Source organism: Citrobacter sp. Cpo065 (assembly GCF_030332805.1).
Lineage (GTDB): Bacteria > Pseudomonadota > Gammaproteobacteria > Enterobacterales > Enterobacteriaceae > Citrobacter > Citrobacter portucalensis.
In genome coordinates this window covers 634,385-749,727 of the sequence record NZ_JAOWHC010000029.1, presented here as the reverse complement: position 1 = coordinate 749,727, position 115,343 = coordinate 634,385, and the positions used below count along the sequence as shown (strand labels likewise).

Genomic DNA, 115,343 nt, shown 5'->3' with positions numbered 1-115,343 from the left:
TCTCGAGTGTAAAATTAGGGTTGTAACTGGCCAGAGCGTGCGCCACCACCGCGATAACAAGCATGATTAAAAAAGACAGAACGATATAGCAAGGTTCTCTTTCTTTGGTTTCAATAACTGTCGAGGATACTTTATAAGATTTTAATGAAACAAATAGCAGAGCGATGAAACTAATCTGCCGAAAGTAATAGAATATGGCTATATCGTTAGTTCTTTTTTCGATTGAGGCATAATCATTAATCAAGTCCTGAACGATGTAGATAGTCTCGATGAAAAATATGTTATTCCCAAGAAACGCCATACCTAATATCATAAGGCAGGTGAGATCTTTTCTACAAAGATACTGGAATAACATAAACAGGAAGATTATCCCATATAAAAAGAATAACCCTACAATTATAATCAGATATACTGTTTGCGGCACACTTTGTATCGTTAATTTAAATTGTGTAAGACACACTCCACCAAGAACATAGCTAGCCAAACAGATTATATAGAAAGCCATTAACCTTCTATTATTTGAATTGCCGTTATCCATAACAACCTTAAAGGCTCTCTTAATTTTGCATTTTATATAATAAAGCATAAGATTTTGCAAACTATTATATCTGCACAGATTCAATGACACTAATTCATTTCTTATTTAATGGTTTCTTATAGATTTATAACCTTTGTCATTAATAACATTTTATTATGTATACTATTTTAGTATCACCCACACCATTCACAGCCCCCATACACAAAAGATACTTTGTCACTATCAGAGACACCACTAAGTTTAGCCACTTTCATTGATTGCACCTGCGACACTTCCGTATTGGGCATTAATTTTCTTCTTTGTTTTTATTAAGTTATGAAATATTACGTCATAAGCGATCGGATTCCCTCTCTAAAACACATAAAAAATAACGTTCAACCCTGAAGATTTCCTTATATAACGTCATTTTTTAATTTTTTGATTTTCATTACTACATTGCAAATCACATACATTACTATTTTTTCTTGAATTTTTTTCCTGATATTACGTCGGCTTCAGTATCTGCCAATGTAAATTTTTCATAAACAACCGAAGTTACTTTCCCCCAGTCTCGTAGGCATTGCAGGCAGTAATCATCTGATTGAGTGAGCCATGCAGCTAACGGGTTTGACGCTCTGCGGATCGCCGTCTATAGATTGAATCATCCCCCTTTATTGTTCGCCTTAGGAGAAGAAATATGGCAAAGAATGACATGAATTTTTATGCCACGTTGGAAGAGGCTATTGATGCAGCTCGTGAAGTGTTTCTGGCTGATAAACCTGACCTTGAGTCAGACGACGCCAGCGTTCAACAGCTAAGCGTCCAAAAATACGTGCTACAGGATGGCGACATTATGTGGCAGGCGGAATTCTTTGCTGACGAGGATGATGTAGATGGTGAATGTCTTCCAATTCTGAGCGGAGAAGCGGCCCAGAGCGTTTTTGATGGCGACTATGATGAAATTGAAATCCGCCAGGAGTGGCAGGAAGAAAATACGCTTCACGAATGGGATGAAGGTGAATTCCAGCTGGAACCTCCCCTTGATACTGAAGAGGGACAGACCGCAGCCGATGAATGGGATGAGCGATAATTACTCGTAAGGTCCATGATGTATGTCGAGCGGCAGCAGCAACGTATCAAACACCAGCGAAAATGGCAGATCGAGGATAGTGACGTAGCGCCATGCGGAGTCCCTAACATCCCATTGCACGCCAGGATAGTATTGGTTTCCGTGTCCTTGCCCTGGGATGGTACGACTAATAATGCTGCCACATCCGCTCAGGAAGAAGATCATTATTCCTACAGCCAATATTCGCACCTGCTACCTCACGACTCATTCTATTCAATATAAAAAAATACCGGCACCAGGCCGGTATTTTCACGTTACAGAACGCTTATTTTTTCCTGAGCGCCAGCGGGTTCAGTGTCAGTCCCTGATAGTAGTTCACCCACGAAGAATACTTATCAGGTGAATTCCAGACACGGTAATGTAAACGCGCCATGGTCACCGGATCGCTCAACAACACCAGGCGGCGATCGCGATTCAGTTTCTCCGGCGTTTCGTTCAGTGCCTGTTCCACATGACGATCGCGTGCAATCTCCAGCACGTTGCTGGCGCGATGGCGTGCAGTCGCCATGGCCGTGGCCAGTGCGTTAAACGACGGATTAAACACCGCATGCATAAAGCCATCGTCCAGCGTACGTTTACGGTTCATCACCAGAAAGGTATCGGTATCCACCAGCACCTGCGGCGGAGAATACTCTTCCGGGATCAGGAACAGCTTCCAGCGCTTGGTACGTAACCCCACCGTGGAACGGCTGGAAATCACGGAAACAAACGGTGACAGGATCAGCGAGAAGACAATCGGTGCCAGCCAGAACAGGAAACGCAGATCCAGCCAGGCCATACCCACAGCCCACACCAGCCCCAGCAGTAACTGAGAACCGTGACGCATAAACGCTTCACCCCACGGGGTCGAATCGTCATCGCGCTGCGGTGAATTCCACACAACTTCCCAACCGAGGAAGGCACTCACGACGAAGACGGTGTGGAACAGCATACGCACCGGCGCCAGCAGCACGGAGAACAGAACTTCCAACAGTAGCGACAGCGTGACGCGGATAAACCCGCCGTACTCTTTCGTCCCTTTACACCAGATGAGCAAAATACTCAGCAGCTTCGGCAGGAACAGCAGCACCATTGTTGAAGCAAACAGCGCGATCGCCAGTTCAGGTCGCCATTGCGGCCATACCGGGAATAGCTGGCGCGGTTGCAGGAAGTACTGCGGCTCCGTCAACGCATGCACCACCTGCAATGCGGTAGAGAGCGCGAGGAACATAAACCAAAGCGGCGCAGACAGATAGGACATTACACCGGTCAGGAATACCGCACGGTGAACCGGGTGCATCCCTTTCACCAGGAACAAACGGAAGTTCATCAGGTTGCCGTGGCACCAGCGGCGGTCTCGCTTGAGTTCATCCAGCAGGTTCGGCGGCAGCTCTTCATAAGAGCCCGGCAGATCGTAGGCAATCCACACGCCCCAGCCAGCACGACGCATCAATGCCGCTTCCACGAAGTCATGGGAGAGGATCGATCCCGCAAACGAGCCTTCGCCCGGTAATGGCGCGAGCGCACAGTGCTCGATAAATGGCTTCACGCGGATAATTGCGTTGTGGCCCCAGTAGTGTGATTCCCCTAACTGCCAGAAGTGAAGCCCGGCGGTAAACAGCGGTCCATAAACACGGGTCGCAAACTGCTGGCAGCGCGCATACAGCGTATCCATACCGGAAGCCTTCGGTGAAGACTGGATAATCCCGGCATTCGGATTCGCTTCCATCAGACGCACCAGGCCGCTCAGACAGTCACCACTCATCACTGAGTCAGCGTCCAGCACCACCATGTAGCTGTACTGATTTCCCCAGCGACGACAGAAGTCATCAATGTTGCCGCTTTTACGCTTCACGCGACGACGACGACGGCGGTAGAAAATCTGCCCTTCGCCCTGCACTTCGGCAATCAGCTCCATCCACGCTTTTTGTTCTGCTACGCAGATATCAGGGTTGTAGCTGTCGCTCAGGATATAAACATCGAAATGTTCGGCGTTGCCCGTTGCTTTGACCGATTCCCACGTGGCGCGAAGTCCCGCAAATACGCGGTCAACGTCCTCGTTACAGATAGGCATAATCAGCGCGGTACGGTGTTCAGGATTCAGCGGTTCATCCCCAACCGTTGAGGCCGAGATACTGTACTTATCTCGTCCAATCAACAGTTGCAGGAAGCCCATCAGCGCGGTCCAGAATCCCGCAGACACCCAACAGAAAAGCACGGCAAACAAAATGAGAATTCCGGTTTGCAGCATGTAGGGCAGCAGTTGCATAAAGGAGACCCACAAGTTCTGTCCCATCATGTCTACCGGATTAATAAATGCCCACCCCTGATACGGGAGGATCGTCTTCATATACCAGGTTGCTACGACCGTTTGCGCCAGCGTTAGAATCAACAGCGTATAGCGGCGGATGGTGCCTACGGTACGCCATTTTTGCTCGCTTTCTTGTTCTTCTTTCGTCAAACGCGAAAGATAACGCGGCGTCACATCGCGCCCACGCAAGCGATCCCAAAAACGACCAACCGGGTTGGTACGCCAGGGATCGGGGAACATAGAGGTACGCGTTGCTTTTGGCATCGCCTGCAGCTGATCGCGGCCCTCATCGTCCTTAACCAACTGCTCTTTAGCCAAAGAATCCGGCCATGCTTGCTCAAGGCGAGCTTTCACAGAACCCTGCGGTGAATCATCTTCGCGCGAGTAAGTACGATGCTCGGCATCCAACGCCTGATGAACGGCGCGGATGTCAGTTTTCGGCAGTGCCGCTTTCTCGATATCCGAAAGCGGCATTGCGTCAATATACTCAGTTGTCTTATTCATTGGCAGGTAACTGGTAGCTCCAGGTTTCACTCAGCGTCTGATCGGCATTGACCAAGGCAGCACGCATTTCAGTGGTTTTCTTCACGTCTTTCACTTTCACGCGCAGCATCAAACGCCAACCCTTAGATACCGGGTTATAGCGCACAGTGCTTTCAACGATTTCACCGTTGTCGCCAATACTGGTTTGTGCGGTAACCGGGGTATCCTGCGGCAGCTTTTTCATATCTGTGCCGGTAAAGTCCACCACAAACGCGATGGTACCGTCAGGCTGACGAATCAGGTTGGACTGTTTTACATCACCGGTAGAACGACGAGTCTGCTGTACCCAGGCGCTTTCCGGCGCATGAAGCTTGTCCTCATCACGCGTGAACGTCAAAGTGTACTTGAAGTTCATCTCTTTGCCCGCTTCAGGCAGTTGATCCGGCGTCCAGTACGCAACGATGTTATCGTTCGTTTCATCGTTAGTTGGGATTTCAACTAACTCAATCTTACCTTTACCCCATTCACCTTTTGGCGTGATCCAGGCGCTTGGGCGCAGATCGTAACGATCGTCGATATCTTCAAAACGCGAGAACTGACGGCCACGCTGCAACAGTCCGAATCCTTGCGGGTTTTCCATTGCGAAGCTGCTCACCGCGAGATGTTTCGGGTTATTCAGCGGACGCCAAATCCACTCCCCATTGCCCGCGTGGATAGACAAACCGTTAGAATCATGCAGTTCCGGACGATAGTTTGTCGCCGGAGACGGCTGGTTCGGTCCAAACAGGAACATACTGGTTAACGGTGCCACACCCAGTTTGCCCACTTTGTCGCGCAGGTAAACTTTGGACTGAACATCCACGACCGTGTCACGGCCTGGAATAATGACAAAACGATACGCTCCGGTTGCACGCGGAGAATCCAACAAAGCATAAATGGTTAAACGTTTATCAGTCGGTTTCGGACGCTCGATCCAAAACTCACGGAAGCGGGGAAATTCTTCACCAGAAGGCAGAGCGGTATCAATCGCGAGACCACGCGCTGACAGGCCGTAGACCTGACCTGCACCCAGAACGCGAAAATAGCTGGCACCGAGCATGCTGACGATTTCATCGTTTTTATCTTTGCTGTTGATCGGATACAGCACTTTGAACCCGGCGAAGCCGAGATCTTTTACCGTGTCTTTATCATGCTGAACATCGCCAAAATTAAAATAATCCGGGCTGTATTTGATTCTTTTCACCGCCGTGGCGGTAACTTCGTTGATTTTGACCGGCGTGTCGAAGTACATACCCTGGTGGTAGAACTCGAGCTTAAATGGGGTCTTGAGATTGCTCCAGTACGCTTTATCGCGATTGAACTGGATCTGTTGATAATCCGCATATTTCATGTCGCGGAAAACGGAGGGCAAGTTACTTTTTGGCGCCTCATAGCCTTTCCCGGCTAAGGATTGAGCTTGTTTTGCAACATCATCAATACTGAACGCCCAGCTCGATGATGTATACAGCGTTAACATGACTGCTGCACCCAACCAACGCATTTTCATCATTTGTAGTTTATGTTTCATAATTAGTAAGCACTTCCCCCTTTGTGTGCTTATATTGATCCGATCCATTTTAATGGATAATCGGGTACTCCGACAACTGAATCCCTGTATTGTTCGCGCGCTGGCTCATGGTTTAAGCAGGCTCATCTGCCTGTTTTCACTTTGCGTGCTTATCCTGGAGACAGGTTGTTGGACTTCGTGTAGGGTTGCCCTCGAATGTAACCATTATTCGTCTTAGGGATAAGACGAAAAGTCTGAGAATACGTAACTGTCTATGAGCTCTGTATCACCACCACGTGAATATTTTCTTGACTCCATCCGTGCCTGGCTAATGTTGTTAGGGATCCCATTCCATATTTCATTGATCTACTCCACCCACACCTGGCACGTGAACAGCGCAGAACCGTCATGGTGGTTAACCCTTTTTAACGACTTTATCCATGCATTTCGCATGCAGGTCTTCTTTGTCATTTCAGGTTATTTTTCCTACATGCTTTTTTTGCGCTATCCGTTAAAACGCTGGTGGAAGGTGCGTGTAGAACGCGTGGGGATCCCCATGCTGACCGCGATTCCGCTGCTTACGCTGCCGCAATTTATCATGCTGCAATACGTGAAAGGGAAAGCAGACAGCTGGCATACCCTCAGCGGCTATGACAAATACAATGCGCTGGCCTGGGAGCTGATTTCCCATCTGTGGTTTTTACTGGTTCTGGTGGTGTTAACGACCCTGAGCATGTGGGTGTTTACCCAGATGAAAAACAGACTATCGCGTGGAGACGGTACCCCTGCATCGGGGGTGTCAATGACCAAATTAACGCTGATTTTTATATTGTTGGGTGTCGGCTATGCCGCCGTCAGAAGAACGATTTTCATCCTCTACCCTTCGATTCTCAGCGATGGCATGTTTAATTTTATCGTTATGCAAACGTTGTTCTATGTGCCTTTCTTTATGCTCGGTGCGCTGGCGTTTATCAATCCGAATCTGAAAGCACTGTTTACCACGCCATCGCGCGGCTGCACGCTAGGCGCCGCATTCGCATTTGTCGCATACCTGCTCAATCAACGTTACGGCAACGGCGATGCCTGGATGTATGAAACCGAATATGTCATTACCATGGTCATGGGGCTATGGATGGTGAATGTCGTCTTTTCGCTTGGCCACCGTTTACTGAATTTCCAGTCGGCTCGCGTGACCTATTTTGTCAACGCGTCGCTGTTCATCTATTTGGTGCACCACCCGTTAACGCTGTTTTTTGGCGCGTATATCACACCGCATATCAAGTCGAATCTGCTGGGTTTTCTCTGCGGTCTGCTTTTTGTGGTTGGAATTGCGGTCATACTGTACGAAATCCATTTACGGATCCCGGTGCTGAAGTTTCTCTTTTCGGGTAAACCGCCCATTAAGCAGGATAAAAACAAGGCGGTAGCCGGTTAGTTTTCTTGCATTGAATGGTTCAGAGCAGCCATTCAATGGGCAACACGGATGCAAGCCTCACCAGAACCCGCTTCCAGAATCCTGTAGCGGGTTCTTTTTTCAGTACCTGTTCGCTGCCAGAAAGCCGATCAACCCAGTTGATTCTGCCCCAACGGTCAAGACGTAGTTGCCAGGCCATTTCACGCTGACTTTGCATAAAACGTTTATGAATCAACTCGGCCAGTACTTCACTCTCAATCACAAACCCCATTTCCGTATTGAGCAACGTTGAACGGGGATCAAAATTAAGCGATCCTATAAACACTTTACGACCGTCAATACTGAAGGTTTTCGCATGCAGGCTGGAGCCTGAATTACCGGTTAATCCCCGGTCGTGTACTGCTGAAACGCGATCGCGGGTTGGTTTGAGCTCGTATAACTCCACGCCGTAGCGCAGGAGTTTTTTTCGCCAACGCGCATAGCCTGCGTGAACAACCGCGACATCATTCGCCGCCAGAGAATTAGTTAAAATTGCGATCTTAACGCCTTTTCTCACCAGTCTCAGGAGCTGCGCCACACCGGCGCGAGTTGGTACAAAGTAGGCGGAAATAATATCAATACGCTCGGTGGGAGATCCCATCACGTCAAACAAACGCTGCGGTAATAGTGAGTGGCGCGGCGCTTTCCCCTCTCCTTTTGCAGGATCATCACTCAACAAGCGCGTTTTCGCCCAAATTAGCGGCAGCGACCTCTGATCGAGACGGGTCATAAACTGGCTGGTTTCCAGCTTATGTAGATAGCGACGCGTGATGTCATCGTTATACCAGGATTCAGGAAGTTCGATTTTTTGCGTAGAAGCTGGTTCAGCCACCTCAAGTACGTTTTGCAATGTTGAAACCGAACGGCAGTGCCAGTAACGGTCAAAGTCGTCTGCAACATCCTGGACAACCGGTCCAATTGCCATAACGTCCAGATCGGAAAACAGTGGTTGTTCGCCTGCGCCAAAATAGGCATCGCCTATATTTCGCCCCCCCACAAGAGTTACGACGCCGTCAGCGGTATAACTTTTGTTGTGCATACGTCGATTCAACCGGGCAAAATCGGTTAAATAGCCCAGGGCACGCAGGATGCGAAAGGAAAAGGGATTAAACAGGCGGACTTCAATATTAGGGTGATTGTCCAGCAAACGCAGCGTGTCATCCAGACCTGGCGTGTTGTTATCATCCAGCAATAAACGCACCCGGACGCCCCGCTTCGCTGCGGCCAGCAAAATGGAAAATAACAATAGCCCGGACATGTCGCTTTCCCAGATGTAATACTGAACATCCAGGGTACGTTCCGCCATTTCCGTCAACCGATAGCGAGCAGCAAACGCATCCAGGCTGTCATCCAACGTCAGAATGCCGCATTCTCCCGGGTGGTTTATGCATAGCGGCGTGATGGCACGCTCAAGTCGCGTCATATCAGTCCGTGCGTTCATCGCCTTGTTGGGTAAGTAATCTCTTGTATAGTCGAGCGTTTTCTTCATCAAAGCACACGAAGTATATTTGATCGGGTAGCGTACGTCGGGTGATAAATTTCAACACCGTTTTCACCGCGATCTCTGCCGCTGCAGCACGTGGGTAACCATAAGCTCCGGTGCTTATAGCAGGAAAAGCAATGGATTGATAACCATTGGCTAAGGCCAGTTGCAATGTATTTAGATAGGCCTCTTCAAGTCGTTCAGCCTCGTGGTGATCACCGCCTTGCCAGACAGGTCCTACGGTGTGAATAACTGCTTTTGCCGGAAGCGCTCCAGCCAACGTGATAACGGCATGCCCGGTCGGGCATTCTCCCTGTTGTTGTATAACCTGTTTGCAGGCCTCCAACAACGCAGGCCCGGCAGCACGATGAATCGCGCCATCGACTCCACCTCCTCCCAGTAACGAGGAGTTGGCCGCATTGACGATCACATCTACCGCGATCGTCGTAATGTCGCCCTGTAACACATGAACACGCGATTGCATAAGTTCCCCCTGACAAAACACTCTCCGTTAAGTGTACAGCAGGGTTTTCCTTGAAATCTCACTTTTTAGCCATAAGCGTGCATACCTACGCCAGAATGATTCATTTATATTCAATATTCAGAATAGCCATGCTTTTCTGTTCATTGAGGTAATGCATTTTCACCGTGGCAATTTGTTGCACACTCTGAGGCGCTGTCGTGACCTGTTGCAGGTCGTAGAGACTATTACTCATCGTGCCATCACGCATACATGACAATTCAATCTGTTGTTGTCGAGTGTTAACGTCGCAAGGTGCTTCAACTATTGCACCACGAAAATGAATAACCCCGCCGGGTAAGATTTGCGTCGCCATTGCGGGGAGGGTGAAAAGAGAAAAAGCCCACAAACCGGTATTTAAAATACGCTTTAATAATGTACACATAAGGGTTCCTCAATGATTAATCATCCTTGAGGGATCGCAATGATCCTTCACCGCTGCTAGTTACGATCAAATAAAACGTTTGTTCGTTTCTATATTCATAGAACAGCACTGCACTCCCAGCCACACCCTTAATGCAAATCCGGCAAAAAATTATGGGTGACTGTTTGAGTCAGGCCATTGTTGCGACAGATGCAGAGACTGCCCGTCAGAAACGGTAACGATAATTTTGACCGAATCCTCCGGTGAAATATTAAAGCTCATTTTTGTTAATTCAATTGGCCGATTAGCAGGGACCGAAAGGCTTGTTTTCTGCTGTGACTGACTTTGTCCGCCCTTTCCTTTACGTACGGCAAGGACTTGCACTTCACATACGCACGGTTGAGCTAATGTCACCTGAGGAATAATGGTGTACATGTCACCTTGCTGAGTTGTATTGAATGTTATTTGATTTGCCAACGCGGCAATGAGTAATAGCGTGTGCATAATATTCTCCCGAAAAAAAACAGGGCTTTCGCCCTGTTTATTATCAGTCAGAAAACTGAATTAGTGCTGGTTAGCTGTAGCATTGTTGCCATAACCAACCTGCTGAATCAGCACATTGGAGTCAGACGCTGTCTGATTAACCACAGCACCGTTACGACCACCGAACTGAGTTACGCTGATATCAGCATTTTTTGCATTCCACTGATTGATATCAGCACTGTTCTGGAAGCCGGTCTGTTTCAGGCTAATGGTACTGTCATCAGCACCTTGGCCGACGGTCGCACCGTTACCATGTCCGTGTTGTGTGATAGTCACGTCTGATTTACGTGCATCACTTTGCAGCGCATTCGCAACGTTACTAGAGCCAAATTGGTAAATACTCATTGAAGAGTCTGGGCCATAGTTGCTACCGCCACCATGATGATTACCGCCCCATTGCGGAACAACACCTGCCAGAGCACTGCCAGAAACTACGATTGCTGCGAATGCTGCCACTTTTAAAAGTTTCATGGTAAACCCCCATCGGATTGATTTAAACGTCGTTTATGGATTAGCGTTGAGTAACGCGAATTGCCATTTGCGACTGTCTCTGCACCACAACTGCTGTTTTTTGTGTACCGTACTGGGTAATATTGGCTTTATTACCAGAGCCTTTCTGGATAATCATCGCCGTATTACCGTAAGAGCTTTGTTTAATACTCGCATCATTAGAGCTACCCGTTTGATCAATATATGCAAAGTTATTTGATCCCGTCTGGTCTGTTTTCGCCCGGTTACCTGAACCTTCTTGCGAAATGACCGACAATAACTTGGTGCCCTCCTGGCGAGTATTTGCACTATTAGCAGTACCAACCTGACCAATAATGGCTGCCTGATTAAATGAAGACTTACTTAATTCATTTACCGCAAAGTTATATTCTGAATTAGCTAAATCATAACTGGTTGCGGATGCAATCCCAGGCACTCCCAGTATTGTAAACATCATAAATAACAACTTGTTTTTCATGTTGTCACCCTGGACCTGGTCGTACATGAAGTTAAATTAATTACCACTCAAATTGTTGTTAACATGACTTACATTTGTTAACGCCACGTTACGATGAAGAGTATGTCCGTGGAAACATTTTAAATAACTCACCCGCGAGTGGTATTTTTATATCCGGATTCACACCAAAGTACTAATTAACAGTGAATAACACCGCTTCAGGTCTGGCTTTTATTTTTATTTTGCTATCAGTAATGAATTTCTATGCAGTCACTGAGAAAATGCATTTTGCACGATATCAGGGCCTCTCAGTACAACGTCGAGATAGACATCGGTACAAGTCGTGACAAAGGTCATTTTTTTCCATCTAAAATTGACCAACGTAAATTGAGACAAGGATTTTAGAATTCATTAGAAATCTAAAACTCAACAACCATTAATTAACTAATTTAAAATCAATGCGTTAGTATAATTTGTATGATTTTTTAAATCTATGCAGCAAAGGTAAAATGTACAACTTTCCTATCAAATCTAAACTCCAATAAAACCATAAAATCACATTTTAATATATAATTTTACAAGTTGTTACATGTTTAACACTTGCTTTAAGATTTGTAATAGCTAGATTGAAATCAGTTGAAGTCCATTTGTTTTAATATTTTCACCCCTTTGGGTCGATATTTTATATCTACACAGCAGTGCAACATCTGTCAGTACTTCTGGTGCCTCTATTTTAGTAGAGACAGCTGTCAGGTGTGCGACTAAAAAGTGGAGTTTCATCATGTTTAATGAAGTCCATAGTATTCATGGTCATACATTATTGTTGATCACAAAACCTTCTTTGCAGGCAACTGCATTATTACAGCATTTAAAACAATCACTGGCACTCACCGGAAAACTACATAATATTCAACGTTCTCTGGATGATATATCCTCCAGCTGCATTGTTTTACTGGATATGATGGAGGCAGATAAAAAACTGATCCATTACTGGCAAGATAATTTGAGTAGAAAAAACAACAATATAAAGACGTTATTGTTGAATACTCCTGATGATTACCCTTATCGGGATATCGAAAACTGGCCGCATATCAATGGTGTTTTTTACGCAACTGAAGACGAGCAGCGTGTCGTAAGCGGCTTGCAGGGTATCTTGCGCGGTGAATGTTACTTCACGCAAAAACTTGCCAGTTATCTGATCACGCACTCTGGAAATTATCGTTATAACAGCACGGAGTCGGCACTGCTGACGCACCGTGAAAAAGAGATCCTTAATAAATTGCGTATCGGCGCCTCAAATATTGAAATCGCTCGCTCACTGTTTATCAGTGAAAATACGGTAAAAACACATCTTTATAATCTTTTCAAAAAGATAGCTGTCAAAAACCGTACGCAGGCGGTCTCATGGGCCAATGATAACCTCAGGCGATAAAGCCATGAAACGGTATTTGACCTGGATTGTGGCAGCAAATTTATTCTTTGCTGCCGGGAGTCTGCACGCAGCGACAACCGTAGAGGTGGAGGTTCCCGGGCTGTTAACTGACCACACTGTCTCTTCAATCGGGCATGATTTTTATCGGGCCTTTAGTGATAAGTGGGAAAGCGAGTACACAGGAAACTTAACCATTAATGAAAGACCCAGTGCGCGTTGGGGAAGTTGGATCACCATAACGGTCAATCAGGACGTTATCTTCCAGACTTTTTTATTTCCGACGAAAAAAGACTTCGACAAAATTGTAGTCTTCGCATTGGCACAAACTGAGGAAGCATTAAATCGCCGGCAAATAGATCAAACACTATTAAGCACTAGCGATTTAGCGCGTGATGAATTCTAAAACATGATTTTGTCCGGAGGCTTTCATGCGTGTTAAACATGCAGTGGTTTTGCTCATGCTAATTTCACCATTAAGTTGGGCCGGAAACATGACGTTCCAGTTTCGCAACCCAAACTTTGGTGGCAACCCGAATAATGGTGCTTTTCTGTTGAACAGCGCCCAGGCCCAGAACTCATATAAAGATCCAAGCTATGACGATTACGGTATTGAAACCCCGTCAGCTCTGGATAACTTTACTCAGGCGATTCAGTCACAAATTCTCGGTGGCCTACTCACCAACATTAATACCGGTAAACCAGGAAGAATGGTGACCAATGATTTTATCATTGATATCGCCAACCGGGACGGACAACTGCAATTGAATGTCACCGACAGGAAATCGGGGAAAACTTCGACAATTGAAGTGTCGGGTTTACAAACACAGTCGACCGACTTCTAAGTTATAGCCACGAAAGGAAATAATCATGCAGCGTTTACTTATCATGGTGGCAGTAATTTTACTCAGCGGATGTTTAACAGCTCCGCCTCAAGAAGCCGCTAAGCCGACATTAATGCCCCGAGCCCAAAGCTATAAAGACTTGACGCATCTGCCTATGCCTACAGGTAAGATCTTTGTGTCGGTATACAACATTCAGGATGAGACTGGCCAATTTAAACCTTACCCGGCAAGTAACTTCTCAACCGCCGTCCCGCAAAGCGCCACGGCTATGCTTGTCACCGCATTGAAAGATTCTCGTTGGTTCATCCCACTGGAACGTCAGGGGTTACAGAACTTGCTTAACGAACGCAAAATCATTCGTGCAGCTCAGGAAAACGGTACGGTTGCGATTAATAACCGGATCCCGCTACAGTCCCTGACCGCGGCAAACGTCATGGTGGAAGGATCAATTATCGGTTATGAAAGCAACGTTAAATCGGGTGGTGTCGGTGCACGTTATTTTGGTATTGGCGCCGATACGCAATACCAGCTCGACCAGATAGCGGTAAACCTGCGCGTAGTTAACGTCAGCACCGGTGAGATCCTGTCGTCAGTGAATACCAGTAAAACCATTCTGTCTTATGAAGTACAGGCTGGGGTGTTCCGCTTTATTGACTACCAGCGTCTGTTGGAAGGTGAAATTGGCTACACCTCTAACGAACCGGTTATGCTTTGTCTGATGTCAGCGATTGAAACGGGCGTTATCTTCCTGATTAATGACGGCATCGATCGCGGATTGTGGGATTTGCAGGATAAGAAACAAGTTGATAATGACATTCTGGTTAAATACCGTCATATGTCGGTACCGCCAGAATCCTGATGGGTCTATACAGCATAAAAAGCGTGAGGAAAACCCTCACGCTTTTTTATTTACTGGTCAGCGTCGACGATATTCTATTTTCACGGCGAGATGCCAGCCACAGACCACTGTTTTTCATCGCATAGCCGAATACCAGACCCAATGCCAATGACGGAACAACCAGTCGCCAGTCCCCCTGCCCTGCAAATGTTGCACATGCGCCAATGAACGTGCCCGGTACAAATGAAAGCAACCATTGCTTTGCCTGGATACACATCAGAAACGCGACAATTCCTGTCATGACATAACCAATAATGTCCATATGCGGAGCAAGCGCACTACCGTTAATAATCACCAACGCCCACACCACACCGCTTAGCAGCGTACACGCCGAGATCCACAGTCCTTTTAACCCACCTTGCGGGCAGGCGAAATAAGCCGTGCAACCCAGAAAGCCAGCCCAACTGAGTAAACCAAGAGAAACGGCCACCCATCCCCAGATCCCGGAGAGAATGCCCGTTGTGATTGCAATTGAGAGAAGAATGTTCATGCCGCGCATCTTAGCAGAAAAACGGCATGGTAATGAGATCGCGCACACAATTTATGCAAGCTTATAAATTGAGTTGCACCTTTAAGTGATGTTCGTCACATTTATTCGTCTGTATCTTCCTGCAATTCGTCCCACATCGCACCAATGGCATCACGCGTCAGCGGTGCTATCGTACGCCAGAAAGGCGTGTTCGCGTGCGCTTCAACTTTACCAAGGAACGTACCGCACCAGGGCAGCAAGTAGTCTACAAACAAGGTTTCAAGCGCCTCACTTTCATCTTCCGCAGACTGGTCTTCAAGCCATGAAGCCGCCAGCAACAGCGTACCAATGTGATCTGCCGGTGTATCAGCAAGCGGCATGCCCCGGGCTGAAAGAAATGCACGAACATCGGATTCTTTCGCCCCTTCTACCCAGGCACTACGATAAGGCGGCACTGCACACTCGTCACCGACAAACAGCGCGTTGTAATCTGCAGCCAACTGGGGCATATCGCAGCTCTTCTGTAAACGGGTGAGCAGTTCGTCCTGTTCCAGCGGCCAGTTGGCGGACAGTTTACCTTCACTAATCAGGGTAAACAGGGGAACCAGTAAAGGGTCCTGCGGTTGGCGGTAAAACAGCGAGCCCAGTACACGACACAGGATAGAAAACTCGTTCATTGATATATTCCAGTTAGTAACAATTACAGTTCAGCAAATTCCGCGATCGGCTCCATGCCTCGCGATTCCAGAAACGCCAATAGACGTTTAGGTGTGACGTTTAAAATTCTGTCTTCAGGGAAATTAACATCATCCAGGATTTTACGGCATTCGCCAAATTCTCCCAGCGTGAAAGCGGTATGTGAATCCGACCCTAACGCCACCCATCCACCAGCATCACGCACAGCCGCAGCAACCGCACGGCAATTATCCTCACTGCCCTTACGCGAATGCAAAAACGAAGAGTTATTGATTTCCAGTGCAACCTGGTACTTTGCCGCCGCCTGCGCAATTGCTTTAATATCAACAGGATATTTGGGATTTCCCGGATGACTTATGATGTGCACATTACCGCTGGCCATCGTAGCTATCATTGCCTGGGTATTGGTGTCTTTATCGTGAGGTGCAAAAACCGGCTCATGGAAGCCCGCAATAATGAGGTCCAGGGAGGTAAACATCGGACCTGAACAGTCAATTTCACCTTCAATATTCTTAATATTGGCTTCTATTCCGCGCAGGATCCCCACGCCATCCACGACACGTGGCCAAATACGCATATTGATAAAGTGCCAGTGGTGAGGCGCATCCGCCATGTCCGGTCCATGATCGGTAATGGCAAATAGCTTGATGCCTTTGCGACGAGCTTCCGCGATGTAATCACTTAAGGTGCTGTAGGCGTGGGTGCTGGCGACGGTATGCATATGCAGGTCAACGGGATACATAACTCTCTCCTGTAGTCATTTTCCGTCAAGGATAGCAGGTATCGCCGCCATTAATACCCTAAAATTCGAGTCGCAGGCAGGTGGCAAGGGAGTGATACCTGAATCACTTACTTACGTAGGTGATTCAGGTGAACAACCGTAGCCAACGCACATGCAGCTTGAAGTATGACGGGTATTTTAGCTGAAACCCGGTACTTGCCGGGTTACCATCAATATCCCCGAACGCGATTGACCTGACCTGTTACGACTTGCCCGCTCTCCAGGTTCATAATCGTGCGGGAGATATAGTCCACCGCTTCTGCCGGACGGGTAACTGCGGCAATATGTGGCGTCATCGCCACACGCGGATGTTTCCATAATGGGCTGTTTTCTGGCAGCGGTTCACGACTATAAACATCCAGCATGGCCCCCTTCACCTTGCCGCTTTCCAGCGATGCCAGAAGATCGTCTTCATTGAGATGAACACCGCGTGCAAGGTTCAGCACGTAGGCGCCATCCTGCAATTGGCTAAGTAAATCAGCGTTAATAATGCCTACGGTTTCTGCCGTATTAGGCAGAAGGTTGATCAGCACGCGAGTTTGACTCAAAAACGCGCCCAGTTCCTCAGTACCGGCGAAGCTTTCCACGCCAGACCAGGATTTACGCGTACGACTCCAGCAGCGCAGTGGGAACCCCCATGCTTGCAGGCTTTCGGCAACTTTTGCGCCCAATACCCCAGCTCCCATGATCCCGACGGTAAACTCCTCGCGAGTATATTCTGGCAACGGCTGCCATTTCGCCTGATTTTTCAATGCCTGATAATCATCAAAGCGACGAAACCAGTGCAGCACCTGACTGACAGCATATTCCTGCATTTGCAGGCCCATACCCGTATCTTCCAGACGGAAAAGCGGGATCGACGCATCCAACATTTCCGGATGAGCATTGAGTTTACTGAGAATAGAATCGACGCCCGCGCCCAGCGCAAATACGGCTTTTAATTTTCGTCCTGCGAGCATTTCAACCGGCGGATGCCAGACCAGCGCATAGTCAGCATGTGCATTATCACCCGCTTTCCACTCACGTACGTTCGCACCAGGTATTGCCTTTGCCAACGCATTAATCCACCAGGTCGTATCGAATGTTGGGTGATAGAAAATTATATCCATATTGTCTCCTGAACATTGTTGTGCGGAACTTTCTCGCACTTATTATCATCATTTTTCGAGGGAACATCAGAGTAGCAAATTTTAGGATGCTGGCAAAAAAAACAATTCCCGCTTATTTATTCTCCATGTTGCTTGAAGTTTGTGTAAATGCACATTTTTTTCAAAAAGTTGATTGACGGCGGGGCGGTGTTTCCCCTACATTAGCGCCCGTTCCGGTAGCACAGGAACAACAATATGGTGAGGTGTCCGAGTGGCTGAAGGAGCACGCCTGGAAAGTGTGTATACGGCAACGTATCGGGGGTTCGAATCCCCCCCTCACCGCCATATTTTAAGAAGAGCTCGTACGCAAGTACGGGCTTTTTTTTCACATATTGCACATCTGCGGGGGGATGAGAAACCCCGACCGGGGTTCGACTGCTGGCGCAGCCAGCTGGACAGACCGCGAACGGAGTGAGTGGGCTGCCCGAAGGGCGAGCGAAGCGAGTCAATCCCCCCCTCACCGCCATATTTTAAGAAGAGCTCGTACGAAAGTACGGGCTTTTTTTTCGCATGTTGCACATCTACGGGGGGATGAGAAGCCCCGACCGGGGTTCGACTACTGGCGCAGCCAGTTGGACAGACCGGGAGCGCAGCGAACGGGCTGCCCCGCAGGGGCGAGCAAAGCGAGTCAATCCCCCCCTCACCGCCATATTTTAAGAAGAGCTCGTACGCAAGTACGGGCTTTTTTTTCGCATGTTGCACATCTACGGGGGGATGAGAAGCCCCGACCGGTCATGTGTTAACGTCAAACAACAAAGCCCGGTTTCCCGGGCCTTGAAGACAGAGTACTTATCAGTTGTAAGCGTTGAGCGTCCGCTGACAGAGCGCAGAGCGGACGCAATCGTCTTTATTGAAACGAACAATCCCAACCATCTCATCTTCTTCGAAACGGGCCAGCGCATCGCTAAGCCCTGAGCGAACGTGGGCTGGTAGATCGCACTGGGTAACATCCCCATTCACAATCACCGTCACATTCTCCCCGAGGCGGGTCAAAAACATCTTCATTTGCGCAGCAGTGACGTTCTGAGCCTCGTCAAGAATGACCACTGCATTTTCAAATGTACGTCCACGCATATAGGCGAACGGCGCGATTTCCACCTTACCAATCTCAGGTCGCAGGCAATATTGCATGAAGGAGGCTCCCAGCCGTTTGACAAGCACGTCATACACGGGGCGAAAATAGGGAGCAAACTTCTCGGAAACATCTCCAGGTAAGAAGCCGAGGTCTTCATCAGCTTGCAGAACTGGACGGGTTACAATGATCCTGTCCACATCTTTATGGATCAGGGCCTCTGCTGCTTTTGCCGCGCTGATCCAGGTTTTACCACACCCGGCTTCACCGGTGGCGAAGATCAGCTGTTTACTCTCGATAGCATTCAGGTAGTGCGCCTGAGCTTCATTCCGCGCCGTGATTGGCGAGGCGTCGCGACTGTCACGCGCCATACCAATCGCTTCTACGCCGCCCATCTGCACAAGCGAGGTGACCGATTCATCTTCACGTTGCTTATGGCTACGCGAATCCCGCCTCAGCACACGTTTTGCTTCACGACGAGCTTTGATCACTGCTTTTTGTCTTCCCATGGATAGCACCTTGAGTTGTAGGTATACATCACACGCGCCGTTGGCGGCACGATTATGCGCACGAACATCTGAGGGTTGGCTTCCTTGTAAGCCATTGCTTGCTTTCGGATAAGACGCCACGCACAGCTACGCGCACCGTACAGGGCGTCAGTTGCGAAGATAAGAAGTGAATGAGAGAGAGATTTAGCGGTGACGAGGAGGCTACCGGAAGAGAAACGTCCGCGTAAGGTACTGCTGTTACTGTGAAAAACGTGTCCAATACAGGACTTTTCCATTCGCGATCTCCATAGTGAATGACAATCACCGCCGGGAACTACCGCTATTACTTATAAGTACATCATAACCTTTCGCTAATGCAACAATATTTTTACTTGCTGTTAACTTAAATTCTATCTTATCACCAGAGACAGTCTCTTGCAGAAAGATGACAGAATTATTTCAGTCGCATACCGATCATAAAAAATAGTTTGTTCCTTCATCAAGATGTCAGGAAAAACCCCGCTGTACTGCGGGGCATAATCATCAGGCTTCAAGCAGAGACTGTCCCAGATAATTATCTGCAGTTTTAACACCCGGCAAAGCAAAGAAATATCCCCCACCAATCGGTTTGACATATTCTTCCAGCGCTTCACCGTTCAGACGTTTCTGCACTGTCAAAAAACCTTTTTCCAGATCGTGTTGATAGCAGACAAACAACAGCCCCATATCCAGTTGACCGGAATTAGTCACACCGAGCGAATAACTGTAGCCACGACGCATCATCAGGCTGGAGTCGGTCTCTTTCGTACGCGGATTTGCGAGACGGATATGGCTGTCGAGCGCAATCACCTCGCCTTCAGGATCGCTGGCATAGTCAGGCACATCATGCTCATGCTGCATACCCAGCGGTGCGCCGGTGTGTTTATCGCGACCAAAAATCGTTTGCTGCTCTTTCAGCGGCGTACGATCCCAGAACTCAACGCGAAACTGAATGAGCCTGACGGCCTGATAGCTTCCGCCTTGCGCCCAGGCAGGCTCGCCCTGCCCGTCCGTAACCCACACCACGTCTTGCATCAACTTCGCATCCGTAGCGTCCGGATTCGCGGTGCCGTCTTTAAAGCCAAGCAAATTGACCGGGGTCTCTTTGCCTTTACTACGTGCGGCGTGGTCGGAAATAAAACCTTCACGTTTCCAGCGCACGCTAAGGAGATCGGGCGTATGTTTAATGATATCGCGCAACGCGTGGATGACGGTGTCCTGGGTGTTGGCACAAATCTGCAGCAACACATCGCCATGACATAGCGCCGCATCCAGTGAATCATTCGGGAAGCGGGTCATTTTTTGCAGCTTTTTCGGCATCTGGGATTTCAGGCCATAGCGTTCATCAAACAGCGAGGAGCCGACTGACAACGTCATCGTCAGGTTGTCTGGCGCAATGTATGCGCCGAGGATACCTGAATCCATAGGGGGGAGACGCGGATTCGGCGTATCCGGCGCCGGTCCACCGGTGGTCAGAAACGCAAATCGGCTGGTCAGCAACCGGAATAAACGCTCAAGATCGGCCTTATCGCTGGCGAGAACATCGAACGCCACCAGCATCATTGATGCCTGCTGCGGCGTCAGGATCCCCGCCTGATGCTGACCATAAAACGGCTGCGCTTCACTACGTGCATCCGGAGACAACGTGCCCGGCGCGCTTTGTGGATTTTGCGCGTGGGCAACCGGACACCCACCCGCCAGCGCCAGCGCCCCACCCAGGGCGCCCATCCCTTTCAGTAAACGTCGGCGTGACGGTTCGCTCACGCCGTTTTCATTATCTTGCTGCATAGTGCTTAATCCAGACCCAGAACACCGCGTAATTGCGACAAATCTTCCGCCAGCGTCGTGATTGGCCCTTTCAGTGCATTACGATCGGCATCAGTCAGTTTGTCATAGGTTTCAAAGCCGTCTTTGGTACGGTACTTGCTCAGAATGGTATCGACCTTTTTGAAGTTCGCATCCACCTTCGCAAGCAGTTCAGCATTGGCTTTTTGCAACTGAGGACGCAGGAGATCGACAATTTTCTGCGCACCATCGACGTTGGCCTGGAAATCCCACAGATCGGTATGGCTATAGCGATCTTCTTCCCCACTGATTTTGCTGGCAGCAACTTCTTCAATCAGTCCTGCTGCCCCGCCAACAACTTTAGACGGTGGGAAAGCCAGCTCGCTAATACGCGTTTGCAGGTCAAGAACATCGCTGTTTAATTGGTCGGCGTACTTATCCATACCTTTGGTGGTATTGTCGCCAAACAGCGCTTTCTCCAGGCGGTGGAAGCCGGTGAATTTAGGATCGGCGGCTTTTTGTTCGTAATCATCTTCCCGCGCATCGATGCTGCCGTCGAGATCGGAGAACAGTTCAGCAATCGGTTCAATACGCTCATAATGCTGACGGGTTGGCGCATACAGCGATTTCGCTTTTTCCAGATCGCCTGCTTTAATCGCATCGGTAAAGGCTTTAGTGCCCGCAACCAACTGCGCGGTTTCGGCTGTCACATAGGCTTTGTATTCGGTAATCGCGCCGCTCAGACTCAGCAGAGCATCGCTTTGCGCGGCATCCGCCGTTGCGCTACCTTTTACGATCAGTTTGCCTTTCGGGTTAGTCAACAGACCGCAGGTCATATCATATTCGCCAGGCTGGAGGTTAGCGGTCATTTTCTGGCTAAAGCCTGGTGCAATGTTTTCGCGCTCTTCAACCACCATAACGCCTTTGAGGATCTCCCACTCCAGCGCTTTCTGGCTATGGTTCTGGATGATGAACTGCGTTTTCCCGGCATTAACCGTGATAGTCATCGGTTCACATTGTTTGTCGTTAACCGTGACTTTCACCTGCGGAATATCGGCAGCTTGTGCATTAAAAGCGGAGGCAAACAGCGCGGCGATACCTAGCTGCAGCACACTACGGCGAAAATTAAACGTCATAACCTATCCCTATAAATAAGTATGTTGTAACTAAAAAGTATTCTGCATCGCGTTTTTATCAAGGTGCGGTACGCGATGCCGTAGTGCCTGAACGCGGCGGTAACGCAAACATAACCAACGCCGGAATCAGGTAGATAAACCAGACAGCGACTTCACTAACGCTTGGCGCTTCCTGATAGCCAAAAATGCCCTCCATCAATGTGCCAAACAGTGAATGCGTCGACAGCACGCTGCTCAGGTCAAACGCCACATCCTGAAAATGATTCCACAACCCGGCTTCGTGGAAAGCGCGGATTGCCCCAGCAGCAAGACCGGCAGCCACCAGCAAAATAAACAGGCTGGTCCATTTAAAGAATGCCCCGAGGTTGAGGCGAATGCCGCCGAGGTAAATCAGGTAACCCAGTACCACCGCGGTAGCCAGTCCCAGCATCGCGCCTAACGGCGGCCAGATACCTACATCCTGCTGGAATGCTGCCAGCAGGAAGAACACCGACTCCAGCCCTTCACGGGCAACAGCAAAAAAGACCATCATCACCAGCGCCCAGCCGTGATGGTTGCCGCGTTGCAACGCGTTATCGACAGCCTGTTCAAGCTGGACTTTGACGTTGCGCGAAACTTTACGCATCCAGAACACCATCCAGGTGAGGATCACCACGGCAATGACCGCCACGATGCCTTCAAACAGCTCCTGTTCCTTTTGCGGAAATTCACCGGTGGTTTCGTTGATGAAAATCCCTAACGCCAGGCATAACGCCGCCGCCAGCAGAACACCAATCCACATCACACCAATCCATCGACCACGCTGAGTCCGTTTCAGGTAGCTGGCAATCAGGCTGACAATCAGCGCGGCCTCTAACCCTTCGCGCAACATAATTAGAAATGGAACAAACATGCGAAGAACCCTTAAACGTTATTCTCGGTCAATTGATGAAAAGAAAAGTAAATTACAGTGATAGTGATTATCATTACAGAAAAGAAAAACTCAAGCAGAATGTTTTGAGAATGATGAATGAATGTAAAAGGCTAAGCGGGTAATGGTTAAAGCAGGTTTACAACGGAAGCAATAAAAAAGCCCGCACGCGGCGGGCTTGAAGACAGAGGCAGATTATTCTGCCTGTAAACGCGATGGCGGAGCTGAGTGATAATGCGCATCAGCCTCGGCAAAACGTTGCTGCATAGCAGTTGAAGGCGCTTTACCCAACAGGCTGAAGACCACAATACCGATACTGCCGAAAACAAAGCCCGGGATGATTTCATACAGACCCAACCAGGCAAACTGCTTCCAGACGATTACCGTCACCGCACCAATGATCATCCCTGCCAGCGCACCGTTGCGGGTCATACGCGACCACATTACGGAGAACAGGACTACCGGACCAAACGCAGCGCCGAAGCCCGCCCAGGCGTAGCTTACCAGACCAAGTACACGGTTCTCCGGGTTCGCCGCCAGCGCGATAGACACCAGCGCCACGACCAACACCATGATGCGGCCAATCCACACCAACTCTTTCTGGCTGGCATTTTTACGCAGGAACGCTTTGTACAAATCTTCGGTGATTGCGCTGGAGCACACCAGCAGCTGGCAGCTCAGGGTCGACATAACCGCAGCGAGGATCGCAGACAGCAGAATACCGGCAATCCACGGGTTGAACAGGATTTGCGCCAGTTCAATAAACACACGCTCGGCGTTCTGGTTAACGGCACCGGCAAGCTGTGGGTTGTTGTTAAAGTAAGCAATACCAAAGAAGCCCACGGCCACAGCACCTGCCAGACACAGAATCATCCAGGCCATGCTAATGCGGCGAGCATGAACGATGCTATGGTGGGAGTCTGCAGCCATAAAGCGCGCCAGAATATGCGGCTGACCAAAGTAGCCCAGACCCCAGCCCATCAGGGAAATGATGGCAACAAAATTCAGCCCTTTGAACATGTCCACGTTCTCAATGCTCTTTTGTTTAATCACTTCCAGCGAATCGTCGAATCCACCCACGCCAATGACTACCATCACTGGCGTCAGGATCAAAGCAAAGATCATCAGGCTGGCCTGGACGGTATCGGTCCAGCTAACCGCCAGGAAACCACCAATAAAGGTATAAATGATCGTCGCGGCCGCGCCCGCCCACAGTGCTGTTTCGTAGCTCATGCCAAAGGTGCTTTCAAACAGACGAGCCCCTGCCACAATACCGGAAGCACAATAGATGGTGAAAAACAGCAGAATAACCAGCGCGGAGATAATACGCAGAATTCGGCTTTTATCTTCAAAGCGACCGGTAAAGTAATCCGGTAACGTCAGCGCATTGTTATTGTATTCGGTATGTACGCGTAAACGTCCGGCCACCAGCTTCCAGTTGATCCAGGCGCCCAAAATAAGGCCGATGGCGATCCAGCTTTCTGAAATCCCCGACAGGAAAATCGCGCCAGGCAGACCCATCAGCAACCAGCCGCTCATGTCAGATGCCCCGGCGGATAACGCGGTCACGAATGGACCCAGACTGCGTCCACCCAGAATGTAATCGTCAAAGTTTTTGGTTGAACGCCATGCAATAAACCCTATCAATATCATGCCGAAAATATAGACACAGAATGTCACTAACATCGGTGTGCTAATAGCCATCAAAACTCTCCAAAATTATGTATCAGCAATGCCGTGGCTTGCCGTTTTATTACCCTGCCGGAACGTGGCAAAGATATCTATGTTGACCAGGGCGACCGTATCCTGCCGGAAGCGATGGTTATTCACAATCGATTTAACACACCATTTACATCAAATTTGATCCAGAGTAGATAGCATTTTTCTGTAGGTTGCACTCTCTCACATTTTTTTCGGTTGCACCTTTTAAAAGTGTTAACTACCGCAGAGAAAAAGATTCTGTAATTTATACAGCCCACATCATAAGACTCATATTTATTAACATCTCATTCATTTCCAAGCTTGCAAACCAAGTCACATTTAACACGGTTGCACAAAGTTGCAACATAGTGGATATTTCTCGGTAACTATCAGACCCGTATTTCAGTACAACAGGAGTAAACGGCATGGGAACCACCACGATGGGGGTTAAACTGGATGACGCCACTCGCGAGCGTATTAAAACAGCAGCATCACGAATCGATCGCACGCCACATTGGCTGATCAAGCAAGCCATCTTTAATTATCTCGAAAGACTGGAAAATGACGACGCGCTTCCTGAACTGCCGGCCCTGCTGGCGGGTGCCGCGAATGAGGGTGAGGAGTCAACCACGCCGCAGAATGAAGCGCATCAGCCTTTCCTGGAATTTGCCGAACAGATCCTGCCGCAGTCAGTTTCCCGCGCAGCAATCACCGCCGCGTACCGCCGAGCCGAAACCGATGCTGTGCCGATGCTGATGGAACAGGCTCGTCTGCCGCAACCCATTGCGGAGCAAGCGCACAAGCTGGCGTACGATCTGGCTGACAAACTGCGTAACCAAAAGACCGCCAGCGGCCGCGCCGGGATGGTACAGGGTTTATTGCAGGAATTCTCACTTTCTTCGCAGGAAGGGGTCGCGCTGATGTGCCTGGCCGAAGCCCTGCTGCGTATTCCAGATAAGGCAACCCGCGATGCGTTAATCCGCGACAAAATCAGCAACGGCAACTGGCAGTCGCACATTGGACGTAGCCCGTCCCTGTTCGTCAACGCGGCGACCTGGGGGCTGTTGTTTACCGGTCGTCTGGTTTCTACGCATAATGAAGCCAGCCTCTCACGCTCACTCAACCGTATTATCGGTAAAAGCGGTGAACCACTGGTGCGTAAAGGCGTCGACATGGCAATGCGCCTGATGGGCGAGCAGTTCGTCACCGGAGAGACTATCGCCGAAGCGCTGGCTAACGCCCGTAAACTGGAAGAAAAAGGTTTCCGCTACTCTTACGACATGCTGGGTGAAGCGGCTCTGACTGCCGCCGATGCCCAGGCTTATATGGTTTCGTACCAACAGGCAATCCACGCCATTGGTAAAGCCTCAAATGGTCGCGGCATCTATGAAGGGCCGGGCATTTCTATCAAGCTGTCAGCGCTGCATCCGCGTTATAGCCGCGCGCAGTATGACCGCGTGATGGATGAACTCTATCCGCGTCTGAAGTCGCTTACTCTGCTGGCCCGCCAGTACGACATCGGTATCAATATCGATGCTGAAGAGGCCGACCGACTGGAGATCTCCCTCGATCTGCTGGAAAAACTGTGCTTTGAACCTGAACTTGCGGGCTGGAACGGTATCGGCTTTGTTATTCAGGCCTACCAGAAGCGCTGCCCATATGTTATCGACTACCTGATTGACCTCGCCACGCGCAGCCGCCGTCGCCTGATGATCCGTCTGGTTAAGGGCGCCTACTGGGATAGCGAAATCAAACGTGCGCAAATGGACGGTCTGGAAGGTTATCCGGTCTATACCCGTAAGGTCTACACCGACGTTTCCTATCTGGCCTGTGCGAAAAAACTGCTTGCGGTGCCGAATCTGATCTACCCGCAGTTCGCCACCCACAACGCCCATACGCTGGCGGCGATTTATCAGTTGGCCGGTCAAAACTACTATCCGGGTCAGTACGAGTTCCAGTGCCTGCACGGTATGGGCGAACCGCTGTATGAGCAGGTCACCGGTAAAGTTGCCGATGGCAAACTGAACCGTCCATGCCGCATTTATGCACCGGTCGGCACACACGAAACGCTGCTGGCATACCTGGTGCGTCGTCTGCTGGAAAACGGCGCCAACACTTCATTCGTCAACCGCATTGCAGACACTACCCTGCCGCTGGATGAACTGGTAGCCGATCCGGTCGAAGCCGTTGAAAAACTGGCGCAGCAGGAAGGCCAGGCTGGTCTGCCACATCCGAAGATTGCCCTGCCGCGTGACCTGTACGGTAAAGGCCGCGAAAACTCAGGCGGGCTGGATTTAGCGAACGAACATCGTCTGGCCTCACTGTCCTCCGCCCTGCTCAACAGCGCGCTGCAAAAATGGCACGCTAAACCGATGCTCGAACATCCGGTTGCTGACGGTGAAATGACCCCAGTCGTCAACCCAGCCGAACCGAAAGACATTGTCGGTTATGTGCGTGAAGCGACTCACAGCGAAGTGGAACAGGCATTGCAGAACGCGGTAAATAACGCGCCGATCTGGTTCGCCACACCGCCACAAGAGCGCGCCGCTATTTTGCATCGCGCCGCCGTTCTGATGGAAGGCCAGATGCAGCAGTTAATTGGCATTCTGGTGCGCGAAGCGGGCAAAACCTTCAGCAACGCGATTGCGGAAGTGCGCGAAGCGGTAGACTTCCTGCACTATTATGCCGGTCAGGTCCGCGATGACTTCGATAATGAAACCCATCGTCCGTTAGGGCCGGTGGTCTGTATCAGCCCCTGGAACTTCCCGCTGGCCATTTTCACCGGGCAGATTGCCGCTGCGCTGGCGGCGGGCAACAGCGTGTTGGCAAAACCCGCGGAACAAACTCCGCTGATTGCCGCCCAGGGTATTGCCATTTTACTCGAAGCAGGTGTGCCGCCAGGCGTGGTGCAACTGTTGCCCGGCCAGGGCGAAACGGTCGGGGCACAGCTCACTTCCGATGAGCGCGTACGCGGCGTCATGTTTACTGGCTCAACGGAAGTCGCCACGCTGTTGCAACGTAATATCGCGACCCGCCTGGATGCTCAGGGGCGTCCAATCCCGCTTATCGCCGAAACCGGCGGGATGAACGCCATGATCGTCGACTCTTCTGCGTTAACGGAACAGGTCGTGGTCGACGTTCTGGCTTCTGCCTTTGACAGCGCCGGACAGCGCTGCTCCGCGCTTCGCGTCCTGTGTCTGCAGGACGATGTCGCCGACCATACGCTGAAAATGCTGCGTGGCGCAATGGCGGAATGCCGCATGGGTAATCCGGGCCGCCTGACCACCGATATTGGACCAGTAATCGATGAAGAAGCCAAAGCCAATATTGAGCGCCATATTCAGGCCATGCGCGCCAAAGGGCGTCCGGTGTTCCAGGCCGCGCGCGAAAACAGCGACGATGCGCGTGAATGGCAAAGCGGTACCTTTATCGCGCCGACGCTTATCGAGCTGGAAAGCTTCGACGAATTGCAAAAAGAGGTGTTCGGTCCGGTACTGCACGTTGTGCGTTACACCCGCAACAATCTGGGCAGTCTGATTGAGCAAATTAATGCCTCCGGCTACGGCCTGACGCTGGGCGTGCACACCCGTATCGATGAAACCATCGCCCAGGTCACGGGTTCGGCACATGTGGGTAACCTGTACGTTAACCGCAATATGGTCGGCGCCGTCGTCGGAGTGCAGCCATTCGGTGGCGAAGGCTTGTCAGGAACCGGGCCAAAAGCGGGTGGACCGCTGTATCTGTACCGCCTGCTGGCAAACCGTCCGGAAAATGCGTTAGGCATTACGCTTGCCCGTCAGGATGCCGAATACCCTGTCGATGCACAGCTTAAAACGGCGCTCGTTCAGCCGCTGGAAGCGCTTAGCGAATGGGCAACCGATCGTCCAGCACTGCGTGCGCTCTGCCAGCAGTTTGGCGAACTGGCGCAGGCCGGAACGCAACGCCTGCTGCCAGGCCCCACCGGCGAGCGCAATACCTGGACGCTGTTGCCGCGCGAACGCGTGCTGTGTATCGCCGATGATGAACAGGATGCGCTGGTACAGGTTGCCGCTGTAACTTCCGTTGGTAGCTTAATCCTGTGGCCAGATGATACATTCCATCGCGACCTGGCAAAACGCCTGCCAGCAGTAGTTTCCGGGCGCATCCAGTTTGCCAAAGCGGACAACATCACTACGCAGCCGTTTGATGCGGTTATTTTCCACGGTGATTCCGATCAGCTTCGCGCACTGTGTGAAGCGGTGGCGGCCCGCGAAGGGGCGATTGTGTCGGTCCAGGGCTTTGCCCGCGGCGAAAGCAATATCCTGCTGGAAAGGTTGTATATTGAGCGCTCCCTGAGCGTCAATACCGCCGCTGCTGGGGGGAACGCCAGCCTGATGACAATCGGCTAAGGTTGTGGTTAATTAAGGCTCCGGTAACGGGGCCTTTTTTTATGAAGCCAGAGGGAAGCATGAAACGAATCGTACTGACATGTGCAGCGCTGCTGCTTAGCGGCCAGGCGCTGGCGGATGACTGCGCCAACGCGAACACGCAGATTGAGATGAACACCTGTGCGGCAGAGCAGTATAAGGCGGCCGACGCCAAACTTAATGAAACTTATCAGAATGCGCTGAAGCGCGCCGCCCCAACCCAGCGCGATTTACTGAAAAAAGCGCAAGTATCTTGGATAACTTTGCGCGATGCTGACTGTGCGTTAATCAGTTCTGGCACTGAAGGCGGTAGCGTTCAGGCGATGATTTCCAGCCAGTGCCTGACGGATAAGACCAACGAGCGCGAAGCGTTTCTCGCCTCACTTTTGCAGTGTGAAGAAGGCGATTTAAGCTGCCCGTTACCGCCGGCCAGTTAACGCACGCGGATCCCTTCAATAATCATCCGCTGTACGCTCTCCACCGTTTGGTTAAAAAAGGCTTCATCACGCAGCGTTGCGCCCGTCACCGCCTCTACCTGTGGGGCAAAATCGGCGTAGTGCTGAGTTGAAGCCCAAATCATAAAAATCAGATGATGCGGATCGACCGGAGCCAGTTTTCCGCTTTTGATCCAACCGGCAATCAGCGCGGATTTCTCATCAATTAGCGTTTTGAGATCCCCTTCCAGTTCTGCCATCAATAAAGGCGCTCCGGCCAGCATCTCCATACAAAACAGCCGTGAGGCCTGAGGGTAATCGCGCGACACTTCCAGCTTAAGGCGAATGTATTCTTTAATGGCCACCAGCGGCGCAAAGTCTTCGCGAAAAGCTTTCAATGGAGCCAGCCAGATGTCGAGGATCTGCCGTAAAACGGCGATATAAAGCACCTCTTTTGACGGGTAGTAATAAAGTAGATTGGTTTTTGACACGCCCGCCTGCTCTGCCACCTGCTCCAGGCGCGTGCCGTGGATCCCATATTGGGAGAAGATATTTAATGCCGCGGTTAAGATGGCCTGGCGTTTTGCACTGACGGCCTGCGAGCGCTTACCTGTTTTTTTCTCTGCGCGTTGGACCATGCGCCCTCTCCTTCTTGTGAGGGCGTCAGCATACCAAATCACACGGTGAATGGTTAAATTAAAGCGATTCCGGCGGCGCCTCTTGTCCAAGCGCTTTTTTCTTTTTGAACTTCAGCTCGCTGACCAGTACGCCAACAATAATGAATGCCGCACCAAGCAATGCAAGTAGCGGTAAGCGTTCACCCGCCAGACGGCCAAAGATCCCCGCCCACACCGGTTCACCGGTATAAATAACCGTCGCGCGCGTCGGCGAAACGCTGCGCTGCGCCCAGTTCATGGTGACCTGAATAATCGCGCTAAAAATACCCAGCCCCAGCGCCACCACCAGCAATCCGGTAGACATTGGTGGTACGGTCTCTCCGGCCGGTCCCATCGCCATAAACGCCACTATCGAAGCGGTTGCCAGTTGCACTACCGTTACCCGACGTACATCCACTTTTCCCGCCCACGCGCTAATCAGGATAATTTCTGCCGCAATCGCCACCGCACCGGCGAGCGTGATCCACTCGCCTTCGCCTAAAGCCAGTAAATTGCCTCCCGGTCCGGCAAGAAATATCAATCCGATAAAGGCCAGCACAATGCCGACGCACGGCATCAGACCTGGCATGCGTCCCAGACACAACCATTGTAAAAGCGGCACCAACGGTACGTACATCGCGGTAATAAACGCCGATTTACTGCTGGGAATAAACTGTAACCCCCAGGTTTGCAGACTATAACCCAGCGCAATTGCGATACCTATTGCAACCCCTGCTTTGACTTCCAGCCACGTCAGCTTATGCAGTGTGTGTAATGACAAAAGCGCGACCGCCAGCGCGGCAGTGGCAAAACGCACACCGACAAAGAAAAAAGGGCCGCTCAGGGTAACGGCATATTGCACCGCCAAAAACGTCCCACCCCAGAACATGGTGATCACAATGAGGATCGCTTCCTGAGGTTTAACAGAGAAGGAATAACGAGAAAGTAATGACATGAGACACCCGATTAACTGAATGTCATTAGTCTGCGTTGCGTTTTGTTACAGTTCAACCTTGCAGACAAAAAAAAACCGCCGGAAAGACCCGGCGGCGGTGGCTACGTAACGTCTGTCTCTGACTCTCAGCCGTCACGACATATCTGACAGATAGCCCGACAATTACGATTTGTTGTTGCCGTGACTATTTTTGCCCCCTTTTTTGCCTGCCTCTGAAGCGCGTTGCGGGTCATTCTTGAAGTTGCCCCCGCTGTGCTGGCCACCTTTTCGACCTGCTTCTGATGCTCTTTCGCGGTCTTCCGCAAAGTTGCCGGAACCGCCCCGATGGTTTGCCATTACTGACCTCCGTCATTGATTAGACATCATATTGCATAGGTACTGAGGAGTGATACCTCACGCAGCGTTACGGGCGAGGCCCTGAAAATAACTGCGTGGGAATAAGCATAGTGAAGCGTGGCCAGGGCAGACGCTAACTGTAATATCCTGCAACAGGATCAGGAGTGACAAAGAAATAATCACCATAAGAAATCAATAAGTCTTTCTTATGGCTACCGAATTCTACCCGGTTAAATATGTATCATTTTGCTACAAAGCAGGTTGTTATAAAAATTGTTATAAATCAAAGAAGTGATTGTGAAATTTGCACTCCTGACAGTACGTCATATCTTTAAAGGTAGGTAGCGAATCGCTACGGACACGGTTAACTCGAGGAGTAGTGTAAAATGGCAAAAGTTCTGGTGCTTTATTATTCCATGTACGGACACATTGAAACTATGGCCCACGCAGTCGCAGAAGGCGCAAATAAGGTAGATGGCGCGGAAGTGATTATTAAGCGTGTACCAGAGACCATGCAGCCCGAGATTTTCCTTAAGGCTGGCGGCAAAACACAAAACGCACCAGTCGCAACCCCGCAAGAACTGGCTGATTACGACGCCATCATTTTTGGTACCCCCACGCGCTTTGGCAATATGTCCGGTCAGATGCGTACCTTCCTCGACCAGACTGGCGGGCTGTGGGCCTCTGGCGGCCTGTACGGCAAACTCGCCAGCGTATTCAGCTCAACGGGAACCGGCGGCGGTCAGGAACAAACCATTACATCAACCTGGACTACGCTTGCCCACCATGGGATGGTGATTGTACCTATCGGTTACGCGGCGCAAGAGCTGTTTGATGTCTCTCAAGTTCGCGGCGGTACCCCTTACGGTGCAACCACCATTGCCGGAGGCGACGGCTCCCGCCAGCCAAGTCAGGAAGAGTTATCTATCGCCCGCTATCAGGGTGAATATGTCGCAGGTCTGGCAGTAAAACTCAACGGCTAATCTTCAACAGGAGGATTCGAATGCCAACTCAAGAAGCGAAAGCCCATCGCGTCGGCGAATGGGCAAGTCTGCGCAATACATCGCCGGAAATAGCCGAAGCCATTTTTGAAGTCGCACATTATGACGAGAAACTGGCGGAAAAAATTTGGGAAGAAGGTAGCGATGAGGTACTCATCAAAGCCTTTGAAAAAACAGACAAAGATTCGCTCTTTTGGGGTGAACAGACTATCGAACGCAAAAACGTCTAGCGCGCTGACTCCCCCGCGAACACGGGGGAGTTTTCTTTTACTTAGCCGCCTCATTCAGCACGCTATCGAACTTATCTATCGGGCAAAAACCATCCGCATCTATCGGACATCCTTTCAGCTCCAGCGTTACGCGCTGCGCCGGGGATTTCAGCGTCAGAACGTCTGCATTACGCAACTGCTGCGAGCTCTGATACACATACTCGATTTTCATCAGATCACGATTTGCATTGCTGTCATGCCAGCGCTGGAAGACAATCTTCCCGCCAATCGGCGTACGCTCGTTCTGATCGTGAAGCTGGTACGGTTTAAAATCCAGCGCGGTGAGCAGCGAAGCGATATTTGAATCATGCCCCACCAGCACGGTTATTTTCGGTGCTTTCGCACGTTCAGTAACCAGCGCATTATCAATATATTTCACCAGTGGTTTGGCGACGTTCTGCGCCACTTCCGGGGAGGTGAACAGGCTATCCTGATAGCCGTTTTTCAGCTTCGACAGAACCTTCCACTGCTGATCGGATTTAATCTCGCCCCAGGCAACCTTGTCCATCGGGAAGCCTTCGTAATATTGCAGCGTGAAGGCATCAACCAGCGAATTTCCCACCTTCAGCGGCCCCGAAACGCCTGGCTCCTGCTGGTACTTCGCGCTAAACGTATCTTTGGCATCGGTCAGGGAACACTGCTGTTTTTCTTTGCAGGACGGAGAGTCTTTGTAGTCGGTCATTTGCTCAAGCAACTGATAGCTATCGTTGAGCTGCATTTTGCTGCGCTCTTTCTCCATGGCCTGAACGGCCTGCTGGCTGAAGGCGGCGGAATCATCGGTGATCACCGGGTTAAAGGTGGGATCCATGGTGCCCATTTTTTCCTGATGATGGACCGGAACATCGCAACCAGGGAAAGCACCGGTGACAAAGAACTGCGCCGTGGCGACCGTACGCTGCAGGCTGTTAGCATAGGTATAGACCGTGTTCGGTGCCGGGCATTCGCCCGATTTCACCATCCCCTGCTCTGCCAGCCACTCTCGCATGTAGTGGCCCATATAGATTTCCAGCACACCGCCTTTAGTAGTGAGTTGTCCGCCGGGGACATCCCATTCTGGCCATTGTTTGGGGGTGGACTGCTCAAGAACGCTGCCATTGTTGGCTAAAGGTGCGCGTAAGTTATGCCGACTCATCATCAATACTTGCTGAAGCTGATAGCCTTCCGGCGCGGTCTGCGCCTGCGCGGCGGTTGACAATAAGACAGCCCCTGCCACGGCTGTGGCGATTAACGATTTATTCATCCCTACGACCTCTTGTTGTTATCAATCACAACGGAGTGTGACAGAAATATGACATATTTCCGGGAACGCTTTCGCAAAACAGACCATCTAGCGTGTCGTTTTAACACCAAACTCGGTTTCGAGTTTACGAATGCCAAGAGGTGTGAAGATGACATGGCGGCTGCCCTGTTCGGTTTTTATCCATCGCTGTTCACTGAACCAGCGCAGCAGCGTTGCGCCAAGCACACCACCAGGATGATAACGTCGTTCGCTCCAGTCCAGACAACCACAGGTTAACTTCCGCCGGGATGAGCCAGCCGCCAGGACAATCCCCATCTGTGCCAGCTTTTCCTGGCCAAATGGAGTCAGCGTTTCACCATCCGGCGTTAACCACTGACGGGAAACCAGCGTATCGAACAACCTCACCGCGACCTCTCCGGCGAGATGGTCGTAGCAGGTGCGGGCATGCCGCAAACCTGGCGGTGTAGTGATTCTGCGGGGCGTTGATGTCGCCCACGCAACGCCCATCAGGCGTTCCAGCAGTTCAGCGATATCGGAACCTGCAAGGCGAAAATAACGATGTCTGCCCTGCGCCAACGCGACAACAAAACGTTGTTCGCACAGACGCGCCAGATGCGCGCTGGCGGTCGACGCGGATATATCCGCCACCGCGCTGAGCTCAGTTGCAGTCCAGGTGCAGCCATCCATTAGGGTGCACAACATACGTGAGCGCGATTTATCGGCCATCACTGCCGCAGTGAGTGCCATTTTCGACTCCAGATCGCCCTCTTCTTCATGTAACATCACGGATGCCATAACGACCTCATTGGCCCTGAATCTCTGAATTAACGATGCCATGAAAGTCGCGCAAAGTCACCGCACCGGTCACACAGCACGCAGCATCATCTCTGTCCCCAACCCGACCAGACAAAACAGAAAACAGCGTTTAAACACGAGCGGAGAAATAACCCTTCGCACACGGGTACCTATCCATTGGCCAATCAGCGCAGGAACAATGGCCAAAGCCGACAAACTTAACGATTGTATGGGCAGCGCGTTGTGCCACCACAGACCCAGCGCCAATGCCAGGGTCGAAAAGGTAAAAGAGATCCCGAGCGCCTGCACCAGTTCATCTTTCTCAAAGCCGAGGGACTGGATCCAGGGCACGGCGGGCATCACAAACACCCCGGTTCCGCCGGTCAATAAGCCGGTCACAAATCCAATAACGAGGGAGTACGGTTTTTCACGCTGCGGGGCCACCGCGATTTTCTTTCCCGCCAGCGTCCAGATAGCGTAGGCCACCAGCGCTACGCCGAGTGCAAACTGAGTTCGGGTGGTGTCACCACCGGTAATCCAGGCGCTGGCAAGCAGTGTCGCCACCACTACTGTCAGCAGCATTGGCCACAGTCGTTTGAGTAATTGGCGTGTATTTCCACCACCGCCAAACTGGAACAAATTGCTTATCAGCGAAGGCAATAACAGCATGGCCGCCGCGGCAACTGGCGAAATAAGCGATCCGAGGATCCCCATAGCCACGGTAGGTAACCCCATACCCGTAACGCCTTTCACCATCCCGGCGAGGACAAATGTGGCGGCAATCATCACCACCAGGGCGGGTCCAAACGCTAAAGAACTCGTCATGTTACACTTTCCTGGAAAAGAGAAGATGACTGATTCTGGACGTTAATCACTGTGTTTGCTTCGTCAGGCAACGAAATATGCCTTCCTGGGGAGGGCGACGCCATAAAAAATGCCGGGTTTCCCCGGCACATTTATCAGAACGTTTTCGCCCACCACAACCGAAGTTTCATGCCCCAGTAGCTGGTCCAGCCGCTGGTGGTTGATACTACCCGACCTTGTGACATGACCACCAGCGTGGGCGTGACGCTAATTGCCCAACTGTGGGAAATAGCCCCGTTCGCATCATTGATGACCGGAAAGTCCACGCCTTTACGCGACAGCCAGCGAGATACCTCAGCTTCATTTCCGGAACGTAACGCAATGGTCATCACATTTTCCCCTTCCGAACGCAGCCTGGCGACTTCCGGCGTCGTGAAGCGGCATACGCCGCACCAGCTAGCCCAGAAATAAAGCAACACCGGCTCGTCTTTGCTGAGCGCCGCCAGCGTAACGGTTTCACCATCCAGTGTTTGTAAAGGCGTGCTGTCAAAGGAGGCAGGGAGCTGCGGCGCGCGCCAGGCATCCATCAGCAGCATTGCCCCCGCCAACAGCGCCAGTAAGATCAGCCCTTCGCGCAACCAGCGGCGCAGTTTACTGAGCATTGGCCGCCGCCAGTTTTTCTTTTACCACTTCCTCAAGGGTTTCCCACGGTACCGCGCCGGGAATAAGTTCATCACCAATAATCGTTGCGGGGGTTCCCTGCACCCCCACCAGTCGCGCCAGTTGCAGGTTAGTGCTCAGCGTTTCAGCACTTTGGGCGTCCAGCGTCACCGGACTGGCCCCCGCTTTTTCCTGCGCCTGTTTGATACTGACGTCGGTATGATAGCCCTTCTTCTGCATCAATTTTTCATGTAATGCCAGGGACTGTTGCGGATGCTCATGCCATGTCGTCAGCACGGTCCGCGCCGCCAGTTCCGAACTTTCACCTTTAAACGGCAGCGGTTTAATCACTACCGCCACGTCAGGGTATTTCTGCACAATTTTTTCCAGCATTGGATCCAACTGCTTGCAGTATGGGCAGTTGTAATCGGTGAAGTTTATCAGGGTCAGTTTCGCCTGCTTCGCGCCAATCCGCGGGCTGTTGGGATCGTTAAACAAGGCTTCCTGAATTAATGCTTCAATTTGCTTTTCCTGTTCCGGGGTAAACGGCGCAGGCTCTTTCGCGATACTGACGGCAGAAAACAGAGTTAACAACAGAACAATCATCATTTTCATGGGGTTACTCCTTTGGCATCATTCAACGTTTGCAGTACCGCATCGCGGGTTAACAACGTGGGTAACGCCTGGCCATCCGGCAGACCGGGGCCATAAATTTGGTTATAAGGCACAGCAACCTGGCCGCGTTTTTTTAGAAATTCGGTAATAGCTTCAGAAGGGAGTGTCCAGTCGCCGCGCAGCGCCACCACATCCGGCTGTTGCAATGCGGCCTGTACGTCTTCTTTATGCAACACGTTGTATTTGTTTACCTTACATGTGATGCACCAGTCGGCTGTGACGTCAATGAACACGCGCTTATGTTGCGCCAGCGCATCCTCAATCGCCTGCTCGCTTAGCGGTTGCCAGTTCACGCTTTCTTTAGCGCTACTTTGTCCGCTAAACCCTAAGTGTGGGAGCAGCAACGTCGCAAGCCAGATAGCCGAACCCAGCATCATCACGCCAAGCAGACGCCGCAAAATATTCATCCACCGCCCTGGCCGCGGCAAACGCAGCGCCAGACCGGGACGCAGGGCCACCAGCAGCCACGGTAAGCTCATCCCCAGCCCAAGTGCGATAAACAATCCCCACAACGTCGGCAGCGAAGCGGTCAATGCTACCGCCACCGCCGTTCCCAGAAACGGGGCACTGCACGGCGTGGCAAGCAGTGTCGCAAATGCACCTTGCCAGAAATGTCCCGACAGTCCGTTGCCGCCGTGAGTCGCCAGCGTGGTGGTCATAGCAGAAGGGAGTCGGAATTCAAACCACCCGAACAGGCTGGCGCTGAACGTCAGCATCACTAGCACCATGACGCCAATGAACCACGGATTCTGAAACTGGATCCCCCAGCCAAGGGCCTGATTGGTTAAACGCAGCACCGTCATCAATAGCGCCAGTGCCATAAACGAGACCAGTATTCCGGCTACCGATGCGAGGAACTGACGACGGATCTGGCGACGACTTTTTTCCTCGACCAGCAAAATAGAGCCCAGCTTCATGCCCAGAACCGGTAACACACAAGGCATCAGATTGAGGATCAAACCACCCAGCAGTGCCATGAGCACCACTTGCCACAGTGGGAGTGAGGCGTTCTCAACAACCGGGGCTTCGCCAATCGCAAGACGACTCTCCTGGGCAACACCGTTGTCTGCCAGCACCAGCGTGACTGACTTACCACGCAGATCCGGCGCGCCTTCTCCCCAACCGTCATGTACAGGTACCGTAGCGCGTAACGTATCCCCCTCAACATGAATTTGCGGCATGCCAAAATCCGCATCATCAACAGCATCCAGATACAGCCCTGGTTCAGTCCAGCCTCCCGCACGGCGAGCCTCGACGACTAACTCTCCCGCCCGTGCGCCTGCGCTCAGAACATCGGTCAGGCCGCTGGCAAGTGGGATCTGTCCCATCGCCTGAGCATAGTCATGTGCAAAAGTCGGGTCCTGGGCTGTGGGCTTCACGGAAAAAGGAAAATCCGTCAACAGGCAAACGTTGCTACAGGTGGATAGCGTCAAAACGCCGCTGAGCGTGGCGGGCGCTCTACCGCGCACCACCATCGGGAACGTCACCTTATCGTGATACCCCTGAGTAGTGATATTGGCGACCTCAAAACGAGCAGGGGTTGGCCAGGACCAGTCGACCGCGGGCATTTCCCCTTTCCAGGCGATAGCAGGTGCAACGCCTCCCTCGCCCGGAGAACGCCAGTAGGTTTTCCAGCCGTCCTCCAGTTTGACATCCAGCAACAGACGGGTTTCTCCGCCTGCGGACGTATCAGCGCGTAACCGCACGCTGGCGTGATCGTTATCGGGTGAACGCAGCCAGCCGGGTTCAGCCGCCCAGGATACGGGCAGCCATAGCAATAACAGACAGAGCAGCGCCTGTCTGAAAACAGTCATCATAGTTTTTCTCCGTGAATAATTATCTAACAGTCAGCAACGGCTGTTCTGTCATTCACGGAAGACGCAAAATCGGAGATGCACCCGGAGAGTGGGCGGCGAGATGGCTCGCGGTGGGAAAAAAGGTAGACGAAACGCCCGTACTGGCGCCAGCAATGACAGCAGCAGGCACAGCACCAGAATAGCACCTTCAAACAATACGGGTGGCGCAGCCAGTAATGATTTCGCACTCAGTTCACAAGGGGTAACGGGTGAGGCCTCATCGGTCTGCACTTGTGCGCTGGCGACAACGCTTGTAACGGCGGTATCCATCTGCAACGCGTGCAGGCCCGCCATGCGTTGTGCGGTGCAAACCATCACCACAACACATGCCAGACAGAGGAACCACCATCCCATCCGTTGACGTTTCGCCATTATACCCTCACTCATTGATGCGAGTTATCTTAACCACTCGCCAGGTTTTGGCAACCTTTCCGCTGTAAAGTTATGTCCTGCTATCTGCTGGATATACCGCGATTTCAATCAGATTAAGATCGGGATCCCTGACATACACCGAGCGAATAGGTCCTGTCGCACCGGTACGTGCAACGGGCCCTTCAATAATCTCGACTCCGTGGGTTTGAAACGTCTCCATCACCTCTTCCAGCGTACGCGTGGTGATAAAACATAAATCCAGCGCCCCCGGCGTTGGCGCGTAGGCTTTGGGTTCAAACTCTTTTCCCCGAATGTGGAGATTGATTTTCTGATTGCCAAAGACGAAGGCTTTCCGACCTTGCGCGAAGGTTTCCAGCCTCATGCCTAAAAGCTCGACATAGAAACGAACGCAAGCCTCTTCATGATTGGTGGTTAGTACCAGGTGATCCAGGTGGTCAATCATAGCGATATCCATTTGGGTTGCTCATCTCTGACACTTACCCTATTCATTCACGCGCGACAAGAAAAAGAAAATCTACGGAGTTATTTGCAGAACTTAACGCAACAACCTGTAATTCACGCTTTAAAAACGAAATGATAATTAATCATATTCCCGCCTTTATTTATTACACTATAACATTGCTAAAAACACCCATGAAAATATCACGCAAGTTATCATTCACTATTTACGAAGAATGCCAAAAGATATTTCCATGACAGCACACAGATAATGCCCACCACGTACTGATGCGTAAATGAAAGTAAGGGTCAGCGCATTTCCAGAGAATTTCCTTATTATATTCAGACGCAATGAATAACGTATTCATTAGCAGATAATTTGTTTATTAAATGTTATTTAGAGTATATGGAAATGAAAAAATATTTATTACCCCTGATTGGGTTACTTTTTACAGTTAGCGCTCAGGCAGCATCATTTACCGACGGCAAAGAGTATATCTCACTGGAAAAACCTGTCGCTTCCGCTCCAGCCGCACTGAAGTTTTTCTCATTCTATTGCCCTTCCTGTTATCAGTACGATGAAGTTTTTGAAATCACTGATAACGTGAAAAAAGTATTGCCTGCAGATGTCAAACTCACCGAATACCACGTCGACTTTTTAGGTCCGCTGGGGCAAGACATGACCCACGCCTGGTCCGTCGCCATGCTGTTGAACGTACAAGATAAAGTTAAGCCGTTGCTTTTTGATGCCGTTCAGAAAAAACAAACCGTTAAAACAGCGGACGATATTCGTAACGTATTTATCAGCGCGGGCGTCAGCGCCAGTGATTATGATGCGGCATGGAATAGCTTTGCCGTGAAATCACTGACCGCTAAGCAGCAAGAAATGGCGAAGGCAGTTGATCTAACCGGTGTGCCCGCCATTTTTATCAACGGAAAATATATGATCAATCCAAAAGGACTGAAGTCAGATGACCTTAATGCATTCGTGCAAAACTATGCTGATACGGTCCGCTTCCTGATAAGCAAATCCTGATGTTTAGCTAATCTCATTTTTCGCACCACACAACAGATGCCGTAACCTCGACTGCGCTGTTGGTGGTGCAATGCCTGCATCGTTTATCGCAATATCCTCCCTTCCCGGTTGGCATTCGCCGTTATCAGGATTACCCTAAACTTAGCGGTGATACCTGTTGTCAGGGTTCACCTTCTGCAAGTGTTGATTTACACGAGAGAACGCTATGGAATTAAAGGATTATTACGCCATTATGGGCGTGAAACCGACAGACGATCTCAAGACAATCAAGACCGCCTATCGTCGACTCGCCCGTAAATATCATCCTGATGTCAGCAAAGAGACTGACGCAGAGGCCCGGTTTAAAGAGGTTGCAGAAGCCTGGGAAGTATTGAGTGATGAGCAGCGACGCGCCGAGTACGACCAGCTGTGGCAGCACCGCAACGACCCACAGTTCAGCCGTCAATTCCAGCAAGGAGAGAATCAAAGCTACAGCGCCGAAGATTTCGACGATATCTTCTCCTCCATTTTTGGCCAGCGTGCGCACCAGTCGCGCCAGCGCCCTGCCAGCCGCGGGCACGACATTGAAATTGAAGTTGCCGTATTCCTCGAAGAAACGCTTACTGAGCATAGCCGCACTATCAGTTACAACCTGCCAGTCTATAATGCGTTTGGCATGGTAGAACGAGAAATTCCTAAAACGCTGAATGTGAAAATTCCGGCTGGCGTCGGTAACGGTCAGCGTATCCGTCTGAAAGGCCAGGGTACCCCCGGCGAAAACGGTGGGCCGAACGGTGATTTGTGGCTGGTGATTCATATTGCGCCGCATCCGCTGTTCGATATTGTTAATCAGGATCTGGAAGTTGTCGTTCCCCTCGCGCCGTGGGAAGCTGCGCTGGGTGCGAAAGTAACCGTTCCGACGTTGAAAGAGAGCATCCTGCTGACCATTCCTGCAGGCAGTCAGGCCGGCCAGCGACTCCGCATTAAGGGCAAGGGTCTGGTAAGTAAAAAACATACCGGCGATTTGTATGCGGTGATCAAAATAGTCATGCCACCGAAACCTGACGACGCCAGTGCCGCCCTGTGGCAACAACTGGCGGATGCACAAAAGACCTTTGATCCGCGCAAAGAGTGGGGGAAAGCATAATGGCTAACGTTACCGTCACTTTTACCATTACCGAATTTTGTCTGTACACCGGTGTGTCAGAAGAAGAACTGCATGAGATTGTCGGCTTAGGGGTGATAGAACCCCATGAAGACGAGACGTTTGACGATCATGCGCTGACAGTAATGCGTCGCGCGGTGCGCCTGCGTCAGGAGCTGGAACTTGACTGGCCAGGGATTGCCGTTGCACTGACGTTGCTGGAGGAGAACGCTCAGTTACGCCAGGAAAACCGCCTGCTGCGCCAGCGCCTGTCTCGCTTTATCAGCCATCCTTAGTATGTCAGGACCAGCATGGTGCTGGTCCTTTTATTATCCGCCCCGCGCTCTTAATGACATTGCCCAGCAGATGACATACAGTCTGAGATGAGAATTATCTTAAACAATAAGACGTTGAGTCATGCAGCTTAAACCCCTCACGAAAGGTCGTTTTCACAACATCTGGCAGCAGGATGATGCCTTGATTGAGAAGATATTTCAGGAACTGCTCTCTGAAACGCAGATTATCCAGGAAGATGAGTATCTATACCGCCAGGGACAGGTTGTCGATCGACTGATCATGGTGCAATCCGGAAGAATTTCACTGCGTTACAGCGCGGAGAATGGTCGCCGATTCCAGTTGGGCGCCATGGAATGCGACGAGCAGCTGTTTGGTGAAATGGAGTTTTTTACCGGGTATCGCTGCCAGCTTGATATCGTCGCGGAAGAACCACTGACCGTAGCGGTGTGCAGCTGTGACCGTCTGGAAGAAGCGCTAAATCAGCACCCCAGACTGGCGATATTTTTTGCCAGTGCAATAGCGATTGATTATCAGGATATGCTGGAAATCTTCCTGCACCGGATGCTCTACCCTATCGTACATAACGTGGCGTATGACCTGTATCGCCAGCATCAGAACAAGCAGCCGATGGATGGTTTCCATAAAAAATACCAGGAAGCTGAGCGATTCGGTACTACCGACCGGGTCTATCGGCGGGCGGTTAAAGCGCTGACGGATGCCGGGCTGGTAACGCGAACGAAGCAAGGACTGGAAATTAAGGATCTGGATGGGCTGCGTAAATTTCTCGGCAATGACATCATTGACTGACACACCAACGCTCGTTAACAGAACATTGGTGTGTCATTTCGGCGCAATCAGAACTTATAGGTGAGGCTGAAATAGTGACCGAGCCCGGTGGTACGCCCTGCTCCGCCGTGGTTTTCCATCAATGCCATGTTACGGAAATACTTCAGGCCATAACCGACTGCATAATGCTCTGAATGCCAGTAGATACCGTTATACCATTCAATCGCGTTATTGCTGTATAACGGTTGATTAGCAATCTTATTCGCGGCGAACTGGTAGTCAAAGTACCCCTGATAGTTCAGATAACTGCCGTTGGCAAAGGTATAGAATGGCGTCGACCAGTTAGTCGAGAACATATAGCCATCCCACTTTCCTTCGTTATCCGCACCGTAGTTTTCACGAACATAATGCGCATAGATGTTCATTCCCACCAGACCAAACCACGGGACCTTCACATCTGTACCCAGGCCAACGTAATGTTCAAATAATTCCCGGTCGCCAATGTTATTTACCGTTGCAATATAGAATTCGTTAAACGGCCCAACGGATAAATCTTTATTAAAAATGGCGTCCAGGGAAAAACGCGGAGATATCTTGGCAAAGAAGTTATCACCGCCGTGACGATCGTCCTGCTCGCGATCCAAAATATCAAAAAAATCCACATAACCGTACAGATCGATAATGCCAGAGCGTGCACCAAACTCCAGTTCCAGATAGGTGTCATTGCGAATACCATATGGCACTTTCGCGTCCACACTTTGCATTAAGTTCATCTGCATCCAGTTAAAATCATTTTTACGGATGTTGCCATCAGTATAGTCAGCCGCGAATGCTTGCATACAGCTCATTGCCACTACTGCACCCAGGATTGTTTTTTTAATCATTAACTTATTGTTCTTCAGCATTTTTCAATTCCTTTGAGTAAGGTTGAGTATCGCCCCACCATATAAATGGTGTGGCGACTGGCTATTTAATTAAAGAGGTAAGTGTTATCAGTGCTTTTAATTACGTTTGAGTTTTAATGTCACCATCAACATGACAAAGATAATTAAATACAACACCGGTATCGCGTACATAATTTTCTGCAATCCCATTGTTTTTTCCATGAGCGCGCTGATCGCCGGACTAAACATGGCCCCGGCACTGCCGCTAATTAAAATATAAGAAACGTTCTGACTGCTCGCACGCTTCACGAAAGAAACACCATAGGCAATAAATGAGTTATACAGCGCAGCACAGACAAACCCGTAACTGTATGCCAGATAATCAAGCCCAGAGATATTATCCTTCGTGACGATAATTGTGGTAATAATGCTAGCCAGCAGAATAATACTTAGCAGGAAATAATGTATCTTCACCCGAGAAACAATGACGGTTGATACTAATGCCCCGACCAGCGCAGCGCCCCAGTATTGCGTAATAATATTTCCTGCTTCTTCAAAGGGAATGCCAAATTTGTTCTTCACAAATAATGGTGCCCAGGTCAGGAAGGTGTACAGCGCCAGCATACCTAAGAACAGGCCAATGCCTCCGCTGATGATCCCTGGGTTCCACTCCGATTTTACCTTGTCTGTCCGATCTGCCGTGGGCGCCGTCTCGCAGGCAGTAAAGCGGGTGATCGCCACAACGCCCAGCGTGAGTAAGGCCACCATACCTACGCTCAGATAGCTGTAACTCCACGACATATTGTGCGTCAGGGCGAAGGTCGTGATCAGCGGAAAAACCACACCCGCAACGTTGAAAGTGGCGTCCTGTACCACCAGCATCGTACTTTGAATACGATCCTGCCAGACCGATACCACAATCGTTCCCGCCACGCACAGACCGATCCCACCGCAAAAGCCCACCAGGGTCATGGCGACCATCACAGGCCATAAGCCAGGGCTTAAATGCATTACCAGAGCGCAAAGGAACACTATCGAATAGATAATGAGCGTCATACGCTTCACACCGATTTTCTCAATCAGGAAAAAGGCGGCGATGGTGCCGGCTAATGCTCCACCATTGAGCAACGAAAATATCGAAGCAACGGTATTCACACCGGCACCGTAGCGTACTGCAATCGGTTCGATTAGCATACCGAACTGACTGGCAAACCCTGCCATAATAAAATTTGCCAGAAAACTAATCAGCGTAAGTGCTATTTTATTCTTCATATAATGCCATCTCTGATTGGTTCAATTAAAAGCCGGAACTAAGCGGTAACAGCAGTATTTAGCGCCAACTCAATCATGTTGTTAAAGGTCAATTGTCGTTCTTCTGCGGTTGTTTCTTCTCCGGTCAGGCAATGATCGGAGACAGTTAAAATAGCCAGCGCTTCAATATTAAACTGATGCGCTAAAGCGTATAAGCCTGCTACTTCCATATCTACACCCAGCACACCGAATTTTTCCAGTGCCGGTATTAAATTTTCGTCAGGATCGTAATAAAGATCGCCGCTAAAAACATTGCCGACTTTAATATCGATACCGGCCTTCTGTGCCAGCGTCCACGCCTGCTGCAATAATGGGAAATAGGCGGATGTTGCCATCGCATAGCCTGCGCTACGTTTTAAATTTGTGACTGAATCCGTTCCGGCTGCGATGGCCAGGATAATATCGCGCATTTTGACATGATGTTGTGTTGCCCCTAAACTGCCGACACGTATAATTCTTTGCACACCAAAATCATGTACCAGTTCATGGGCATAAAGCGTCATTGAAGGAATGCCCATTCCATGTCCCATCACCGAAACAGGTTGCCCAAAATATAAACCGGTATAACCCAGCATATTACGTACATTGGTGACTTCGCGGTAATCCATTAGATAATTTTCGGCAATAAATTTAGCACGGAGCGGATCGCCCGGCATAATAACGGTTGGCGCGAAATCACCTGGCTTGGCATTAATATGTGCAGTCATAACAATTCCTGAATTATGGGTATTGAAGATATGCAGGGATTGTAACCAGACGTTTGTGAGGTGATTGAGGACAAAAGTCCTGCTCAGAGGATCGGCCTCTCATTTTTGAGAGTTAGTGGTGCAGGTAAGTGGTAAAACGGAACACAGCGTGTTGGTCTTCTGGCGTGCGGTGAGTAACGTCAGCATCCCGACGCAAAGAAGCAGTACGTTGTTCATGGCAAATTCGCACTGCCAGATGAAGGCGACGGCTGCGACGGGAACCAGTCACAAGCAAGCGCCTCACCATCCGATTGTGGCCCCCCAAATCCCCTCAGCGGCGTGGTCACTACCGTCGCCAGCAGCAGGGACTTACGATTCCCATTTATAATCCGTATGCAGAATAGCGCCAAAGATAATTGCATTTCTGACCCTTGCCGCGCAATATTGTTTTTAAAGGAGGCTTATTGTTATTATCGTTTTCCATTCTAAGATTGAGTTATGCATGCCATGATCCCATTTAGATTTAGTGAGATGACTCACGCCGATATTCCTGCTGTTCAGTCGTTCCTTATTGAGCATCTTAATTTATTCTTCAATGCCGGCAGATCCATGCCTTCTGCCGAAGAAGATCTCTTTGATCTCGAACAACAGTATCTGTTACAGGAAAGAAATTTATTGCTTTGCGCATGGAGTGAAAACCAAGAATTAATCGCCACACTGGCGGTATGTCAATATAATGATCGTATTACTGAACTGCGTGGGCGTTACAACTTGCGTGAAACGGCAGAAATTTGTCGTTGCTACGTGGATGAACGCTATCGTAGACAGGGAATTGGTAGCCAATTGTTTGCTTTAGCAGATGTATTCTGCCAGCAACATCAATATAAAACGTTGTATCTTCACACCCATCATTTTTTACCCGGAGGATATCACTTCTGGTTGCGTAATAATTTTAAGGTGATTATGGATATGCAGGATGAATGGCAATTGGTACATATGGAGAGTTCATAAAAAAAGGATTCAAACACCAATCCGCAGCATTTTTGATGGTGATCAATATGTTTCATACGCAGAGATTGAATCATGTTCGTAGTTTGATCAACATCAATCAATTCTCATTTAGCTTTCTGTTGTTATTTTCATTTATAGCAACACACAGAGGAATGCATCTACATCCTATTGTTTTTACTGATCATTTTCAGAACGGCATTATCTCTTTACCTCTTACATTCCGTGGTTGACCTTGTTAACAATTGCCGTTAGAGTCACTTTCGACAGCATTTCATTACATTTTGTGTATGAATAGGAATATGGTGAGAATTATTTAATTCAATTCCATAACTGCCCCCGCAACTGTAGGCGGATGCAGAATATCCTTGTGTGGCTAATAAGCCACTGGTCACTGTAAAGTTTATCTTTATGGGAAGGCTGATATTCTGATTACCGTGAGTCAGGAGACCTGCTGTCAATGATGTATACCATTGAGTGGACGGGATGGTCCATGGGATGAATTATTTGACACAAGCAGTAGTGTATTTATGAATAAGATTTTGGCTAAGTCAGGATTATTTGCATTTTTCGCATATCTTTATTCTTAAATTTCACGATTCAATGTCATCTATCTTCATGTCTCCTCCCGATATATGGAATGAAATGAGCCATGACCAGACCTTAAGATTCTGGCATCAACGGGACGATGACAATGTACGCTAATTCTACCTTTTACTCCTATAAAAAAACGCTTCTGGCTATTTTTGGTACCACTGCTCTGCTGCTCGCTTCCGGTTTTTCTGACGCGGCAAAAACTGAATATCCTCTGACGATTAAAAACTGCGGCCGCGATATTACCTTTAATCAGGCACCAACGCGCGTGGCAACGGTGGGTCAGAACAGTACCGAGATCCTCTATTCATTAGGGCTTGCCGATCGCGTCGTCGGTACTTCATTGTGGTTTGGCCCGGTACTGGACACCTATAAAACAGAAAATGAAAAAGTTGCCGTTATTGCGCAAAATATTCCGAGCTTTGAAGGGATTTTGGCTAAAAAACCGGATCTGGTCGCCAGCCAGTTTGAGTGGCAAATCGGCCCAGCTGGCACGGTTGCCTCTTATGAACAGTTTAGTGAACTGAAGGTTCCTGTTTACACCGCGCCAGCTGACTGTGCGAAAGATAACGAAGATGGTGGTGATGGTGTCCGTAAAGGGATGTTTGATATCACCATGGTGTATCAGGAAGTCGCCGATCTGGCAAAAATCTTCGATGTTCAGGATAAAGGCGAAGCGCTGATTGCCAGCCTTAAAGCACGTGAAGCCGCAGCGAAAAATAAAATTACCGGTATTGATAAGAATGTTTCTGCCGTGTTCTGGTTTTCAAGTGCCGATTTACAGCTCGATCCTTACGTTGCCGGAAAGTTTGGCCCAGCAGCATGGATAGCCCAAACACTGGGTGTGAAGAATGTGATTGATTCTGCCGAAGAATGGCCAACAGTGGGCTGGGAAACTATCGCTAAAGCTAATCCTTCTGTCATTGTGCTCGGCGAGATGAGCCGTCGCCGCTTCCCGGCAGATGACTGGAAGATCAAGATGGAATACCTCAAGTCCGATCCTGTCACCACGCTGGTTCCTGCCGTTAAGGAAAACCATCTGCCGGTCATCGACGTACAGACAATGAATGCTGGGATCAGAACTATTGATGGGCTAGAAAAACTGGCTGATGCCCTGGTTGAATATGGCTTAGCTCATCCGCAGGCTGCTCATTAATCTACGTTTTGCGCTATATCCTGCGCGGTATAGCGCATCTCTGTTACTCAGGAACGCAGATAATCATGAGTGATCCACGCAGGATGCGTCGTGCCTTTGGTCTGCTTGCAGTGAGAGTCGGTGGGCATACCGTCTGGGTCAGTGCGCTGATGTGCTGCGTACTGCTGGCGGGGATTTCCATCGGCGAAACGCTGATCCCCTGGCGGCATGTGCTCAGTACGCTGGCAAATCATCTTTTTGATACCCACTATCCTGTCGATGCGCTGGATGCAGGGATCGTCTGGAACTATCGCCTGACCCGAGCGCTGGTCTCTGCCAGTTGCGGTGCCTGCCTGGCTGTTTCCGGCGTAGTGTTACAGTCGCTGCTACGCAATGCACTCGCCGAACCTTATCTACTGGGGATTTCTGCCGGAGCATCCACCGGAGCGGTGCTGATTGCTCTCACCGGGCTTGGGGCCGGCGTTATCAGCATGTCATTGGGGGCTTTCATTGGCGCGCTAACGGCATTTATGTTCGTTGCACTATTGGCAATGGCTGCTGGCGGTAGACAAGGCGGCGGTGTGACAACCCAAATCATTCTTGCCGGCATCGCCAGCTCGCAGCTTTTCAATGCAATTACGTCGCTCATCATCACCCGCTCAGCAAATGCCGAGCAAGCGCGTGGAATTATGTTCTGGTTGTTGGGTAATTTGAGCGGTGTACGTTGGCCCGATGTTGTCTTAGCCATTCCTACCGCTCTGGTCGGTATTGTGCTGTGCTTCTGTTATGCCCGTCATCTCGACGCCTTCTCCTTTGGCGCTGAGTCTGCGGCATCGTTGGGCATTCCAGTAAAACGTACCCGTGCAGTACTGATTGCCGCCGTCACCGGCATGACGGCAATTATGGTCTCCATTGTTGGTGCGATCGGCTTCGTCGGTCTGGTTATCCCGCATGCCGCTCGTCTGCTGGTCGGCAACCAGCATCATCGACTGCTGCCAGTGAGTGCGCTTACCGGCGCGATTTTCCTCATTATCGCAGATGTTATTTCCCGCACGTTACTCCCCGGCCAGGTTCTACCAATAGGCGTGATCACAGCTCTGGTTGGCGCCCCTGCGTTTTCAATCATTCTGATTAGAGGAAACCAGAACAAATGACGGTGAATCTCGTATCCCCCCTTGTGAACTCTGCACAAGCCGTTATTGAAGCCTGTAATCTGCGCTGGAGGGTTAAAGGTAAGACGATTGTTGATGACATTTCACTCAGCGTAACGCCCGGTGAGTTTGTCGGCATCATTGGTCCCAACGGCTCGGGCAAAACGTCACTGATTTCACTGCTGGCCGGTTTGCTGAAGCCGACCTCCGGGTACATCACTCTGCAACATAAGGCGCTACAGCATTATTCGCGGCGTCATCTTGCGCAACAGGTGGCGCTGGTCGAACAACAGGCTGAAACCAGCGAGCGTCTTACCGCTTTACAAGCCGTTTCTCTGGGGCGAACCCCCTGGCTTAGCATGCTCTCCCCCTGGTCCGCCAAAGATGACGATATTGTGCAAACTATGCTGGAAAAGGTCGATCTCAGTGAATTACAGCATCGCTGCTGGCATACCTTTTCAGGGGGAGAAAAACAGCGCCTGCATATCGCCCGGGCGCTGGCGCAACAACCGAAGTTGTTGCTGATGGATGAGCCCACCAACCACCTCGACATTCAACATCAGATTGGCCTGCTGAGTCTGGTTAAACGTGAAAAGCTCACGGTGATTGCCGCTCTGCACGATCTTAATCATGCCGCGATGTTCTGCGATCGCATCATCGTAATGACGTCCGGACATATGGCGATGCAGGGGAAACCTTGCACCGTTTTTACCCGCGAAAACCTCCACACCTGGTTTGGAATCAACGCCATCATTGAAAAGGATGCGGGTGGTGAAAATTGTTTTATTCGTTATCAACGGCCTGATGAATTTTAAGGAAGAATCAATGAAATACCTCAAACAGAGTCTGCAAATTTTGTGTTTACTCGCCTTCGCCTCTTCTGCCTTCGCACAAACTCACGAAGTGTTGATGAAAAATCGTGGGGCTGGGGGACCAATGGTCTATGAGCCAGATTATCTGGAGATCCAGCCAGGGGATACGGTGAAGTTTATCCGTAAACATAAGAGCCACAACGCGGCTTCAATCGCTGAATTGTCTCCGGCTGGCTATCCTGGATTTATGGGAAAAATAGATGAAGAGATCGAAGTTACTTATGACAATGGCGGGTTTTACGGCATCAAATGTACACCGCATTACGCACAGGGCATGGTGATGCTGATTAAGGTTGGAGATGCCTCGTTACCAGAAAGCTACCGAGCGTTCAAAGCACCAGGTATTGCTGACAAGCGCTTTCAGGAAATTTACGCGCGTATCGACAAACGTTAATCCGCGATACTCAGGGAGGTATACGAGGTGGCAGAGAATAAACTTCCAGACGGCGAAATCCAGGAACAACGTAGGGAATGCCTGTGTAAACTGACAAAATTTGTCGGTGCAACAGGCATCGCGGCTGCAGTCTGGCCGCTGGTTTCGGCCTTGGGTCCGGATGAAAAAGCGCTTGGGGAAAATGAACCGATTGATGTCTCTCTTGCAGGTGTTGCTGCTGGACAAACCGTCAGACGTGTATGGCAAGGAAAGTTGATTCTTATTCACCATCGCACCACGGATGAAATCATTACTGCCAGAAGTGCCGACCTGGATACGCTTATCGACCCACAGCCAGACAGCGCCAGGGTCTCTGCAGCCCATCCTCAATGGCTGGTAGTTCAAGGTTATTGCCCACATGCCGGGTGTGTACCCAACGCCCGACCGGGAGGGGAGGGGTGGATTTGTCCGTGCCACGGTTCTGAGTTTGATACCTCCGGGCGCGTGACACGCGGGCCCGCGACTGCCAACCTGGCAATCCCAGACTACGTTATTCATTCCGATGGGCAGGTCGTGCGTATCGGCACGAAGGAAGTCTGAAATGAGGAATGAGCTTGTCTATTCGCTTCGCGGGCGTATCCCTTTTCCTCGCTCTGTTGCTGGACTCTGGGTATTTGCAATCGGCGCTATCCTGCTGGTTATGCTCGGGGTGCAGATCCTTACGGGTATTGTGCTGGCGATGTTTTACGTGCCGACGGCTGAGCTGGCATTTGACTCCATTATTCATATTATGCGCGCGGTTCGCCATGGAGAGCTGTTACGCAACATGCATGCTATTGGCGCGTCGCTCTTTTTCTTTGCCTGCTATCTGCATATTTTTCGTGGTATGTACTACAACGTTTACCGCAAGCCCTGGACGACAATGTGGATGGTTAGCGTCACGCTGTATATCCTGCTGATGATAACTGCGTTTCTTGGTTATAGCCTTATCTGGGGGCAAAAAAGCTACTGGGCGGCAACTGTAATTACCCGTTTTGCCCAGGCTATCCCGCTGGTGGGTGATTCAATTTACGCATATTTAGTCGGCAGCCATACGCCGGGGACACCGATGCTTGGCCGCTTTTTTGTTATCCACTTTATTCTTCCCATCGTGATTATCGTCGCCACGGTTATCCATATACGTACCGTACAGTCGGCGTTTGCCCAAGCGATGAAAAAGAAGTTTAGCGAGAAAGAGTCCAGGAGCCTGTTGTTCGATTACAAAATTACCGATCTCGATGCTATCAAAATCACTCTTTTTTTGATGGTTTTCGCCTGGTTTTTATTCTTCGCACCGCACTATCTGAGCAGCGCCGACAACTTTATTGCTGCGGACACAACGATTACACCCGCGATTGTTGCGCCGGAATGGTATTTCCTTCCCTTCTTCTCCATCTTGCGCTGCTTCCCGAATGAATTCGTGGGACTAGCCGCGATGTGCGGTTCGATACTGATTTTCTATTTTCTGCCCTGGCTTGATACTTCCCGAGCTCGTTTTCGCCATTACAGCAAACTGGTTAAGTGCGGATACTGGCTATGGGTTATTAATGCCTGCTTTTTAGGCTGGTTAGGGTCGAAAGCGCTGGTTGGCCCAGATCTTCTTGATGGCTTTCGTAATGAAGAGGGTTGGATTCGTGCCGCATCCCAGCTTTCGACACTGATTTGGTTTGCCTGGTTTTTAATCGTCTTACCTTGCCGTCGTTTTTTGGAAAAACAGGATTGAGGATGAAACAACTATTGAAATTCAGCGTCCTGTCCTTTTCTCTATTGGGGCTGGGTTCCTCATATGCGCAGGAAGCCACACCTGAACGCCAGGAATGGAGCTTCAGCGGCATTACCGGTCAATATGATAAGGAACAGCTTAGACGTGGTCTGCAGGTTTATGAAGAGAAGTGTCGCGCTTGTCACGGCATGAAACACCTTACCTTTCGGACGTTGACCAGACCCGGTGGTCTGGAACTCACGGTTGAAGAAGCAAGAAGTATCGCCAGCGGCTATCAGTTTCCTGCGATTCAGGATGACGGCCAGATAGGTGAGCGCGACGGTACGCTAAATGACAGCTTTATATCACCATATCTAAACGACCGGGAAGCACGCTACCTTAATAATGGCGCTGAACCCGTTGACCTGAGCTATATCGTCCGTGCCCGCTCATACGATCGCGGATTCCCACAATTTTTGTTAGATGCTTTTCTGCCCTACACGGACCAGGGGGCAGATTACGTTTACGCGCTGCTAACCGGCTATCTGCCTGCCGATCCCGAACTGAAGGCTAATCGCTATTTTCCTGGCGGTGTGATTAACATGCCAAAACCGCTGACAAGTGGGGAGATCCAATGGAGCCCAGCGTCGAAAAAAGCTGAAACTGAGGAGCAATATGCCAGGGATGTTACCGCCTTTCTGGCATGGGCTGCCGACCCGACGATTTCTGAACGAAAGCAACAGGGAAATTACGTTATGGGCTATCTGGCTATTATGCTGGGCTTGCTATGGATAGCACGACTAATGAAGAGACGTTCGCTCATGTAGGTCTTGCGAGGCGGGGGATTACTCAGTTCACCAGCATTCAACCGGTCAGGTGCGCAGTTGCCCTTGCGCGAGTAAGACGAGTAAAGGAAGGCAAAATATAAACCGAGCAAAATGAAAAAACCCCAAGCTATTTTATAGCTTGGGGTTTATGTTTGGCGGAAGCGTAGAGATTCGAACTCTAGAACCCTTTCGGGTCGCCGGTTTTCAAGACCGGTGCCTTCAACCGCTCGGCCACGCTTCCAATGAGGCGCACTATAAACATCCCGAACGGACCTGTAAAGCACCAATGTGTTCGTTTGCCTGAAAAACAGCCAAAATGTTGTTAATCGACTGAAATAACAACAAATTGACCATTTATTCAGCACGAATACCGGCTATAGCGCTTAATGTTTTTTGATGTACATATCTTTGGTGTAGTAATTTCCCCGGTTATCCGGCGCAAATCCCCCCACCCACGGCTTCACCAGATGCGTGCGGACATAGTGGTAAACCGGAATCGCGGGCACATCCTCACCTAAAAGGTCTTCAGCCTGCTGATAATATTTACCGCGTTCTTCCAGTGAACTTGCTTTTGCCGCATTACGCATCGCTTCATCAAAGGCGGGGTTACTGTACTTGGTGGTGTTCTCGCTATCACCGGTCCGGAAGATATTGAGAAAACTTGAGGCATCATCATAGTCGGCTATCCACGCATAACGCACGACGTCAAAATTACCGGTGTGCATATTGTCCAGCATGGTTTTCCATTCCTGGTTTTGCAGCTTCGCCTCGACGCCAAGGTTTTTCTTCCACATCGACGATGCGGCAATCGCAATACGCTGGTGCGTTTCGAAGGTGTTGTAGAGCAGATTTAAGCTAAGCGGATGTTCAGGACCAAAACCGGCTTCAGCCAGCAGTTTTTTGGCTTCAGCAATACGTTTTTCGAGCGGCCATGACGCATACTCCGGCGCATGCAGTTTCACCCCACCTATTTCCGGCTGGCTGATAACCCACGCTGCTCGCTGCCCCTGCCCCATCACCTTTTGCGCAATGATGTCTTTATCCAACGCCATATTCAGCGCCCGGCGCACGCGCGGATCATTAAACGGCGCGCGGGTTGTATTGAACTGATAGTAATACGTTGAAAGCTGAGGCGAGACATGCAGTTCATCCCCCATTGTTTTTTTCAGTTGCGCGAACTGGTTAACCGGTACGCTATACACAATGTCGATTTCACCGGCCTTATAGCGATTTACGTCAGCCGACTCTGAGCTAATAGGCAAATAAGTAACTTTATTAATAACCGTATGCCGATCGTCCCAATAATGTGGGTTACGCTCGGCAACGATGCGCTCATTAACCACCCACTGCGATAATTTGTACGGCCCGCTGCTGACAAAATGCTCTGGCCTGGTCCACTTATCGCCAAAACGACCTATCAACACTTTATCCAGCGGGACCAGAGATGGATGCGCCAGCATCGCCAGAAACGCCGCCGTCGGTTGCGTCAGGGTAATTTCCAGCGTGGTATCATCCAGGGCTTTGACTCCCAGCGTGGCGGGATCTTTTTTCCCCTGGGCAATATCAACCGCGTTCGCAACGTGCATGTTGCCCAGATACGAAGCATAAGGTGAAGCCGTTTGCGGCGAGACCAGACGCTGCCAGCTCCATACGACATCCTGTGCGGTAATAGCAGATCCATCTGACCAGGTTATGCCCGGGCGTAAATGGAAGGTCCAGACAGTGTTGCCTTTATTCTCCCAGGACGAGGCTAGACGGGGTTCGATAGACCCATCCTGCTTGACAGCCACCAGACCGTCGAACATATCGCTGATTAAATTAAACTCAACGTTGCTTTCAACTTTATGCGGATCCAGCGATGCCGGCTCACTGCCGTTGTTTCTGACCAGTTCCTGTTTTTCTGCCAGTAGTGTTCCTGCGGGAACATTTGCCGCCCTCGCCGCGCCGTTTATAGACATCAAACAGACAGCCAACAGCGTAAACGTCAATATCTTCGATTTATGTTGAATCATTCCCTTTACCTTATTGCTCTGTTTTATGTAGACACCGATGTCACTGTCAGAGAGATTCAGGAATAACGCAATATTTTTCAGTTACCTGGTAGATAGCGATCTGACATTTTTGCACATACAGTGCTAACATCTAATTCGGGAACTTTTGTTGAAATAATATGCTTAAGTCTGGCGGGCTAAAATGCGTAAAGATGGGTAAAACCGCTGTGTCATTCCTCTTGATTTCATTATCCTCCATCATTAATTACATCTGTCATAAGAGAGTGACTCATGGATCGTATTATTAGTTCTTCGCGCGAGCGTACATCGCTACTCAGCACGCATAAGGTGCTGCGCAATACCTATTTCCTGCTCAGCCTGACGCTGGCGTTTTCAGCGATCACCGCAACCGCCAGTACCGTACTGATGTTACCTTCTCCGGGACTTATCCTGACGCTGGTGGGTATGTATGGTCTGATGTTCCTGACCTATAAAACGGCGGATAAACCGGTTGGTATTCTGTCAGCTTTCGCTTTCACTGGCTTCCTGGGCTACATCTTGGGACCGATGCTGAATACATACCTGTCCGCAGGCATGGGTGATGTTATCGCCATGGCGCTGGGCGGTACGGCGCTGGTCTTCTTCAGCTGCTCGGCCTATGTGCTGACCACGCGTAAAGATATGTCCTTCCTCGGCGGTATGCTGATGGCGGGTGTTGTAGTGGTGTTGATTGGTATGGTTGCCAATATCTTCCTGCAACTGCCAGCATTACATCTGGCAATCAGCGCGGTGTTCATTCTGATTTCTTCAGGCGCAATCCTGTTTGAAACCAGCAATATCATCCGCGGCGGTGAAACCAACTATATTCGTGCCACCGTTAGCCTGTATGTTTCGCTGTACAACATCTTCGTCAGCCTGCTGAGTATTCTGGGCTTCGCCAGCCGCGATTAAGATGTCCACACGCATTATCCAGCCCCGCTTATGCGGGGCTTTCTTTTTTGGTAAACTGCCGCCAGTTTGACTAACGCAGTGACGAATTATGTTGATCTTTGAAGGTAAAGAAATCAGTACCGATAGCGAAGGCTATCTGAAAGATACCACGCTGTGGAGCGAGGCGCTGGCGGAGAGAATCGCCGAAAACGAAGGCATTACGCTCTCCGCGGAACACTGGGAAGTGGTGCGTTTTGTCCGCGAGTTTTATCTGGAGTTTAATACCTCCCCCGCTATCCGCATGCTGGTAAAAGCGATGGCCAACAAGTTTGGCGAAGAGAAAGGCAACAGCCGTTATCTCTACCGCCTGTTCCCGAAAGGTCCGGCCAAGCAGGCGACTAAAATTGCCGGCCTGCCGAAACCGGTGAAATGTATTTAATAGCGGATACTAAATCCCTTTAGCTCGTCGCCAGGACGATGTGGTTCACTGAGAACCCGGTCAACCCTGGCGCTGCTCGGCCCCCCGGCTTTCAACCACTTCATCAGCTGTTCTACCCGGTCGCTTTCACCGCAGGCGACAACCTCTACGCTGCCGTCATCCATATTCTTCGCGTAGCCGGTCAACCCCAGCCGTTGTGCTTCATGCTGGGTGGTGTAGCGAAATCCTACCCCCTGAACCCGGCCATAGACCCAGGCGATTATGCAGACTTTCGACATTGCGGTTCTCCTTATCATCACAGCGCGCGTTGCAAATATGCGTAAAACTCAGGACAATGGCGCCCATTTCTTTGAATTGACAGAATAGTAAATTATGAGTGTACGTTTAGTGTTAGCCAAAGGGCGCGAAAAATCATTACTGCGCCGCCATCCGTGGGTATTTTCCGGTGCTGTCGCACGTATGGAAGGTAAAGCCAACCTCGGTGAAACCATCGATATTGTTGACCATCAGGGTAAATGGTTAGCACGCGGCGCGTACTCACCCGCGTCGCAGATCCGTGCACGCGTCTGGACATTCGACAAGTCTGAGTCCATCGATATTGATTTCTTCACCCGTCGTCTGCAGCAGGCGCAGACATGGCGTGACTGGCTGGCGAAAAAAGACGGTCTGGACAGTTACCGTCTGATCGCCGGAGAATCCGATGGCCTGCCGGGCATCACCATTGACCGCTTCGGCAACTTCCTGGTGTTGCAGTTGCTCAGTGCGGGGGCTGAATACCAACGCGCCGCGCTGATTAGCGCTCTGCAAATTGTTTTCCCGGACTGCGCCATTTATGACCGTAGCGATGTGGCCGTACGTAAAAAAGAAGGTATGGAGCTGACTCAAGGGCCAGTAACGGGTGAGCTTCCGCCAGCCCTGCTGCCGATTGAAGAGCACGGAATGAAGCTGCTGGTTGATATTCAGCATGGTCACAAAACCGGCTATTACCTCGATCAACGCGACAGCCGCCTGGCCACGCGTCGTTATGTGGAAAATCAGCGTGTGCTGAACTGTTTCTCTTATACCGGCGGCTTTGCGGTCTCAGCATTAATGGGCGGATGCCGTCAGGTTGTCAGCGTTGACACCTCTCAGGAAGCGCTCGATATTGCCCGCCAGAACGTGGAATTGAACAAGCTGGATCTGAGCAAAGCTGAGTTCGTGCGTGATGATGTGTTCAAACTTCTGCGTGCTTATCGAGATCGTGGTGAGAAATTCGACGTCATCGTGATGGATCCGCCGAAATTTGTCGAAAACAAAAGCCAGTTGATGGGCGCCTGCCGCGGCTATAAGGACATCAATATGCTGGCTATTCAGTTGCTCAATCCGGGCGGTGTGCTGCTGACTTTCTCCTGCTCTGGGCTAATGACCACCGATTTATTTCAGAAAATCATCGCTGATGCCGCAATAGATGCTGGTCGTGATGTACAATTTATAGAGCAGTTCCGTCAGGCCGCCGATCACCCGGTGATCGCTACCTACCCGGAAGGGCTGTATCTGAAAGGGTTTGCCTGTCGCATCATGTAACTTGAAAAGTGGAATATTACCCTTACATAAAGGGTATCTATTTCCCGGGAGGTGACTATGATTGCCAGCAAATTCGGTATCGGCCAGCAGGTCCGCCATTCCCTGTTAGGTTACCTCGGAGTGGTCGTGGATATCGACCCGGAATATTCGCTTGATCAACCGTCAGCCGATGAGTTGGCGGTTAACGACGAACTTCGCGCCGCTCCCTGGTATCACGTGGTGATGGAAGACGATAATGGTCTGCCAGTGCATACGTATCTGGCCGAAGCGCAACTGAGTAGTGAGCTACAGGAAGAACATCCGGAGCAACCGTCGATGGATGAACTGGCGCGAACAATTCGAAAACAGCTTCAGGCCCCGCGCCTGCGCAATTGATGCTAACACAGGCCCGATGGCGATTCGCTAATCGGGCCTGTGCGTTTTGTTCGGCTACAGATCAGCCTTACTTCGCCAGTCCCAGCCGCGGGATCTCAATCGCCGGGCAGCGATCCATCACCACCGTCATCCCTGCATCGCGAGCCAGCACGGCTGCCTGCTCGTTAATCACGCCGAGCTGCATCCATAAGGTCTTCGCTCCGATGGCAATTGCCTCCTGAGCAACACCCCACGCCGCTTCAGAATTACGGAAGACATCTACCATATCCACTTTCTCTGGTACATCTGCCAGCGTCGCATAGCCCTGCTGCCCCAGCAGCGTTTTTCCGGCAACCTTCGGTGAAACAGGAATAACGTGATAGCCCTGATCGAGTAAATATTTCATCACCCGATAGCTTGGACGGTCGGGTTTATCGCTTGCCCCCACCAGCGCAATCGTACGGGTCGTTGTCAAAATGCCAGCAATATCGGTCTCTTTCATCGTTTTCCTCCAGGCTGTTTAGCAAAGTGTACGACAAACCTGCCCCCGCAACCATTCATCCCATACTGGCGCATGAGAGCTAAACTCAAAAATATGTCTATATGTTAGTAAACATGATTATCGAAAAATTTAGATACATCTTATAGAGATATTTTCTGGACAGGAGAAACCTATGAAAGCCGGCATTGTGACAGCCTTGATTGCCCTATGTTTGCCGGTAACCGTTTTTGCTACCTCTTTACGTCTGTCTAATGATATTGACCTTCTGGTACTGGACGGAAAAAAAGTCTCCAGCTCATTACTGCGTGGTGCCGACAGTATTGAGCTGGAAAATGGTCGGCACCAGCTCGTGTTTCGCGTAGAAAAAACCATTCGCCTGTCCAGCCACGAAGAACGTCTGTATATTTCGCCTCCGTTGGTCATCAGCTTTGATACCCAACTCGTCAGTCAGGTTAATTTCCACCTCCCACGTCTGAGCAACGAGCGGGATGCAACGCATTTTGATGATGCCCCGCGCGTAGAACTGCTGGATGGGGACTCCATGCCTATACCGGTTAAGCTGGATATTCTGTCAATCACGTCCACCGCAAAAATCGTAGATTATGAAATGGAAACAGAGCGCTATAACAAAGCGGCTAAGCATGCGTCTTTACCGCAATTTGCCACAATGATGGCCGATGACAGTTCGCTGCTTTCCGGGGTGTCAGAACTGGATCGCGTGCCGCCTCAGTCGCAAACACTGACCGAGCAGCGCTTAAAATATTGGTTTCAACAGGCTGACGCACAAACGCGAAGTAACTTCTTACAATGGGCGGAGAAACAACCCCCATCGTGACATTTATGTTCGTATACGCATTTTTTTTGTCTTTCTCTTGCAGCGTCAAGTGCTTCCAGTACTCTGTAACAAGGTTAACTTGGGAGCTGTACTATGGAATTAACGACTCGCACATTGCCAGCGCAGAAACATATTGCGTTGGTCGCACACGATCACTGCAAAAAGATGTTGATGAGCTGGGTTGAACGCCACCAGCCATTACTGGAAAAACACGTTCTGTATGCAACAGGAACAACAGGAAACTTAATTCAACGCGCGACAGGAATGGACGTCAACGCCATGCTGAGCGGCCCGATGGGGGGGGACCAGCAGGTGGGTGCGCTGATTTCAGAAGGGAAAATTGATGTGCTGATTTTCTTCTGGGATCCGCTCAACGCCGTTCCCCACGATCCTGATGTCAAAGCCCTGCTACGCCTGGCCACGGTCTGGAACATTCCAGTCGCCACCAACGTGTCAACGGCTGATTTTATTATCCAGTCGCCAAACTTCAACGACGCAACAGATATCTTGATCCCGGATTACGCCCGTTATCTGGCAGAACGCCTCAAATAAACGCTAAGCAGGCGGTAATTGCCGCCTGCTTTTCAGGGTTTCCTGGTCACCGGAACGTCTAATTGCTTAAGCTCATCAACAAAGCATGATGGCGCGTCTTTGCTAAACAGTAGCCATACCCTATGCCGCGCACGCGTTAGCGCCACATACAGCAACCGTCTCTCTTCCGCATCAGGAAAATCTTCAACAGCCGGGAGTAACGCCTCTTCCATAATCGACTCGCGAGCCGGAGCCGGGAAACCGTCATTCCCTTCATGAAGCCCCATAACAATGACGTAATCCGCCTGCTGCCCTTTGCTGGCATGAATAGTCATAAAATCCAGCTGCAGCTTGGGCCAGCGGGTGGCCGCTTTGTCCAGGCTGGCAGGTTTGAGATGATGGTATCGCGCCAGCACCAGAATTCTCTCTTCGGCTTTCACAAAACCCGACAGCTTATCCAGCAACAGATCTAACTGGCTTTCGTCGAGCAACGTGACGGCTTTTTTATCACCGGTCGTCAGACTGTTCAGCGGTTTCGTGAGCTGATGGGGATTTTGCTGGATAAACTGGTTTGCTACCTCACCAATACGGCTATTAAAACGGTAAGTCATATCCAGATTACAGCGATCGCCCTCGCCGAAGTTTTGCTGGAATGCTGTTGTCAGAGAAAGCTGTGCTCCGCTGAACCGGTAAATTGCCTGCCAGTCATCTCCCACGGCAAACAGCGTGGTCTGCGAGTTTTGCTTACGCAAGGCGGCTAACAGGGCGGCGCGCTGAGGGGAAATATCCTGAAATTCATCGACCAGAATATGTTTCCACGGACTGATAAACCGCCCCTTCTCCAGAATGACAATAGCCTGATGGATCAACCCGGAGAAATCGACGGCATTCTCATCCTTCAGGGCACTCTTCCAGGCCTTGAGCAGCGGCGCCATTAGCTTTATGCGTTTACTGAACAGATCACGGATCTCCTCCGGAGCATTAGCAATCATCTCCGCCTGTGCTCCGCCATGCATTCGCATCAAACTAACCCAGCGATCCAACCGGGAGGCCAGACGGCGCTGTAATTTTTCGTCATCCCAGAAGTTACCTTCGGGTACAGACCACTGCATTTCTTCTTCTAACCATTGTCGCCAGCCTTTAGCCTGAGCCTTTTTCTCACTGCACTGCTGACGCCAGGTTGTTATAAAGAGTTTGTTGCGCGCGATAGCATCATTTTCAAGCTTGCTTACCGTTGGGACTTTTTTGCTGCCTTGCGAAATAATGTGCAACGCGAGTGAATGGAACGTCCGTGCGGTGACCTCATCCGTATGCAGACGCTCACGGATGCGGTCATCCATCTCCTGGGCGGCTTTGCGTCCAAACGCCAGCAACAGGATCTGTTCTGGTGCGGCTTCTCCTCGTGCAAGCAACCAACCAGCCCGGGCAACCAACACAGATGTTTTACCGCTTCCAGCACCTGCAAGTACCAACAATGATTGCTCACCGTTCACCACCGCGCGCGCCTGAGCAGGGTTCAACGGCAAAGATTCAATATGCTGGAAAAACTCGGCATACTCTTCCAGCATTGCATCGGTGTACGCCTGATTGTGCTGTAAGCGACAGGCTTCAATGTCTTTCAACCATGCCTGGCATTGACGTAACGCCTCCCTGCAATTTTCAAATTCCTCCAGCCGATTAACCGGGAGCGGTAACGCGGCATAGGCACGGCGAATCTGCTGCTGCAGCCCTGACGTTTGTTCGCGCGTCAGCCATTTACTTTCACTAGTACGCGCCGCTATCGCATCCAACTGCTGCTGTAAAACCCCCGCAGCAACGTCACTCATTTCCTGGCTCCACTGTTGCCAGAGCGCATTCAAATGATGATGGAAGCGCTGGGTTTCCGCCCACTCTGTACCGTGAAGACGAACCACCTTCTCATCCGGGAGTACAAACTCCAGCTCGCCCCATACCAGGCCGCGTTTGCAATGAATAGCTAGTAACTGATTGAAGGGAATAAGATACTCGTGACGATCGCCGGAAACTTTAATCCCGGCATTGAGAATAACGGCCCGATCGTAAGGGTGTTGTGCCAGACGTTTTCCAAGAGAAGTTGCTTTCAGTTCCATAAGACTCAAGCGGATCCACACGAAGAGGTTTGCTTATCAGTGTAACCGCCAGAGAAAACGTGCTCCAGCCCAAAAAAACGTTACAATTGCCGAATTCACAGAAAACCAGAGTTAACCGAGGGTTTATGCGTACTGTTCTGAATATTTTAAATTTTGTGCTTGGGGGGTTCGCCACCACCCTGGCCTGGTTGCTGGCAACGCTGGTCAGTGTCGTGCTTATTTTTACTTTACCCTTGACCCGTTCATGCTGGGAGATAACCCGACTTTCGCTGTTTCCCTATGGTAACGAAGCGATTCATGTCGATGAACTGAATCCGGCCGGTAAAAGCGTCCTGTTAAATACCGGCGGCACCGTGCTCAATATTTTCTGGCTGATTTTCTTCGGCTGGTGGTTGTGCCTGATGCACATTATCTCTGGTATTGCTCAGTGCATTACGATTATTGGTATTCCGGTTGGCATTGCAAACTTTAAAATCGCTGCCATTGCGCTCTGGCCGGTGGGTCGCCGGGTGGTTTCAGTAGAAGTTGCCCGTGCAGCGCGTGAAGCCAATGCACGTCGTCGTTTTGAATAATCAGGACCGATGGCCTTTATGTTAAGTCCTCTGCTCAAACGCTATACCTGGAACAGCACATGGCTGTACTACGTGCGGATTTTTATCGCGCTATGCGGCACAACGGCGCTACCCTGGTGGCTGGATGACGTCAAGCTGACTATCCCACTCACGCTGGGTATGGTCGCTGCCGCACTTACCGATCTGGACGATCGTCTCGCGGGCCGATTGCGCAATTTAATCATCACACTGGTGTGCTTTTTTATTGCCTCAGCCTCCGTTGAACTGCTCTTCCCATGGCCATGGCTGTTTGCTATTGGTTTAACGCTTTCCACCAGCGGCTTTATTCTGCTGGGGGGATTAGGCCAGCGCTATGCAACTATTGCTTTTGGTGCATTGCTGATCGCCATTTACACGATGCTGGGCACCTCGCTTTACGATCAGTGGTATCAACAACCCATCCTGCTGCTCGCTGGCGCTATCTGGTATAACCTGCTGACGCTCACCGGACATCTTCTGTTCCCCATCCGCCCCTTACAGGACAATCTTGCACGCAGCTACGAACAGTTAGCGCACTACCTGGAACTGAAATCGCGTCTTTTTGACCCCGACATAGAAGATGAAAGCCAGGCACCGTTGTATGATTTAGCTCTCGCGAATGGCCAACTGATGGCAACGCTGAATCAGACTAAAGTGTCGCTGCTGACCCGCCTGCGCGGTGACCGTGGACAACGGGGAACACGTCGCACGCTACATTACTATTTTGTGGCGCAGGATATTCATGAACGCGCAAGCTCTTCACATATTCAGTATCAAACGCTACGCGATCATTTCCGTCACAGCGATGTGATGTTCCGTTTCCAGCGGTTGATGTCGATGCAAGGGCAAGCCTGTTCACAATTATCTCGCTGTATTTTATTGCGCACGCCTTACCAGCACGATCCGCACTTTGAGCGCGCCTTCACCCATATAGATGCCGCACTTGAGCGCATGCGTGCCAGTGGTGAACCTGCCGACCTGCTCAATACGCTGGGTTTTTTACTGTCAAACCTACGGGCAATCGACGCGCAGCTTGCTACCATAGAGTCTGAACAGGCTCAGGTACTCTCGCGCAATGAGACTGAAAATCAGCTTGCCGATGACAGTCCCCATGGATTCAGTGATATCTGGTTACGTCTGAGCCGTAATTTCACCCCTGAGTCTGCTCTGTTTCGCCATGCCGTTCGCATGTCGTTAGTGCTCTGTGTTGGTTACGCCATTATCCAGATAACCGGCATGAATCACGGATACTGGATCTTGCTGACCAGCCTGTTTGTCTGTCAGCCAAACTACAACGCCACCCGACATCGCCTGGCGCTCAGGATTATCGGCACGTTGGTTGGGATTGCCATTGGTTTACCGATCCTGTGGTTTGTGCCCTCTCTCGAAGGGCAGCTGATACTCCTGGTGATCACTGGTGTGCTGTTTTTTGCCTTTCGCAACGTCCAGTATGCACACGCCACCATGTTTATCACGCTGCTGGTGTTACTGTGCTTTAACCTGCTCGGCGAAGGCTTTGAGGTTGCACTGCCGCGTGTCATCGATACGCTAATTGGCTGTGCTATCGCCTGGGCTGCTGTCAGTTTCATCTGGCCAGACTGGCGTTTTCGTAACCTACCACGGGTAATTGAACGGGCGACTGACGCTAACTGCCGCTACCTTGATGCTATTCTCGAGCAATATCATCAGGGTCGTGATAATCGTCTGGCCTACCGTATCGCTCGCCGTGATGCGCATAATCGTGATGCTGAACTCGCCTCCGTGGTATCAAACATGTCAAGCGAGCCGGATGTCACGGCCCAAACCCGCGAAACGGCGTTCCGTTTACTGTGTCTCAACCATACGTTTACCAGCTATATTTCTGCGCTGGGCGCACATCGCGAACAGCTGACCAATCCAGACGTTTTGGCATTGCTGGATGACGCTGTTTGCTATGTTGATGATGCCCTTCACCATCAACCCGCTGACGAGCAGCGTGTATATCAGGCGTTAGAAGGGCTGAAGCAGCGAATTCAGCACCTGGAACCACGCCCGGACAGTAAAGAGCCGCTGGTCGTTCAGCAAGTTGGGCTATTGATCGCCCTGCTCCCAGAGATCCGGCGATTACAGCAGCAAATTGACGTGCTGCCGTCTAATACCCCGGCTCCGGCGTAAGAGAACTTACCCACTCAACCAGCTCCTGGCGACGCGTCGCCGGGAGCGCGGCTTCATGTATCCCCCCTACCGCGCCTTCAAGGGCATAGAGTACTTTTACCGTCAGAGCCGGGTTATTTTGCCGAAGTTTCAGCCAGCACATTTGTGCTCCCAACGATCGCATGGTCCCCTCATCTTTAATTCCAGCTTCATTCAACAGAGTCTCCAGATGAAACGTCATATTCGGCAATTCCCGCAGACGATGCTGGGCAAAGCGACTCTGTTTTTCCTTAACCGCTGCATCCAACGAATATCGCGATAGCGACACCAACTGCTGCTGGTTTTGCCACAGGGCATCGTTCACCTGGTAATAATTAAGTACAAGAGGACGTCCGCGCTTAATAAATGTCAGCCAGACAGGAGAATTTTGTACACAATACTGGGCGCTCTGCTCACAGGCGCGAAGATACAGCTCACCATTAGCGACCATGGCAAAGACCGTATCGCCAACCGTCAGACTGTAGCCACCAAACAGTGAGCGATAGTGAATTGTCCCCAGAGAAGCCAGATATTCCTGCGATTTATAGATCCTTGCATAAGAAAGCTCTTTCATAAAAATCCTTTTTAAATCATAACGTAAGCAAATGATTTTCAGTAGCGGATCCGTTAATGACGAAAATAGGCAACTTATGCGTATGGGGCAAGATGAATTTTATTTTTCCCGTGACAACGACTAAAAATTGCGAACCTGTTTCCGAAAATAAGGTTGATCTTTGTTGATTGCAGGGTTACTGTATATCCATACAGTAACTCACAGGGCTGGATTGATTATGTACACTTCAGGCTATGCAAATCGTTCATCGTCGTTCTCTTCCACATCAAGCAACATTGCGCGCGTTTCATCAGAGAACGCAACCGCTGGGCTTATCAGTGAAGTTGTCTATCGCGAGGACCAGCCCATGATGACACAACTGCTGCTGCTTCCCCTGCTGCAACAGTTAGGGCAACAATCACGCTGGCAGCTGTGGCTGACGCCTCAGCAAAAATTAAGTCGGGAGTGGGTGCAGTCAGCTGGACTTCCATTGACGAAAGTCATGCAAATTAGTCAGCTATCCCCCTGCAATACGCTGGAATCGATGATTCGTGCGCTACGCACGGGTAATTACAGTGTTGTCATTGGCTGGCTGGCGGAAGAATTAACGGAAGATGAACATGCCGAACTGGTCAAAGCGGCTGATGAAGGTAATGCGATGGGTTTTATCATGCGTCCGGTTCGCGCCCAGACACTTGCGGGCAGACAGCATTCCGGGCTAAAAATTCACTCGAATTTGTATCATTGAGTAAAATTAGGATTTATCCTGGAATTTTTTTTCATCTCTCAATTTGTCTTTGAGCTGTAATGTGTTTTTCGTCTGAACGCTTGTCTGAAGCGGTTTTCAGGATATCCTCAGTACATTTATTCAGCTATAAATGTTAAATATTGTGTATACAAGCCTTTTTTTTTCATATGCCTGACGGACTTCACACTTGTAAGTTTTCAACTACGTTGTAGACTTTACATCGCCAGGGGTGCTCGGCGTAAGCCGCAGATATCGGTAGAGTAACTATTGAACTGGTCCCCGGGTGAAGGATTTAACCGTGTTATCTCTCTTCGGAGATATTCATGGCGAATTTTGGATGATAACGAGGCGCAAAAAATGAAAAAGACAGCTATCGCAATTGCAGTGGCACTGGCTGGTTTCGCTACCGTGGCGCAGGCCGCTCCGAAAGATAACACCTGGTATACTGGTGCTAAACTGGGCTGGTCTCAGTTCCATGATATTGGCAACAACCGTATCGACAACAACGGTCCGACCCACGAAAGCCAACTGGGTGCCGGTGCGTTCGGTGGTTATCAGGTTAACCCGTACGTTGGTTTCGAAATGGGTTACGACTGGTTAGGCCGTATGCCATACAAAGGCAGCGAGCAGAATGGCGCTTTCAAAGCTCAGGGCGTTCAACTGACCGCTAAACTGGGTTACCCAATCACTGACGATCTGGACGTTTATACCCGTCTGGGTGGTATGGTTTGGCGTGCAGACGCTAAAAACAACGATGGCTTCAAAGACCACGACACTGGTGTATCCCCAGTATTCGCTGGTGGCGTAGAGTATGCAATTACTCCTGAAATCGCTACCCGTCTGGAATACCAGTGGACCAACAACATCGGTGACGCGAACACCGTTGGCGGTCGTCCGGATAACGGCCTGTTGAGCGTTGGTGTTTCTTACCGTTTCGGTCAGCAGGAAGAAGCAGCTCCAGTAGTTGTTGCTCCGGCTCCGGCTCCAGAAGTACAGACCAAGCACTTCACTCTGAAGTCTGACGTTCTGTTCAACTTCAACAAAGCAACTCTGAAACCAGAAGGCCAGCAGGCTCTGGACCAGATGTACAGCCAGCTGAGCAACCTGGATCCGAAAGACGGTTCCGTAGTGGTTCTGGGCTTCACTGACCGCATCGGTTCTGACGCTTACAACCAGGGTCTGTCCGAGAAACGTGCTCAGTCCGTTGTTGATTACCTGATCTCTAAAGGTATTCCTTCTGACAAAATCTCTGCACGTGGTATGGGTGAATCCAACCCAGTTACTGGCAACACCTGTGACAACGTGAAAGCTCGCGCTGCACTGATCGACTGCCTGGCTCCGGATCGTCGTGTTGAGATCGAAGTTAAAGGCATCAAAGACGTTGTAACTCAGCCTCAGGCTTAAGTTATCGTCTTATAAAAAACCCCGCATAGCGGGGTTTTTTTTCATCTGTTTTCATCCAAAGTAAGCCACGCATTCAACCAGCCGACCGCTACTCTTTCCCCAGCAACGCCTGTAAATCCTGTTTCAATGTCGACATTTTGTTCGCGTACTTCTCTTTATGCTCTGCGTCTTCAATCAGCTGCACAATAGTTTCAGAAAGCGTTTTTCCGCGCCGCTGCGCAAGACCTGCCAGACGCTGCCAGACCATAAATTCCAGATCGATGGATTTCTTCCGGGTATGCTGATGCTCAGCATTAAAGTGCCGCTTGCGCCTGGCACGTATGGTTTGTTTCATACGATTAAGCAGCGCAGGATTCATGTGTTCTTCAATCCAGCTATTGACCCGAACCGGTTCATTTTCGAGGGTTAGCAATAAATCAACGGCTTCTTTGGCAGCGCTGGCCTCGACGTAACGGGTGATTAATTCCCCCTCACGATGCTTCTTCACCAGATACTTCCATTTCCAGCCGCTTTCAAGGTTTTCAAGTTGTTGATATTTCATTGCGATCTCAATGTTACCGTGTAACTCTTATCAGAATATCAGCTTTTTCGGCATCTGAAGAAAAGAATATCCAGCCTGTGAACTGTCGCGCGTCATCACAACCGTTTCGCGGTGCTTTCCAGGTGTTTAGTGGTGAGGGTTACGGTATAATCTCGTTTTTTACAACAGACTAAAAAACATCAACTTTGACCATTACGAAACTTGCATGGCGTGATCTGGTTCCTGATACCGACAGTTATCAGGAAGTATTTGCACAGCCGCACGTCACTGACGACACCGACACCTTACTTAGTGATACTCAGCCACGTTTACAATTCGCGCTAGAGCAGCTTCTTCAGCACTGGACAACATCCTCGTTCATGTTGGTAAAAGCACCGGAAGAGCTTGAGTATCTCAACCTTATTGCAAAGGCTGCACGTCCCTTGCACACGGATGCAGGAAGCCTGACTGGCGGTCATTACGACATCTCCGGTCACACTATTCGTTATCGTACAGCTGAGAAAACGGAAGACAATTTTGCGACGTTAACGCAGGTGGTCAGCGCTGACTGGGCCGAAGCCGAACAACTGTTCGGCTGTCTACGTCAGTTCAATGGTGAAATCACGCTACAGCCAGGTCTGGTACATCAGGCCAATGGAGGTGTGCTGGTTATCTCATTGCGCACGCTGTTGGCCCAACCGCTGTTATGGATGCGCCTGAAAGCCATTGTCAGCCACGAGCGTTTTGATTGGGTGGCTTTTGATGAGTCTCGCCCGCTGCCTGTCTCCGTTCCGCCTATGCCGCTTAAACTGAAAGTGATTTTGGTGGGTGAGCGTGAATCGCTGGCGGATTTCCAGGACATGGAACCAGAATTGGCTGAGCAGGCCATTTACAGCGAGTTTGAAGATAATCTGCAGATTGTGGATGCCGAAACCATGACGCAGTGGTGTCAATGGGTCACGCATACTGCCATGCGCAATAATTTGCCTTACCCCGCTCCCGATGCCTGGCAGGTTCTGATCCGTGAAGCCGTTCGCTATACCGGTGAACAGGATACATTGCCGCTTAACCCGCTGTGGATCACCCGACAGTTCAAAGAGGTGGCACCGTTATGCGAGGGCGAAACCTGCAACGCTGAGCAGTTCAGCCTGATGCTGGCTCAGCGCGAATGGCGTGAGGGATTCCTAGCTGAACGCATGCAGGATGAAATTCTGCAAGAGCAAATCCTTATCGAGACAGAAGGCGAGCGTATTGGCCAGATCAACGCCTTGTCGGTGATTGAGTTTCCAGGCCACCCACGCGCATTTGGCGAGCCTTCTCGTATCAGTTGCGTCGTGCATATTGGCGACGGCGAGTTTACGGATATTGAGCGCAAAGCCGAGCTTGGCGGAAATATTCATGCCAAGGGTATGATGATTATGCAGGCGTTCCTGATGTCGGAACTCCAGCTGGAGCAACAGATCCCCTTCTCTGCCTCGCTGACCTTTGAGCAATCTTACAGTGAGGTGGACGGTGACAGCGCGTCCATGGCAGAACTGTGCGCATTGATTAGCGCCCTCGCCGACGTACCTGTTAATCAAAGTATCGCTATTACCGGTTCTGTCGATCAGTTTGGTCGGGCGCAACCTGTCGGTGGTCTGAATGAGAAAATTGAAGGTTTCTTCGCCATCTGCCAGCAGCGCGAGCTGACAGGCACACAGGGCGTTATCATTCCTTCGGCTAACGTCAGACACCTCAGCCTGCAGCCTGCGCTGCTACAGGCCATAGAAGAAGAAAAATTCACTATCTGGGCGGTGGACGACGTGACTGATGCGCTGCCACTGTTGTTAAATCTGGTGTGGGATGGCGAAGGCCAGACAACGCTGATGCAAACCATTCAGGAGCGTATTGCCACGGCAACGCAACAGGAAGGTCGTCACCGTTTTCCATGGCCGCTACGTTGGCTGAACTGGATTATTCCGAACTGATCGGACTTGTTCAGCGTACACGTGTTAGCTATCCTGCGTGCTTCAATAAAATAAGGCTTACAGAGAACATGGTAGATAAACGCGAATCCTATACGAAAGAAGACCTTCTTGCCTCTGGTCGCGGTGAGCTGTTTGGCGCTAAAGGGCCACAACTGCCAGCACCAAGCATGCTGATGATGGACCGTGTCATCAAGATGACCGAAACCGGTGGCAACTTTGACAAAGGTTATGTTGAAGCTGAACTGGATATCAACCCGGACCTGTGGTTCTTCGGTTGTCACTTTATCGGCGATCCGGTGATGCCGGGCTGCCTGGGTCTCGACGCCATGTGGCAACTGGTTGGATTCTATCTCGGCTGGCTGGGCGGCGAAGGTAAAGGCCGTGCGCTGGGCGTAGGCGAAGTTAAATTCACCGGCCAGGTTCTGCCGACCGCGAAGAAAGTCACTTACCGCATTCACTTCAAACGCATCGTTAACCGTCGCCTGATCATGGGCCTGGCAGATGGTGAAGTGCTGGTTGATGGTCGTCTGATCTACACTGCAAACGATCTGAAAGTGGGTCTGTTCCAGGACACTTCCGCGTTCTAATCCAGAACTGCGAAGCAGCCAGACATTAACGTTTCCCCGTTTTATCTGGTGTGCAAAAAGGCGAAACCTCCGCTCTGCGGAGGTTTCTTTTATCTAAAGAGACAGAATCAGGCCATTAAAACCCTATCCCCCATGGCTTCTCGCCAGCCTCCCAGCCAGTATGACCTCTGATTCAGCGTCTGATAGGGACACATTTCTTTTGAGCGTCCGGCAATGCCGGCCTGATATCCACGTTGATGTGCCCGTTCCAGGCGATCTCGTTTTTGTCTCTTCATGCCTCGTTTCCCTCATTTTTGGGTCTGGTGGAAAAGAAAACAGTGATTACTAAGTGTGCAATCACACTAAACGAATACCCCTAAACATCAGGCTCGTCAATGCGCAAAATTCACGCCAGTGTCATATTTGTGAGCTAGCCTCTAAATCATTTGTACAAAAATAGTCAGTCAGAACAGCTATCTTCACGGCTAAAAAAATAAAAAAAACCGCCCCGGGCAATGAACCAGGGGCGGCATAATTTACAATTATTTAAGCTTAAGGGATGCGTTTCAGCTCTTGAGCAATAGCCGTCGCTTCCTGACTCCAGGTATTGGCTAGAACCTTCACCATCTCATCGTAGCCGTCTTTCGTCTGTACAGCTTCGACGTGGAACGGGCGTTTGATCAGTTGTCCCTGATGATTCAGCAACCATTCACCGCTCACAATAACCTTACCATCGTACCGACCGTGGAAGCCAGTTACGGTCACGTTCAGCGTATCCTGAGTGCTTCCCAGCGGTTGTGAAGCGACAACCCAGCCAGGCAACTGCATACTGAGGTTCGCAACCAGTGTATTGCGCAATTGCTGATCTAATGGGCTGGCCCAGAGATTATTATTGGCTATCACATATTGCACATCGCTGGTCTGGTAAACCACCCCATTACCGGCCAGATAATCAGGTACCGCAATCTGTTCAACCCACAGCAGACGGTTTCCCTGATTGGCGGAGCTCTGCACACCGCCTTGTGCGATAGGGAGCTGGTAATAGCTTTTATTTTCTCCGCTGGAGCTACATGACGTCAGCCAGACCGCCATCATCACCACTAGCCATTTTTTCATTGTTTCGCCCTCTTCGGCTCTGGATCTTTTTTGTCCTTCGCTTCAAATACCAGCGCATTACTCTTATCGTTCAACGTTTTCAGTACCGGTTGCAGTTCACGCAGTACCTGATCAAGACGCTGCATATCCGCCACCATCTTGTTGTAGGCCGCGGAACCAGGCTGGAAGCCCTGCATACTACGATTCAGTTCACGTAGCGTGTTCTGCATATCCGCCGGCAGATCCTGCATCGACTGGCTGGACGTGATCTTGTTCATGTTATCCAGCGTGGTTTGCAGATGTTTCATTGTGCGCTGGCTTTCCGACAGCGTATTGGTTGCCTGCTCAATCATCGGGTTCAGCGGCAGATTGTTAATCTTATCCAACGCTTCCATCAGACGCTGTTGGATCTGCGCCAGACCACCGCTCACGGTCGGAATAATTTGATAACCATTGAATTCGCGTACACCGGTAATCGGCGGCTCTTTCGGGTAGAAGTCGAGATCGACATACAGCGCGCCGGTCACCAGGTTCCCGGTTTTGAGCGATCCTCGTAATCCGCGTTTAAGCAGTTGCTCCAAATGAGCGCCAACATCGGTATCTTCTCCCAGCTGTGCCTTCAGACGTTCTGGTTCAATACGCACCAGCACCGGAATACGGTAATCATTGTTAAATACCTGACGCATATTCGGTGAGAAGAAAGGTACTTTACTCACCGTACCCAAGCGGATGCCACGGAATTCCAGCGGTGCACCAGGCTGTAGGCCACGAATCGAATCTTTAAAGAACATCAGGTAATCAATATGATCGGTATACAGGGAATCCTGAATACTTTTTTGATCGTCATAGAGGTTAAATGAGGCCTGCTGCTCAACCGGTTGACCTTGTTCCAGTCCTTCGGGCACATCAAAACTTACACCACCGCCAAACAGCGTGGAGAGCGATCCCATTTCTACGCGCATACCTGCTGAGGTAAGATCTACGGCGATCCCGCTGTCTTTCCAGAAACGTACATTGCTGGTCACCAGACGATCGTTAGGCGCATTGATGAAAAGCTGATAGCTGATCGTACGCTTTTGCGCATCAAACGTGCTGGTTTCAACCGAGCCCACACGATAGCCGCGGAAAAGCACCGGATCGCCTGGGCTCAACTGACCGGCTTTTTTACTGTCCAGAATCACACGGATCCCTTTTGCATCTGGCGGAGCCAGCGGCGGTGAATCCAGCAGTTGGTAATTTTCCAGCTTACTGCCTTTATTGCCGGGCTGCAGTTCAATATAAGCCCCGGACAATAACGTGCCGAGCCCACTGATACCTTCACGTCCAACCTGCGGCTTCACCACCCAAAAGACAGAATCTTTATGCAGCAGCTTTTCCATTCCGGAGTTAAGACGCGCTTTAATCTCCACATGGGTCAAATCATCAGTCAGGGTTGCGCTCTCGACGATACCGACATCCACGCTGCGGCTCTTAATCGTCGTTTTGCCCCCTTCAATACCTTCAGCATTGGTGGTAATCAGCGTGACCTGTGGCCCCTGATGACTGTAGTGATAAAACAGTACCCACGCGCCAATGAGTGCAGTGACGATAGGGAATATCCACACGGGCGACCAGTTTTTTACCTTTTGCACTTTGGCTTCCCCACTTTTAGATTCCATGCTGTCAGGACTCCTCATGGCCTGGTTCTGGTTCACGGTCCCACGACAGACGCGGATCAAATGTCATCGCAGAAAACATTGTCATAATGACGACTAAAGCAAACATCAAAGCACCCATTGCAGGATAAATGTTCATTAACCCTCCCATGCGTACCAGCGCAGAGAGTACCGCAATCACAAAGACGTCGATCATTGACCAGCGACCGACAAATTCCACAACTTCATAAATCAGGTGCATACGTTCGCTGTCGCGTTTGCCGTGCCCTTTGGCATCCCAACATAGCCAGGCAATGGCGATCATTTTCAACGTCGGCACCATAATACTGGCGATAAAAATAACCGCAGCCACCGGATAAGAGCCTTCGCTCCAGATTAAAACCACCCCCTCAAGTATCGTTGATGGCAGCTTTGACCCGAGCAGATCGGTAATCATAATCGGCAAAATATTGGCAGGAAGATAAAGCATGATCGACGTGAACAGTAATGCCAACGTCCATTGCAGACTGTTTTTACGCCGCACATAGCCTTTCGTCTGGCAGCGCGGACACACCCGTTCATCAGCGGGAAGAATCGCGGTGCAGCAAGAGCAGGAACGCAGTCCCTGTCGAATGCCGGGCACGCCTGGTTTTAACTCCTGCTTAATCACTGGCATTGGCGCAATATCATCCCACAGCCAGCGACGGTCAACGCACTGGAATGCGCGCAGTTGCAAAACGCAAAAGAAGCACCACGGAATAAAGCTGCTGCCCACGCCAATATCGCCGTAAGCCATAAGCTTAACAAAGCTGACCAGCACGCCAGCGAGGAAGATTTCCGCCATCCCCCAGCTTTTTAACTGGAACAGGACGCGTGCAAGACCCGCCTTAAGTCTGGCGGGCATCTGCACCCGATTCACCAGCAGCAAGATAGTCAGCAGGCAAAACGCGGGGACCAACTGCACGAATAATAAAAAGAAGGTGCCGAGACTGGCGTAGTCTTCAGAAAAGAGAACGCTGGGGATCTCCAGCAACGTCACTTCGCTGCTCACCCCTGCGACGTTCATATTCACAAAGGGGAAGAGGTTTGACAGAAGCAGCATGAATAATGCTGCTAATACATAGGCGGTAGGACGCTGCCGCGGCGCGTCCCACTCAACCGTTAACGTAGTGCCACATCGTGGACATGCCGCTTTTTGACCATGCTCAAGGCGAGGTAACGCCACCAGCATGTCACACTGCGAGCACAAAATATGCTTCGCGGCATGGTGATGTTCGCACATATGTGCTCCTTTAAATTATGCGCCGTTCTTCAAAGACTCAAGATACTCCCAGCGCTCAAAGGCTTGCTCAAGTTCTTGTTCCGCTTCGTTCAGATTAGCTAATACCTGCTGTGTTTGCTCATGTGGCTGACTGAAAAAAGCGGCGTCAGCAACCTGCGCTTGTAGCCTTTCCAGTTTAGCTTCCAGTTCTTCAAGCTGAGCGGGGAGCTGCTCCAGTTCGCGCTGCAGTTTATAGCTTAGTTTGCTCGTGCCACGTTTGACAATTTCTGCTTTAGGAGCAACAGCTTCCTCTGTTTTTTTCGCGACCGGTTGTTTAAACGCCACATACTGAGATTGCTGGCTGCGCGCGTCATGATAACCACCGACATAACGACCAATTTTACCGCCGCCTTCGAAGATCCAGCATTCAGTTACAGTATTATCCACAAACTGACGGTCGTGGCTTACCAGCAGTACAGTCCCCTGATAGCTATCAATTAGTTCTTCAAGCAGTTCCAGCGTTTCGACGTCAAGATCGTTCGTTGGTTCATCGAGAATCAAAAGATTGCTGGGTTTCAGAAAAAGACGCGCCAACAGCAGGCGATTTCGTTCCCCACCAGAGAGCGCTCGCACTGGCGTCATCGCGCGTTTCGGATGGAACAGGAAGTCCTGCAGATAACCCAGCACATGGCGAGGTTTACCGTTAACCATCACCTCTTGCTTACCTTCAGCCAGGTTGTCCATCACGGTTTTATCGGGATCCAGTTCGGCGCGGTGCTGATCGAAATAGGCCACTTCCAGCTTGGTGCCGACGTGAATGCGTCCACTGTCAGCCTGAAGCTGGCCTAACATCAGCTTCAGCAGCGTTGTTTTGCCGCAGCCGTTCGGTCCGATTAGCGCAATTTTGTCGCTACGTTGTACCTGTGCGGAGAAATCTTTTACCAGCTGCTTTCCATCAACCTGGTAATCCACGTTCTCCATTTCGAAAACAATCTTGCCTGAACGGCTCGCCTCTTCGACCTGCATCTTCGCCGTGCCCATCACTTCGCGACGTTCGCCACGCTCGCGACGCATGGCTTTCAGTGCGCGCACGCGGCCTTCATTACGGGTACGGCGCGCTTTGATCCCCTGACGGATCCAGACCTCTTCCTGCGCCAGCTTGCGGTCAAACTCTGCATTTTGTAACTCTTCTACGCGCAGCGCTTCTTCTTTTTCCAGCAGATACTGATCGTAATTCCCCGGATAAGTCACCAGCTTGCCACGATCGAGGTCGACGATACGCGTCGCCATATTGCGTATAAATGAACGGTCATGGGAAATGAAGATGATTGTCCCATTGAAGGATTTCAGGAATCCTTCCAGCCAGTCGATGGTTTCAATATCCAGGTGGTTTGTTGGTTCATCCAGCAGCAGTACACGCGGATTGCTCACTAACGCGCGGCCCAGCGCCGCTTTACGCAGCCAACCGCCTGAAAGCGAAGAAAGTGCGGCGTTTGGATCCAGCCCCAACTGCTCCAGCACTTCATTAATACGGCTTTCGAGCTGCCACAGATTGTGATGATCGAGCATTTCCTGAACCCGCGCCATCTCATTCAGATTTCTGTCGCTCGGATCAGTCATCACCAGACGCGAAATATCGTGATAACGTTTGAGATACTCGGCCTGTTCTTCGATACCCTCGGCAACGAAATCATACACGCTGCCTTCAACATTTCGCGGTGGATCCTGTTGCAGACGCGCCACAACCAGATCCTGCTCATAAATGATACGCCCGTCGTCAAGCCCCTGCTCACGGTTCAGGATCTTCATCAGCGTCGATTTACCTGCGCCGTTACGGCCAACCAGACAGACGCGTTCGTTATCCTCGATATGCAGTTCTGCATTATCAAGAAGCGGCGCATCGCTGAACGACAGCCATGCACCATGCATACTGATCAATGACATTTATTTATCCTTTCAGGCTGCGGTAATCAGCCAGCAATTGTGGATCTGACGGTTACGGGCAAAATCCTGGGAAAGCGTTTTTTGGGTAATTTCTTGTGCTTTCAATCCCAGTTCAGCCAAACCGTCGAGATCCATACGGAACCCACGTTTGTTGTTGGAGAACATGATCGTGCCGTCTTTACGCAGTAGACGTTTCAGATCTTTCATCAGCGCCAGATGATCGCGCTGCACATCAAACGAATCTTCCATACGTTTTGAGTTAGAGAACGTCGGCGGATCGATGAAAATCAGATCAAACTGTTCATTCGCATCACGCAGCCAGCCCAGGCAATCGGCCTGAATTAAACGATGAGCGCGACCGCTCAATCCGTTCAGGCGCAGGTTACGTTCCGCCCATTCCAGATAGGTACGCGACATATCGACCGTCGTGGTGCTACGCGCACCGCCCAATCCTGCATGTACGCTGGCGCTACCGGTGTAGGAAAACAGGTTGAGGAAGTCCTTACCTTTACTCATCTGCCCCAACATGCGGCGCGCAATACGGTGATCGAGGAATAAACCCGTATCAAGGTAGTCAGTCAGGTTCACCCACAGGCGCGCGTTGTACTCGCTTACCTCAATGAATTCACCCTTCTCATTCATCTTCTGATACTGATTCTTGCCTTTCTGACGCTCACGGGTTTTCAGCACCAGTTTGTTTGGCGCGATTTCCAGTACTGACAGCGTGGCGGCAATGATGTCGAACAAGCGTTGACGTGCTTTTTGCGCATCGACCGTCTTCGGCGGTGCGTATTCCTGAACCACGACCCAATCACCGTAACGATCTACTGCAACGTTGTATTCCGGCAGGTCAGCGTCATACAGGCGATAGCATTCAATGCCTTCCTGACGTGCCCATTTTTCCAGCTTCTTAATATTCTTGCGCAGGCGGTTGGCATAATCTTCCGCGACCGTGGCAGGCTTGCTGTCCGCAGTGGTCTCTGCAACGTGATAATTCTTCTGCACACAATCCAGCGGGCCGTTTTTCGCTTTGAACTGCTTGTCGGCACGTAATTGCAGGCTGCTGAGCAGATCCGGCGAGGCGCTGAACAACGACAAATTCCAGCCGCCAAACTGGTTTTTCATCGTACGGCCCAGCAGGCTGTGCAGAGCAATCAGCGCCGGTTCGCTATCCAGACGTTCGCCGTAAGGCGGGTTACTGATAACCGTCCCATACGGTCCTTTCGGCAGCGGATTGCTCAGTTTGGCGACATCTTTCACATCAAACGTCATCAGATCGGCGATACCGGCGCGGCGAGCATTACTACGCGCTTTTTCAATCACGCGCGCATCGCTATCGGATCCATAAAAATGCGAGGTATAGTCAGCCAGTCCCTTACGCGCACGCACCTGCGCTTCGGCTTTAACTTCTTGCCAGACAGCTTCGTCGTGTTGCGCCCAACCGCTGAAGCCCCAGTATCCACGGTGCAGACCCGGCGCGCGATCGGTCGCCCACATTGCCGCTTCAATCAGCAGCGTGCCGGAACCACACATCGGATCGAGTAACGGGGTTCCCGGCTGCCAGCCAGAACGCATAACAATAGCGGCGGCCAGCGTCTCTTTAATCGGTGCCTGACCCGCGCGATCGCGATAGCCACGCTGATGCAAACCGTCACCGCTCAGATCGAGCGCAATGCTGGCAGTATCTTTGTTCAACCAGACGTTGATGCGCAGATCCGGAGATTCACGATCCACATTCGGACGCGGCATATTTTTGCGGGTAAAGGCATCGACAATCGCATCCTTGACCTTCAGCGCGCCGTACTGGCTGTTACGAATGGTCTCGTTCAGTCCGCTAAAATGGACGGCAAACGTAGCACCAGGGTTAAATATCTCTGTCCAGTCGATTGCCTGAACGCCGAGGTACAGATCAAGATCGCTGTAGACCTTGCACTCTCCCATCGGCAGGATAATGCGCGAGGCCAGGCGGCTCCACATCAGGCTCTGGTAAACAAGCCGTGTGTCGCCCTTAAAATGGACCCCACCCTGAACGACCTGACACTCCAGCGCGCCGAGGTTTTCCAGTTCAGTTTTTAACAGCTCTTCCAGCCCGCGGGCCGTACTGGCAAACAGAGAATTCATAATGTCACTTTTACTCCGAGAAAATTGCTGCGCATTATAGCTAATATGGGCTGTATGTCATAAAGTTGAAGGCTTATTTTCATTCGAGGGGCTGTACAGTGGTCACGTTAACCCGACTTTTTATTCATCCGGTTAAATCAATGCGCGGCATTGGGCTTACGCATGCCCTGGCAGATATTAGCGGTCTCGCCTTTGATCGCATATTTATGATCACTGAACCTGACGGAACGTTCATAACTGCCCGCCAGTTCCCACAAATGGTCCGTTTTACGCCTTCCCCATTCCACGATGGGCTGCATCTTACAGCTCCAGATGGCAGCAGCGCGCTCGTGCGATTTGCCGATTTCGCTAGCCAGGATGCGCCGACGGAAGTATGGGGAAACCATTTTACCGCGCGTATTGCGCCAGCGGCTATCAACCAGTGGCTTAGCGGCTTTTACTCCCGTGAAGTACAGTTACGCTGGGTCGGCCCGCAGCTGACGCGCCGTGTAAAACGCCATGTTGATGTTCCTTTATCCTTCGCTGATGGTTATCCCTATCTGCTGGCCAACGAAGCATCCCTGCGCGATCTGCAACAGCGCTGTCCGGCAAGCGTCAAAATGGAACAGTTTCGCCCCAATATAGTAGTTTCGGGAGCTGGTGCCTGGGAAGAAGATACCTGGAAAGTGATTCGTATTGGCGACGTCATTTTTGATGTAGCAAAACCCTGTAGCCGCTGTATTTTCACGACAGTTAGCCCGGAAAAAGGCCTGAAACATCCATCCGGTGAACCGCTTGCCACACTCCAAACCTTCCGCACTGCGGTAGATAACGGCGATGTCGATTTCGGTCAGAATCTTATCGCGCGTAACAGTGGCGTTATTCGCGTCGGCGATGAGGTAGAAATTTTGGCAACCGGCCCCGCCAGAGCGTACGGCGCGGCTGAATCAGACGAAACTACACCCGAACAACAACCTGATGCCACGGTGCTTATTGACTGGCAGGGACAGACCTTTCGCGGAAATAATCAACAGGTATTGCTTGAGCAATTGGAAAACCAGGGTATCCGGGTTCCCTATTCATGCCGGGCAGGCATTTGCGGATGCTGTCGAATTCGACTGGTAGAAGGCGAAGTTAGCCCGTTGAAGAAATCAGCGATGAGGGACGACGGAACGATTCTGTGCTGTAGCTGTGTTCCCAAAACGGCAATCAGGCTGGAGAGCTAAACCGCCTGCTCAAGGCTGAAACTGTCAACAACGGCCTGCGGTTTCAGTCTGTCATTCATTATTTTAATTGCATCGCCAAGCTGCATCGTACGCCCGGCGATAACTACGCCTGGTTGCGCAAGCAGGCAAAGCGCGGCGTTTTCACCCGGCTCAACCACTAACAGGTTTACCTGTTCATCGGTATCGCTTAAATCAACACAGGCTGCGTCACCCACGACCGGCGACCAGTTAATACCGTGTGCGACAAAGTGCCAGCTTTTTGGCATTTGCGGTTTGAGATAACGAATCGCCACCAGCGCATTAAGCACCAGTTCCGCTTTTTGTTCTTTGGCTAAATCCAGGTAGCGACATTTTTCTTCAAAGGAAAAATAAAGCGCGGCGTCATCAACACAAAAACCAGACGGAGAAAATGCATCAGGAGTGAGCATTTTACGAGCAAAACGCGAACGGAATAACATGCCATTGGCTAAATCGAGCATCATACGATCGTGCTCTTCATCATAATACCAGCGCCAGTTATCGTCGGGTTTAATTCGCATCAGTTTCTCTCCTTTCCTTAATCATCACCGTTACGACAGTATCCTTTTGCCGCTTCGTTTATTGCCCTAATAATAAAAGCTCAGAATGTTTAAATAAGCAACAGTAAAGGAATATAAAACAACCAGGGCTAGAAATAAAGCCCTGGATTGTGATTAAGGTAGCATTCAGATATTGCTGACGATTTCTTTTATCAACGGCGGACCTTTAAAAATAAAGCCCGAATAAATCTGTACGAGGGTTGCACCAGCAGCTATTTTCTCACGTGCAGCAATCACCGAGTCGATACCACCAACGCCAATAATCGGCAGCTGACCTTTTAATTCCTGAGACAACTGGCGAATAATTTCTGTACTTTTTAATTGCAACGGTCGACCGCTCAGACCACCCATTTGATCGCAATTTTTCATTCCCTGAACAAGAGAACGATCGAGGGTGGTGTTAGTCGCAATTACGCCATCAATATTATGGCGAACTAAACTATCGGCGACCTGGATCAGTTCTTCCACAGAAAGATCCGGTGCGATCTTTACCGCCACCGGAACATATTTATGGTGGATCGCTTGCAGATCGTTTTGCTTATTTTTAATTGCCGTCAGGAGATCGTCCAGCGCCTCGCCGTATTGCAGCGTACGTAATCCCGGCGTATTCGGCGAAGAGATATTAATCGCGATATAACCAGCATAGGCATAGACTTTTTCCATACAAATCAGATAGTCATCTTTGCCGTTCTCTACTGGGGTATCTTTGTTCTTACCAATATTAATACCCAGAATACCGTCGAAATGCGATTTTTTAACGTTCTCAACCAGGTTATCAACCCCGTGGTTATTAAACCCCATGCGGTTGATCAAACCTTCTGCATCGACCAGACGGAACAGACGCGGTTTATCGTTACCCGGCTGAGGGCGTGGCGTCACGGTACCAATCTCAATGGAGCCAAATCCCATCGCGCCGAGCGCATCAATGCACTCCCCGTCTTTATCCAGTCCGGCAGCAAGCCCGAGCGGATTTTTAAACGTCAACCCCATACAGGTAACCGGTTTTGCCGGTACTTTCTGGCGCACAAGCGCTTCAAGCGGTGTGCCGGTAATGCGACGTAATTGCTGGAATGTCAATTCATGAGCGCGCTCTGGATCGAGCTGAAAAAGGGCTTTACGAACGAAGGGGTAGTACATGAACTCTCCTGGATTCCCGGTGTGCAAACCGGGGGCGTATTATGTGCGATCGCGAGCAAAAAGGGAATTGACCTGCGGCAATAAATAGCAATCGTTTTCCTCGCCTCTGCCTTTTTATTCAATTTCCAACTTTTCTATCCCGTATAAATCATTTCGATAAACAAAATCTCTCTGCCAGACTGCTCAAATTGTTATCAATGTTAACCAAAAGCAAACAATTAGTTATAAGGGGAGAATGAAATTATGCGCGTCATCACTCTGGCGGGGAGCCCTCGCTTTCCCTCTCGATCCAGTGCGTTACTGGAATATGCCCGAGAAAAACTTCACGGTCAGGATGTCGAAATCTTTCACTGGAACCTGCACAATTTTGCCCCAGAAGACCTGATCTATGCTCGTTTCGACAGTCCGGCGCTGAACACATTTATCGAACAATTGCAGGATGCAGACGGGCTGATTGTCGCAACACCAGTCTATAAAGCCGCTTACTCTGGCGCCCTGAAAACCCTGCTCGACCTACTCCCCGAGCGGGCGCTGGAAGGGAAAGTGGTTTTGCCGTTGGCGACCGGCGGCAGCGTGGCGCATTTACTTGCCGTCGATTACGCGCTGAAACCGGTACTGAGCGCATTAAAGGCCCAGGAGATCCTGCACGGTGTGTTTGCCGATGATTCACAGGTGATTGATTATCAGCATAAACCTCAGTTTACGCCCAACCTTCTGCAGCGTCTGGACAGTGCGCTCGATACCTTCTGGCTGGCGTTGCATCGTCGCGATGTCCAACTTCCTCAACTGAACACCCTGCGAGGTGCCGCTCATGCTTGATTTTCTCAGGCGTCACACGTCATGGCTGGCACTGACCGGGTTGTTGTCGCTGTCAACGCTGGGGCATGCCGCAGAATCGGCCCCCGATGCTCTGCGTATTGGTTACCAGAAAGGAAGCGTCAGTATGGTGCTGGCCAAAAGCCATCAGCTACTCGAGAAACGCTATCCGCAGACTAAAATCTCGTGGGTCGAATTCCCGGCTGGACCGCAAATGCTGGAAGCACTCAATATCGGCAGTATCGATCTCGGCAGTACCGGTGACATTCCGCCGATTTTCGCCCAGGCAGCCGGGGCCGATCTGGTTTACGTGGGCGTCGAGCCGCCCAAACCGAAAGCCGAAGTGATTCTGGTGCCAAAAAATAGCCCGATCCAGAGCGTCGCGCAGCTTAAAGGACATAAAGTCGCCTTCCAGAAAGGCTCCAGCGCCCACAATTTACTGCTCCGGGCGCTGCAACAGGCCGGACTGAAATTTACCGATATTCAACCAACGTATCTGACTCCCGCCGATGCGCGAGCGGCCTTTCAGCAAGGAAACGTGGATGCGTGGGCTATCTGGGATCCCTATTATTCCGCCGCGTTACTGCAAGGTGATGTACGCGTACTGAAGGACGGCTCAGACCTCAAGCAAACCGGTTCGTTTTATCTCGCCGCCCGTCCTTATGCCGAGAAAAATGGCGCTTTTGTACTTGGCGTACTGGATACCTTTAGCCAGGCCGATGCGCTAACGCTCAGTCAGCGCCAGCAAAGCATTACCCTGCTGGCCAAAACCATGGGGCTGCCTGAACCGGTGATTGCGTCTTATCTGGATCATCGTCCGCCAACCACCATTGTGCCAGTCAACGCCTCTGTTGCTGCCCTACAACAACAAACCGCCGATCTGTTTTATGACAACCGTTTGGTGCCGAAAAAAATCGATATTCGCCAGCGTATCTGGCAACCCACTCAGCAGGCAGGAGAAAAATTATGAGTCTGAATATGTTCTGGTTTTTACCCACCCACGGTGACGGTCATTATCTTGGAACGGAAGAAGGTTCGCGCCCGGTTGATCACAGTTATCTGCAACAAATCGCGCAAACGGCCGATCGTCTTGGATTTACCGGCGTCCTGATCCCAACCGGTCGCTCTTGCGAAGATGCCTGGCTGGTCGCCGCTTCGATGATCCCGGTCACCCAGAGATTAAAGTTTCTGGTCGCGCTGCGCCCAAGTGTCACCTCGCCAACGGTTGCCGCACGTCAGGCTGCGACGCTCGACAGACTCTCAAATGGCCGGGCGTTATTTAACCTGGTGACCGGCAGCGATCCGCAGGAGCTGGCAGGTGACGGCGTGTTCCTCGATCACACAGAACGATATGAAGCCTCTGCTGAATTTACTCAGGTCTGGCGGCGCTTGCTGCAAGGTGAAACGGTGGATTTCAACGGCAAACATATTCATGTCCGCGGCGCGAAGCTGCTTTTCCCTCCCGTTCAACAACCCCGGCCACCACTTTATTTCGGCGGCTCGTCTGATGTCGCACAAGACCTTGCTGCCGAGCAGGTTGATCTCTATCTGACCTGGGGCGAGCCGCCGGAACAGGTGAAAGCGAAGATTGAACAGGTGCGGGCCAAAGCAGCGGCGCTCGGGCGCAAGATCCGCTTTGGTATTCGTCTGCATGTGATCGTACGGGAGACAACCCACGAGGCGTGGCAGGCAGCGGATCGTCTGATAGCCCACCTTGATGACGACACCATTGCCAAAGCCCAGGCCGCCTTCTCAAGAACGGATTCGGTTGGTCAGCAGCGAATGGCTGCACTGCACAATGGTAAACGCGACAAACTGGAAATTAGTCCGAACCTGTGGGCAGGCGTTGGACTGGTACGCGGTGGTGCGGGTACCGCGCTGGTCGGAGATGGTCCGACTGTCGCGGCGCGTATCAATGAGTATGCCGCGCTGGGAATCGACAGCTTTGTGTTGTCCGGATACCCGCATCTGGAAGAGGCATACAAGGTTGGCGAGCTGCTGTTCCCGCATCTGGATGTTGCTATACCGGAAATTCCGCAGCCGCAATACCTGCAACAACAAGGTGAAGCGGTGGCAAACGAATTTATCCCGCGCAAAGTCGCGCAAAGCTAAGGAGCGGCTAATGGCAACGCCGAAAAACAGGTGGTTATTACGCCTCGCGCCCTGGTTTTTACCGGTAGGTTTGGTGGCGCTCTGGCAGCTCGCATCTTCAATGGGCTGGCTGTCCACTCGCATTCTGCCCTCTCCGGAAGGTGTTATCGAAGCTTTCTGGACGCTTTCCGCCAGCGGCGAGCTTTGGCAGCATCTGGCCATCAGTTCCTGGCGCGCGCTGATCGGATTCTCCATCGGTGGATCGATTGGCCTGACACTGGGACTTATCAGCGGTCTTTCGCGTTGGGGAGAACGCCTGCTGGATACCTCGGTGCAGATGCTGCGTAACGTACCGCATCTGGCGCTGATCCCGCTGGTGATTTTGTGGTTCGGCATTGATGAATCCGCCAAGATCTTTCTCGTGGCGTTGGGCACGCTGTTCCCAATTTACATCAACACCTGGCATGGGATCCGTAGTATCGATCGTGGGCTGGTAGAAATGGCGCGCAGCTATGGATTATCCGGCTTTTCACTGTTTGTTCATGTGATCCTCCCCGGCGCCCTGCCCTCGATTATGGTCGGCGTGCGTTTTGCTCTCGGGCTGATGTGGCTGACGCTGATTGTGGCGGAAACTATTTCTGCCAATGCAGGTATTGGTTACCTGGCGATGAACGCCCGCGAATTTCTGCAAACCGATGTGGTCGTGGTGGCCATTATTCTCTACGCCCTGCTCGGCAAACTTGCCGACGTCAGCGCCCAATTGCTGGAGCGAGTCTGGCTACGCTGGCATCCGGCTTACCATGTAAAGGAGGCTACCGTATGAATACCGCTCGCCTGAACCAGGGTACACCGCTGTTGCTGAGCGCCGTGACAAAACAATACGCCGCCAATACAGTGCTCAATCAATTAGATTTGCATATTCCGGCCGGACAGTTTGTTGCCGTGGTTGGCCGCAGCGGCGGTGGTAAAAGTACGTTGCTGCGTCTGCTGGCAGGGCTGGAATCGCCGACCTCAGGCGCATTACTTGCCGGAACCACCCCACTGGCGGAAATTCAGGATGATACGCGTATGATGTTCCAGGATGCGCGTCTGCTGCCATGGAAGACGGTTATCGATAATGTGGGCCTGGGTCTGAAAGGTCAGTGGCGCGATGCGGCCCGAGATGCGCTGGCCGCCGTTGGGCTGGAGAGTCGTGCTCACGAATGGCCGGCTGCGCTGTCCGGTGGACAAAAACAGCGTGTAGCCCTGGCACGGGCATTAATTCATCGCCCCGGTTTGCTGCTGCTGGATGAACCCCTCGGCGCTCTGGATGCCCTAACCCGCCTTGAAATGCAGGATCTGATCGTCTCTTTATGGCAAGAGCACGGCTTTACCGTACTGCTGGTCACTCATGACGTCAGTGAAGCGGTGGCAATGGCCGATCGCGTGTTGCTGATTGAGGACGGAAAAATCGGGTTGGATCTGACGGTGGATATTCAGCGCCCCCGCCGTTTGGGATCGGTACGGTTAGCCGATCTGGAAGCGGAAGTGTTGAACCGGGTTATGAAACGCGGCGAGACGGAACAACCGATCCTTCGACATGGATAACCGCTCAGAAAACCAGGCCCGGTAGCGCTTACCGGGCCTTTTGCCGGATGGCGGCGTTACCGCCTTATCCGGCCTACTAAACTACAGGTCAACGTTTCAGGCTAACGCTTTGTCAATCTTCTCGAACAGATCGCCGGAGAGATTCTCCAGACCTTTCAGCTGTTCCAGCGCCGCACGCATTTTCGCCTGACGTTTTGCATCATAACGTTTTAAGCGAATCAGCGGCTCAATCAGACGTGACGCCACCTGCGGGTTACGACTATTAAGCTCAGTCAACATGTCGACCAGGAACTGATATCCACTACCATCTTCCGCATGGAATGCCGCCGGGTTGCTACCTGCAAAAGCACCGATCAGCGAACGAATTCGGTTCGGGTTACTCATACTGAAAGAGCGATGCTTCAGCAGGCCGCGTACCGTTTCCAGCACGTTTTTCGCCGGGCTGGTGGATTGCAGGATAAACCATTTGTCCATCACCAGACCGTCATGGTGCCACTTATCGTCATACTCCTGCATTAGCGCGTCGCGACAAGGTAGCTGCGCCGCCACTGCCGCGGATAGCGCCGCCAGCGCATCGGTCATATTGTTCGCTTCACGATACTGCTTGCTTACCAGCGTGTCAGCCAGATGGGTTTCGCCAAAGGCCAGGAAACGCAGGCAGGCGTTACGCAGCGTACGCTTGCCAATATCGGCATGCTCAACGCGGTACTCATCAAGATGATTAGCGTTATAGATGGCGAGGAATTCATCTGCCAGCTCGGCCGCCAGCGTGCGGGTTAACGCTTCGCGTACTTCGGTTATCGCCACCGGATCGATGATGTCGAACAGTTCGGCTATTTCATTTACTGAAGGCAGCGTCAGGATCTCTGCCGCCAGCGCCGGATCGATTTTCTCATCCAGTAAAATTGCGCGGAATGCATCAGCCACGTGTACCGGCAGCGACAGCGGTTGTCCCTGCTGATGACGGGCAACGTTAAGCTTAATATAGGTCGCCAGCAGGCTTTGCGCCGCGTCCCAACGAGAGAAATCGTTACGCGCATGACGCATCAGGAAGGTCAGCTGCTGATCGCTCCATTTGTATTCCAGTTTTACCGGCGCGGAGAATTCGCACAGCAGCGCCGGAACCGGCTGGAAGTAGACGTTATCAAAGACAAACGTCTGCTCTGCCTGGGTGACGTTGAGTACAGAATTCACCGGGTGCCCGCCTTTTTGTAGCGGGATCACTTTCCCTTCGTTGTCATACAACTCGAGGGCGAAAGGAATATGCAGCGGCTGTTTTTCGGCCTGATCCGGCGTGGCCGGCGTGCGCTGGCTGATCGTCAGCGTGTACTGCTCAGTTGACGGATTGTAGTCATCACGCACGGTCAGAATCGGCGTACCGGACTGACTGTACCAGCGGCGGAAATGGGAGAGATCAACGTTAGAAGCATCTTCCATCGCCTGCACGAAATCATCACAGGTTGCAGCACTGCCGTCATGACGCTCAAAGTAAAGTTGCATCCCTTTCTGGAAGTTAGCCTCACCGAGCAGGGTGTGGATCATACGAATGACTTCAGCGCCCTTTTCGTACACGGTCAGGGTATAGAAGTTGTTCATTTCAATGACCATATCCGGACGGATAGGATGCGCCATCGGGCTGGCATCTTCAGCAAACTGCAGACCACGCATGGTGCGCACATTGCTGATGCGGTTTACCGCGCGTGAGCCAAGATCGGAACTGAACTCTTGATCGCGGAACACGGTTAAGCCTTCTTTCAGGCTCAACTGGAACCAGTCACGGCAGGTCACACGGTTGCCGGTCCAGTTGTGAAAATACTCATGACCGATAACGCGCTCAATATCGAGGTAGTCTTTGTCGGTGGCGGTATCGGTACGTGCCAGCACATATTTGGAGTTAAAGATGTTCAGACCTTTATTCTCCATCGCGCCCATGTTGAAGAAATCCACGGCGACAATCATATAGATGTCGAGGTCATACTCGAGGCCAAAGCGCTCTTCATCCCATTTCATGGAGTTTTTCAGCGAGGTCATCGCCCACGGCGCGCGGTCAAGGTTGCCGCGATCGACGTACAGTTCCAGCGCCACTTCACGCCCGGAACGGGTGATAAAGGTATCGCGCAGAACGTCGAAATCACCGGCTACCAACGCAAACAGATAGCACGGTTTCGGGAACGGGTCCTGCCACTGTACCCAGTGACGACCATTTTCCAGTTCGCCCTGCGCCACACGGTTACCGTTGGAGAGCAGGAACGGAAATTGGGTTTTATCGGCGATAATTTTGGTGGTAAAACGCGCCAGAACATCGGGTCTGTCGAGATACCAGGTAATATGGCGGAACCCTTCTGCTTCACACTGGGTGCACAGCGCTTCGCCAGACTGGTACAGCCCTTCCAGCGCAGTATTGGCCGCCGGGCTAATTTCATTCACGATACGCAGCGTAAAACGCTCCGGCAACTGACTAATGACCAGAGTGCCCTCTTCTTCTTTATACTCTGTCCACGGCTCGTCGTTCACGTGGATCGACACCAGGGTCAGATCTTCGCCATTCAGGCGCAGGGGCACATCGGACGCGCCATGACGGACAGCCTGGCTCACTGCGGTGACCACGGTTTTTTCAGCATCCAGGTCAAAGGTCAAGTCAATATCAGTAATCTGGTAATCCGGCGCACGATAGTCGTGACGGTATTTGGCTTGTGGCTGTTGTGTCATAAAAAACCTTTAGCATCTTTAATAGAGTCTCGGCTTCAGTCTATTCCTGTTGCGTAAATCGCGCTACGCAGAATGTTCATCTTTTCAGGCACAAACACCCTTTTTGCTACATTTTCATAACACGTGGCACGAATTGCCCTCGACCAGAAAGAGAGCTTATGGTGTGATCGGGGTTCAATAAATCGCTAAACAGGGTATACTCCAGCGGTTTTCTTAGTTGTTTATTGTACTAAACGCTCCCGTGAGAGGATGCTACTGCGCACCTATGACACAATTCGCTTCTCCTGTTCTGCACTCGCTGCTGGATACAGACGCTTATAAGTTGCATATGCAGCAAGCCGTTTTTCACCACTACTATGATGTACAAGTAGCGGCTGAATTTCGTTGCCGTGGCGATGACCTGCTCGGTATTTATGCCGATTCTATTCGTGAGCAGGTGAATGCTATGCAGCACCTGCGACTGCAGGAGGATGAGTACCAGTGGCTCTCCGGCCTGCCTTTCTTTAAAGCTGATTACCTCACCTGGTTACGTGATTTCCGCTATAACCCGGAACAGGTTTGCGTCACCAATGATAACGGCAAGCTAAACATCCGCTTAACCGGTCCGTGGCGTGAAGTGATCATGTGGGAAGTCCCGCTGTTAGCGGTGATTAGCGAACTGGTACACCGTTACCGTTCACCTGAATCAGGCGTCCCGCAGGCACTCGATGAGCTGGAAAGCAAACTAGTAGAATTCTCTGCTTTAACGAAAGATGTCGATATGTCCCGCTTCCATTTGATGGATTTCGGTACGCGTCGTCGTTTTTCGCGCGAAGTACAGCAGGCTATCGTTAAACGCCTGCAGCAAGAGCCCTGGTTTGTCGGCACCAGTAACTACGATCTGGCCCGCCGCCTGTCATTAACCCCAATGGGTACGCAGGCGCATGAGTGGTTCCAGGCTCATCAGCAAATCAGTCCAGAACTTGCCACCAGCCAGCGCGTAGCCCTGGCAGCCTGGTTAAATGAATACCCTGATCAACTCGGCATTGCATTGACCGATTGCATTACCATGGACGCATTTTTACGCGACTTTGGCGTTGAGTTTGCTACCCGCTATCAGGGTCTACGCCATGACTCAGGCGATCCGGTGGAATGGGGTGAAAAAGCCATCGCCCATTATGAAAAACTGGGTATTGATCCGCTGAGCAAAACGCTGGTCTTCTCAGATAATCTCGATCTGAAAAAAGCGATTGAACTCTACCGCCACTTCTCTTCCCGCGTACAGTTGAGTTTTGGTATTGGGACACGGCTAACATGCGACATTCCGCAGGTTAAGCCACTCAATATTGTGATCAAGCTGGTGGAATGTAACGGCAAACCGGTGGCGAAGTTATCTGACAGCCCGGGTAAAACCATCTGCCACGATAAAGCATTTGTTCGTGCACTGCGCAAAGCCTTCGATCTCCCGCATATCAAAAAAGCCAGTTAAGCCTTCCAGGGAGCCATTTTGGCTCCCTTTTTCGCGTTTATTTCCGAAATCTTTCACTCCAGCTACGAATTCTGCTTGTCTGATTGCAGATGCCAGGTAACATAGGTATCCCCCCATTACGGGTGGACATGTGTTTATATATCCGACTATTAACAGAGAGAATATTATGAGCGTTGTGCCTGTAGCCGACGTACTCCAGGGCCGCGTAGCCGTTGACAGCGAAGTCACCGTGCGCGGATGGGTGCGTACCCGCCGAGATTCAAAAGCTGGCATCTCCTTCCTCGCCGTTTATGACGGTTCCTGCTTTGATCCTGTACAGGCCGTCATCAATAATTCTCTGCCCAATTACAATCAGGACGTACTGCGCCTGACGACGGGTTGTTCAGTTATCGTAACAGGTAAAGTCGTTGCATCTCCTGGACAAGGACAGAGCTTTGAAATTCAGGCCACTGAGGTTGAAGTAACGGGCTGGGTTGAAGATCCTGACACTTACCCAATGGCAGCCAAGCGTCACAGCATTGAGTATCTGCGTGAAGTGGCGCACATGCGTCCGCGTACCAACATGATTGGTGCGGTAGCGCGTGTACGTCATACGCTGGCGCAAGCTCTGCATCGTTTCTTCCACGAGCAGGGTTTCTTTTGGGTATCGACTCCGTTGATCACCGCTTCCGATACGGAAGGTGCCGGTGAAATGTTCCGTGTTTCTACGCTGGATCTGGAAAACCTGCCGCGTAACGATCAGGGCAAAGTCGATTTCGACAAAGACTTCTTTGGTAAAGAAGCCTTCCTGACCGTTTCCGGTCAGCTGAACGGTGAAACCTACGCCTGCGCCCTGTCTAAAATTTATACTTTTGGCCCGACATTCCGTGCAGAAAACTCTAACACCAGTCGTCACCTGGCAGAGTTCTGGATGCTGGAACCAGAAGTGGCTTTTGCTGACCTGAATGATGTTGCAGGCCTGGCTGAAGCGATGCTGAAGTACGCGTTTAAAGCCGTACTGGCAGAGCGTGCGGATGATATGAAATTCTTCGCTGAACGTGTCGACAAAGATGCAATTTCACGCCTGGAACGTTTCATTGACGCTGACTTCGCGCAGGTGGATTACACCGACGCGGTAAGCATTCTGGAAAAATGCGGTAAACAGTTCGAAAACCCGGTTTACTGGGGTGTGGATCTGTCTTCTGAGCATGAACGTTACCTTGCTGAAGAGCACTTTAAAGCGCCGGTGGTAGTGAAAAACTACCCGAAAGATATCAAAGCGTTTTATATGCGCCTTAACGAAGACGGTAAAACCGTTGCTGCAATGGACGTACTGGCCCCGGGAATCGGTGAAATCATCGGTGGTTCTCAGCGTGAAGAGCGCCTGGACGTGCTGGATGCCCGTATGCTGGAAATGGGTCTGAACAAAGAGGATTACTGGTGGTATCGCGACCTGCGTCGCTACGGTACCGTTCCGCATTCCGGCTTCGGATTGGGCTTCGAGCGTCTGATCGCTTACGTCACCGGCGTACAGAACGTCCGTGATGTTATTCCGTTCCCGCGTACTCCACGTAACGCCACCTTCTAAACGTGCGTTATTGTTTCAAAGGCCAGCATTGCTGGCCTTTTTTATACCCTTTTAGTGCTATCTGGATACCCATCTCACGTTAAACACAACCTTTCAATCCCCTCCACCTGTTACGTAATATTTCATCGCAACACATTTGCACAAAAAATAATCAGCAATTTTATTGTGGATTAGCATTTTCTGATTAAATAGTACATTTTTTAACCTCTAGCACGGCATTCCAGACGTCCAAAAATCGTTACCTGTAAAATCCGAACTTTCCGGCATAACGGATAAAAAATGACCTTAGCAAAATTAAACATAAGAAAATCATATAAATAGAAATAAAAACGAGAATTTTAAGCGCAGGGGCATTCGAAGTTTGACGCTGTTCACAAAGTTGCACAAAAATAACATCTTGTTACACATTTTTTCTTTTTGAAACTAAATCTTTATATTTGTAGCACTTTGACGGTAGCGAAACGGTAGTTTGAATGGAAAGATGCCTGTCAGACACATAAAGACACCAAACTCTCATCAATAGTTCCGTAAATTTTGATTGACGGAATTTATTGGCGGCAGTGGCAGGTGTCATATAAAAACCGATGAGGGTAATAAATAATGATGAAGCGCAATATTCTGGCAGTGGTTATCCCTGCTCTGCTGGTAGCCGGGGCAGCTAACGCTGCAGAAGTTTATAACAAAGATGGCAACAAAGTAGACGTATACGGTAAAGCCGTTGGTCTGCACTATTTTTCCAAGCACAACGGTGAAAATGCCTACGCCGCTAACGGCGATCAGACATACGCCCGTCTTGGTTTCAAAGGGGAAACTCAGATTAACGACCAACTGACCGGTTACGGCCAGTGGGAATACCAGTTCAGCGGCAATAACTCCGAAGGTGGTAGTGACGCTCAGAACGGTAACAAAACTCGTCTGGCATTTGCCGGTCTGAAATTCGGCGACGCGGGCTCCTTCGACTACGGTCGTAACTACGGCGTCGTATACGATGCACTGGGTTACACCGATATGCTGCCAGAATTCGGTGGTGATACCGCTGCTTCTGACCAGTTCTTCTCCCAGCGTAACGGCGGTCTCGCAACCTACCGTAACTCTAACTTCTTCGGCATGGTTGAAGGCCTGAACTTCGCCGTTCAGTACCTGGGCAAAAATGAGCGTGATGACGCGCGTCGCTCTAACGGTGATGGTGTTGGCGGCTCAGTAAGCTACGAAATGGATGGCTTCGGTATCGTGGGTGCTTACGGCGCAGCTGACCGTACCAACGCGCAAGAAACGCTGACCTATGGTCGCGGTGCAAAAGCTGAGCAGTGGGCTGCTGGTGTGAAATACGATGCGAACAACATCTACCTGGCGGCGAACTACAGCGAAACCCGTAACGCTACCCGTATCTCTAACGGTTATGCTAACAAAACTGAAGACGTACTGTTGGTTGCTCAGTACCAGTTCGACTTCGGCCTGCGTCCGTCCCTCGCCTATACCAAATCTAAAGGTAAGGACATTGAAGGCATCGGTGACGTAGATCTGGTGAACTACTTCGAAGTAGGTGCGACTTACTACTTCAACAAAAACATGTCCACCTATGTTGATTACATCATCAACCAGATCGATTCTGACAACAAACTGGGCGTAGGCTCTGACGACACCGTAGCAGTCGGTATCGTTTACCAGTTCTAATAGCAGACCTCTTTGTTAAATGCCTATAAAACAGGACTTCGGTCCTGTTTTTTTATATCTGCTAGCGAATTCTTGCGTCTTAAAAAAACACCTCAGCTTTTCGTCAGTAACGGTTGGCATTTTGTAAATCTACCGTTAACCTGATAGCGGACTTCCCTTCTGTAATCACTATGGAACCTCGTCATGTTTGAGAACATTACCGCCGCTCCTGCCGACCCCATTTTGGGTCTGGCTGATTTGTTTCGTGCCGATGACCGCCCTGGAAAAATAAACCTCGGGATCGGTGTATATAAAGATGAGACAGGCAAAACGCCGGTGCTGACCAGCGTTAAAAAAGCCGAGCAATATATACTGGAAAATGAAACCACCAAAAATTACCTTAGCATTGACGGTATTCCAGAGTTTGGTCGCTGCACTCAGGAATTACTGTTTGGTAAAGAAAGTTCGCTGATCAACGATAAGCGTGCACGTACCGCACAGACCCCTGGCGGCACTGGTGCACTGCGTGTGGCAGCTGATTTCCTGGCAAAAAATACGTCGGCTAAACGCGTATGGGTGAGCAATCCAAGCTGGCCGAACCATAAGAGCGTCTTTAACTCTGCAGGCCTGGAAGTTTGTGAATACAACTATTACGATGCAGCAAACCACTCGTTAGATTTTGATGCGCTGCTGGCAAGCCTCAGCGAAGCGCAGGCTGGCGACGTAGTGCTATTCCACGGCTGCTGCCATAACCCTACCGGCATCGATCCTACGCTGGAACAGTGGCAAACACTGGCTCAGATGTCTGTCGAAAAAGGTTGGTTACCGCTGTTTGACTTCGCATACCAGGGCTTTGCCCGTGGTCTGGAAGAAGATGCAGAAGGTCTGCGCGCATTTGCGGCTCTGCACAAAGAGCTGATCGTTGCCAGCTCCTACTCCAAGAACTTTGGACTGTACAATGAGCGTGTAGGCGCCTGTACGCTGGTTGCTGCCGATGCTGAAACCGTTGACCGTGCGTTCAGCCAAATGAAATCAGCCATTCGCGCTAACTATTCCAACCCACCAGCACACGGTGCATCCGTAGTGGCCACGATTCTGAGCAACGACGCGCTGCGTGCCATCTGGGAACAGGAACTGACTGATATGCGCCAGCGCATTCAGCGCATGCGTTTACTGTTTGTGAATACGTTGCAAGAGAAAGGTGCAAACCGCGACTTCAGCTTTATCATCAAACAGAACGGCATGTTCTCGTTTAGCGGCCTGACCAAAGAGCAGGTTCTGCGTCTGCGTGAAGAGTTTGGTGTCTACGCTGTCGCTTCCGGACGCGTAAACGTGGCAGGAATGACGCCAGACAACATGGCGCCGCTGTGCGAAGCGATTGTTGCAGTACTGTAATCTATCGCGCACAAAAAAGGCCGCAAATGCGGCCTTTTTATTTATTAAACGAATTACCAGACAGGCATTTCATCTTGCAGGAACGGGTTATGTAGCCGTTCGTTACCCAGCGTAGAAAGTGGGCCGTGCCCCGGAATAAACGTTACGTCATCGCCTAACGGCAATAGTTTACGTTTAATCGAATCGATCAGTTGGCTGTGATCACCGCGCGGGAAATCGCTGCGCCCTACGCCACCTTTGAAAATCACGTCACCTGAAATCAGTAACTTTGATTGCTCATCAAAGAAGACCACATGTCCCGGTGTATGACCCGGACAATGCAGAACCTGTAACGTCACGTTGCCAACGCTTATCCTGTCACCTTCATTCAACCAGCGATCGGGCGTCAGCGGCTCACAATCGCCCAGGCCAAACATGCGGCTCTGAGCAGGGAGTCCCTGTAACCAGAACTCATCTTCTTTTTCCGGGCCAATAACCGGTACACCATAATGCTGTGCCAGTTCAGCCGCCGCGCCTACGTGATCAAGATGACCATGGGTAAGCAGGATCTGCATAAGCGTCAGACCGCTGGCATCCACTTCCTGTTTGATTTTCTCGGCATCGCCGCCGGGATCGACCAGCGCGGCCAGACGAGTCTGCTCACACCAGATTAGCGAGCAGTTCTGGGCGAATGCAGTGACCGGAATAATACGATAGTTCATACAGCTCCTGTTTCATTAAGCTTATGGATCACCAGTGCCGTGCAGGGCCGGTGTCAATATGCACAAAGTTACTGCTGGGGTAGTATCCTACACCACCTGCGCGCATAGATAACGCAGCTTTGCGAATATTACTTAATGCGATGCCTTCAATATGGAAATCCATGGCCTGACCTTTAGTGTGGTAGCTTTTCTTGGCCACACCACGGCTACGTGCACGGAGTTCATTATTGGTATCGATAGAGCGATAGCCTGAAATCAGCTGTACGGGTTTACGCGTGCCCAGCAGGCCCTGCAGACGGAAGAGTTGATCAAACAGTCCCGGGTCAATGGATTTCACTTTATTGGCCCGAAAATCACGGAAAAAGTGGTTAAGTTTTGCTAATTCGTCCTGAATATAGCCCCTGCCATCAAAAAACTCTGCTTTTATTGACTCACCGGTATGCAGGTTATTCAGAGTCAATATACGCGGACGTGGGGTAGAGAGTGTTGCAAACGCAGGCGTAGGCAAGATGGCAGCGCCGAGGGCAATACCACCAAGCGCCAGCAGTTTGCGGCGATTAGCGTCAAATTTGTCCATGGTATTAAGGTCTACAAGGTCAATGTTATCGTATGTATGCTCTAGCGCACGCGGGAAACCTTATCTGGCTAAGTAGTCCACGTCAAGGCTCCCAACCCCAGGAAATACGGGGCTCACAGCCATTTGGCCCCGTTTCCAGCATAACTTACGACAATCATTTTCCTCGAACTGCTTCATTTATCTGATTAATTGCTCGGCTTTTGACACAATTTGTGCGCTGGATCGCGCTGTCAGATCGTAATTGTAAATATCTGTACGATACTGCGTGCGCCCATCAGGGCCGACAAATGCGGTCAGATAGTAGAGGTTGACCGGGATATTCTGGCGAATATTCACGTACCGCGTATCCCCTTGCTTCAGGGCATCCGAGATGCGCGTATCATTCCAGCCCGCATCCTGTAGCAGCATATTTGCCAGCTCAGAGGCCTTATTCACCCGCACGCAGCCGGAGCTTAATGCCCGCGTATCCTTCTGGAACAGATTGTGGTTCGGCGTGTCGTGCAGATAAATAGCGTCCGAACTCGGCATGTTGAATTTATAGCGTCCGAGCGAGTTACGCGCTCCCGGAGCCTGCTGGAAGCGGAACGGCAGATTGGAGGCAGTGATGGTAGCCCAGTCTACCTGCCACGGATCTATCGTTTCTTTGCTGTTCCAGCCGCGCATCACGGTATAACCGTGACGCTCAAGATACCCCGGATCATTCCAGACCTTAGGCAGGATATCTTTTCGGGCCAGCGTTGGCGGCACGTTCCACGGTGGGTTAACGACCACGTTATTCAGCGCACTGCTCATCATCGGCGTTTTACGATCGGGACGCCCGACAATAACGCGCGAGGCCAGCACCTGATTGCCATTCTGATAATAAACCAGCGAATAGGCAGGAATGTTCACCATGATACCGGTAGACAGCTCACTCGGCAGCAGGCGCAAGCGCTGAATATTTAACGCCAGCACGCCCGCACGCTGAGCAGGCGTCACGTTCAGCCAGTCACGTGTGGCTGGGCCAATCGCGCCATCTGCGCCAAGTCCCTGCCACGTCTGAAAACGCTTTACCGCATCAACCAATTCACGATCGTAGGTGCCACGACCTTCTTTGCCAGACGTACTGACGGCAGGCTCCAGCATCCCGGTTCGGCGCAAAATTTCACGCAGCGCGGGGATGTCATTACTCCACTCCCCCGGACGCAGCGTTGCTGTACTGGTGAGCTGCGGCCAGGGACGTGTATCGCCCACCAGCTTGAGCAGTGATTCATGCATGGCTGCATACTGCGGATGTTGAGGCGCAAGGCTGGCCACAAATGAAGTCAGTTGACCGTTATCCAGTGCGACCTGCCACTGGTTGATGACGGAAATCGGCGGCGTCGTTAGCGCATAGGGCTTATCGCTGTAAAGCCAGCGATTACCTTTGACAGGGATGTTAGCAATAAAGTGCAGATACCCCATCATCGCATCAGAGAGCACGATGTCTCTCGCCTGACCGGTTACTGCCGGGTCAGTCAGAAGTGCAACCCAGGTAGTGAACTGCGGCTGAAAGCCGGCAATTGCAACCTCGGCTAACTGTTGCTGAAATGCCTTTACCGCATCACGATTTTCCCACATCGGCTTCATTTCGCGTGCGGCATACAGCAGTTCCAGCTGGCTCATGTAAACCGGCGTATAACCTGCTGGCAGTTGAGAGTGTATTTCGGCGCGGGCTTTATCGACAGACACGCCTTCTGGCAGCGGTTGAATACCCGCCATGATAGCCGTCGCAGAAGATTGAACCTGCGGCTGCGATAACGCTGTTGGCTGTTCACTGACGGTCGCAGAGCTATCGCCAGGGATCATTTCAGGCTCATCGGCCTGAGCATTGAACAGTGGAGCGAATGTTACGGCCAGGCACAAACTGATTGCCGACAGCCGACGACCACACATTTTATTAAGCAACATCCCTTGCCCCCTGTTTTCTTTATCATACTCTGAATAGCCAGGCCGTCTGTATTCCCCTTTATTCTGACGAGGGTCGGACCTGTAAAACGCCGATACAAACTGAAGTATGACGAGCAAGCCTGTGACGCGTTAGGCTCACCTTTAGTATATAAACATCAAAAACTTTTTGCCTAACCTAATGTAAAGAAGTCTAAAGAAATTACACCAGGCATGAAGTCTTTTCGGAAAAAGATAAGGCGGCCATGTAGCCGTAATGCCAGTCAGTTAGCGCCTCAGTTTCAGTAAACTGGCGGAGGTAAAGAACATGCTATCTCGGAAATAGAGTTCCGTTCACCTCATGCTCATTGTTTCTCTGAAACACGGATTCCCGTGAACGTGTAAAGGGCGTTCTCCGCCACGCCCTTTACAATCCCGGCTCCCGGCGGGAAAATTGTTGCTACGCAATACCCTCCGCTTATTCCTCCTGGCTACCGGGCCGGGCGCGAGGAAGCGTCCCTGCAAAGCGCGCCCTGAGCCAGCATCCATGCTGGCTCTCCCGGCCTTACGGAAACACGTCGGCAATTTTCAGCCGGACCAGCCCACACCTGACCATCTGCGTTTTTGTTTAAACAGCAAAACAGCTTTTACTGAAAGTCAGGGCATTGAAGCGATGACCCCTGTCCGGCTGAAAATCGATGAGGCGTTGACGTCTGCCCGGGACTGCCCGCAGGGATGCGGGCAGAGGGGATGGCCTGCATGGATGCAGGCTCGGCCCCGACCCGACAGGCAGACGGCATAAGACGAATGAATCGCGCAGCGACGATTTTCCCGCCGGGAGCCTGGGTTGCAAGGGAGGTGGCGGTGAGCCTCCCTTGCACGTTCACAGGTATCTGCGCTTCAGAGAAATGACACCACTGAGGTGAACGGAACCCTGAGCAAGAATCACATGTTCATCATACATGCTTAACTGATGAGCATTAGCCATGTAGCCGCCTTTTTACTTATTACTTAGCTTGCCTGCGAGGAGGCATCTTCAGTCCCCGGCAGTGGTTCCGGTAACTGAGGCGCAAATCCGCGCAACCCCACCACGTGAACGTGTTCGGTGTTCTGGAAGACTTTACGCACCAGTTTGTAGGTGGTGCCTTTCTCTGGGCTGATGTTTTCCGGCGCAGCGATAATCAGCTGCATCTGCAAACGCTCACACAGCTCAAACAAGGTCGCAATAGAACGCGCATCGAGTCGTGCAGCTTCATCAAGGAACAGCAGACGGCAAGGAGAGATATCTTTCCCGCGCAATCTGCGGCCTTCATCTTCCCAGCTTTGCACCACCATCACCAGAATAGACATCCCGGTCCCGATCGCTTCACCCGTTGACAACGCACCAGACTCAGCACGCAGCCAGCCGTCAGAGCCACGGTTAACCTCAACTTCCATTTCCAGATAGTTACGATAATCCAGCAGCTCTTCACCAATGGTTTGTGGCGTACGTTGCCCCATGTCTATCTGCGGATTCAGACGCTGATACAGCTTCGCCAGCGCTTCTGAGAAGGTCAGGCGATTGCTGTTAAACAAATCCTGATGCTGTTCATGCTGCTCTGAAAGTACGTCCAGCAAGGTAGCATGTGTTTCACGCACATTGACGTTCAGGCGAACGCTGTTGACCTGGCCAAACGACACGCTTTGCAACCCCTGGTTCAGCATGCGAATACGGTTCTGTTCACGCTGAATGGTCTTACGAATAATGTTCGCCACGCTGCGTGAGCTGATCGCCAGCTTCTGTTCGCGTGAGGTTAACTCTTCCGTCAGACGGCTCAGCTCAATCTCCATCTGTTCAATGGCTTCAACCGGATCATCGGTACGAATAATATCCTGGCGAATACGTTCACGCAGATGCTGGTAAACCGCGACGAAGAACTGAATTTTGCGCTCTGGACGTTTTGGATCTTCAGACAGACGCAACACATCGCGCAGGTGCTCGTTATCCGCAACCGCCAGACGTAGCGCACCGAGCGCCTTATCCGACATCGAACGCAGTTCGTCACCGGAAAGATAGGCCAACTCGCGGCGGTGCAGACGACGTTCCACACCGTTATCTTTCACCATCCGCATGACTGCACACCAGCCGGCTTTGGCGGTGACTACCTGCTCGCGCATTTCATGATAATCACGTTCCAGCTTGCGTAGTCTGCGGGTCAGGTTTTCCATCTCCGCTTCGCAGAAAGTCAGTGCTTTCTCAAGTTGGTTGCGGCGTGCACGGTTGTTGCTGAGCTGCGCATGCAGTTCGTCACGGCGAATACGCGCACGCTCTTCGGCACCGCTGTCCGCACGAACGCCGATATCCTGCAGTTCACGTTGTAAATCGTTAAGCAGCTCTTTTTTGGTGTCATAAGAGCTTTTCAGCGATGCCATGACCTGGTTGTACTGGCTTAACTGTGCGGCGTGGCTGCGCAGCGCTTCGCGAGCGCGGGTACGTTCGGCTTCCGCCTGTTCCAGGCGTTCACGCAATTTTTCGTTCAGATCGCTATTGCCGCTCAGCATTTCGGCTGAGTCGGAATAACTAAAGTGCGCCCGACGCTGTACGACTTCGGTCAGCGCAAAAGCCTGCTGACGCGCATCGCGCTGCATCTGCTGGGAATACGCATAGTCTTCCTTCAGCTGTTCAAACTGCTCAGGGTCATTTTGCAGAACCGAAACGATAGGTTCCAGTTTCGCCAACTGATTGCCATGTTGCTGTACAAAACGCGCGGCTTCCTGAGCTTCATCCAGACGCTCGCGAATTTCGTCTACGCGATCGGCTAGCGTATCATCTGCCAGCAGATTCAAGCGCGGCAGCAGGCGGTTCAGCGCAGAGACGCCCTCTTTCGCCTGTTCAAACTGCATACGGCTTTGCTGGTTATCATTTTCATGATTGGTCAGCGCACGTTCCAGTTCAACGCGACGGCTATTCAGTTGGCGAATTTCCGCTTCTGGATCGGCTTCAAACGCCACCGACAGATGGCTGCCGATAAAGCGACTGAACGCCTGATGCAGACGCTGGGTTTTCTGGACGTCAAAGGAGAGCGTGGCGAAACGTTCAGACAGCCCTTCACGCTCGGCATGCAGGGTTTCGATACGGCTTTCACGTGCTGCACGCCCAAAAATAGGCACCGTCGGGAAGCGAGAATAACGCCACTGACGCTCGGCAGTTTTCACCACCACCGCATTTTCCACTTCATCAACGCTGAAGACGCTGTCATCAAACGACTGCGGATCCCCTTCGATGAAATAGAGATCTTCCGGGCAATCTGTCAGCCCTTCAAGCTGTTCGGTAATCAGCGACAGATCCGGTACCACAATGGCATGACGCGAAGGACCGTATAGCGCAGAGAAGTACGGTGCATCTTCAAGGCTAACGTCATCATAAATTTCTGACAGCAGTACGCCGCCAAAGCGTTCCGCCAGCGCGTTCAGACGCTGATCTTCCGCCCCGCCCGGTTGACTTAAACGTTCAATCTCTTCATCAACTGCATTTTTACGTGCACCGACTTCATCACGCTCAACAATGGCCTCACGCTCGCGCTCCAGCAATTGTTGCAGATACTCGGTCACCTCCTGGCTCGAGGTAAACTCTTCGCCACACTGCTCGCTAAGCTGACTCAGGCTATTTTGCGCAGCCAGCCAGACAGGTGCCCGCTTCATCAAATGCTGAATACGGGATTGCAGCTGTTCCTGCTCCTGACGCAGTGTCATACGCTGTTCGCTGGCAGACGAGACGCTGTCCGACAAGGCGGCGATGCGCGCTTCCAGCTCCTGGTGCAGCGCTTCCAGCTCATCGATATCGAACTGTTTACCCTGACGCTTGCAGAATTCGGCCAGCAGACGCTCGGCATCCTGCTGTTCGCGCAGACGCTGCTCCAGTTCGCTCAGTCGCATACGCAACGGCTGAACCTGTTCTGCCAGGTGGCGCTGTTCCACGCCTTCGCGCAGCAGTTCACGCGCCACGCTCCAGGCTTCACCGCGCGCCAGCGGGCCGTTGATAGCCGCCACCAGCTGATAAGCCTGTTCGAACTGGCTATGCGCGGTTTGCGCCACGCTCATTTTTTGTTCAAGCGTCAGCAGTTTTTCAGTGGCTTCCTGCTCTTTGGCCTGGAAAGTCTCCAGCCATTCGGCGGCGCTGTCGGCTGTCAGGTCCGGTAAGTGGCAGAGCTCTTTCGCCCGGTTTAGGGCCTGGATCGCCTGAGTATACTGGATGGCTCGCGTTTGCTGGACGTCCAGCGCTTGCTGGTAATCGGCAAGCTGGCTTTTCAGCTCATCCACTTCCAGCTCAGCGGCTTCTGCGCGGGCTTCGTTTTCATCCTGGCGGTCAACGGCTTCCGCGACCACCTCGTTTTGTTCTTCAAGACGGACCTGCAATTCTTCGAGATCCGCCTCGTAGCGTTCAATTTTTTCCTGCTGACGCAGCGCGGTTTGCACCAGATTCAGGTGATCGCTCGCGGCCTGGTAATCAGCTTCCAGATCGCCTTCCGCACCGTTGTGCTCACCCAGTTCGCGCGCCATATCCACGTGTTTGTACTGCTCTGCCGCCAGCTGCTTGCGAGAGGTATACAGTTCACGACGATATTCCAGTGCTTTATCCAGATGGATACGACGTTCATTGGCGTGGCGCATATAATCTGCGGCCACATAGTTGGTCGCTTCACTGATTAAATGCTTAAACAGGTCGCGGTCAGACTGCGTTACGCGAATCGCTTCCAGCGTCATACGGTTTTCACGAAGCGCGGCTTCCATATCCTGGAACGCTTTACGTACGCCGCTGTTTTCCGGCAGCAGGTAGTCACGCAGTGAACGGGTAATGGCGCTGGAGATCCCGCCGTACAGCGAGGCTTCAATCAGACGGTAGAATTTACTACGATCGGACGCAGAGCGCAGACGACGGGCAATGATGCCCAGATCGAACATCAATGAGTGATAATCGGTTATTGAGTTGAACTGCTTAAACTGCACGCCTTCCATCTCATCAAGCTTCTCTTTCAGCTCAGGTAGAGACAGTACGCGCGCCTGGCGTTCGTTCAGCGTTTCCGTCACCAGTTGGGTTGGCTGTACCGACATCGGCAGCCCCTGAATGGCAAACGGTTTGATATCCACTTTGCGATCGCGACCAGCAACCTGTTGCAGACGCACCCCCACGACCACGCGCTGATGACGCGAGTTGAGGACGTCGAGCATTGAATAACAAACTCCTGCTTTCAGCTTACCGTGCAGGCCTTTATCACGTGAACCGCTGGTTGCACCGGCTTCGGTGGTGTTACGGAAATGCAGCAGGGTTAAGTCCGGAATGAGCGCCGTAACAAATGCCGCCATGGTGGTGGATTTACCCGCACCGTTACCACCGGACAGCGTGGTGACCAGCTCATCGAGATCAAACGTACGGGCAAAAAAACCATTCCAGTTAATCAGCGTAAGTGAGCGAAATTTACCGCGTTCAATCATTATTCTTCTTCTCCACTGTCCGGCTGATTCTCTTCGGGCTCATCGTTGAGCTGCAGACGGTTCTCGACCGCCATCGCTTCACCATCACGAATTAAGCGACGCTGTGCTTCACGCGGATCGTCACCGCTACGCACATCCGCACCAAAGCGGAAGACAGATTCCGTAATACGGAATTTGCTGCTGTCGTGGCCCAGAAACCACACCATGCCTAAGCGGCGCAAGCGGTTGAGCGAAGAACGCACTTTTTCCTGTAGCTTCTGGCGGTCAACGTCAGAACCGGTTGAACGGTTGTTCACCAGCTTCAGTAACTTCGCTTCATCTGCCAGCGTTAGCAGCTCGTCGTACAGCTCTTGCTGGGTAAAAATCCCTTCGTTCGCCAGGCGTTCCGGGCTGAGATAGAGATAGCAAAGAATTTTACCCACCATCATGTCCAGTTCTGACAGGACCGAACGAGGAATGAGCGTCGTGGAACGCGGGCGAAGGTAGAAGAACCCTTCCGGCGCACGGATTAATTCCACGTTATATCGGCTATAAAACTCTTCAAAATATTCCTGAAAATCCATCAGGAAGGCATGATTATCCAGTTCATCCAGACCGATATGGCGGCCCGAACGTAAGGCACTATCCAGTGCCGGAAATAACGGATTCGCCAGCGCCTGCGCCAGCTTTACCGGCATCACTTGTTCAATATTTGTCAATGACATGCGCCTGTACCTTGGCTCCGTAATCATTAATCGGCTGCCATTTGGCTGGCAGTCCGGTGAAGTCTGCTTGCGCTACGCCAAGGCGTACCGCCTGATCGATAACAATACGCGCGACGTCGAAATGACGCGCACGTGGGTATTGCGCCAGATACTCGCGCACTACCAAACCGAGATCCAGTGGTGTTTGTCTGGATTTGTAGATAGCCAGCTGTTCTTCGATGATCGCCGCCAGCTGCTCACGGATCTCGTTAAATTCTTCATATTCCAGGTCTTCCGGAAGTTCACCGGTGACCTCTTCGTCACGCAGCACCATCTCCTCGTCACGCATATCCAGCAGACGATCGGCGTTGGCATAGGTCAGCGCCCACGGGTCGTCAAAGTAGGTCTGCACGGACTGACGCAGACGCTGGGCGAAGACGCGGTTTTTATCCATGTCGATCGCGGTACGAATAAATTTATGCACGTGACGATCGTAGCCGATCCACAAGTCAATGGACTGCTGGCCCCAGCTAATAATGCGGTCGAGCTTGCTTTGTAAATCAAACACCAGCCGATCGACAAAATGCAAATCGTCATGCGTCATCGTGGCGTCCTGGATGCGTAACAGGTTAGCCTGCAGCTTATCCCCTGCCGCTTCCAGCGTATCTTGCAGTTCACGCAGCGTACCAGATGTTTCAGACAGCAGCATTTCACAGCTGGAAATCGCCGCCCGCCAGTCTTTGTTTAGCAACTGTGCGATGTCGTCTTTTACCTGCTGCTGCTGTTCATCCATGATGCGCTGGGTCAGATCGATACTGTCGAAAATCTCCGCCACCGAGTATTTCAATGGCGCATAGACGTTGCGATGCCAGTGGAACTCATCACCACCTTCCGCTGCCGCATCCGCCGCGCGCTTCAGTTCGCCTGCCACAATTGACAGCTGCATAGAAAGACGCAGCGTAGAGAATTCGCGCTGACGAATATAGTAATCTGTGATGCCAATCCCGAGCGGCGTTAAACGGTAAATGGCGTTGCCTTCAGCCTGCTCGCTGGTAAAGCGGTTCAGCAGACGTTGACGCACCATATCGTTGATCGCGTTGTTGGCGCGGACGCCGATGGTTTCGCTGGTTTGCTCAAACGCATCACTCACATGGCGGAACGCATCCACCAGTTCACCTTCACTCATCTCACCGTCAAGTCGCTCACCGTTCAACGTGGCGATCGCCAGCAGGAACGAAAGTCTGTCTACCGGCAGAGAGATGGAGAAGTCATTTTTTCTGGCCCAGGCAACCAGTTCGGGGACTGTCTGGGAAAATTCACTCATAGGTTATCCTTGCATCTGCGGCTCGGGCCGGACGTTTAATCGCGGTGACATGAATATAGCGCCCAAGGCTGATATACGGTTCCTGGCGGCAATAACGTGTTTCTATTTCTGTTAAAGCATCAAAACAGTCATGCTGTTTTTGTTTATCACGCAGATAATCATGAAACACCCTCACGCCCGTTTTACCGGTTATCTCCCAGCCAATCTCCTCCAGCCAGCCATAGACCTGCTGAGGGTCGCGCGGAAAATCGGGAGACAACGTGCGCCGTTTCTTTTTATACATTCCCTGCTGTACATAGCCGAAATTACCGACCAACACATTACGCATCAACAGACCGTTTGCATTGTAGAACATCAGCGATAAAGCACCGCCCGGGCGTAACATCGACCACAATGTTTTTAAGACGGCTTGCGGATCGGCCACCCATTCCAGCACAGCATGAAACAATATCAGATCAACCTGAGAATCCAAATGCTGTGGGATGTCCTGAGCGGCACAATGTATAAAATGCATGTTGTCGCTCACACCTTGCTCTTCTGCCGCCCGTTGCGCTCGCGCCACCATCTCAGCAGAAAGATCGCACAAGGTGACGTGATGGCCCCGCTGCGCCATCAGAATGGCTGTCTGCCCTTCTCCGCCACCCGCATCAAGCACACGCAACGTTTGGCCCGCGTAGTCGGCAAGAAGTTTGTCCAGATCCTGCCAGAGGATCGTCTGACGAAGCTGACCTTTGGTGGTGCCGTAAATGTTACGGGAAAACTTCTCTGCAATGTCATCAAAATTGCGATCCCGCATCGGGCTCTCCACATGCTGGCTTTAGGGTGACTAAGTAAAACCGCTATTTTGTCACACCCACGCCGAGAATGAACCTTCCTGGTGTAATATCCCTGCTGATCCCCTGCTGTATGGTTAAAAAAGGAACCAAAAAGGATGCTTTTTACGCTGAAGAAAGTGATTGGCGGTATGATGCTGCCACTTCCGCTAATGCTCATTATCATGGGCATAGGCCTGGCGCTGCTCTGGTTTAGCCGCTTTCAAAAAACAGGGAAAGTGTGCATTAGCCTGAGTTGGCTGGCACTGTTACTTCTAAGCTTGCAGCCCGTCGCCGACAGTCTGCTGAAACCGATTGAGGATAGCTATCCAACCTGGCAGGATACACAAAAAGTGGAATACATTGTGGTGCTGGGCGGAGGGTATACCTGGAATCCACAGTGGGCGCCGAGTTCAAACCTGATCAGCAACAGTCTTCCGCGTCTGAATGAAGGTATTCGCCTTTGGCGTGCTAACCCGGGATCGAAGCTTATCTTTACCGGCGCTGCGGCAAAGAGCAATAACGTCAGTACTGCAGAAGCGGGAGCCCGCGTAGCGCAGTCACTGGGTGTGCCGCCCGGTGATATCATCACGCTGGATAAACCTAAAGACACCGAAGAAGAAGCCACAGCGGTTAAGCAGGCCATCGGCAGCGCGCCGTTCCTGCTGGTGACCTCCGCATCGCACTTACCGCGAGCAATGATTTTCTTCCAACAGGCCGGACTACATCCGTTGCCCGCGCCAGCCAACCAGTTAGCGATTGACTCACCGCTTAATCCGTGGGAGCGCGCGATCCCCTCTCCCGTCTGGTTGATGCATAGCGATCGTGCTGGTTACGAAACGTTGGGGCGTATCTGGCAGTGGCTAAAAGGATCAGAGCATTGACAGGAATGTTGCCTGATGGCGACACTAACGCGTCTTATCAGGCCTACGTGTTCAGCGCAGAATTGTAGGCCGGATAAGGCGTTCACATGTTCATCAGGCGAGCCACGGCAGCAGTGATTTCGTGGCCAGGTCAAAGTTAGATCGATTAAAACGTCCGGTGTTGACCAGTTGCGCCACCTCATCCCATAACACATACAGCCAGCGCCGCCAGATGAAGGACTCCGCCACGGGCGCGCGTTGCAGGTATTGCCAAAGCAGACTTTCCGCCAGCGCATTATCCATTAAACGGAACAATTCATACTCTCTGGGCGCCCACAGCATCAAACCCGGTCCGACCATGGCCAGAAGCTGATCGCTACGGGCGTCTTTGAGCATGCTACGTAAACTAAAATTACCGTGGATCAGCACGCAGTTATCATTGAATCCTTCAAATAAAGCGGGCAAACACTCACGGGTACGAAACAGGATCCGCTTATCCTGCATCGTCAGCCCGGTATTGTTGAACTGATTTAACGTGGTCCACAACACTTCAACACGCTGACGATACCAGGATGGCCAGATATTCTCTTGCGTGTTATCCACCATTCCCACGCAGCCACGGCTATCCTGCCGATGCCATGACAGCAGACCTTCTACGATCTGATCTTTTAAATGCTCCCAGCGTTCGGGCGTTCGGGCTGGCGCTTCCACCGGCACGCCACGTAAACGCTCAAGCAGTAGCACATCGGGACCGGGATGCTCCTCGTGGGTTAAGACCCCATAAATGACGGGCATTCGCACCGTACCACTGCGCGCCAACATGGAGGTTTTCCATGCCAGCTGCTGCGCCATACCTGGCGTGGTGAAACTTCTCGCCATCAGCGGCATCGGATTTCCCTGGCTGTCGTACAGTGACCACAGGGCCGTATCCACTTTTTCATTCACGCATTCTATGCGACTGAGTTTTTCGCCCAGCAGGTGGCTGAGTTCGGCACGCAACTGTTCCATTTCAGATTGCCCTCATAAATGCTACTGCTTTCATAATGAGCGTCGTGCAGACAGATGTCACCCGGATGAGATCAATTGATGAAAAGAAAAGTGGAGGGAAAGCGCAACGATACGACACTCCTCCCAAAAATACGCCTCAATATGGGGGGAGTGCCGTGAGAAAAACTAATGCATTTCGGCGCGAACGCGCTCAAGATCTTCGGCAGTGTCTACGCCGGTACCCGGGACTTCTTTTGCGACGGCAACGTGAATTTTTTCGCCGTACCACAGCACTCGCAGCTGCTCCAGCATTTCGATATGCTCAAGCGGGCTAGGCTGCCAGTTAACATAGCGGCGAATAAAACCGGCGCGATAGCCGTAAATGCCCAGATGGCGCAGGAAGGTGTCCCCCACCGTTTCCAGACTTTTGGCGAAACGATCGCGATCCCATGGGATGGTCGCGCGTGAAAAATAGAGAGCATATCCTTCAGCGTCCAACACGACTTTTACCGCATTCGGATTAAATGCCTCTTCCGCACTGTGAATCGGAGCCGCAAGAGTCGCCATACCGACCTGACGTTGCGCCAGATTCTCAGCCACCTGGCGAATAATGACCGCAGGAATCATCGGCTCATCACCCTGTACGTTCACAATAACGGTATCATCGCTAAAACCACATTTCTCGACGACTTCCGCCAGGCGCTCCGTACCAGACTGGTGATCGGCGCGAGTCATGCACACTTCGCCACCCACCGCTTCTACCGCGCGAGCGACATCCTCGTGATCGGTAGCAACGATGATACGTTCAGCGCCAGATTCACGCGCACGCTCCAGTACATGCACGATCATCGGTTTACCGTTGATATCCAGCAACGGCTTACCAGGCAGACGTGTGGACGCATAGCGCGCAGGAATAATGACCACAAAACTCATGATTTACTCTCATCAGCAGTCAGAACGCGGGCTTCGGTTTCCAGTAACACGGGAATGCCATCACGCAGTGGGAAAGCAAGGTTATCCAGTTTACAAATCAGTTCCTGTTTTTCCTGGTTAAACCAGAGTTTGCCATTGCATACCGGGCAGGCAATGATTTCAAGCAGACGATGATCCATAGTTCCTCCAGATGGACCGGATTGTGAATCCGTAAATATTAACATAATCGCTTAAAGGGCTGGGTCTATTTCCCAACCATGGCGTGCATCAGCAAATAAACCTTCAGGATAACGTCCCAGCGTCACGCGTGTTGCCTGTTGCCAGCGGGCAAAATCGTCAATCGCCTGAAACAATCCTTTTTGCAACGTCACTCCAGGCTTAACCCCATCCTGTAACCACAGCGAAATAACGTCCAGCACACCTGTTTTGCGGTGCATTTTGGCATCCATCCGCCCAACCAACTGTCCACGATGCAGCAACGGCAAGACAAAATAACCATACTGACGTTTCGGTGCTGGCGTGTAACACTCCAGCCGATAGCTAAAATCGAATAGCTGCTCTGCCCGTTTACGATCCCAGACCACCGGATCAAAAGGTGATAATACTGCACTGTGAGTCGCCGTTAATTTGCCCGCCAGCGCCTGTTCAAGCAGCGGCTGAAGGTGGCTATGCAGCCACAAGGCTCCTAGCCCCTCAACGTCGACAGGAATAATCTGCCGCTGTTCCGCCCGTTCGTTGCACCAGTTTTTTAGCGCCGGGCGCTTCAGGCGGTAGTAGTCTGCCAGCCATTGTTCGCGGAAAATCCCCAGACTGCGGGCGCTGTTATCCAGCATGACACTTTCCGCATCTTCCTGCGAAAGTGGATCGCGTTCATCGTCCCAGTGCGGCATGACGCGATGGGTTAAATCATACACTCGCTGGAAATTACGCCGTTCCACGACCATCACTTTCCCGGCGGTGAACAACCCTTCAAGATGACGCTTCTGCGGTTTCCATTCCCACCAGCCGCTGGTCCCTTTGCGTGGATGCTCAAAATCAGCTGAGCGTACCGGCCCGTTATGCTGGATGTGCTGGAGCAGTTGCTCAATCTCATGCGCATGTTCTTTCATCCACGCTGCTTTATATTTCCAGCCCATATTCTCCGGGGCCAGCATGCGGTGACGTATCAGCATAAAATCGCTGCGCGGCAAAAAACAGGCCTCGTGCGCCCAGTATTCCATCAGTTCGCCCTGCTGTAACGAGTCGTCCAGCCATTGGGGGGAATAATCGCCTAAACGACTAAACAGCACCAGGTAAGGACTGCGCGCCACAATATTGATGGTGTCGATTTGCAGTAACGACATGCGCGAAATGGTCGCGAGAATATCTGCCGGGGTTGCCCGGCGGCGTGTTTTTTTCAGCAGACCTTGAGCAGCAAGGTGAAGATGACGGGCATCCGTCAGAGAAAGGCGCGGCAACGACATTTATGGCCTCATAAATGATTCGCTGCCGCAGCGTGAATCAGTTAGCGAGTCAGCGAGATTAAGCTATTCAGCAATACATCAGGCCGATCGCCTGACAAATGTGCATCAACAGGTAAATACCACCAGTTTTCATCGGCAAATGCCCGGCACTTAACCGCATCTTTTTCCGTCATGACCAGCGTTTGCCCGGCGTCTACAAACGCACTGACGTCACTGTAGGTCAGAGACTGATGGTCTGCCAGCGCAATGCTTTTTTGCACGCTGGCACCACATGCTTTCAGCGTGGCAAAAAAACGCGGTGGATGACCAATGCCCGCCATGGCGACAATATTGGACAATTGCGCCACATCACGGCGTTCACCTGTACGTAAATTAACGGCCAGCCCCGGTTCAAGTCGCATAGGGATTTCCCCTGGTTGCGCAACGCCACCGTTAACAATAGTCGCATCCACCGATTTAAGGCGACCTGCGCGTTCCCGCATTGGACCAGCGGGAAGCCACCAGCCGTTGCCAAACCGACGTTCGCCGTCAATGACTACGATTTCAACATCTCGCGCCAGACGATAGTGCTGTAGTCCATCGTCCGTCACAATAATCTGCACGTCGTGTTGGGCCAAAATGGCCTTTACCGCATCCGATCTTACCGGGGATACCGCTACCGGCACGCCGGTACGTTGGGCGATCAGCACAGGTTCATCGCCCGCTTCTGCGGTAGTAGTATCAGCGGTTAGCAACAGCGGGTAAGCAGTCGCTTTCCCGCCATAACCACGCGACACCACACCCACGCGAATCCCGCGTTGTCGCAGTTGTTCAACCAACCAAATCACCACCGGCGTTTTACCGTTTCCGCCCGCGGTAAGGTTTCCGACCACCACAACCGGGACTGGCGCGCGCCATGCGCGTTTAAGCCCCAACTTGTAGCATAAGCGGATCGCACCACTCACCAGGCCATACAGCCAGGAGAGTGGAAGTAACAATCGCCACAGCGGCGATTCACCAGACCAGATACGTGCGATCATTGACCAAATTGCATTTTATGTAATTGCGCATACACCCCGCGCTGCTCAATCAGCTCGCTATGAGTCCCGCGTTCGACAATCAGACCATCCTCCACCACGATGATTTCGTCGGCTTGTTCAATGGTTGAAAGACGGTGAGCAATGACCAGAGAAGTACGGTTTTTCTGTAGCTCATCCAGCGCAGACTGAATCGCGCGTTCAGATTCAGTATCAAGAGCCGATGTTGCTTCATCAAGGATCAGTATTGGGCTGTCACGCAACAAGGCACGGGCAATAGCGATACGCTGACGTTGTCCGCCGGAAAGCAGGACGCCGTTTTCACCAATCACCGTATCCAGGCCATTGTCCATCTTGTTGATGAAATCCATAGCGTAGGCCATCTGTGCCGCTTTTTCGATCTGCTCACGGCTGTACATATCGGTACGCGCGTAGGCGATATTGTTGGCAACCGTATCGTTAAACAAGTGCACATTCTGCGAAACCAACGCAACCTGATCGCGCAGTGATGCCAGGGTATATTCGCGCAGATCGTGTCCGTCCATCAGAATCTGCCCTTCATCAACATCGTAGAAGCGCGTAATCAGGCTGGCGAGAGTGGATTTCCCTGAGCCCGAACGGCCAACCAGAGCAACGGTTTTACCCGCTGGAATATTCAGGTTGATGTTACGCAGAGCCGGTACTTCACGTCCCGGATAAGTGAAAGTCACGTTGCGGAACTCGAGATCGCCGGTAGCACGATCGATCACACGTTTACCTTCATCTTTCTCCTGTTCGCTATCCAGTATCGTAAATAAGGTCTGGCATGCCGCCATACCGCGCTGGAACTGCGCGTTGACGTTGGTCAGAGATTTCAACGGACGCATTAATGCGATCATTGAGGAGAAGACAACCGTAATTGTACCTGCTGTCAGGTTTTCCATTACGCTTGGGAAGCTGGCCGCATACAACACGAAGGCCAGTGCCAAAGACGCAATCAGCTGGATGATAGGGTCGGAGATAGAAGAAGCAGAAACCATCTTCATGCCCTGCAAACGCATCTTGTTGCTGACATTATCAAAGCGCTTGGTTTCAACTTCCTGACCACCAAAAATCAGAACTTCTTTATGGCCTTTCAGCATCTGCTCCGCACTGGTTGTAACCTGCCCCATGGTGTTTTGCATGTTTTTACTGATGCTACGAAAGCGCTTGGAAACCACACGGATTGCCACTGACACAATTGGCGCCAGTACAATCAGGATCAGCGACAGCTGCCAGCTGTAATAGAACATCATGATAAACAGGCCAATGATTGAGGCCCCTTCACGTACCACGGTGATCAGCGCGCCGGAAGACGATGACGCAACCTGTTCTGAATCATAGGTAATACGTGATAACAATGTCCCTGTAGACTGTTTATCAAAAAAGGAGACGGGCATGCCCATCATATGACCAAACAGGCGGCGGCGCATGGTCATGACCACTTTGCCTGACACCCATGAGATACAGTAGCTGGAGACATAGCTGGTTAAGCCACGAACTATCATCAGCCCAATGACCACCAGCGGCATCCACAGCAGCACCGAGCGATCCGTTTTACCAAAACCATCATCCAGTAATGGTTTAAGGAGCGATAACATGAAGGTATCGCTGGCCGCGTTAAGGACTAACGCTATACCCGCCACGATCAGACCCGATTTAAAAGGCGCTATGGTTGGCCATAGTCGGCGAAACGTCTGCCACGTAGAGAGATCTTTATCGTTATGCATTCAAAAAACCAGCATTTGTTAGAATAGCCGCATATTCTACCCGTTATCCTCCGACACGCCAAACCACTGATGATACCAACGAGGTAAAATCTGATCCCGCATGCTGCGTATGCGCCAGTTTTTTTGATAAAAATCCAGCGTAATCTGTCCCTGATGGGGGGTATCCAGCCATTGATAATTTTGTTGCCGATAACGTTGTTTCACTTTCCAGGACGGCAGACGCCAGGCGTTGTAACGGGATGCAGAGGCGAGTGCGACCTGCCCGTCAACCCGCTGAATGAGTGCCAGTGATGATGAAGTATTGCTGCCATGATGTGGAACTTGCATCACCGTCGACTGAAGGTGCTGCCAATAGTGACTTAGCATTTTTTGTTCAGCAGGAGATTCGATATCGCCGGTCAGCAGAATACTCTGATATCCGTCATCGACCTTAACCACACAGGAGTGGTTATTCCCCTGGTCTGTATTTCCACGCACAGGCCAGTGCGCACTGAAGGTTAACCCTTGCCATTGCCAATGCTCTCCGCGAAAACACGGGAGATGACCTTTCCAGCTCAGCGGACTTCTTACCCATAGCGACGGCCAGGCTTGTTGTAAGGAGTGCAACCCGCCGCGGTGATCCATGTGCTCATGGCTTAAAATAATTCCTTCTGGCTCCAGATTATGCCAACGCAACCAGGGAATAATCAGATGTTCTGCGCTATCGCCTTCAGGCCATGCCAGACCGGTATCGTAAAGCAACGCTTTCCCATTTCGCGCGATCACCATCGCCAGCCCCTGCCCGACATCCAACATATGCACTTGCCACACATCAGTACGCGGTGCACGCCAAAGCGGCCCACTCAGTAAAAGGAGCACAGAGAAACAGACCACCGGTAGCGTACGCAAGATATTTAGTCGCCATGCGATAATCATCATTCCGGGTAAAAATGCGAGCCATTGCCAGCGTGCATCAATATTGATCCACCCTTCAGGCAGACTTCTGAGCCCCCAAAATAGCAGCGCCAGAGAACGATCCGCCAGATACCACAGGCTTGATTCAACCATCACCGTCCCGGCTAAATGCATGATCATGCCTGCTAATATCAAGGGTACGGAAACAAACGTGACCAAAGGGACGGCAAACAAATTAGCCAGAAACGAGGTCAGACTAAAACCGTGAAACATTGCGATTTGCACGGGAAGAAGCAGAAGCGTAATACCCAATTGCAGATGAGCCAGCGCCAGAAATTGACGTCCAGCACGCGACAGCGGCCAGTCCGGGAGCGGTACCCATTGGTACCAGAACAGCAGTGCCGCAACGGCAGATGCAGACAACCATAGGCTTTGCGAAAGAACAGCAACAGGATCCACCACCACGATGGCTGCCAGACAGCAGATCCAGACCGACCATCTACTCCACTGTCTGCCGC

At 51.2% G+C, this 115,343-nt stretch carries 109 protein-coding genes, 2 tRNA genes, 1 other RNA gene and 1 riboswitch (2 of these 113 running past the window's edge); of the genes, 47 read left to right on the top strand and 65 right to left on the bottom strand.

The features are described 5' to 3' along the window. Positions 1–538: the start of a sensor domain-containing diguanylate cyclase gene (locus OGY68_RS09540; RefSeq protein ID WP_032944370.1), read on the bottom strand. The gene continues 794 nt to the left of window position 1, outside the view; 538 of the gene's 1,332 nt are visible here — the first part of the coding sequence; it begins with the start codon at positions 536–538; the stop codon falls past the left edge of the window. 691 nt (positions 539–1,229) lie between these two features. On the opposite strand from OGY68_RS09540, the gene OGY68_RS09535 reads away from it, so the two are divergent. Continuing rightward, positions 1,230–1,607: a MysB family protein gene (locus OGY68_RS09535; RefSeq protein WP_057068350.1), complete on the top strand. Its 378-nt coding sequence runs from the start codon at positions 1,230–1,232 to the stop codon at positions 1,605–1,607. Here the strand turns inward: OGY68_RS09535 and OGY68_RS09530 are convergent, their stop codons facing one another. From OGY68_RS09530 to mdoG, 3 genes are all read right to left on the bottom strand, one after another. After that, the gene (locus OGY68_RS09530) at positions 1,608–1,835 is read right to left on the bottom strand and encodes a YceK/YidQ family lipoprotein (protein ID WP_003832117.1); all 228 of its coding nucleotides are present in this window, start codon (positions 1,833–1,835) and stop codon (positions 1,608–1,610) included. A gap of 76 nt (positions 1,836–1,911) precedes the next feature. After that, entirely contained in the window at positions 1,912–4,440 is a 2,529-nt protein-coding gene (gene mdoH, locus OGY68_RS09525) for a glucans biosynthesis glucosyltransferase MdoH (RefSeq protein ID WP_057068348.1), read from the bottom strand. Beyond that, complete coding sequence (gene mdoG, locus OGY68_RS09520) at positions 4,433–5,968, bottom strand: glucans biosynthesis protein MdoG (protein WP_095533147.1); 1,536 nt, start codon at positions 5,966–5,968, stop codon at positions 4,433–4,435. The genes mdoH and mdoG overlap by 8 nt, the downstream gene beginning before the upstream one ends. Positions 5,969–6,239: 271 nt before the next feature. Here mdoG and mdoC point away from each other — a divergent pair, with 271 nt between their 5' ends. After that, positions 6,240–7,400 (top strand): glucans biosynthesis protein MdoC, encoded by a 1,161-nt coding sequence (mdoC, locus tag OGY68_RS09515; RefSeq protein WP_032942947.1) that lies wholly within the window; start codon positions 6,240–6,242, stop codon positions 7,398–7,400. A gap of 19 nt (positions 7,401–7,419) precedes the next feature. On the opposite strand, the gene OGY68_RS09510 is transcribed toward mdoC, so the two are convergent. From OGY68_RS09510 to csgB, 6 genes are all read right to left on the bottom strand, one after another. Then, a complete protein-coding gene (locus tag OGY68_RS09510) occupies positions 7,420–8,910 on the bottom strand; it encodes a phospholipase D family protein (RefSeq protein ID WP_502873528.1) in 1,491 nt (496 codons plus the stop codon). Further along, entirely contained in the window at positions 8,843–9,385 is a 543-nt protein-coding gene (gene ymdB / locus OGY68_RS09505; RefSeq protein WP_003832103.1) for an O-acetyl-ADP-ribose deacetylase, read from the bottom strand. The genes OGY68_RS09510 and ymdB overlap by 68 nt, the downstream gene beginning before the upstream one ends. Positions 9,386–9,485: 100 nt before the next feature. After that, positions 9,486–9,806 carry a YmdA family protein gene (locus OGY68_RS09500; RefSeq protein WP_057069114.1) on the bottom strand — a complete coding sequence of 107 codons (321 nt, stop codon included), beginning with the start codon at positions 9,804–9,806 and terminating at the stop codon, positions 9,486–9,488. A gap of 150 nt (positions 9,807–9,956) precedes the next feature. After that, positions 9,957–10,289 (bottom strand): curli assembly chaperone CsgC, encoded by a 333-nt coding sequence (gene csgC, locus OGY68_RS09495; RefSeq protein ID WP_020996502.1) that lies wholly within the window; start codon positions 10,287–10,289, stop codon positions 9,957–9,959. Positions 10,290–10,349: 60 nt separating this feature from the next. Continuing rightward, positions 10,350–10,799, bottom strand: a complete 450-nt coding sequence (gene csgA, locus OGY68_RS09490) for a curli major subunit CsgA (protein WP_008784338.1) — start codon at positions 10,797–10,799, stop codon at positions 10,350–10,352. Between the two features lie 40 nt (positions 10,800–10,839). Next, a complete protein-coding gene (gene csgB, locus OGY68_RS09485) occupies positions 10,840–11,295 on the bottom strand; it encodes a curli minor subunit CsgB (protein ID WP_032941802.1) in 456 nt (151 codons plus the stop codon). Between the two features lie 760 nt (positions 11,296–12,055). On the opposite strand from csgB, the gene csgD reads away from it, so the two are divergent. From csgD to csgG, 4 genes are read left to right on the top strand one after another with little or no spacing between them, the layout of a single operon-like run. Further along, on the top strand, positions 12,056–12,706 hold the full coding sequence (gene csgD / locus OGY68_RS09480) for a biofilm master transcriptional regulator CsgD (protein ID WP_003832092.1): 651 nt from the start codon (positions 12,056–12,058) through the stop codon (positions 12,704–12,706). 4 nt (positions 12,707–12,710) lie between these two features. Further along, a complete protein-coding gene (csgE, locus tag OGY68_RS09475; protein WP_008784336.1) occupies positions 12,711–13,109 on the top strand; it encodes a curli production assembly/transport protein CsgE in 399 nt (132 codons plus the stop codon). A gap of 25 nt (positions 13,110–13,134) precedes the next feature. Then, a complete protein-coding gene (gene csgF, locus OGY68_RS09470; RefSeq protein ID WP_003832089.1) occupies positions 13,135–13,548 on the top strand; it encodes a curli production assembly/transport protein CsgF in 414 nt (137 codons plus the stop codon). Between the two features lie 25 nt (positions 13,549–13,573). After that, positions 13,574–14,407: a curli production assembly/transport protein CsgG gene (csgG, locus tag OGY68_RS09465; RefSeq protein WP_008784335.1), complete on the top strand. Its 834-nt coding sequence runs from the start codon at positions 13,574–13,576 to the stop codon at positions 14,405–14,407. 46 nt (positions 14,408–14,453) lie between these two features. On the opposite strand, the gene OGY68_RS09460 is transcribed toward csgG, so the two are convergent. The 4 genes from OGY68_RS09460 to ghrA all read right to left on the bottom strand — a co-directional run bounded on the left by OGY68_RS09460 (position 14,454) and on the right by ghrA (position 17,501). Continuing rightward, complete coding sequence (locus OGY68_RS09460) at positions 14,454–14,936, bottom strand: DUF1097 domain-containing protein (protein WP_032934412.1); 483 nt, start codon at positions 14,934–14,936, stop codon at positions 14,454–14,456. A 101-nt stretch (positions 14,937–15,037) separates the two neighbouring features. Then, the gene (locus OGY68_RS09455) at positions 15,038–15,592 is read right to left on the bottom strand and encodes a TorD/DmsD family molecular chaperone (RefSeq protein WP_003832084.1); all 555 of its coding nucleotides are present in this window, start codon (positions 15,590–15,592) and stop codon (positions 15,038–15,040) included. Positions 15,593–15,615: 23 nt separating this feature from the next. Continuing rightward, on the bottom strand, positions 15,616–16,353 hold the full coding sequence (locus OGY68_RS09450; RefSeq protein WP_008784332.1) for a phosphatase: 738 nt from the start codon (positions 16,351–16,353) through the stop codon (positions 15,616–15,618). Between the two features lie 209 nt (positions 16,354–16,562). After that, positions 16,563–17,501, bottom strand: coding sequence for a glyoxylate/hydroxypyruvate reductase GhrA (ghrA, locus tag OGY68_RS09445; protein ID WP_057067489.1), 939 nt, complete (start codon positions 17,499–17,501; stop codon positions 16,563–16,565). A gap of 236 nt (positions 17,502–17,737) precedes the next feature. Between ghrA and OGY68_RS09440 the strand changes: the two genes are divergently transcribed. After that, positions 17,738–17,825 (top strand) — tRNA-Ser (locus OGY68_RS09440). Positions 17,826–17,869: 44 nt separating this feature from the next. Beyond that, a non-coding RNA gene (locus tag OGY68_RS09435) (RtT sRNA) lies at positions 17,870–18,006 on the top strand. Positions 18,007–18,332: 326 nt separating this feature from the next. Here the strand turns inward: OGY68_RS09435 and phoH are convergent. The 6 genes from phoH to putP all read right to left on the bottom strand — a co-directional run bounded on the left by phoH (position 18,333) and on the right by putP (position 24,674). Then, complete coding sequence (gene phoH / locus OGY68_RS09430; protein WP_003832078.1) at positions 18,333–19,121, bottom strand: phosphate starvation-inducible protein PhoH; 789 nt, start codon at positions 19,119–19,121, stop codon at positions 18,333–18,335. Further along, a complete protein-coding gene (locus tag OGY68_RS09425) occupies positions 19,100–19,396 on the bottom strand; it encodes a hypothetical protein (RefSeq protein ID WP_172111178.1) in 297 nt (98 codons plus the stop codon). Before OGY68_RS09425 ends, phoH begins: the two co-directional genes overlap by 22 nt. Before the next feature lie 247 nt (positions 19,397–19,643). After that, a complete protein-coding gene (efeB, locus tag OGY68_RS09420; RefSeq protein WP_048235668.1) occupies positions 19,644–20,927 on the bottom strand; it encodes an iron uptake transporter deferrochelatase/peroxidase subunit in 1,284 nt (427 codons plus the stop codon). 5 nt (positions 20,928–20,932) lie between these two features. Further along, positions 20,933–22,060 carry an iron uptake system protein EfeO gene (efeO, locus tag OGY68_RS09415; protein ID WP_057067490.1) on the bottom strand — a complete coding sequence of 376 codons (1,128 nt, stop codon included), beginning with the start codon at positions 22,058–22,060 and terminating at the stop codon, positions 20,933–20,935. Between the two features lie 58 nt (positions 22,061–22,118). Further along, positions 22,119–22,952, bottom strand: a complete 834-nt coding sequence (gene efeU / locus OGY68_RS09410; protein WP_032942940.1) for an iron uptake transporter permease EfeU — start codon at positions 22,950–22,952, stop codon at positions 22,119–22,121. Between the two features lie 213 nt (positions 22,953–23,165). After that, positions 23,166–24,674, bottom strand: coding sequence for a sodium/proline symporter PutP (gene putP / locus OGY68_RS09405; protein ID WP_032942939.1), 1,509 nt, complete (start codon positions 24,672–24,674; stop codon positions 23,166–23,168). A 422-nt stretch (positions 24,675–25,096) separates the two neighbouring features. Here putP and putA point away from each other — a divergent pair, with 422 nt between their 5' ends. Then, the gene (gene putA, locus OGY68_RS09400; protein WP_057067492.1) at positions 25,097–29,059 is read left to right on the top strand and encodes a trifunctional transcriptional regulator/proline dehydrogenase/L-glutamate gamma-semialdehyde dehydrogenase; all 3,963 of its coding nucleotides are present in this window, start codon (positions 25,097–25,099) and stop codon (positions 29,057–29,059) included. 59 nt (positions 29,060–29,118) lie between these two features. After that, positions 29,119–29,514 carry a lysozyme inhibitor LprI family protein gene (locus tag OGY68_RS09395; RefSeq protein ID WP_008784323.1) on the top strand — a complete coding sequence of 132 codons (396 nt, stop codon included), beginning with the start codon at positions 29,119–29,121 and terminating at the stop codon, positions 29,512–29,514. Here the strand turns inward: OGY68_RS09395 and rutR are convergent. The 3 genes from rutR to OGY68_RS09380 form a co-directional block, all read right to left on the bottom strand. Next, on the bottom strand, positions 29,511–30,149 hold the full coding sequence (gene rutR, locus OGY68_RS09390; RefSeq protein ID WP_003036026.1) for an HTH-type transcriptional regulator RutR: 639 nt from the start codon (positions 30,147–30,149) through the stop codon (positions 29,511–29,513). The two genes, OGY68_RS09395 and rutR, sit on opposite strands and share 4 nt — an antisense overlap. A 58-nt stretch (positions 30,150–30,207) precedes the next feature. Next, positions 30,208–31,122 (bottom strand): DMT family transporter, encoded by a 915-nt coding sequence (locus OGY68_RS09385; protein WP_003832060.1) that lies wholly within the window; start codon positions 31,120–31,122, stop codon positions 30,208–30,210. Positions 31,123–31,284: 162 nt separating this feature from the next. Further along, a complete protein-coding gene (locus tag OGY68_RS09380) occupies positions 31,285–31,458 on the bottom strand; it encodes a con-10 family general stress protein (RefSeq protein WP_003036022.1) in 174 nt (57 codons plus the stop codon). A 386-nt stretch (positions 31,459–31,844) separates the two neighbouring features. Here OGY68_RS09380 and wrbA point away from each other — a divergent pair, with 386 nt between their 5' ends. Together wrbA and OGY68_RS09370 are read left to right on the top strand one after the other, a co-directional pair. Further along, a complete protein-coding gene (gene wrbA / locus OGY68_RS09375; RefSeq protein WP_003832057.1) occupies positions 31,845–32,441 on the top strand; it encodes an NAD(P)H:quinone oxidoreductase in 597 nt (198 codons plus the stop codon). Between the two features lie 20 nt (positions 32,442–32,461). Next, the gene (locus OGY68_RS09370; protein ID WP_003036015.1) at positions 32,462–32,689 is read left to right on the top strand and encodes a YccJ family protein; all 228 of its coding nucleotides are present in this window, start codon (positions 32,462–32,464) and stop codon (positions 32,687–32,689) included. A gap of 37 nt (positions 32,690–32,726) precedes the next feature. On the opposite strand, the gene agp is transcribed toward OGY68_RS09370, so the two are convergent. The 8 genes from agp to OGY68_RS09330 all read right to left on the bottom strand — a co-directional run bounded on the left by agp (position 32,727) and on the right by OGY68_RS09330 (position 39,605). Continuing rightward, entirely contained in the window at positions 32,727–33,968 is a 1,242-nt protein-coding gene (agp, locus tag OGY68_RS09365) for a bifunctional glucose-1-phosphatase/inositol phosphatase (RefSeq protein WP_048235673.1), read from the bottom strand. An 87-nt stretch (positions 33,969–34,055) separates the two neighbouring features. After that, positions 34,056–34,763 (bottom strand): ArsR/SmtB family transcription factor, encoded by a 708-nt coding sequence (locus OGY68_RS09360; protein ID WP_286616968.1) that lies wholly within the window; start codon positions 34,761–34,763, stop codon positions 34,056–34,058. A 69-nt stretch (positions 34,764–34,832) separates the two neighbouring features. Beyond that, positions 34,833–35,588: a sulfite exporter TauE/SafE family protein gene (locus OGY68_RS09355; RefSeq protein ID WP_048214487.1), complete on the bottom strand. Its 756-nt coding sequence runs from the start codon at positions 35,586–35,588 to the stop codon at positions 34,833–34,835. 134 nt (positions 35,589–35,722) lie between these two features. Beyond that, complete coding sequence (locus OGY68_RS09350; protein ID WP_234692935.1) at positions 35,723–36,229, bottom strand: protein disulfide oxidoreductase; 507 nt, start codon at positions 36,227–36,229, stop codon at positions 35,723–35,725. Further along, entirely contained in the window at positions 36,219–36,842 is a 624-nt protein-coding gene (locus OGY68_RS09345; RefSeq protein WP_008784317.1) for a DsbA family protein, read from the bottom strand. Before OGY68_RS09345 ends, OGY68_RS09350 begins: the two co-directional genes overlap by 11 nt. After that, positions 36,839–38,719 (bottom strand): cytochrome c biogenesis protein CcdA, encoded by a 1,881-nt coding sequence (locus OGY68_RS09340; protein ID WP_057067496.1) that lies wholly within the window; start codon positions 38,717–38,719, stop codon positions 36,839–36,841. Before OGY68_RS09340 ends, OGY68_RS09345 begins: the two co-directional genes overlap by 4 nt. A gap of 48 nt (positions 38,720–38,767) precedes the next feature. Beyond that, positions 38,768–39,130, bottom strand: a complete 363-nt coding sequence (locus tag OGY68_RS09335) for a hypothetical protein (RefSeq protein WP_008784315.1) — start codon at positions 39,128–39,130, stop codon at positions 38,768–38,770. 70 nt (positions 39,131–39,200) lie between these two features. Beyond that, positions 39,201–39,605, bottom strand: coding sequence for a VOC family protein (locus OGY68_RS09330; protein WP_003832040.1), 405 nt, complete (start codon positions 39,603–39,605; stop codon positions 39,201–39,203). 396 nt (positions 39,606–40,001) lie between these two features. Here OGY68_RS09330 and dsbA point away from each other — a divergent pair, with 396 nt between their 5' ends. From dsbA to OGY68_RS09310, 4 genes are all read left to right on the top strand, one after another. After that, positions 40,002–40,625, top strand: a complete 624-nt coding sequence (gene dsbA, locus OGY68_RS09325; protein WP_008784313.1) for a thiol:disulfide interchange protein DsbA — start codon at positions 40,002–40,004, stop codon at positions 40,623–40,625. 205 nt (positions 40,626–40,830) lie between these two features. Beyond that, positions 40,831–41,751, top strand: a complete 921-nt coding sequence (gene cbpA / locus OGY68_RS09320; RefSeq protein ID WP_003832035.1) for a curved DNA-binding protein — start codon at positions 40,831–40,833, stop codon at positions 41,749–41,751. Further along, positions 41,751–42,044 (top strand): chaperone modulator CbpM, encoded by a 294-nt coding sequence (cbpM, locus tag OGY68_RS09315; RefSeq protein WP_003832033.1) that lies wholly within the window; start codon positions 41,751–41,753, stop codon positions 42,042–42,044. Before cbpA ends, cbpM begins: the two co-directional genes overlap by 1 nt. 121 nt (positions 42,045–42,165) lie before the next feature. Next, on the top strand, positions 42,166–42,852 hold the full coding sequence (locus OGY68_RS09310) for a Crp/Fnr family transcriptional regulator (protein WP_057067667.1): 687 nt from the start codon (positions 42,166–42,168) through the stop codon (positions 42,850–42,852). A 47-nt stretch (positions 42,853–42,899) separates the two neighbouring features. Here OGY68_RS09310 and OGY68_RS09305 read toward each other — a convergent pair whose 3' ends face one another. The 4 genes from OGY68_RS09305 to OGY68_RS09290 form a co-directional block, all read right to left on the bottom strand. Then, positions 42,900–43,736, bottom strand: coding sequence for a nucleoside-specific channel-forming Tsx family protein (locus tag OGY68_RS09305; RefSeq protein WP_008784309.1), 837 nt, complete (start codon positions 43,734–43,736; stop codon positions 42,900–42,902). A gap of 96 nt (positions 43,737–43,832) precedes the next feature. Next, a complete protein-coding gene (gene tsgA, locus OGY68_RS09300; RefSeq protein WP_057067668.1) occupies positions 43,833–44,987 on the bottom strand; it encodes an MFS transporter TsgA in 1,155 nt (384 codons plus the stop codon). A gap of 38 nt (positions 44,988–45,025) precedes the next feature. Beyond that, on the bottom strand, positions 45,026–45,733 hold the full coding sequence (gene deoD / locus OGY68_RS09295; protein WP_008784307.1) for a purine-nucleoside phosphorylase: 708 nt from the start codon (positions 45,731–45,733) through the stop codon (positions 45,026–45,028). Positions 45,734–45,845: 112 nt separating this feature from the next. Then, positions 45,846–46,001 (bottom strand): hypothetical protein, encoded by a 156-nt coding sequence (locus OGY68_RS09290; protein ID WP_156183252.1) that lies wholly within the window; start codon positions 45,999–46,001, stop codon positions 45,846–45,848. A gap of 218 nt (positions 46,002–46,219) precedes the next feature. Here OGY68_RS09290 and OGY68_RS09285 point away from each other — a divergent pair, with 218 nt between their 5' ends. From OGY68_RS09285 to OGY68_RS09250, 8 genes are all read left to right on the top strand, one after another. After that, positions 46,220–46,723 carry a GNAT family N-acetyltransferase gene (locus tag OGY68_RS09285; protein WP_020996504.1) on the top strand — a complete coding sequence of 168 codons (504 nt, stop codon included), beginning with the start codon at positions 46,220–46,222 and terminating at the stop codon, positions 46,721–46,723. Positions 46,724–46,970: 247 nt separating this feature from the next. Further along, a riboswitch (cobalamin riboswitch) is annotated at positions 46,971–47,193 on the top strand. Positions 47,194–47,414: 221 nt separating this feature from the next. Beyond that, complete coding sequence (locus OGY68_RS09280; protein ID WP_057067669.1) at positions 47,415–48,470, top strand: ABC transporter substrate-binding protein; 1,056 nt, start codon at positions 47,415–47,417, stop codon at positions 48,468–48,470. 65 nt (positions 48,471–48,535) lie between these two features. Then, complete coding sequence (locus OGY68_RS09275) at positions 48,536–49,603, top strand: FecCD family ABC transporter permease (protein WP_020996505.1); 1,068 nt, start codon at positions 48,536–48,538, stop codon at positions 49,601–49,603. After that, positions 49,600–50,415, top strand: a complete 816-nt coding sequence (locus OGY68_RS09270; RefSeq protein WP_008784303.1) for an ABC transporter ATP-binding protein — start codon at positions 49,600–49,602, stop codon at positions 50,413–50,415. Before OGY68_RS09275 ends, OGY68_RS09270 begins: the two co-directional genes overlap by 4 nt. Positions 50,416–50,425: 10 nt before the next feature. Then, positions 50,426–50,866 carry a pseudoazurin gene (locus tag OGY68_RS09265; protein ID WP_057067670.1) on the top strand — a complete coding sequence of 147 codons (441 nt, stop codon included), beginning with the start codon at positions 50,426–50,428 and terminating at the stop codon, positions 50,864–50,866. 27 nt (positions 50,867–50,893) lie between these two features. Then, on the top strand, positions 50,894–51,445 hold the full coding sequence (petA, locus tag OGY68_RS09260) for a ubiquinol-cytochrome c reductase iron-sulfur subunit (RefSeq protein WP_057067671.1): 552 nt from the start codon (positions 50,894–50,896) through the stop codon (positions 51,443–51,445). Position 51,446: 1 nt separating this feature from the next. Continuing rightward, on the top strand, positions 51,447–52,607 hold the full coding sequence (locus tag OGY68_RS09255) for a cytochrome b (RefSeq protein ID WP_286616964.1): 1,161 nt from the start codon (positions 51,447–51,449) through the stop codon (positions 52,605–52,607). A gap of 2 nt (positions 52,608–52,609) precedes the next feature. Further along, positions 52,610–53,413: a cytochrome c1 gene (locus tag OGY68_RS09250; RefSeq protein WP_008784299.1), complete on the top strand. Its 804-nt coding sequence runs from the start codon at positions 52,610–52,612 to the stop codon at positions 53,411–53,413. Positions 53,414–53,566: 153 nt separating this feature from the next. On the opposite strand, the gene OGY68_RS09245 is transcribed toward OGY68_RS09250, so the two are convergent. Together OGY68_RS09245 and OGY68_RS09240 are read right to left on the bottom strand one after the other, a co-directional pair. Continuing rightward, positions 53,567–53,654 (bottom strand) — tRNA-Ser (locus OGY68_RS09245). Between the two features lie 142 nt (positions 53,655–53,796). Continuing rightward, a complete protein-coding gene (locus tag OGY68_RS09240; RefSeq protein ID WP_057067673.1) occupies positions 53,797–55,425 on the bottom strand; it encodes an ABC transporter substrate-binding protein in 1,629 nt (542 codons plus the stop codon). A gap of 270 nt (positions 55,426–55,695) precedes the next feature. Between OGY68_RS09240 and yccA the strand changes: the two genes are divergently transcribed. Together yccA and tusE are read left to right on the top strand one after the other, a co-directional pair. Then, positions 55,696–56,355 (top strand): FtsH protease modulator YccA, encoded by a 660-nt coding sequence (gene yccA, locus OGY68_RS09235; protein WP_008784297.1) that lies wholly within the window; start codon positions 55,696–55,698, stop codon positions 56,353–56,355. A gap of 88 nt (positions 56,356–56,443) precedes the next feature. After that, positions 56,444–56,773 (top strand): sulfurtransferase TusE, encoded by a 330-nt coding sequence (gene tusE / locus OGY68_RS09230; RefSeq protein ID WP_008784296.1) that lies wholly within the window; start codon positions 56,444–56,446, stop codon positions 56,771–56,773. On the opposite strand, the gene yccX is transcribed toward tusE, so the two are convergent. Further along, positions 56,770–57,051 (bottom strand): acylphosphatase, encoded by a 282-nt coding sequence (yccX, locus tag OGY68_RS09225; protein ID WP_020996508.1) that lies wholly within the window; start codon positions 57,049–57,051, stop codon positions 56,770–56,772. The two genes, tusE and yccX, sit on opposite strands and share 4 nt — an antisense overlap. A 94-nt stretch (positions 57,052–57,145) precedes the next feature. Here yccX and rlmI point away from each other — a divergent pair, with 94 nt between their 5' ends. Together rlmI and hspQ are read left to right on the top strand one after the other, a co-directional pair. Beyond that, a complete protein-coding gene (rlmI, locus tag OGY68_RS09220; RefSeq protein ID WP_008784294.1) occupies positions 57,146–58,336 on the top strand; it encodes a 23S rRNA (cytosine(1962)-C(5))-methyltransferase RlmI in 1,191 nt (396 codons plus the stop codon). Positions 58,337–58,393: 57 nt separating this feature from the next. Next, the gene (gene hspQ / locus OGY68_RS09215) at positions 58,394–58,711 is read left to right on the top strand and encodes a heat shock protein HspQ (RefSeq protein WP_003035905.1); all 318 of its coding nucleotides are present in this window, start codon (positions 58,394–58,396) and stop codon (positions 58,709–58,711) included. Between the two features lie 67 nt (positions 58,712–58,778). Here hspQ and OGY68_RS09210 read toward each other — a convergent pair whose 3' ends face one another. Beyond that, positions 58,779–59,192: a CoA-binding protein gene (locus OGY68_RS09210; protein WP_032942909.1), complete on the bottom strand. Its 414-nt coding sequence runs from the start codon at positions 59,190–59,192 to the stop codon at positions 58,779–58,781. A gap of 172 nt (positions 59,193–59,364) precedes the next feature. Between OGY68_RS09210 and csgI the strand changes: the two genes are divergently transcribed. Continuing rightward, complete coding sequence (csgI, locus tag OGY68_RS09205) at positions 59,365–60,027, top strand: curli synthesis inhibitor (protein WP_016149882.1); 663 nt, start codon at positions 59,365–59,367, stop codon at positions 60,025–60,027. Between the two features lie 93 nt (positions 60,028–60,120). Further along, complete coding sequence (gene mgsA / locus OGY68_RS09200) at positions 60,121–60,579, top strand: methylglyoxal synthase (protein WP_003035897.1); 459 nt, start codon at positions 60,121–60,123, stop codon at positions 60,577–60,579. Between the two features lie 32 nt (positions 60,580–60,611). Here mgsA and helD read toward each other — a convergent pair whose 3' ends face one another. Further along, the gene (helD, locus tag OGY68_RS09195) at positions 60,612–62,666 is read right to left on the bottom strand and encodes a DNA helicase IV (protein WP_057067104.1); all 2,055 of its coding nucleotides are present in this window, start codon (positions 62,664–62,666) and stop codon (positions 60,612–60,614) included. A gap of 125 nt (positions 62,667–62,791) precedes the next feature. Here helD and OGY68_RS09190 point away from each other — a divergent pair, with 125 nt between their 5' ends. Next, on the top strand, positions 62,792–63,238 hold the full coding sequence (locus OGY68_RS09190; protein ID WP_003831998.1) for a YccF domain-containing protein: 447 nt from the start codon (positions 62,792–62,794) through the stop codon (positions 63,236–63,238). A gap of 18 nt (positions 63,239–63,256) precedes the next feature. Then, complete coding sequence (gene yccS, locus OGY68_RS09185) at positions 63,257–65,410, top strand: YccS family putative transporter (protein ID WP_057067106.1); 2,154 nt, start codon at positions 63,257–63,259, stop codon at positions 65,408–65,410. Here yccS and OGY68_RS09180 read toward each other — a convergent pair. Next, complete coding sequence (locus OGY68_RS09180; RefSeq protein ID WP_003831996.1) at positions 65,388–66,002, bottom strand: TfoX/Sxy family DNA transformation protein; 615 nt, start codon at positions 66,000–66,002, stop codon at positions 65,388–65,390. The two genes, yccS and OGY68_RS09180, sit on opposite strands and share 23 nt — an antisense overlap. A gap of 217 nt (positions 66,003–66,219) precedes the next feature. Between OGY68_RS09180 and sulA the strand changes: the two genes are divergently transcribed. Then, positions 66,220–66,729, top strand: coding sequence for an SOS-induced cell division inhibitor SulA (gene sulA, locus OGY68_RS09175; RefSeq protein ID WP_008784287.1), 510 nt, complete (start codon positions 66,220–66,222; stop codon positions 66,727–66,729). A 357-nt stretch (positions 66,730–67,086) separates the two neighbouring features. Continuing rightward, the gene (ompA, locus tag OGY68_RS09170; RefSeq protein ID WP_020996510.1) at positions 67,087–68,133 is read left to right on the top strand and encodes a porin OmpA; all 1,047 of its coding nucleotides are present in this window, start codon (positions 67,087–67,089) and stop codon (positions 68,131–68,133) included. Positions 68,134–68,221: 88 nt separating this feature from the next. On the opposite strand, the gene matP is transcribed toward ompA, so the two are convergent. Then, entirely contained in the window at positions 68,222–68,674 is a 453-nt protein-coding gene (matP, locus tag OGY68_RS09165; RefSeq protein ID WP_032942905.1) for a macrodomain Ter protein MatP, read from the bottom strand. Between the two features lie 185 nt (positions 68,675–68,859). Here matP and OGY68_RS09160 point away from each other — a divergent pair, with 185 nt between their 5' ends. Further along, on the top strand, positions 68,860–70,620 hold the full coding sequence (locus OGY68_RS09160; protein ID WP_032942904.1) for an AAA family ATPase: 1,761 nt from the start codon (positions 68,860–68,862) through the stop codon (positions 70,618–70,620). Positions 70,621–70,688: 68 nt separating this feature from the next. Beyond that, positions 70,689–71,207, top strand: a complete 519-nt coding sequence (fabA, locus tag OGY68_RS09155) for a bifunctional 3-hydroxydecanoyl-ACP dehydratase/trans-2-decenoyl-ACP isomerase (protein ID WP_003035875.1) — start codon at positions 70,689–70,691, stop codon at positions 71,205–71,207. 107 nt (positions 71,208–71,314) lie between these two features. On the opposite strand, the gene rmf is transcribed toward fabA, so the two are convergent. From rmf to rlmKL, 6 genes are all read right to left on the bottom strand, one after another. After that, complete coding sequence (gene rmf / locus OGY68_RS09150) at positions 71,315–71,482, bottom strand: ribosome modulation factor (protein ID WP_003035871.1); 168 nt, start codon at positions 71,480–71,482, stop codon at positions 71,315–71,317. Between the two features lie 256 nt (positions 71,483–71,738). Continuing rightward, positions 71,739–72,302 carry a membrane integrity-associated transporter subunit PqiC gene (pqiC, locus tag OGY68_RS09145; protein ID WP_057067102.1) on the bottom strand — a complete coding sequence of 188 codons (564 nt, stop codon included), beginning with the start codon at positions 72,300–72,302 and terminating at the stop codon, positions 71,739–71,741. Beyond that, positions 72,299–73,939, bottom strand: a complete 1,641-nt coding sequence (pqiB, locus tag OGY68_RS09140) for an intermembrane transport protein PqiB (protein WP_020996511.1) — start codon at positions 73,937–73,939, stop codon at positions 72,299–72,301. Before pqiB ends, pqiC begins: the two co-directional genes overlap by 4 nt. A 4-nt stretch (positions 73,940–73,943) precedes the next feature. After that, a complete protein-coding gene (gene pqiA / locus OGY68_RS09135) occupies positions 73,944–75,197 on the bottom strand; it encodes a membrane integrity-associated transporter subunit PqiA (protein WP_032942902.1) in 1,254 nt (417 codons plus the stop codon). 15 nt (positions 75,198–75,212) lie between these two features. After that, positions 75,213–77,120 carry an ABC transporter ATP-binding protein gene (locus OGY68_RS09130; RefSeq protein ID WP_008784281.1) on the bottom strand — a complete coding sequence of 636 codons (1,908 nt, stop codon included), beginning with the start codon at positions 77,118–77,120 and terminating at the stop codon, positions 75,213–75,215. 12 nt (positions 77,121–77,132) lie between these two features. Continuing rightward, positions 77,133–79,241: a bifunctional 23S rRNA (guanine(2069)-N(7))-methyltransferase RlmK/23S rRNA (guanine(2445)-N(2))-methyltransferase RlmL gene (gene rlmKL / locus OGY68_RS09125; protein WP_003831977.1), complete on the bottom strand. Its 2,109-nt coding sequence runs from the start codon at positions 79,239–79,241 to the stop codon at positions 77,133–77,135. A gap of 98 nt (positions 79,242–79,339) precedes the next feature. Between rlmKL and OGY68_RS09120 the strand changes: the two genes are divergently transcribed. Further along, complete coding sequence (locus OGY68_RS09120; protein ID WP_057067101.1) at positions 79,340–80,446, top strand: YcbX family protein; 1,107 nt, start codon at positions 79,340–79,342, stop codon at positions 80,444–80,446. Here OGY68_RS09120 and zapC read toward each other — a convergent pair. Together zapC and pyrD are read right to left on the bottom strand one after the other, a co-directional pair. Further along, positions 80,443–80,985, bottom strand: coding sequence for a cell division protein ZapC (gene zapC, locus OGY68_RS09115; RefSeq protein ID WP_003035852.1), 543 nt, complete (start codon positions 80,983–80,985; stop codon positions 80,443–80,445). The two genes, OGY68_RS09120 and zapC, sit on opposite strands and share 4 nt — an antisense overlap. A gap of 165 nt (positions 80,986–81,150) precedes the next feature. Continuing rightward, on the bottom strand, positions 81,151–82,161 hold the full coding sequence (gene pyrD / locus OGY68_RS09110) for a quinone-dependent dihydroorotate dehydrogenase (RefSeq protein ID WP_003831973.1): 1,011 nt from the start codon (positions 82,159–82,161) through the stop codon (positions 81,151–81,153). 243 nt (positions 82,162–82,404) lie between these two features. Between pyrD and ssuE the strand changes: the two genes are divergently transcribed. From ssuE to ssuB, 5 genes are read left to right on the top strand one after another with little or no spacing between them, the layout of a single operon-like run. After that, complete coding sequence (gene ssuE / locus OGY68_RS09105; protein WP_048235697.1) at positions 82,405–82,980, top strand: NADPH-dependent FMN reductase; 576 nt, start codon at positions 82,405–82,407, stop codon at positions 82,978–82,980. Beyond that, entirely contained in the window at positions 82,973–83,947 is a 975-nt protein-coding gene (locus OGY68_RS09100) for a sulfonate ABC transporter substrate-binding protein (RefSeq protein ID WP_048235698.1), read from the top strand. Before ssuE ends, OGY68_RS09100 begins: the two co-directional genes overlap by 8 nt. Further along, on the top strand, positions 83,944–85,089 hold the full coding sequence (ssuD, locus tag OGY68_RS09095; RefSeq protein WP_048214511.1) for an FMNH2-dependent alkanesulfonate monooxygenase: 1,146 nt from the start codon (positions 83,944–83,946) through the stop codon (positions 85,087–85,089). The genes OGY68_RS09100 and ssuD overlap by 4 nt, the downstream gene beginning before the upstream one ends. Before the next feature lie 10 nt (positions 85,090–85,099). After that, positions 85,100–85,891 (top strand): aliphatic sulfonate ABC transporter permease SsuC, encoded by a 792-nt coding sequence (gene ssuC / locus OGY68_RS09090; protein WP_048235702.1) that lies wholly within the window; start codon positions 85,100–85,102, stop codon positions 85,889–85,891. Next, positions 85,888–86,655 carry an aliphatic sulfonates ABC transporter ATP-binding protein gene (ssuB, locus tag OGY68_RS09085; RefSeq protein ID WP_032942896.1) on the top strand — a complete coding sequence of 256 codons (768 nt, stop codon included), beginning with the start codon at positions 85,888–85,890 and terminating at the stop codon, positions 86,653–86,655. Before ssuC ends, ssuB begins: the two co-directional genes overlap by 4 nt. A gap of 96 nt (positions 86,656–86,751) precedes the next feature. Here ssuB and pepN read toward each other — a convergent pair whose 3' ends face one another. Next, positions 86,752–89,364, bottom strand: a complete 2,613-nt coding sequence (gene pepN, locus OGY68_RS09080; protein ID WP_286580977.1) for an aminopeptidase N — start codon at positions 89,362–89,364, stop codon at positions 86,752–86,754. A 265-nt stretch (positions 89,365–89,629) separates the two neighbouring features. Between pepN and pncB the strand changes: the two genes are divergently transcribed. The 4 genes from pncB (at position 89,630) to aspC (ending at position 95,447) form a co-directional block, all read left to right on the top strand. Next, positions 89,630–90,832: a nicotinate phosphoribosyltransferase gene (gene pncB, locus OGY68_RS09075; RefSeq protein WP_003836860.1), complete on the top strand. Its 1,203-nt coding sequence runs from the start codon at positions 89,630–89,632 to the stop codon at positions 90,830–90,832. Positions 90,833–90,998: 166 nt separating this feature from the next. Further along, on the top strand, positions 90,999–92,399 hold the full coding sequence (gene asnS, locus OGY68_RS09070; protein WP_020996514.1) for an asparagine--tRNA ligase: 1,401 nt from the start codon (positions 90,999–91,001) through the stop codon (positions 92,397–92,399). 600 nt (positions 92,400–92,999) lie between these two features. After that, positions 93,000–94,073 carry a porin OmpF gene (gene ompF, locus OGY68_RS09065; protein ID WP_032942894.1) on the top strand — a complete coding sequence of 358 codons (1,074 nt, stop codon included), beginning with the start codon at positions 93,000–93,002 and terminating at the stop codon, positions 94,071–94,073. Between the two features lie 183 nt (positions 94,074–94,256). Beyond that, positions 94,257–95,447: an aspartate transaminase gene (aspC, locus tag OGY68_RS09060; RefSeq protein WP_032942893.1), complete on the top strand. Its 1,191-nt coding sequence runs from the start codon at positions 94,257–94,259 to the stop codon at positions 95,445–95,447. Between the two features lie 53 nt (positions 95,448–95,500). Here aspC and OGY68_RS09055 read toward each other — a convergent pair whose 3' ends face one another. From OGY68_RS09055 to cmoM, 7 genes are all read right to left on the bottom strand, one after another. Beyond that, positions 95,501–96,148 carry an MBL fold metallo-hydrolase gene (locus OGY68_RS09055; RefSeq protein WP_003831949.1) on the bottom strand — a complete coding sequence of 216 codons (648 nt, stop codon included), beginning with the start codon at positions 96,146–96,148 and terminating at the stop codon, positions 95,501–95,503. Positions 96,149–96,176: 28 nt separating this feature from the next. After that, complete coding sequence (gene mepK / locus OGY68_RS09050) at positions 96,177–96,725, bottom strand: peptidoglycan L,D-endopeptidase MepK (RefSeq protein ID WP_003831948.1); 549 nt, start codon at positions 96,723–96,725, stop codon at positions 96,177–96,179. 177 nt (positions 96,726–96,902) lie between these two features. After that, complete coding sequence (gene ldtD / locus OGY68_RS09045; RefSeq protein WP_032941806.1) at positions 96,903–98,654, bottom strand: L,D-transpeptidase; 1,752 nt, start codon at positions 98,652–98,654, stop codon at positions 96,903–96,905. A gap of 987 nt (positions 98,655–99,641) precedes the next feature. Beyond that, entirely contained in the window at positions 99,642–104,102 is a 4,461-nt protein-coding gene (mukB, locus tag OGY68_RS09040; RefSeq protein ID WP_286616961.1) for a chromosome partition protein MukB, read from the bottom strand. Then, entirely contained in the window at positions 104,102–104,806 is a 705-nt protein-coding gene (mukE, locus tag OGY68_RS09035; RefSeq protein ID WP_003035809.1) for a chromosome partition protein MukE, read from the bottom strand. The genes mukB and mukE overlap by 1 nt, the downstream gene beginning before the upstream one ends. Beyond that, a complete protein-coding gene (mukF, locus tag OGY68_RS09030) occupies positions 104,787–106,109 on the bottom strand; it encodes a chromosome partition protein MukF (RefSeq protein ID WP_057067096.1) in 1,323 nt (440 codons plus the stop codon). Before mukF ends, mukE begins: the two co-directional genes overlap by 20 nt. Then, on the bottom strand, positions 106,102–106,905 hold the full coding sequence (cmoM, locus tag OGY68_RS09025) for a tRNA uridine 5-oxyacetic acid(34) methyltransferase CmoM (RefSeq protein ID WP_003035803.1): 804 nt from the start codon (positions 106,903–106,905) through the stop codon (positions 106,102–106,104). The genes mukF and cmoM overlap by 8 nt, the downstream gene beginning before the upstream one ends. A gap of 135 nt (positions 106,906–107,040) precedes the next feature. Between cmoM and elyC the strand changes: the two genes are divergently transcribed. After that, positions 107,041–107,805, top strand: a complete 765-nt coding sequence (gene elyC, locus OGY68_RS09020; RefSeq protein ID WP_057067095.1) for an envelope biogenesis factor ElyC — start codon at positions 107,041–107,043, stop codon at positions 107,803–107,805. 93 nt (positions 107,806–107,898) lie between these two features. Here the strand turns inward: elyC and OGY68_RS09015 are convergent, their stop codons facing one another. From OGY68_RS09015 to OGY68_RS08985, 7 genes are all read right to left on the bottom strand, one after another. Next, positions 107,899–108,792, bottom strand: coding sequence for a YcbJ family phosphotransferase (locus tag OGY68_RS09015; protein WP_003831934.1), 894 nt, complete (start codon positions 108,790–108,792; stop codon positions 107,899–107,901). 165 nt (positions 108,793–108,957) lie between these two features. Then, a complete protein-coding gene (gene kdsB / locus OGY68_RS09010) occupies positions 108,958–109,704 on the bottom strand; it encodes a 3-deoxy-manno-octulosonate cytidylyltransferase (RefSeq protein WP_003831932.1) in 747 nt (248 codons plus the stop codon). Further along, positions 109,701–109,883 (bottom strand): protein YcaR, encoded by a 183-nt coding sequence (gene ycaR / locus OGY68_RS09005; protein WP_003035793.1) that lies wholly within the window; start codon positions 109,881–109,883, stop codon positions 109,701–109,703. The genes kdsB and ycaR overlap by 4 nt, the downstream gene beginning before the upstream one ends. A gap of 51 nt (positions 109,884–109,934) precedes the next feature. Beyond that, on the bottom strand, positions 109,935–111,167 hold the full coding sequence (locus OGY68_RS09000; protein WP_008784266.1) for a winged helix-turn-helix domain-containing protein: 1,233 nt from the start codon (positions 111,165–111,167) through the stop codon (positions 109,935–109,937). A 41-nt stretch (positions 111,168–111,208) separates the two neighbouring features. Further along, a complete protein-coding gene (gene lpxK, locus OGY68_RS08995; RefSeq protein WP_032942888.1) occupies positions 111,209–112,186 on the bottom strand; it encodes a tetraacyldisaccharide 4'-kinase in 978 nt (325 codons plus the stop codon). Continuing rightward, positions 112,183–113,931 (bottom strand): lipid A ABC transporter ATP-binding protein/permease MsbA, encoded by a 1,749-nt coding sequence (gene msbA, locus OGY68_RS08990; protein WP_003831926.1) that lies wholly within the window; start codon positions 113,929–113,931, stop codon positions 112,183–112,185. Before msbA ends, lpxK begins: the two co-directional genes overlap by 4 nt. 36 nt (positions 113,932–113,967) lie before the next feature. Beyond that, positions 113,968–115,343, bottom strand: the 3' portion of a protein-coding gene (locus OGY68_RS08985; RefSeq protein WP_057067094.1) for a ComEC family protein. Its footprint extends 889 nt past the window's final position; the window shows 1,376 of its 2,265 coding nt (coding positions 890–2,265); the start codon falls outside the window, past its right edge; its stop codon occupies positions 113,968–113,970.

Bases quoted from the DNA above. Each gene is read 5' to 3' on its own strand.
- OGY68_RS09210 (WP_032942909.1), bottom strand. From the start codon at position 59,192: ATGAAAGAGACCGATATTGCTGGCATTTTGACAACGACCCGTACGATT.
- csgG (WP_008784335.1), top strand. From the start codon at position 13,574: ATGCAGCGTTTACTTATCATGGTGGCAGTAATTTTACTCAGCGGATGT.
- mdoC (WP_032942947.1), top strand. From the start codon at position 6,240: ATGAGCTCTGTATCACCACCACGTGAATATTTTCTTGACTCCATCCGT.
- helD (WP_057067104.1), bottom strand. From the start codon at position 62,666: ATGGAACTGAAAGCAACTTCTCTTGGAAAACGTCTGGCACAACACCCT.
- elyC (WP_057067095.1), top strand. From the start codon at position 107,041: ATGCTTTTTACGCTGAAGAAAGTGATTGGCGGTATGATGCTGCCACTT.
- phoH (WP_003832078.1), bottom strand. From the start codon at position 19,121: ATGGGAAGACAAAAAGCAGTGATCAAAGCTCGTCGTGAAGCAAAACGT.
- rlmI (WP_008784294.1), top strand. From the start codon at position 57,146: ATGAGTGTACGTTTAGTGTTAGCCAAAGGGCGCGAAAAATCATTACTG.
- ompF (WP_032942894.1), top strand. From the start codon at position 93,000: ATGATGAAGCGCAATATTCTGGCAGTGGTTATCCCTGCTCTGCTGGTA.
- OGY68_RS09305 (WP_008784309.1), bottom strand. From the start codon at position 43,736: ATGCTGAAGAACAATAAGTTAATGATTAAAAAAACAATCCTGGGTGCA.
- csgI (WP_016149882.1), top strand. From the start codon at position 59,365: ATGAAAGCCGGCATTGTGACAGCCTTGATTGCCCTATGTTTGCCGGTA.
- OGY68_RS09000 (WP_008784266.1), bottom strand. From the start codon at position 111,167: ATGTCGTTGCCGCGCCTTTCTCTGACGGATGCCCGTCATCTTCACCTT.
- ymdB (WP_003832103.1), bottom strand. From the start codon at position 9,385: ATGCAATCGCGTGTTCATGTGTTACAGGGCGACATTACGACGATCGCG.
- mdoH (WP_057068348.1), bottom strand. From the start codon at position 4,440: ATGAATAAGACAACTGAGTATATTGACGCAATGCCGCTTTCGGATATC.
- OGY68_RS09385 (WP_003832060.1), bottom strand. From the start codon at position 31,122: ATGTCATTACTTTCTCGTTATTCCTTCTCTGTTAAACCTCAGGAAGCG.
- OGY68_RS09340 (WP_057067496.1), bottom strand. From the start codon at position 38,719: ATGATGACTGTTTTCAGACAGGCGCTGCTCTGTCTGTTATTGCTATGG.
- efeU (WP_032942940.1), bottom strand. From the start codon at position 22,952: ATGTTTGTTCCATTTCTAATTATGTTGCGCGAAGGGTTAGAGGCCGCG.
- sulA (WP_008784287.1), top strand. From the start codon at position 66,220: ATGTACACTTCAGGCTATGCAAATCGTTCATCGTCGTTCTCTTCCACA.
- pyrD (WP_003831973.1), bottom strand. From the start codon at position 82,161: ATGTACTACCCCTTCGTTCGTAAAGCCCTTTTTCAGCTCGATCCAGAG.
- OGY68_RS09500 (WP_057069114.1), bottom strand. From the start codon at position 9,806: ATGTGTACATTATTAAAGCGTATTTTAAATACCGGTTTGTGGGCTTTT.
- ompA (WP_020996510.1), top strand. From the start codon at position 67,087: ATGAAAAAGACAGCTATCGCAATTGCAGTGGCACTGGCTGGTTTCGCT.
- pncB (WP_003836860.1), top strand. From the start codon at position 89,630: ATGACACAATTCGCTTCTCCTGTTCTGCACTCGCTGCTGGATACAGAC.
- cmoM (WP_003035803.1), bottom strand. From the start codon at position 106,905: ATGCGGGATCGCAATTTTGATGACATTGCAGAGAAGTTTTCCCGTAAC.
- ycaR (WP_003035793.1), bottom strand. From the start codon at position 109,883: ATGGATCATCGTCTGCTTGAAATCATTGCCTGCCCGGTATGCAATGGC.
- OGY68_RS09190 (WP_003831998.1), top strand. From the start codon at position 62,792: ATGCGTACTGTTCTGAATATTTTAAATTTTGTGCTTGGGGGGTTCGCC.
- OGY68_RS09280 (WP_057067669.1), top strand. From the start codon at position 47,415: ATGTACGCTAATTCTACCTTTTACTCCTATAAAAAAACGCTTCTGGCT.
- aspC (WP_032942893.1), top strand. From the start codon at position 94,257: ATGTTTGAGAACATTACCGCCGCTCCTGCCGACCCCATTTTGGGTCTG.
- OGY68_RS09100 (WP_048235698.1), top strand. From the start codon at position 82,973: ATGCTTGATTTTCTCAGGCGTCACACGTCATGGCTGGCACTGACCGGG.
- OGY68_RS09355 (WP_048214487.1), bottom strand. From the start codon at position 35,588: ATGACGAGTTCTTTAGCGTTTGGACCCGCCCTGGTGGTGATGATTGCC.
- tusE (WP_008784296.1), top strand. From the start codon at position 56,444: ATGTTGATCTTTGAAGGTAAAGAAATCAGTACCGATAGCGAAGGCTAT.
- OGY68_RS09455 (WP_003832084.1), bottom strand. From the start codon at position 15,592: ATGAACGAGTTTTCTATCCTGTGTCGTGTACTGGGCTCGCTGTTTTAC.
- OGY68_RS09535 (WP_057068350.1), top strand. From the start codon at position 1,230: ATGAATTTTTATGCCACGTTGGAAGAGGCTATTGATGCAGCTCGTGAA.
- OGY68_RS09450 (WP_008784332.1), bottom strand. From the start codon at position 16,353: ATGTATCCCGTTGACCTGCATATGCATACCGTCGCCAGCACCCACGCC.
- ssuC (WP_048235702.1), top strand. From the start codon at position 85,100: ATGGCAACGCCGAAAAACAGGTGGTTATTACGCCTCGCGCCCTGGTTT.
- matP (WP_032942905.1), bottom strand. From the start codon at position 68,674: ATGAAATATCAACAACTTGAAAACCTTGAAAGCGGCTGGAAATGGAAG.
- ssuE (WP_048235697.1), top strand. From the start codon at position 82,405: ATGCGCGTCATCACTCTGGCGGGGAGCCCTCGCTTTCCCTCTCGATCC.
- efeO (WP_057067490.1), bottom strand. From the start codon at position 22,060: ATGACGTTTAATTTTCGCCGTAGTGTGCTGCAGCTAGGTATCGCCGCG.
- pqiB (WP_020996511.1), bottom strand. From the start codon at position 73,939: ATGGAATCTAAAAGTGGGGAAGCCAAAGTGCAAAAGGTAAAAAACTGG.
- rmf (WP_003035871.1), bottom strand. From the start codon at position 71,482: ATGAAGAGACAAAAACGAGATCGCCTGGAACGGGCACATCAACGTGGA.
- pepN (WP_286580977.1), bottom strand. From the start codon at position 89,364: ATGACACAACAGCCACAAGCCAAATACCGTCACGACTATCGTGCGCCG.
- OGY68_RS09055 (WP_003831949.1), bottom strand. From the start codon at position 96,148: ATGAACTATCGTATTATTCCGGTCACTGCATTCGCCCAGAACTGCTCG.
- agp (WP_048235673.1), bottom strand. From the start codon at position 33,968: ATGAATAAATCGTTAATCGCCACAGCCGTGGCAGGGGCTGTCTTATTG.
- OGY68_RS09350 (WP_234692935.1), bottom strand. From the start codon at position 36,229: ATGCTCAGTAAACTGCGCCGCTGGTTGCGCGAAGGGCTGATCTTACTG.
- ssuB (WP_032942896.1), top strand. From the start codon at position 85,888: ATGAATACCGCTCGCCTGAACCAGGGTACACCGCTGTTGCTGAGCGCC.
- tsgA (WP_057067668.1), bottom strand. From the start codon at position 44,987: ATGAAGAATAAAATAGCACTTACGCTGATTAGTTTTCTGGCAAATTTT.
- mukF (WP_057067096.1), bottom strand. From the start codon at position 106,109: ATGAGTGAATTTTCCCAGACAGTCCCCGAACTGGTTGCCTGGGCCAGA.
- mukE (WP_003035809.1), bottom strand. From the start codon at position 104,806: ATGTCATTGACAAATATTGAACAAGTGATGCCGGTAAAGCTGGCGCAG.
- putP (WP_032942939.1), bottom strand. From the start codon at position 24,674: ATGGCTATTAGCACACCGATGTTAGTGACATTCTGTGTCTATATTTTC.
- msbA (WP_003831926.1), bottom strand. From the start codon at position 113,931: ATGCATAACGATAAAGATCTCTCTACGTGGCAGACGTTTCGCCGACTA.
- mukB (WP_286616961.1), bottom strand. From the start codon at position 104,102: ATGATTGAACGCGGTAAATTTCGCTCACTTACGCTGATTAACTGGAAT.
- csgA (WP_008784338.1), bottom strand. From the start codon at position 10,799: ATGAAACTTTTAAAAGTGGCAGCATTCGCAGCAATCGTAGTTTCTGGC.
- OGY68_RS09285 (WP_020996504.1), top strand. From the start codon at position 46,220: ATGATCCCATTTAGATTTAGTGAGATGACTCACGCCGATATTCCTGCT.
- OGY68_RS09330 (WP_003832040.1), bottom strand. From the start codon at position 39,605: ATGGATATCGCTATGATTGACCACCTGGATCACCTGGTACTAACCACC.
- ghrA (WP_057067489.1), bottom strand. From the start codon at position 17,501: ATGGATATAATTTTCTATCACCCAACATTCGATACGACCTGGTGGATT.
- csgD (WP_003832092.1), top strand. From the start codon at position 12,056: ATGTTTAATGAAGTCCATAGTATTCATGGTCATACATTATTGTTGATC.
- mdoG (WP_095533147.1), bottom strand. From the start codon at position 5,968: ATGATGAAAATGCGTTGGTTGGGTGCAGCAGTCATGTTAACGCTGTAT.
- ldtD (WP_032941806.1), bottom strand. From the start codon at position 98,654: ATGTTGCTTAATAAAATGTGTGGTCGTCGGCTGTCGGCAATCAGTTTG.
- pqiC (WP_057067102.1), bottom strand. From the start codon at position 72,302: ATGAAAAAATGGCTAGTGGTGATGATGGCGGTCTGGCTGACGTCATGT.
- OGY68_RS09460 (WP_032934412.1), bottom strand. From the start codon at position 14,936: ATGAACATTCTTCTCTCAATTGCAATCACAACGGGCATTCTCTCCGGG.
- OGY68_RS09130 (WP_008784281.1), bottom strand. From the start codon at position 77,120: ATGTCATTGATCAGTATGCATGGTGCATGGCTGTCGTTCAGCGATGCG.
- zapC (WP_003035852.1), bottom strand. From the start codon at position 80,985: ATGCGAATTAAACCCGACGATAACTGGCGCTGGTATTATGATGAAGAG.
- OGY68_RS09265 (WP_057067670.1), top strand. From the start codon at position 50,426: ATGAAATACCTCAAACAGAGTCTGCAAATTTTGTGTTTACTCGCCTTC.
- csgF (WP_003832089.1), top strand. From the start codon at position 13,135: ATGCGTGTTAAACATGCAGTGGTTTTGCTCATGCTAATTTCACCATTA.
- csgC (WP_020996502.1), bottom strand. From the start codon at position 10,289: ATGCACACGCTATTACTCATTGCCGCGTTGGCAAATCAAATAACATTC.
- hspQ (WP_003035905.1), top strand. From the start codon at position 58,394: ATGATTGCCAGCAAATTCGGTATCGGCCAGCAGGTCCGCCATTCCCTG.
- dsbA (WP_008784313.1), top strand. From the start codon at position 40,002: ATGAAAAAATATTTATTACCCCTGATTGGGTTACTTTTTACAGTTAGC.
- pqiA (WP_032942902.1), bottom strand. From the start codon at position 75,197: ATGTGCGAACATCACCATGCCGCGAAGCATATTTTGTGCTCGCAGTGT.
- efeB (WP_048235668.1), bottom strand. From the start codon at position 20,927: ATGCAGCAAGATAATGAAAACGGCGTGAGCGAACCGTCACGCCGACGT.
- mgsA (WP_003035897.1), top strand. From the start codon at position 60,121: ATGGAATTAACGACTCGCACATTGCCAGCGCAGAAACATATTGCGTTG.
- ssuD (WP_048214511.1), top strand. From the start codon at position 83,944: ATGAGTCTGAATATGTTCTGGTTTTTACCCACCCACGGTGACGGTCAT.
- yccA (WP_008784297.1), top strand. From the start codon at position 55,696: ATGGATCGTATTATTAGTTCTTCGCGCGAGCGTACATCGCTACTCAGC.
- OGY68_RS09015 (WP_003831934.1), bottom strand. From the start codon at position 108,792: ATGGAACAGTTGCGTGCCGAACTCAGCCACCTGCTGGGCGAAAAACTC.
- lpxK (WP_032942888.1), bottom strand. From the start codon at position 112,186: ATGATCGCACGTATCTGGTCTGGTGAATCGCCGCTGTGGCGATTGTTA.
- kdsB (WP_003831932.1), bottom strand. From the start codon at position 109,704: ATGAGTTTTGTGGTCATTATTCCTGCGCGCTATGCGTCCACACGTCTG.
- cbpA (WP_003832035.1), top strand. From the start codon at position 40,831: ATGGAATTAAAGGATTATTACGCCATTATGGGCGTGAAACCGACAGAC.
- rutR (WP_003036026.1), bottom strand. From the start codon at position 30,149: ATGGTCCAACGCGCAGAGAAAAAAACAGGTAAGCGCTCGCAGGCCGTC.
- OGY68_RS09250 (WP_008784299.1), top strand. From the start codon at position 52,610: ATGAAACAACTATTGAAATTCAGCGTCCTGTCCTTTTCTCTATTGGGG.
- OGY68_RS09335 (WP_008784315.1), bottom strand. From the start codon at position 39,130: ATGGCGAAACGTCAACGGATGGGATGGTGGTTCCTCTGTCTGGCATGT.
- OGY68_RS09380 (WP_003036022.1), bottom strand. From the start codon at position 31,458: ATGGCAAACCATCGGGGCGGTTCCGGCAACTTTGCGGAAGACCGCGAA.
- OGY68_RS09180 (WP_003831996.1), bottom strand. From the start codon at position 66,002: ATGAAAGAGCTTTCTTATGCAAGGATCTATAAATCGCAGGAATATCTG.
- fabA (WP_003035875.1), top strand. From the start codon at position 70,689: ATGGTAGATAAACGCGAATCCTATACGAAAGAAGACCTTCTTGCCTCT.
- putA (WP_057067492.1), top strand. From the start codon at position 25,097: ATGGGAACCACCACGATGGGGGTTAAACTGGATGACGCCACTCGCGAG.
- mepK (WP_003831948.1), bottom strand. From the start codon at position 96,725: ATGGACAAATTTGACGCTAATCGCCGCAAACTGCTGGCGCTTGGTGGT.
- OGY68_RS09270 (WP_008784303.1), top strand. From the start codon at position 49,600: ATGACGGTGAATCTCGTATCCCCCCTTGTGAACTCTGCACAAGCCGTT.
- csgE (WP_008784336.1), top strand. From the start codon at position 12,711: ATGAAACGGTATTTGACCTGGATTGTGGCAGCAAATTTATTCTTTGCT.
- OGY68_RS09395 (WP_008784323.1), top strand. From the start codon at position 29,119: ATGAAACGAATCGTACTGACATGTGCAGCGCTGCTGCTTAGCGGCCAG.
- OGY68_RS09255 (WP_286616964.1), top strand. From the start codon at position 51,447: ATGAGGAATGAGCTTGTCTATTCGCTTCGCGGGCGTATCCCTTTTCCT.
- OGY68_RS09310 (WP_057067667.1), top strand. From the start codon at position 42,166: ATGCAGCTTAAACCCCTCACGAAAGGTCGTTTTCACAACATCTGGCAG.
- OGY68_RS09345 (WP_008784317.1), bottom strand. From the start codon at position 36,842: ATGAAAATGATGATTGTTCTGTTGTTAACTCTGTTTTCTGCCGTCAGT.
- OGY68_RS09360 (WP_286616968.1), bottom strand. From the start codon at position 34,763: ATGGCATCCGTGATGTTACATGAAGAAGAGGGCGATCTGGAGTCGAAA.
- yccS (WP_057067106.1), top strand. From the start codon at position 63,257: ATGTTAAGTCCTCTGCTCAAACGCTATACCTGGAACAGCACATGGCTG.
- csgB (WP_032941802.1), bottom strand. From the start codon at position 11,295: ATGAAAAACAAGTTGTTATTTATGATGTTTACAATACTGGGAGTGCCT.
- yccX (WP_020996508.1), bottom strand. From the start codon at position 57,051: ATGTCGAAAGTCTGCATAATCGCCTGGGTCTATGGCCGGGTTCAGGGG.
- OGY68_RS09425 (WP_172111178.1), bottom strand. From the start codon at position 19,396: ATGGAAAAGTCCTGTATTGGACACGTTTTTCACAGTAACAGCAGTACC.
- wrbA (WP_003832057.1), top strand. From the start codon at position 31,845: ATGGCAAAAGTTCTGGTGCTTTATTATTCCATGTACGGACACATTGAA.
- cbpM (WP_003832033.1), top strand. From the start codon at position 41,751: ATGGCTAACGTTACCGTCACTTTTACCATTACCGAATTTTGTCTGTAC.
- deoD (WP_008784307.1), bottom strand. From the start codon at position 45,733: ATGACTGCACATATTAATGCCAAGCCAGGTGATTTCGCGCCAACCGTT.
- asnS (WP_020996514.1), top strand. From the start codon at position 90,999: ATGAGCGTTGTGCCTGTAGCCGACGTACTCCAGGGCCGCGTAGCCGTT.
- rlmKL (WP_003831977.1), bottom strand. From the start codon at position 79,241: ATGAATTCTCTGTTTGCCAGTACGGCCCGCGGGCTGGAAGAGCTGTTA.
- OGY68_RS09275 (WP_020996505.1), top strand. From the start codon at position 48,536: ATGAGTGATCCACGCAGGATGCGTCGTGCCTTTGGTCTGCTTGCAGTG.
- OGY68_RS09370 (WP_003036015.1), top strand. From the start codon at position 32,462: ATGCCAACTCAAGAAGCGAAAGCCCATCGCGTCGGCGAATGGGCAAGT.
- OGY68_RS09240 (WP_057067673.1), bottom strand. From the start codon at position 55,425: ATGATTCAACATAAATCGAAGATATTGACGTTTACGCTGTTGGCTGTC.